The 102656-nt window shown below is 73.9% G+C and carries 95 protein-coding genes and 2 tRNA genes (1 of these 97 only partly in view); 44 read left to right on the top strand and 53 right to left on the bottom strand.

All coding sequences use genetic code 11. The annotated features are described in order from the left end of the window. The 3 genes from ACA361_RS00515 to ACA361_RS00525 all read left to right on the top strand — a co-directional run. Positions 1-373: the 3' portion of a GNAT family N-acetyltransferase gene (locus ACA361_RS00515; protein WP_375009723.1), read on the top strand. 98 nt of this gene lie to the left of the window's left edge; only the last 373 of its 471 coding nucleotides appear in the window; its start codon lies off the left edge, out of view; it ends in the stop codon at positions 371-373. 147 nt (positions 374-520) lie between these two features. Further along, entirely contained in the window at positions 521-949 is a 429-nt protein-coding gene (locus ACA361_RS00520) for an anti-sigma factor (RefSeq protein WP_366623675.1), read from the top strand. Positions 950-1107: 158 nt separating this feature from the next. Continuing rightward, complete coding sequence (locus ACA361_RS00525; protein WP_149264974.1) at positions 1108-1839, top strand: RNA polymerase sigma factor SigF; 732 nt, start codon at positions 1108-1110, stop codon at positions 1837-1839. A 72-nt stretch (positions 1840-1911) separates the two neighbouring features. Here the strand turns inward: ACA361_RS00525 and ACA361_RS00530 are convergent, their stop codons facing one another. Further along, complete coding sequence (locus ACA361_RS00530; RefSeq protein ID WP_375009724.1) at positions 1912-2388, bottom strand: hypothetical protein; 477 nt, start codon at positions 2386-2388, stop codon at positions 1912-1914. Positions 2389-2448: 60 nt separating this feature from the next. Between ACA361_RS00530 and ACA361_RS00535 the strand changes: the two genes are divergently transcribed. After that, the gene (locus ACA361_RS00535; RefSeq protein WP_375009725.1) at positions 2449-3390 is read left to right on the top strand and encodes a diacylglycerol/lipid kinase family protein; all 942 of its coding nucleotides are present in this window, start codon (positions 2449-2451) and stop codon (positions 3388-3390) included. 292 nt (positions 3391-3682) lie between these two features. Continuing rightward, positions 3683-3949: a WhiB family transcriptional regulator gene (locus ACA361_RS00540; RefSeq protein WP_375009726.1), complete on the top strand. Its 267-nt coding sequence runs from the start codon at positions 3683-3685 to the stop codon at positions 3947-3949. Between the two features lie 153 nt (positions 3950-4102). Here ACA361_RS00540 and ACA361_RS00545 read toward each other — a convergent pair whose 3' ends face one another. Then, on the bottom strand, positions 4103-5692 hold the full coding sequence (locus ACA361_RS00545) for a sensor histidine kinase (RefSeq protein WP_375009727.1): 1590 nt from the start codon (positions 5690-5692) through the stop codon (positions 4103-4105). Between the two features lie 77 nt (positions 5693-5769). On the opposite strand from ACA361_RS00545, the gene ACA361_RS00550 reads away from it, so the two are divergent. After that, positions 5770-6930 (top strand): 8-amino-7-oxononanoate synthase, encoded by a 1161-nt coding sequence (locus ACA361_RS00550; RefSeq protein WP_375009728.1) that lies wholly within the window; start codon positions 5770-5772, stop codon positions 6928-6930. Positions 6931-6980: 50 nt separating this feature from the next. Then, positions 6981-7775, top strand: a complete 795-nt coding sequence (locus ACA361_RS00555) for a GntR family transcriptional regulator (RefSeq protein ID WP_375009729.1) — start codon at positions 6981-6983, stop codon at positions 7773-7775. A gap of 19 nt (positions 7776-7794) precedes the next feature. Here the strand turns inward: ACA361_RS00555 and ACA361_RS00560 are convergent, their stop codons facing one another. From ACA361_RS00560 to bioD, 3 genes are read right to left on the bottom strand one after another with little or no spacing between them, the layout of a single operon-like run. Continuing rightward, positions 7795-9510, bottom strand: coding sequence for an amidohydrolase family protein (locus ACA361_RS00560; RefSeq protein ID WP_375009730.1), 1716 nt, complete (start codon positions 9508-9510; stop codon positions 7795-7797). 56 nt (positions 9511-9566) lie between these two features. After that, on the bottom strand, positions 9567-10562 hold the full coding sequence (bioB, locus tag ACA361_RS00565; protein ID WP_375009731.1) for a biotin synthase BioB: 996 nt from the start codon (positions 10560-10562) through the stop codon (positions 9567-9569). Positions 10563-10585: 23 nt separating this feature from the next. After that, positions 10586-11308, bottom strand: a complete 723-nt coding sequence (gene bioD / locus ACA361_RS00570) for a dethiobiotin synthase (protein WP_375009732.1) — start codon at positions 11306-11308, stop codon at positions 10586-10588. A gap of 145 nt (positions 11309-11453) precedes the next feature. Between bioD and ACA361_RS00575 the strand changes: the two genes are divergently transcribed. After that, the gene (locus tag ACA361_RS00575; RefSeq protein WP_375009733.1) at positions 11454-12248 is read left to right on the top strand and encodes a hypothetical protein; all 795 of its coding nucleotides are present in this window, start codon (positions 11454-11456) and stop codon (positions 12246-12248) included. Between the two features lie 96 nt (positions 12249-12344). Here the strand turns inward: ACA361_RS00575 and ACA361_RS00580 are convergent, their stop codons facing one another. Then, positions 12345-14024, bottom strand: a complete 1680-nt coding sequence (locus ACA361_RS00580; RefSeq protein ID WP_375009734.1) for a carotenoid oxygenase family protein — start codon at positions 14022-14024, stop codon at positions 12345-12347. 86 nt (positions 14025-14110) lie between these two features. On the opposite strand from ACA361_RS00580, the gene ACA361_RS00585 reads away from it, so the two are divergent. After that, positions 14111-15766, top strand: coding sequence for an acetolactate synthase (locus tag ACA361_RS00585; RefSeq protein WP_375009735.1), 1656 nt, complete (start codon positions 14111-14113; stop codon positions 15764-15766). Beyond that, positions 15759-16277 (top strand): GNAT family N-acetyltransferase, encoded by a 519-nt coding sequence (locus ACA361_RS00590; RefSeq protein ID WP_375009736.1) that lies wholly within the window; start codon positions 15759-15761, stop codon positions 16275-16277. Before ACA361_RS00585 ends, ACA361_RS00590 begins: the two co-directional genes overlap by 8 nt. Here ACA361_RS00590 and ACA361_RS00595 read toward each other — a convergent pair. From ACA361_RS00595 to ACA361_RS00625, 7 genes are all read right to left on the bottom strand, one after another. Then, positions 16264-16476 carry a hypothetical protein gene (locus ACA361_RS00595; RefSeq protein ID WP_375009737.1) on the bottom strand — a complete coding sequence of 71 codons (213 nt, stop codon included), beginning with the start codon at positions 16474-16476 and terminating at the stop codon, positions 16264-16266. The two genes, ACA361_RS00590 and ACA361_RS00595, sit on opposite strands and share 14 nt — an antisense overlap. A gap of 23 nt (positions 16477-16499) precedes the next feature. Further along, complete coding sequence (locus tag ACA361_RS00600; protein ID WP_375009738.1) at positions 16500-17843, bottom strand: acetyl/propionyl/methylcrotonyl-CoA carboxylase subunit alpha; 1344 nt, start codon at positions 17841-17843, stop codon at positions 16500-16502. 66 nt (positions 17844-17909) lie between these two features. Beyond that, the gene (locus ACA361_RS00605) at positions 17910-19229 is read right to left on the bottom strand and encodes an HD-GYP domain-containing protein (protein ID WP_375009740.1); all 1320 of its coding nucleotides are present in this window, start codon (positions 19227-19229) and stop codon (positions 17910-17912) included. An 11-nt stretch (positions 19230-19240) separates the two neighbouring features. Beyond that, a complete protein-coding gene (locus tag ACA361_RS00610; RefSeq protein WP_375009741.1) occupies positions 19241-20614 on the bottom strand; it encodes an HD-GYP domain-containing protein in 1374 nt (457 codons plus the stop codon). A gap of 157 nt (positions 20615-20771) precedes the next feature. Continuing rightward, complete coding sequence (locus ACA361_RS00615; protein WP_375009742.1) at positions 20772-21692, bottom strand: NAD-dependent epimerase/dehydratase family protein; 921 nt, start codon at positions 21690-21692, stop codon at positions 20772-20774. 50 nt (positions 21693-21742) lie between these two features. After that, positions 21743-22051, bottom strand: coding sequence for a mycothiol system anti-sigma-R factor (gene rsrA / locus ACA361_RS00620; RefSeq protein ID WP_375009743.1), 309 nt, complete (start codon positions 22049-22051; stop codon positions 21743-21745). Positions 22052-22054: 3 nt separating this feature from the next. Next, positions 22055-22660 (bottom strand): sigma-70 family RNA polymerase sigma factor, encoded by a 606-nt coding sequence (locus ACA361_RS00625; protein WP_366622898.1) that lies wholly within the window; start codon positions 22658-22660, stop codon positions 22055-22057. 428 nt (positions 22661-23088) lie between these two features. Between ACA361_RS00625 and ACA361_RS00630 the strand changes: the two genes are divergently transcribed. After that, complete coding sequence (locus ACA361_RS00630; protein WP_375009744.1) at positions 23089-23916, top strand: methyltransferase domain-containing protein; 828 nt, start codon at positions 23089-23091, stop codon at positions 23914-23916. A 74-nt stretch (positions 23917-23990) separates the two neighbouring features. Here the strand turns inward: ACA361_RS00630 and ACA361_RS00635 are convergent, their stop codons facing one another. Continuing rightward, entirely contained in the window at positions 23991-24323 is a 333-nt protein-coding gene (locus ACA361_RS00635) for a TraR/DksA family transcriptional regulator (protein ID WP_375009745.1), read from the bottom strand. A gap of 68 nt (positions 24324-24391) precedes the next feature. Continuing rightward, entirely contained in the window at positions 24392-25234 is an 843-nt protein-coding gene (locus ACA361_RS00640) for an SOS response-associated peptidase (RefSeq protein ID WP_375009746.1), read from the bottom strand. A 122-nt stretch (positions 25235-25356) separates the two neighbouring features. Between ACA361_RS00640 and ACA361_RS00645 the strand changes: the two genes are divergently transcribed. From ACA361_RS00645 to ACA361_RS00680, 8 genes are all read left to right on the top strand, one after another. Further along, on the top strand, positions 25357-26148 hold the full coding sequence (locus ACA361_RS00645) for a DoxX family protein (protein ID WP_375009748.1): 792 nt from the start codon (positions 25357-25359) through the stop codon (positions 26146-26148). Between the two features lie 159 nt (positions 26149-26307). Then, positions 26308-26889 carry a sigma-70 family RNA polymerase sigma factor gene (locus tag ACA361_RS00650; RefSeq protein WP_375009749.1) on the top strand — a complete coding sequence of 194 codons (582 nt, stop codon included), beginning with the start codon at positions 26308-26310 and terminating at the stop codon, positions 26887-26889. Beyond that, positions 26886-27623, top strand: a complete 738-nt coding sequence (locus tag ACA361_RS00655; RefSeq protein WP_375009750.1) for an anti-sigma factor family protein — start codon at positions 26886-26888, stop codon at positions 27621-27623. Before ACA361_RS00650 ends, ACA361_RS00655 begins: the two co-directional genes overlap by 4 nt. Before the next feature lie 235 nt (positions 27624-27858). After that, on the top strand, positions 27859-29274 hold the full coding sequence (locus tag ACA361_RS00660) for a CHRD domain-containing protein (RefSeq protein ID WP_375009751.1): 1416 nt from the start codon (positions 27859-27861) through the stop codon (positions 29272-29274). A 105-nt stretch (positions 29275-29379) separates the two neighbouring features. Further along, a complete protein-coding gene (gene aroA, locus ACA361_RS00665; RefSeq protein ID WP_375009752.1) occupies positions 29380-30654 on the top strand; it encodes a 3-phosphoshikimate 1-carboxyvinyltransferase in 1275 nt (424 codons plus the stop codon). A 3-nt stretch (positions 30655-30657) separates the two neighbouring features. Then, a complete protein-coding gene (gene rsgA / locus ACA361_RS00670; protein ID WP_375010869.1) occupies positions 30658-31668 on the top strand; it encodes a ribosome small subunit-dependent GTPase A in 1011 nt (336 codons plus the stop codon). A 26-nt stretch (positions 31669-31694) separates the two neighbouring features. Further along, complete coding sequence (locus tag ACA361_RS00675; protein ID WP_375009753.1) at positions 31695-31874, top strand: hypothetical protein; 180 nt, start codon at positions 31695-31697, stop codon at positions 31872-31874. Positions 31875-31964: 90 nt separating this feature from the next. After that, complete coding sequence (locus tag ACA361_RS00680; RefSeq protein ID WP_375009754.1) at positions 31965-33473, top strand: FAD-binding oxidoreductase; 1509 nt, start codon at positions 31965-31967, stop codon at positions 33471-33473. Here the strand turns inward: ACA361_RS00680 and ACA361_RS00685 are convergent. Beyond that, positions 33460-34287: a hypothetical protein gene (locus tag ACA361_RS00685; protein WP_375009755.1), complete on the bottom strand. Its 828-nt coding sequence runs from the start codon at positions 34285-34287 to the stop codon at positions 33460-33462. The two genes, ACA361_RS00680 and ACA361_RS00685, sit on opposite strands and share 14 nt — an antisense overlap. Positions 34288-34324: 37 nt before the next feature. Here ACA361_RS00685 and hisN point away from each other — a divergent pair, with 37 nt between their 5' ends. From hisN to lhgO, 3 genes are all read left to right on the top strand, one after another. Next, complete coding sequence (hisN, locus tag ACA361_RS00690) at positions 34325-35128, top strand: histidinol-phosphatase (RefSeq protein ID WP_375009756.1); 804 nt, start codon at positions 34325-34327, stop codon at positions 35126-35128. Positions 35129-35228: 100 nt separating this feature from the next. Then, on the top strand, positions 35229-35417 hold the full coding sequence (locus tag ACA361_RS00695; RefSeq protein WP_375009757.1) for a hypothetical protein: 189 nt from the start codon (positions 35229-35231) through the stop codon (positions 35415-35417). Positions 35418-35453: 36 nt separating this feature from the next. Next, positions 35454-36641, top strand: coding sequence for an L-2-hydroxyglutarate oxidase (gene lhgO / locus ACA361_RS00700; RefSeq protein ID WP_375010870.1), 1188 nt, complete (start codon positions 35454-35456; stop codon positions 36639-36641). A 43-nt stretch (positions 36642-36684) separates the two neighbouring features. On the opposite strand, the gene ACA361_RS00705 is transcribed toward lhgO, so the two are convergent. The 6 genes from ACA361_RS00705 to ACA361_RS00730 all read right to left on the bottom strand — a co-directional run bounded on the left by ACA361_RS00705 (position 36685) and on the right by ACA361_RS00730 (position 45562). Next, the gene (locus ACA361_RS00705) at positions 36685-38193 is read right to left on the bottom strand and encodes a carboxylesterase/lipase family protein (protein ID WP_375009758.1); all 1509 of its coding nucleotides are present in this window, start codon (positions 38191-38193) and stop codon (positions 36685-36687) included. A 73-nt stretch (positions 38194-38266) separates the two neighbouring features. Next, positions 38267-38881 carry a TetR/AcrR family transcriptional regulator gene (locus ACA361_RS00710; RefSeq protein WP_375009759.1) on the bottom strand — a complete coding sequence of 205 codons (615 nt, stop codon included), beginning with the start codon at positions 38879-38881 and terminating at the stop codon, positions 38267-38269. Further along, positions 38878-39669, bottom strand: coding sequence for an SDR family oxidoreductase (locus tag ACA361_RS00715; protein WP_375009760.1), 792 nt, complete (start codon positions 39667-39669; stop codon positions 38878-38880). The genes ACA361_RS00710 and ACA361_RS00715 overlap by 4 nt, the downstream gene beginning before the upstream one ends. Then, entirely contained in the window at positions 39669-41027 is a 1359-nt protein-coding gene (locus ACA361_RS00720; RefSeq protein WP_375009761.1) for a cytochrome P450, read from the bottom strand. The genes ACA361_RS00715 and ACA361_RS00720 overlap by 1 nt, the downstream gene beginning before the upstream one ends. Before the next feature lie 87 nt (positions 41028-41114). Beyond that, positions 41115-43895, bottom strand: a complete 2781-nt coding sequence (locus tag ACA361_RS00725) for an AMP-binding protein (protein ID WP_375009762.1) — start codon at positions 43893-43895, stop codon at positions 41115-41117. Between the two features lie 23 nt (positions 43896-43918). Next, complete coding sequence (locus ACA361_RS00730; protein WP_375009763.1) at positions 43919-45562, bottom strand: AMP-binding protein; 1644 nt, start codon at positions 45560-45562, stop codon at positions 43919-43921. Positions 45563-45668: 106 nt separating this feature from the next. On the opposite strand from ACA361_RS00730, the gene ACA361_RS00735 reads away from it, so the two are divergent. Further along, positions 45669-46079: a DUF3054 domain-containing protein gene (locus ACA361_RS00735; RefSeq protein ID WP_375009764.1), complete on the top strand. Its 411-nt coding sequence runs from the start codon at positions 45669-45671 to the stop codon at positions 46077-46079. A gap of 152 nt (positions 46080-46231) precedes the next feature. Here ACA361_RS00735 and ACA361_RS00740 read toward each other — a convergent pair. After that, positions 46232-46305, bottom strand: a tRNA-Met gene (locus ACA361_RS00740). Positions 46306-46337: 32 nt separating this feature from the next. Beyond that, positions 46338-46946: a TetR family transcriptional regulator gene (locus tag ACA361_RS00745; protein ID WP_375009765.1), complete on the bottom strand. Its 609-nt coding sequence runs from the start codon at positions 46944-46946 to the stop codon at positions 46338-46340. A 44-nt stretch (positions 46947-46990) separates the two neighbouring features. On the opposite strand from ACA361_RS00745, the gene ACA361_RS00750 reads away from it, so the two are divergent. Beyond that, complete coding sequence (locus tag ACA361_RS00750) at positions 46991-48169, top strand: cytochrome P450 (RefSeq protein WP_375009766.1); 1179 nt, start codon at positions 46991-46993, stop codon at positions 48167-48169. Positions 48170-48172: 3 nt separating this feature from the next. Here ACA361_RS00750 and pruA read toward each other — a convergent pair whose 3' ends face one another. Continuing rightward, positions 48173-49801: an L-glutamate gamma-semialdehyde dehydrogenase gene (gene pruA, locus ACA361_RS00755; RefSeq protein ID WP_375009767.1), complete on the bottom strand. Its 1629-nt coding sequence runs from the start codon at positions 49799-49801 to the stop codon at positions 48173-48175. A 13-nt stretch (positions 49802-49814) separates the two neighbouring features. Next, positions 49815-50726 (bottom strand): proline dehydrogenase family protein, encoded by a 912-nt coding sequence (locus tag ACA361_RS00760; RefSeq protein ID WP_375009768.1) that lies wholly within the window; start codon positions 50724-50726, stop codon positions 49815-49817. A 76-nt stretch (positions 50727-50802) separates the two neighbouring features. Here ACA361_RS00760 and ACA361_RS00765 point away from each other — a divergent pair, with 76 nt between their 5' ends. The 3 genes from ACA361_RS00765 (at position 50803) to ACA361_RS00775 (ending at position 53309) form a co-directional block, all read left to right on the top strand. After that, a complete protein-coding gene (locus ACA361_RS00765) occupies positions 50803-51873 on the top strand; it encodes a PucR family transcriptional regulator (RefSeq protein ID WP_375009769.1) in 1071 nt (356 codons plus the stop codon). 33 nt (positions 51874-51906) lie between these two features. Then, entirely contained in the window at positions 51907-52482 is a 576-nt protein-coding gene (locus tag ACA361_RS00770) for a TetR/AcrR family transcriptional regulator (protein ID WP_375009770.1), read from the top strand. Positions 52483-52553: 71 nt separating this feature from the next. Beyond that, complete coding sequence (locus ACA361_RS00775) at positions 52554-53309, top strand: SDR family NAD(P)-dependent oxidoreductase (protein WP_375009771.1); 756 nt, start codon at positions 52554-52556, stop codon at positions 53307-53309. Positions 53310-53362: 53 nt separating this feature from the next. Here ACA361_RS00775 and ACA361_RS00780 read toward each other — a convergent pair. From ACA361_RS00780 to ACA361_RS00795, 4 genes are all read right to left on the bottom strand, one after another. Next, positions 53363-53436: transfer RNA gene (locus ACA361_RS00780), tRNA-Met, on the bottom strand. Positions 53437-53481: 45 nt separating this feature from the next. Beyond that, the gene (locus tag ACA361_RS00785; RefSeq protein ID WP_375009772.1) at positions 53482-54534 is read right to left on the bottom strand and encodes a PDZ domain-containing protein; all 1053 of its coding nucleotides are present in this window, start codon (positions 54532-54534) and stop codon (positions 53482-53484) included. 28 nt (positions 54535-54562) lie between these two features. Continuing rightward, positions 54563-54991 (bottom strand): molybdenum cofactor biosynthesis protein MoaE, encoded by a 429-nt coding sequence (locus tag ACA361_RS00790; RefSeq protein WP_375009773.1) that lies wholly within the window; start codon positions 54989-54991, stop codon positions 54563-54565. 10 nt (positions 54992-55001) lie between these two features. After that, positions 55002-55538 (bottom strand): PPA1309 family protein, encoded by a 537-nt coding sequence (locus tag ACA361_RS00795; RefSeq protein WP_375009774.1) that lies wholly within the window; start codon positions 55536-55538, stop codon positions 55002-55004. Between the two features lie 124 nt (positions 55539-55662). On the opposite strand from ACA361_RS00795, the gene ACA361_RS00800 reads away from it, so the two are divergent. Continuing rightward, positions 55663-58617: a UPF0182 family protein gene (locus ACA361_RS00800; RefSeq protein WP_375009775.1), complete on the top strand. Its 2955-nt coding sequence runs from the start codon at positions 55663-55665 to the stop codon at positions 58615-58617. Between the two features lie 103 nt (positions 58618-58720). On the opposite strand, the gene ACA361_RS00805 is transcribed toward ACA361_RS00800, so the two are convergent. Then, positions 58721-59758, bottom strand: a complete 1038-nt coding sequence (locus ACA361_RS00805) for an NAD-dependent epimerase/dehydratase family protein (RefSeq protein WP_375009776.1) — start codon at positions 59756-59758, stop codon at positions 58721-58723. 134 nt (positions 59759-59892) lie between these two features. On the opposite strand from ACA361_RS00805, the gene ACA361_RS00810 reads away from it, so the two are divergent. Genes ACA361_RS00810 through ACA361_RS00820 form a run of 3 tightly spaced genes read left to right on the top strand, consistent with a single transcriptional unit; the run spans position 59893 to position 62059 of the window. Next, positions 59893-61308, top strand: a complete 1416-nt coding sequence (locus tag ACA361_RS00810) for a zinc-dependent metalloprotease (protein ID WP_375009777.1) — start codon at positions 59893-59895, stop codon at positions 61306-61308. Beyond that, a complete protein-coding gene (locus tag ACA361_RS00815; protein WP_375009778.1) occupies positions 61305-61484 on the top strand; it encodes a hypothetical protein in 180 nt (59 codons plus the stop codon). The genes ACA361_RS00810 and ACA361_RS00815 overlap by 4 nt, the downstream gene beginning before the upstream one ends. Positions 61485-61516: 32 nt before the next feature. After that, positions 61517-62059 (top strand): NUDIX hydrolase, encoded by a 543-nt coding sequence (locus tag ACA361_RS00820; RefSeq protein ID WP_375009779.1) that lies wholly within the window; start codon positions 61517-61519, stop codon positions 62057-62059. Here the strand turns inward: ACA361_RS00820 and ACA361_RS00825 are convergent. Together ACA361_RS00825 and ACA361_RS00830 are read right to left on the bottom strand one after the other, a co-directional pair. Next, on the bottom strand, positions 62049-62684 hold the full coding sequence (locus ACA361_RS00825) for a hypothetical protein (RefSeq protein ID WP_375009780.1): 636 nt from the start codon (positions 62682-62684) through the stop codon (positions 62049-62051). The genes ACA361_RS00820 and ACA361_RS00825 overlap by 11 nt on opposite strands. Next, the gene (locus tag ACA361_RS00830) at positions 62681-63217 is read right to left on the bottom strand and encodes a M48 family metallopeptidase (RefSeq protein ID WP_375010871.1); all 537 of its coding nucleotides are present in this window, start codon (positions 63215-63217) and stop codon (positions 62681-62683) included. The genes ACA361_RS00825 and ACA361_RS00830 overlap by 4 nt, the downstream gene beginning before the upstream one ends. Positions 63218-63463: 246 nt before the next feature. Between ACA361_RS00830 and ACA361_RS00835 the strand changes: the two genes are divergently transcribed. Further along, complete coding sequence (locus ACA361_RS00835) at positions 63464-63796, top strand: hypothetical protein (RefSeq protein WP_375009781.1); 333 nt, start codon at positions 63464-63466, stop codon at positions 63794-63796. A gap of 12 nt (positions 63797-63808) precedes the next feature. Here ACA361_RS00835 and ACA361_RS00840 read toward each other — a convergent pair whose 3' ends face one another. After that, positions 63809-64609 (bottom strand): enoyl-CoA hydratase/isomerase family protein, encoded by an 801-nt coding sequence (locus ACA361_RS00840; protein WP_375009782.1) that lies wholly within the window; start codon positions 64607-64609, stop codon positions 63809-63811. Between the two features lie 237 nt (positions 64610-64846). On the opposite strand from ACA361_RS00840, the gene ACA361_RS00845 reads away from it, so the two are divergent. Further along, the gene (locus tag ACA361_RS00845) at positions 64847-66220 is read left to right on the top strand and encodes an ABC1 kinase family protein (RefSeq protein WP_375009783.1); all 1374 of its coding nucleotides are present in this window, start codon (positions 64847-64849) and stop codon (positions 66218-66220) included. 155 nt (positions 66221-66375) lie between these two features. Here the strand turns inward: ACA361_RS00845 and ACA361_RS00850 are convergent, their stop codons facing one another. The 5 genes from ACA361_RS00850 to ACA361_RS00870 all read right to left on the bottom strand — a co-directional run bounded on the left by ACA361_RS00850 (position 66376) and on the right by ACA361_RS00870 (position 70823). Continuing rightward, positions 66376-66513: a hypothetical protein gene (locus ACA361_RS00850; RefSeq protein WP_375009784.1), complete on the bottom strand. Its 138-nt coding sequence runs from the start codon at positions 66511-66513 to the stop codon at positions 66376-66378. A 166-nt stretch (positions 66514-66679) separates the two neighbouring features. Continuing rightward, positions 66680-66958 (bottom strand): WhiB family transcriptional regulator, encoded by a 279-nt coding sequence (locus ACA361_RS00855; RefSeq protein WP_366620829.1) that lies wholly within the window; start codon positions 66956-66958, stop codon positions 66680-66682. Between the two features lie 120 nt (positions 66959-67078). Then, positions 67079-67582: a hypothetical protein gene (locus tag ACA361_RS00860; protein WP_375009785.1), complete on the bottom strand. Its 504-nt coding sequence runs from the start codon at positions 67580-67582 to the stop codon at positions 67079-67081. A 168-nt stretch (positions 67583-67750) separates the two neighbouring features. Continuing rightward, positions 67751-68611, bottom strand: a complete 861-nt coding sequence (gene tesB, locus ACA361_RS00865) for an acyl-CoA thioesterase II (RefSeq protein WP_375009786.1) — start codon at positions 68609-68611, stop codon at positions 67751-67753. 130 nt (positions 68612-68741) lie between these two features. Further along, positions 68742-70823, bottom strand: coding sequence for an ATP-dependent DNA helicase UvrD2 (locus ACA361_RS00870; RefSeq protein WP_375009787.1), 2082 nt, complete (start codon positions 70821-70823; stop codon positions 68742-68744). Between the two features lie 145 nt (positions 70824-70968). Here ACA361_RS00870 and ACA361_RS00875 point away from each other — a divergent pair, with 145 nt between their 5' ends. Then, positions 70969-71259 (top strand): mycoredoxin, encoded by a 291-nt coding sequence (locus tag ACA361_RS00875; protein ID WP_375009788.1) that lies wholly within the window; start codon positions 70969-70971, stop codon positions 71257-71259. A 64-nt stretch (positions 71260-71323) separates the two neighbouring features. Here the strand turns inward: ACA361_RS00875 and nudC are convergent, their stop codons facing one another. Together nudC and ACA361_RS00885 are read right to left on the bottom strand one after the other, a co-directional pair. Continuing rightward, positions 71324-72223, bottom strand: coding sequence for an NAD(+) diphosphatase (gene nudC, locus ACA361_RS00880; protein WP_375010872.1), 900 nt, complete (start codon positions 72221-72223; stop codon positions 71324-71326). 98 nt (positions 72224-72321) lie between these two features. Beyond that, positions 72322-73710, bottom strand: a complete 1389-nt coding sequence (locus tag ACA361_RS00885; RefSeq protein ID WP_375009789.1) for a dipeptidase — start codon at positions 73708-73710, stop codon at positions 72322-72324. Positions 73711-73910: 200 nt separating this feature from the next. On the opposite strand from ACA361_RS00885, the gene ACA361_RS00890 reads away from it, so the two are divergent. Continuing rightward, positions 73911-74180: a DUF4031 domain-containing protein gene (locus ACA361_RS00890; RefSeq protein ID WP_375009790.1), complete on the top strand. Its 270-nt coding sequence runs from the start codon at positions 73911-73913 to the stop codon at positions 74178-74180. Positions 74181-74194: 14 nt separating this feature from the next. Here the strand turns inward: ACA361_RS00890 and ACA361_RS00895 are convergent, their stop codons facing one another. Next, positions 74195-74806, bottom strand: coding sequence for a metal-dependent phosphohydrolase (locus ACA361_RS00895; RefSeq protein ID WP_375009791.1), 612 nt, complete (start codon positions 74804-74806; stop codon positions 74195-74197). A 151-nt stretch (positions 74807-74957) separates the two neighbouring features. On the opposite strand from ACA361_RS00895, the gene ACA361_RS00900 reads away from it, so the two are divergent. The 4 genes from ACA361_RS00900 to ACA361_RS00915 are packed head-to-tail and all read left to right on the top strand — an operon-like array spanning position 74958 to position 80465. Beyond that, entirely contained in the window at positions 74958-76136 is a 1179-nt protein-coding gene (locus ACA361_RS00900; RefSeq protein ID WP_375009792.1) for a siderophore biosynthesis protein, read from the top strand. After that, a complete protein-coding gene (locus tag ACA361_RS00905) occupies positions 76133-77707 on the top strand; it encodes an IucA/IucC family protein (protein WP_375009793.1) in 1575 nt (524 codons plus the stop codon). The genes ACA361_RS00900 and ACA361_RS00905 overlap by 4 nt, the downstream gene beginning before the upstream one ends. Beyond that, entirely contained in the window at positions 77698-79335 is a 1638-nt protein-coding gene (locus ACA361_RS00910; RefSeq protein WP_375009794.1) for an IucA/IucC family protein, read from the top strand. Before ACA361_RS00905 ends, ACA361_RS00910 begins: the two co-directional genes overlap by 10 nt. Next, positions 79332-80465, top strand: coding sequence for a type III PLP-dependent enzyme (locus ACA361_RS00915; protein WP_375009795.1), 1134 nt, complete (start codon positions 79332-79334; stop codon positions 80463-80465). The genes ACA361_RS00910 and ACA361_RS00915 overlap by 4 nt, the downstream gene beginning before the upstream one ends. On the opposite strand, the gene ACA361_RS00920 is transcribed toward ACA361_RS00915, so the two are convergent. Genes ACA361_RS00920 through ACA361_RS00930 form a run of 3 tightly spaced genes read right to left on the bottom strand, consistent with a single transcriptional unit; the run spans position 80443 to position 84214 of the window. Then, positions 80443-82038 carry an AMP-binding protein gene (locus ACA361_RS00920; protein WP_375009796.1) on the bottom strand — a complete coding sequence of 532 codons (1596 nt, stop codon included), beginning with the start codon at positions 82036-82038 and terminating at the stop codon, positions 80443-80445. The two genes, ACA361_RS00915 and ACA361_RS00920, sit on opposite strands and share 23 nt — an antisense overlap. Then, the gene (locus ACA361_RS00925) at positions 82035-82874 is read right to left on the bottom strand and encodes an oxygenase MpaB family protein (RefSeq protein ID WP_375009797.1); all 840 of its coding nucleotides are present in this window, start codon (positions 82872-82874) and stop codon (positions 82035-82037) included. The genes ACA361_RS00920 and ACA361_RS00925 overlap by 4 nt, the downstream gene beginning before the upstream one ends. Further along, a complete protein-coding gene (locus tag ACA361_RS00930; protein ID WP_375009798.1) occupies positions 82871-84214 on the bottom strand; it encodes a cytochrome P450 in 1344 nt (447 codons plus the stop codon). Before ACA361_RS00930 ends, ACA361_RS00925 begins: the two co-directional genes overlap by 4 nt. A 123-nt stretch (positions 84215-84337) precedes the next feature. Here ACA361_RS00930 and ACA361_RS00935 point away from each other — a divergent pair, with 123 nt between their 5' ends. Then, positions 84338-84958 (top strand): TetR/AcrR family transcriptional regulator, encoded by a 621-nt coding sequence (locus ACA361_RS00935; RefSeq protein WP_375009799.1) that lies wholly within the window; start codon positions 84338-84340, stop codon positions 84956-84958. Between the two features lie 2 nt (positions 84959-84960). Here the strand turns inward: ACA361_RS00935 and ACA361_RS00940 are convergent, their stop codons facing one another. Next, positions 84961-85497: a hypothetical protein gene (locus tag ACA361_RS00940; protein WP_375009800.1), complete on the bottom strand. Its 537-nt coding sequence runs from the start codon at positions 85495-85497 to the stop codon at positions 84961-84963. Positions 85498-85573: 76 nt separating this feature from the next. Here ACA361_RS00940 and ACA361_RS00945 point away from each other — a divergent pair, with 76 nt between their 5' ends. Beyond that, the gene (locus tag ACA361_RS00945; protein WP_375009801.1) at positions 85574-87160 is read left to right on the top strand and encodes an AMP-binding protein; all 1587 of its coding nucleotides are present in this window, start codon (positions 85574-85576) and stop codon (positions 87158-87160) included. Positions 87161-87163: 3 nt separating this feature from the next. Here ACA361_RS00945 and ACA361_RS00950 read toward each other — a convergent pair whose 3' ends face one another. The 4 genes from ACA361_RS00950 to ACA361_RS00965 all read right to left on the bottom strand — a co-directional run bounded on the left by ACA361_RS00950 (position 87164) and on the right by ACA361_RS00965 (position 95028). Beyond that, positions 87164-87484: a hypothetical protein gene (locus tag ACA361_RS00950; RefSeq protein WP_375009802.1), complete on the bottom strand. Its 321-nt coding sequence runs from the start codon at positions 87482-87484 to the stop codon at positions 87164-87166. Positions 87485-87548: 64 nt separating this feature from the next. Further along, positions 87549-88325: a class I SAM-dependent methyltransferase gene (locus tag ACA361_RS00955; RefSeq protein ID WP_375010873.1), complete on the bottom strand. Its 777-nt coding sequence runs from the start codon at positions 88323-88325 to the stop codon at positions 87549-87551. A gap of 87 nt (positions 88326-88412) precedes the next feature. Next, the gene (locus ACA361_RS00960) at positions 88413-91766 is read right to left on the bottom strand and encodes an ATP-dependent helicase (protein ID WP_375009803.1); all 3354 of its coding nucleotides are present in this window, start codon (positions 91764-91766) and stop codon (positions 88413-88415) included. Between the two features lie 34 nt (positions 91767-91800). Then, positions 91801-95028, bottom strand: a complete 3228-nt coding sequence (locus ACA361_RS00965; protein ID WP_375009804.1) for an ATP-dependent helicase — start codon at positions 95026-95028, stop codon at positions 91801-91803. Between the two features lie 389 nt (positions 95029-95417). On the opposite strand from ACA361_RS00965, the gene ACA361_RS00970 reads away from it, so the two are divergent. Together ACA361_RS00970 and ACA361_RS00975 are read left to right on the top strand one after the other, a co-directional pair. Then, on the top strand, positions 95418-96947 hold the full coding sequence (locus ACA361_RS00970) for a hypothetical protein (RefSeq protein ID WP_375009805.1): 1530 nt from the start codon (positions 95418-95420) through the stop codon (positions 96945-96947). Further along, the gene (locus tag ACA361_RS00975) at positions 96944-98368 is read left to right on the top strand and encodes an amidase (protein WP_375009806.1); all 1425 of its coding nucleotides are present in this window, start codon (positions 96944-96946) and stop codon (positions 98366-98368) included. The genes ACA361_RS00970 and ACA361_RS00975 overlap by 4 nt, the downstream gene beginning before the upstream one ends. A 59-nt stretch (positions 98369-98427) precedes the next feature. Here ACA361_RS00975 and ACA361_RS00980 read toward each other — a convergent pair whose 3' ends face one another. From ACA361_RS00980 to ACA361_RS00990, 3 genes are all read right to left on the bottom strand, one after another. Then, entirely contained in the window at positions 98428-98601 is a 174-nt protein-coding gene (locus ACA361_RS00980) for a DUF5670 family protein (RefSeq protein ID WP_375009807.1), read from the bottom strand. A 119-nt stretch (positions 98602-98720) separates the two neighbouring features. Next, positions 98721-99923 carry a phosphatidylserine/phosphatidylglycerophosphate/cardiolipin synthase family protein gene (locus ACA361_RS00985; RefSeq protein ID WP_375009808.1) on the bottom strand — a complete coding sequence of 401 codons (1203 nt, stop codon included), beginning with the start codon at positions 99921-99923 and terminating at the stop codon, positions 98721-98723. A 228-nt stretch (positions 99924-100151) separates the two neighbouring features. Further along, positions 100152-100604, bottom strand: a complete 453-nt coding sequence (locus ACA361_RS00990) for a heme-binding protein (RefSeq protein ID WP_375009809.1) — start codon at positions 100602-100604, stop codon at positions 100152-100154. 212 nt (positions 100605-100816) lie between these two features. Here ACA361_RS00990 and ACA361_RS00995 point away from each other — a divergent pair, with 212 nt between their 5' ends. Beyond that, positions 100817-102613, top strand: a complete 1797-nt coding sequence (locus ACA361_RS00995; protein WP_375009810.1) for a helix-turn-helix domain-containing protein — start codon at positions 100817-100819, stop codon at positions 102611-102613. Positions 102614-102656: the final 43 nt, after the last annotated feature.

Raw genomic sequence — 102656 nt, forward strand, 5'->3', positions numbered from 1 at the left:
CGAGGAGGACCTGCGGGCGAGCCTGTTCGGGGACGACCCCAAGGTGTTCGCGCACGTGGCCGAGCACGAGGGCGAGGTCGCCGGCTTCGCGCTGTGGTTCCTGACGTTCTCCACCTGGCTCGGCCGCCACGGGATCTACCTGGAGGACCTGTACGTGGACCCGGCCGCCCGCGGGACCGGGCTCGGCCGGGCGCTGCTGGCCGAGCTGGCCCGGATCGCCGACGAGCGCGGGTACGGGCGGGTGGAGTGGGCCGTCCTCAACTGGAACACGCCGGCGATCGGCTTCTACGAGTCGCTCGGCGCCCGCCCGCAGGACGAGTGGACCACGTACAGGCTCACGGGGGACGCGCTGACGCGGCTCGCCCGCGGGTGATCTATTTCTCGGCGGGCCGGTGTTTGCCCTGCGACAACTGAGGTGTCCACGGACATTGCCGCCGAAGCCGCGCGCGCCGAAGTCTCCCAGAGGGCCGCGCAGGCGGTAGTTTCGAAGGAGCGGGACCCAATCCTGCGAGGGAGTGAAGTGACCGAGGAGACCGCGGCCATGCCGGCCGGTACGAAGTTGTCCGTGCGTGATGTGGTGACGGTGAAGCTGCCCGCCGCCGGTGCGTATCTTTCGGTTCTGAGAACCGCCACCGCGGGGCTCGCCGCCCGCCTCGACTTCACGCTGGACGAGATCGAGGACCTGCGGATCGCCGTCGACGAGGCGTGCGCGATGCTGCTCGCGCAGGCGGTGCCGGGAACCGATCTGACCTGCGAGTTCGAACTGACGGGAGAGGCGATGCGGATCGCGGTGTCGGTCCTCACCGTGGACGGCGCCGAGCCCAGCCGCGACACCTTCGCCTGGACGGTGCTGTCCTCGCTTGCCGGCGAGGTCGACGCCCAGGCGGGCGCGGACGACCGGGTCACCGTGACGCTGCAGAAGCGCCGCGGTACGGCGGGGGCCCCGTGACAGAGAAGACGACCGTGGCCAACGACGCGGGAAACGAGCGCGCCGGGAACGAGCCCGCCGAGGGCACCGAACCCGCCGAGCGCACTGAGCCCACCGAGCGGACCGAGCGCGCCGAGAGGACCGAGAGCGCCGTACCGGACCGTGCGCGCGCCCGCGCCCTGTTCGAGCGCCTGGCCGAGCTGCCCGAGGGCGACCCTGAGCGCCAGCGCATCCGCGACCAGCTGGTCGAGCTCCACCTGCCGCTGGTGGAGTACCTCGCCCGCCGGTTCCGCAACCGGGGCGAGTGGCTGGACGACCTGATCCAGGTCGCCACCATCGGCCTGATCAAGTCGATCGACCGCTTCGATCTGGAGCGCGGGGTGGAGTTCTCCACCTACGCGACGCCGACGATCGTGGGCGAGATCAAGCGGCACTTCCGCGACAAGGGCTGGGCCGTGCGGGTCCCGCGCCGGCTGCAGGAGCTGAAGCTCTCCCTGACCAAGGCGATCAGCGATCTCGCGCAGCGCGAGGGGCGGGCGCCGACGGTCAGCGAGCTGGCCGCGCACCTGCAGATGAGCGAGGAGGAGGTGCTGGAGGGACTGGAGTCGGCGAACGCCTACTCGACGGTCTCGCTGGACGCCCCCGACTCCGGCGACGAGGACGCGCCCGCGGTGGCCGACTCGCTCGGGATGGTCGACGAGTCGCTGGAGGGCGTGGAGTACCGCGAGTCCCTCAAGCCGCTGCTGGAGAAGCTGCCCGCCCGCGAGAAGAAGATCCTGCTGCTGCGCTTCTTCGGCAACATGACGCAGTCGCAGATCGCCGCCGAGCTGGGGATCTCGCAGATGCACGTATCCCGGCTGCTGGCCCGCACGCTGGCCCAGCTCCGCGAGGGGCTCACCGCCGACGAGTGAGCCGCAGGGGCGCCTGACAGCGCCCCGGAGGCGAACGGGCGGCACGAGTGACCGGCAGGCGGCCCCCGAAGATCAGGTGGGCCGCTTGCCGGTGTCCTGCTCCGGCCTTTCCTTGCCGGGCGCCGTGTCCGCCGCGCTCCCGGCGTCCGCCGGGGCTTCCTCGTCGCCGGGGTCGCCGGGGTCGCCGGGGCGTTCGACGAGCCAGTCGGTGCTGGGCGGGCTCAGGGCGAGCACCAGCGTCAGGACGGCGGCCAGGCCGAGGGGCACCGCCAGCAGCGGCTGCTCGCTCTGCCACAGCGACCACGCCACCGGCAGCGCGAAGAGCTGCGTGAGAACGGTGGGCGCGCGGCTCCACGGCTCGGCGCGGAGCAGGCCGCGCGCGCACGCGAGCATTCCGGCGCCGCCGGCCAGCGCCAGCACGGTGACCCCGATCGCGCTCGCGGGATCGACCGCCTCGCCGATGACCGTCTCGAAGCCGACGAAAAGGCCGAATCCGATCGCCGTGGCGCCCTCGGCGGCTTCCAGCGCGGCGGCGGCGTTCACGGTCATGGGGCGTTTCGTCACAACTCGAAACCCTACTCGCACCGGCGCGGTGGATACGCTTGCGCCGTGCGCGCGATGCTCATCGCCAACCCCAAGGCGACCTCGACCTCCCGGCGGGCCCGCGACCTGATGATGCGGGCCGTGTCCGGCGACCTCGACGTGGACCTCGCCGAGACCGGCCACCGCGGCCACGCCGTCGAACTGGCCCGCCAGGCGGCGGTGGAGCGCTACGACGTCGTGGTGGCCGTGGGCGGCGACGGCACGGTCAACGAGGTCGTGAACGGCCTGCTGGCCAAGGGGCCGTCCCCCGACCTGCCCGCGCTGGCGGTGCTGCCGTGCGGGAGCGCGAACGTGTTCGCGCGGGCCGTCGGGCTGCCGGGCGAGCCGGTGGGCGCGACCCGCGCCCTGCTGGAGGCGCTGCGGGCGGGCCGGCACCGGACGGTCGGCCTGGCCACCGCCTGCCGGCCGGGCGAGGCCGAGCGGTACTTCACGTTCAGCGCGGGCGTGGGGCTGGACGCGGAGGTCGTCCGCGAGGTGGAACGGCGGCGGCTCGCGGGTGCCAGGGCCGATCCGTCGCTGTACGTGCGCGCCGCAGTCCGGCAATTCTTCGCCGGCACGGAACGGCGCCGGCCGCCGCTGACCGTGGAAGTGCCGGGCCGGCCGACGATTTCCGGGCTCTTTCTCGCGTTCGTCAGCAATACCTCGCCGTGGACATTCCTGGGTCCCTATCCGGTGAATCCGAGTCCGCGCGCGCAGTTCGGGCGCGGGCTGGATGTGTTCGGGATGCGCTCGATGGACGTGGCCCCGGTGCTGGGCGCGCTGGCCGGGATGCTGACCGCGCGGTCCCGCCCCGTGCGCGGCAGGGACGTTCTCAACCTGCACGATGCGGCCCAGGTCACACTGCATGCCGACCGTCCGATGGCGTTCCAGCTGGACGGCGAGTACCTGGGCGAGTGCGAGACCATCACGTTCCGATCGGTGCCGAAGGCGGTACGGATCGTCATATGAGGTCGACGCGGGTGTTGTTTAACCGGAAAGCAACATCGCCGACCCACTGATGTGACACATGCGACATCCATACTTCGAGAAACAGTTCTCCAAGGTCTTGCGTCTGGTGACAGCCCCCTGACACGCTCAAAGTGCGTTCGCCGACGGGAAGCCCTGCGCAGTCCGCCTCCTGATCGCCGCGTCGCACCGACTTCCGTCCCGCGGCCCCCACCCAGCGGCTCGGGCGGTCGTGACATGTGAACCAGTTCACAAGTGGAGTCGTCTTCCTCCACCTGACGAAGGAGTGGACCGCATGGACTGGCGCCACCGCGCAGCCTGCCGTGACGTGGACCCCGAGCTGTTCTTCCCGATCGGCAACACCGGGCCCGCGATCCTGCAGATCGAAGAGGCCAAGCAGGTATGCCGCCGCTGCGACGTCAGCGACGCCTGCCTCGCCTGGGCCCTGGAGTCCGGCCAGGACTCCGGCGTCTGGGGCGGCATGGGCGAGGACGAGCGCCGCGCCCTCAAGCGCCGCGCCGCCCGCATGCGCGCCCGCGCCAACATGAACGCCACCGCCTGACCCGCACCCCCGTACGGTCCACTCCTCCGAAGACGCAGGAGCCCGGCCGGAGCGGCGCCCGCTTCCGAACCCCCGGGTCGGAAAGCCCCGCGCCCCGGCGGCACACCCGGCGCCCATGGCCACGCCATGGGCGCTCGGCGTCGCGGGCCCCGGTCACGGGCGCGGCGCCCCCGGCCGGCGCTGCTCCAGCGGCACGTCCACCACGACCTCGGTGCCCCCGGCCGGCCGCCGCCGGAAGTCCAGCCGGCCGCCCAGCTCCCCGACGATCAGGGTCCGGACGATCTGCAGCCCCAGGCTGTCGGTGCTCTCCACGTCGAAGTCGGCGGGCAGCCCGACCCCGTCGTCGGACACCACCACGGCCAGCCGCGGCGCCGCCGCCTCCTCCTCCTGCTGCTGCTCCCCCTCTTCCTCCTCGTACCGGTGCGCCACGACCTCCAGGGTCCCGAACCGGTTGGACAGGCCGTGCTCCAGCGCGTTCTGCAGCAGCTCGGTCAGCGCCATCGCCAGCGGCGTCGCCACCTCCGCCGACAGCACCCCGAAGCTCCCCGTCCGCTTGGGCGCGACCCGCGTCTCCGGCGTCGACACCTCCCCCGCCATCATGATCACGCGGTCGGCGATGTCATCGAAGTCGATCAGCTCGTCCGGGGTGAGGGACAGCGTCTCGTGCACGATCGCGATCGAGCCGACGCGCCGTACCGCCTCGTCCAGCGCGGCCCGGCCCTCCGGGATCTGGAGCCGCCGGGCCTGGAGGCGCAGCAGCGCCGCCACCGTCTGGAGGTTGTTCTTCACCCGGTGGTGGATCTCCCGGATGGTGGCGTCCTTGGTCATCAGCTCGCGGTCCCGCCACCGCAGCTCGGTCACGTCCCGGCACAGCACCACCGCGCCGATCCGCGTCCCGCCGACCACCAGCGGGATCGTCCGCAGCTGCATCACCGAACCGCGCGTCTCCACCTCCACCTCGCGCGGCGCGCGGCCGCTCAGCACCGCCGTCAGCGCCTCCTCCAGCGGCTCGCCGGTGTCGCACAGCCGGGTCGTCACCGCGCCCAGCGACTCCCCCACCAGGTCGGCCGGGAACCCCAGCCGCCGGTACGCCGACTGCGCGTTCGGGCTCGCGTAGGTGACCCGTCCCGCCCGGTCCAGCCTGATCAGCCCGTCCCCGACGCGCGGCGACCGGACCATGTTCGGCTCCTCGCCCGGAACCGGGAACCGCCCCTCCGCGATCATCTGCGCGAGGTCGCTCGCGCTCTGCAGGTACGTCAGCTCCAGCCGGCTCGGCGTCCGCGCCGAGCTGAGGTTCGTGCTCCGCTGGATGACGCCGAGGAGCTTCACGCCGCGCCGTACGGGGATCGACTCCTCCCGCACCGGGATGCCGCTCCCCCACTCCGGATCGCCCTCCCGGACGATCCGGCGCTCCCGCCACGCCACGTCGATCAGCCCGCGCCGCCCGGTCCGCACGATCTTGCCGACCAGGTCCTCCGGGTAGGCCGTCGGCCCCGTCGTCGGGCGCATCTGCGCGATCGCCACCCACCCGTGCACCGCCCCCGGCACCCCGGGATCCCGCCGCCGCGACGCCGCCTCCGCCGGCGGCAGCGCGTCCGGCGACCGCAGCGGGACCCAGAGCAGCAGGTCGGCGAACGACAGGTCGGCCAGCAGCTGCCAGTCCGAGACCAGCGCGTGCAGCCACTCAAGGTCGGCATCGGTGAGATCGGTGTGATCCCGCACCAGATCACTCAACGTAGGCACGGTTCATTATGGGGGGGACGCCCCGCTGCCCCCGCCCCGGCGGGGGGCTCGGCCGGCGCGGCTGGCAGGATTCGTGCATGCGTCCCCCTGACCCTCTCGCGCGGCTGCGGGCCGCCACGGCACGGCGCGAACGGGCGGGGCTGCGGCGGCGGCTGCGGGCCCGTACCGGCGACCATGACGGGCTCATCGACCTCGCCTCCAACGACTACCTCGGGCTGGCGCGCGATCCGCGGCTGGTCGCGGGGGCCACGGCGGCGGCCCGGGAGTACGGGGCCGGGTCGACCGGGTCACGGCTCGTCACCGGGACGACCGAGCTGCACGCGGAGCTGGACCGGCGGCTGGCGGCGCTCACCGGCAGCGCCGCGGGGCTCGTGTTCTCCTCCGGTTTCCTGGCGAACCTGGGCGCGGTGGCGGGGCTGGCGGGGGCGGCCGACCTGGTGGTGTCCGACCAGGTCAACCATGCCTCGATCGTGGACGCGTGCCGGCTGTCCCGCTCCCGGGTCGTGATCGTCCCGCACCGGGACGTGGCCGCGGTCGAGCGCGCCCTGGCCGAGCGGGACGAGGAGCACGCGCTGGTCGTCACCGACGCCGTGTTCTCCGTGGACGGCGACCTGGCGCCGCTGGCCGGGCTGCACCGCGCCGTGCGGGCCCACGGCGCGCTGCTGGTGATCGACGAGGCGCACGCGCTGGGCGTCGTCGGGGAGCGGGGGCAGGGCGCCGCGCACGCCGCGGGGCTGGCCGGCGAGCCCGACGTGGTGCTGACGCTGACGCTGTCCAAGGCGCTCGGCTCCCAGGGCGGTGCGGTCCTCGGGGCGCCCGAGGTGATCGAGACGCTGGTGGACACGGGGCGCGCGTTCATCTTCGACACGGGCCTGAACCCGCCCGCCGTGGGCGCCGCGCTGGCCGCGCTGGACGTCCTGGACGAGGAGCCCGGCCTGCCCGCCCGGGCCCGCGACCGGGCCCGCCGCATGGCGGGGATCGCCGCCGGGCTGGGGCTGGAGACCACCGAGGAGCCCGCCGCCGCGGTCGTCCCCGTGGTCCTGGGCGAGCCGGAGGCGGCCGTACGGGCCGCGGAGATCTGCGCCGAGGCCGGTGCACGGGTCGGCTGCTTCCGGCCGCCCTCCGTGCCCAAGGGACGCGCCTGCCTGCGGCTCACCGCCCGCGCCACCGTCGGCGAGGCGGACCTCACAGCGCTGGGGCGGGCTCTCTCGGCCGTCGCCGGGCTGCACCGACCATAATCTTCATAGTTAACATCGGGGACAACCGATGATGAACGTGAGGAGAGACCGTGACGGAGGTCAGGGGCGGGCCCCGGCACGGGGGCGGGTACGAGCGCGCGCCGCTCGGCGACATCGGCAAGCACCGCTCGGTCCAGGCGCCCCGCATCCCCAAGTACTACAAGCTGAAAGAGCTGCTGGTCGAGCTGATCCAGTCGCTCCCGCCGGGCAGCCCGCTGCCGCCCGAGCGCACGCTGGCCGAGAAGTACGAGACGTCCCGCACGACCGTCCGGCAGGCCCTGGCCGAGCTGGTCGTCGAGGGCCGGCTCCAGCGCATCCAGGGCAAGGGCACGTTCGTCGCGAAGCCGAAGGTCTCCCAGGAGCTCCAGCTGGTCAGCTACACCGAGGACATGCGCCACCACGGCCTGCGCCCGGAGACCCGCATCCTGGAGATCGGGTACGTCTCCGCCGACGAGCGGCTGGCCACCCTGCTCGGCATCCGCCCGGGCGGCCGGGTCCTGCGGATCCACCGCCTCCGGCTGGCCGACGGCGAGGCCATGTCGATCGACACCTCGCACCTGCCGGCCCGCCGCTTCCCCGGCCTGCGCCGCGAGCTGCCCCGGCACCACTCCCTGTACGAGACGCTGGCCACCGCGTACGACGTCCACCTCACCGAGGCCGAGGAGACGATCGAGACGGTCCTGGCGACCCCGCACGACGCCCAGCTCCTGGCCGTGGACGTCGGCCTGCCGCTCCTGCTGCTGTCCCGGCACGCCTTCGACGCCACCGGCCAGCCCGTCGAGTGGGCCCAGTCGCTCTACCGCGGCGACCGGTACAAGTTCATCACCCGCCTCCGCCGCGACTGAGCCCGGCCGCGCGGGCGGGTCAGGCGCGGGCGCCGCGGACCAGGCGGCCGGGGAGGTCGCCGGTGGGCTCGCCGTCGGCGAAGGTCTGGACGCCGGAGACGAAGGTGGCCAGGTAGCCGTCGGCGCGCTGGATCAGGCGGCGCCCGCCGGCGGGGAGGTCGTGGACCATCTCGGGGCGGCGCAGGGCCACCCGGTCGTGGTCGATCAGGTTGAGGTCGGCCTTCATGCCGGGGGCGATGACGCCGCGGTCGGCCAGGCCGTACAGGCGGGCGGTGTCGCGGGTCATCATCCGGACGACGTGCTCCAGCGGCAGCGTCGCGCCGCGGGTGCGGTCGCGGGCCCAGTGGCTCAGCATCGTGGTCGGCATGGAGGCGTCGCAGATGAAGCCGCAGTGGGCGCCGCCGTCGCCGAGGCCGAGGACGGCGCGCGGGTGGGTGAGCATCTCGCGCTGGGCGTCCAGGTCGTTCGCGGCGTAGTTGAGGAGCGGCATCAGCAGGACGTTGCGGCCGTCGTCCTCCAGCAGCAGGTCGTACAGCAGTTCCATCGGGTCGCGGCCGGCCGCCGCCGCGCGGGCCGCCACGGACGTCTCGGGGGCGGGCTCGTAGTCGGGGCGCTCGGCGGCGAGGGGGAACAGCCGCTCGGGGAAGCCCCGCACCATCGAGGCGAGCAGGTCGTCGCCGGGCTTCTCGGCGAGGATGCGCCGCTTGGTCTCGGGGCGGCGCATCCGGGCGACGCGTTCGGCGCGCGGCAGCAGCGCGATCTCCATGTACGCCGGGTGGTCGCCGAACGCGTGCAGCGACTCCAGTGAGATGAGCATGCCGAACGGGCGGCACGCGACCTGCGGGTACAGCCGGGCGCCGGCGGCGGCCGACAGGTCGAGCAGCTCGCGCCACATGTCGGGGACGGCGTCGATCTGCAGGAGCGCGAACGACACGGGCCGGCCGATGGCGGCCGAGAGCCGCCGCATCCAGGCGACCTCCTTGGGCGGGGCGTTGACGTCCTCGCCGGCGGCTCCGGCCGGGGCGATCTCGTACACGCCGGTGCCGAGCTCGCGGAGCGCCTCGCCGATGCCGAACAGCTCGTCCTCGGCGGCGAACGTGCCGGGGACGGGCTCGCCGTCGATGGCGGTGTGGGCGAGGGTGCGGGAGGTGGAGAAGCCGAGCGCGCCGGCGGCGACGCCCTCCTTGACGATCGCCTTCATGGCGGCGATGTCGGCGGCGGTGGCGGGCTCGTTGCGGGCGCCGCGCTCGCCCATGACGTACGCGCGGACCGCGCCGTGCGGGACCTGCGTGCCGACGTCCATGGTCCGGGGCCTGGCGTCGAGGGCGTCCAGGAACTCGGGGAAGCTCTCCCACTCCCAGGTGATGCCCTCGGCGAGCGCGGTGCCGGGGATGTCCTCGACGCCCTCCATCAGCCCGATGAGCCAGTCGTGCCGGTCGCGGGCGGCGGGCGCGAAGCCGACCCCGCAGTTGCCCATGACGACGGTGGTGACGCCGTGCAGGGAGGACGGGGCGAGCTGCGAGTCCCAGGTGGCCTGGCCGTCGTAGTGCGTGTGGATGTCGACGAAGCCGGGGGTCAGCAGCGCGCCGTCCGCGTCGACGGTACGGCGCGCCGGCCCGGCCGGCCGGGGCCCGACCTCGGTGATCCGCCCGCCGGTGACGGCGACGTCGGCGCCGTAGGGGGCCGCGCCCGTGCCGTCGACGACGCGGGCGTTCCTGATGAGCAGGTCCTTCATGGTGCCCTCCTCGGCCTCCCGCCGAGGCTAACCCGGACACCAAGCAAGCGGTAGGTCTAAAGGGTCCTGGAGAGGGCCTTGATGGGCATCTGGAGCTCGGTGAGGAGGTCCAGGTCCTTCTCGGCCGGGCGGCCAAGGGTGGTCAGGTAGTTGCCGACGATGATGGCGTTGATGCCGCCGAGCATGCCGTCGCGGGTGCCGAGGTCGCCGAGGGTGAGCTCGCGGCCGCCGGCGTACCGCAGGATCGTGCGGGGCAGGGCCAGCCGGAACGCGGCGATGGTCTTGAGGGCCTCGGCGCCCTCGACCAGGGGGTGGTCGGCGAACGGGGTGCCGGGGCGGGGGGCCAGGAAGTTCAGCGGGACCTCGTCGGGCTCCAGCTCGGCCAGCTGGCCGGCGAACTCGGCGCGCTGCTCGACGGTCTCGCCCATGCCGATGATGCCGCCGCAGCACACCTCCATGCCGGCCTCCTTGACCATGCGGAGGGTGTCCCAGCGCTCCTCCCAGCTGTGCGTGGTGACGACGCTGGGGAAGTGCGAGCGGGCGGTCTCCAGGTTGTGGTTGTAGCGGTGCACGCCCATCTCGGTGAGCTCGTCCACCTGCTCCTGGGTGAGCATGCCGAGCGAGCACGCGATGTTGATGTCGACGGCCGCGTTGATCGCGTCGATCCCCGCGCGGACCTGCTGCATGAGGCGCTCGTCCGGCCCGCGCACGGCGGCGACGATGCAGAACTCGGTGGCGCCGGTCTTCGCGGTCTCCTTGGCGGCCTCGACGAGCTCGGGGATGTTCAGCCAGACCGCGCGGACCGGGGAGGTGAACTGGCCCGACTGGGAGCAGAAATGGCAGTCCTCGGGGCAGCCGCCGGTCTTGAGGGAGACGATGCCCTCCACCTCGACCTCGGGACCGCACCAGCGCATCCGGACCTCGTGGGCGAGCGCGAGCAGCTCCTCCAGCCGGTCGTCGGGCAGGGTCAGGCATTCCAGCACCTGGCCGCCGGAAAGGCCGCGGCCCTCCTCCAGCACCTGCCGCCGCGCCGTTTCGAGGATGTCGCTCACGGGATCTCCTTTGTGGGGTGGCTTCACGTTAGGGGGTCGTGGTCGGCGCGGAAGACGGCGGGGTCGAACGTCCCGCCGAACGGGGGCGCCAGCGCGGCGTGCGCGGCGAGCAGGAACTCGGCGGGTTCGAGGGAGCCGGCGCCGGCCGGGAGCGCGCCGGCCAGCGGGCGCGCCGCGATCGTCTCCAGGTCGCGGACGTTGCTGCGCATGGCGAGGTCGGGCTTCTCCGGCCACTCGCCGATGACGACGCCCGCGGGCTGCACGCCGCGGTGCGCCATCGCCTCCAGGGTCAGCGCCGTGTGGTTGAGCGTGCCGAGGTCGGGCCGGGCCACCACGACGACGGCCGCGCCGAGCCAGCGGGCCAGGTCGGCGACCGTGGTCCCCTCCTCGTCGTAGCGGACGAGGAGGCCGCCGGCGCCCTCGACCAGGACGAGGTCGCGGGTCTCGCCCAGCTCGCGGACGCGTTCGGCGACGTCGGTGAGGCGGAGGGGCGGCAGGCCCGCGTGGCGGGCGGCCGCGGCGGGCGACAGCGGATCGGGGAAGCGGGCGTACTCGTGCAGGTCCCGCACGCCCGCCAGCCGGCGGACGTCGTCGAGGTCGCCGGGCTCGCCCGGCGCCACCCCGGTCTGGCCGGGCTTCACCACGGCCACGGCCGCGCCGCGGGCCGCCGCCAGCGCCGCCAGGGCGGCGGTGACGATCGTCTTGCCGACCCCGGTGCAGGTCCCGGTCACCACGAGCACGCTCACGAGCGGCACCCTAGTACGGCGCCGCCGGGCCGGGCCCGCGCGGAACCGACAGGGTTGACGGCCCGGTTTTTGTACGGGCCGGGAACCGGTCAAGGGCGCGTGGCGTCCAAGCCGCATGGCCCGTCCATCCGTACGCTTCGCAAGCGTGGTGAATCGGGGGGCCGCCGTGGCGCTCGCCGGGGCGGTGGCCCTGGTCGCGTGCGGCGGCGGGCAGGAGTCCGCGCGGTCGGAGCCGCCGTCGCCGCGCTCCGACCCGGCGCGGCAGGAGCCGGCGCGGGACGGGACGCTCGCTCTGCGGTGGCGGATGACGGGCGGGATCGCCGGGCTGGGCGGGCCGGGGACCGTACCGGAGTTCTCGCTGTACGAGGACGGCCGCACGATCGTCCGCGAGGAGCGCACCGGCCAGCTGCGGGAGTACCGGCTGCATCCGGCGGCGGCGCGGAAGCTGCTGCTCGAAGCGCGCGCGGCGGGGCTGGACAGGTCGCGGACGTACGGGTCCGAGGCGCAGATCGCGGACGCGATGGTCCTGGTGATCACGATGGGCGGGGCGCGGACGCGGGTCGTCCAGCCGGAGGCCCAGCACGTCCCGGCGGTGGCCTTCTGGAAGCGGCTGGACCCGAAGGGCTGGCCGCGGGCCGAACAGCAGGCGCCGCCGGGAGAGTACAGGTCCGCGCGGGTCGCGGCGCTCGCGGGCGAGAGCCCGCCGTCGAACGGCCAGGCCGTCTCGGACTGGCCGATCGACCGCCCGCTCGGCGCGGGCGAGCGGGCCGCCGGTGCCCTCTGCACGGTCTATTCCGGCGACGACCGCGACACGGCGGTGAAGCACGTCGCCACGGCGAGCGGCGATCACCGCTGGCGCAGCGCCGGCAAGGTCTACTCCGTCCGCCTGCGCCCGCTGCTCCCGGAGGAGAAGACCTGCGAGGACATGGCGCGAAGCTGACCCGCCGCCCGCTCACCGCCCGACGCGCCGACTCGTGGCGTGTCCGCCCGTCCGGCCCGGCTCAGCGGCGAGACTCGCCACGAGTCGACGGGCGGGTCAGGTCGGCGTGGTCAGGTCGGCGGCGACCTCCCGGGCGGTCGCGGCCAGGTCGGGGGGCAGCTGGTCCAGGCGGTCGTCGAGGTCGTCGGCGAAGCTCAGGCGGTCGAGTCCGGGCGGCGCCGGCACGGCGGCCGGCATCCAGGCGGAGTGGATCAGGAAGGGCAGCGTCGTGCCGCGCGGGGGCGCGAGTACGGCGACGGGACCGCGGGACACGTCGGCCGCGTCGAACAGTTCCACCCGGAAGCGGTCGTCGTTGTGGACGGCGACGACGAGGTAGCCGTCGTGCCCGCCGGGGTCGGTGCCCGCGTACCGCGTGCGGCCCGCGCCGCCGGGCGAGCGGGGCGCGAACGACGGCGAGGTCGGGTAGTCGTCGAGCGCGAACGTCCACTCGGCGAGCGGCTTGAGGTCGTCGCGGTCGTGGGTGACCAGGACGGCGGGCGTCTCCTCGCGCGGGAAGAGGGCGGGGTCGACGCGGCCGGCGTAGTTGACGAGGGCGCGCCGGTTGACGGCCTCGGGGTGGAAGCCGATGTAGACCAGGTGGTGCCGGGTGGGGGCGGTCTGGCCCTCCAGGCTCCAGTCGATCGCCGACAGCTCGGCCTGCCACCAGCGTTCCGGGTCGTACGCGCGGGCGCGCTCGGTGACCCGCCCGGTCGCGGGATCGAAGCGCAGCAGGGTGGTGAGGGCGGGGCTCATGCCGTGGCAGTACATCCCGCGCAGGGCGGGGTCGACGGGCCGGCCGTACGCGTCGGTGTCGTCCTCCCGCAGGTACATGCCGATGTCGACGCCCGGGGTGTGCTCCATGACGACGTCGATGCCGGCGGAGTCGTCGTAGCGGGCGTAGAAGTGGTTGACCTCGGGCGCGATCCGGAACTCGGCGCAGCCGACGGTGTCGCGGGCGGGGTCGAGGTCGTCCTTGCGGACCAGCAGGACGGGCCCGTCGGGGTTGTTGGCGACGGTGCGCTCGGCGCCGAGGACCTCCGCCGGGTCGATCTTGTACGCGGTGTCGGCGAGCACCAGCCAGTCGCGGGTCTGGGTGATGGTGTGGGTGGCCTGCGGGAGCGTCGCGCCCTCGACGAGCCAGCGCCGGACGCGGCGGCCGGTGCCGTCATGACGGATCACCGAGACGGCCCCGGTCATGACGTCGCGGCTGACCGTCCAGAGGCAGCCGCGCTCGGGGTCGATCACCGGGTGCGCGGACGACGAGATCAGCGGCAGCACGGCCTGGTCGATCGACGGCTTCCAGTCGTCGCGGTGGCCGACCTCGGCGACGAACGCGAGCGTGACCGGGTCGACCTCGACGGGACGGCCCGCGTCCCAGGTGGCGAAGAGCCGGTCGCCCCAGGGCAGCGGCGCGGTGTTGGCGCAGTTCACGAACCCCCACGGCGAGCCGGTCCCGACCGGACCGGCCGTGAAGAGGTCGGGACGCTTGCGGCGCAGCCGCACGGACGGGGTGTCGATGACGCGGGCGCGCCAGGGGAAGCGCCCGGCGGCGTCGGGCCGCAGCTCCAGCCGCGCCATGATCCCGTCGCCGAAGAACGCGTGCAGGGGGTGGGTGCGCTGGTCCGAGGTGCTGACGACGAAATGGCCGGCGATGTCCGCGGGCCAGGTTCCGGCGACGAGCTCGAAGTCGTGGTCGGTGACGTCGGCCTTGGTGAGGATCGAGCGGGGAACCGGCATGCGACCAATCAAGTGGGTCCCACGGGCGTCGTCAAGACCCTAACGACTATGGGATTCGGGGTGGTTCTTGGTGTTACGTTGCGTTCATGGAGCCTCGGCACGGCGGTGACGCCGTCATCTCGGTGGTACGGCGGCACGGCGTGGACACGATGTTCACGCTGTCCGGAGGGCACGTCTTCCCCATCTACGACGGAGCGGTGCGCGACGGCGCGTCGCGCGAGGAGCCGCGGCCGCGCATCCTGGACGTGCGGCACGAGCAGACGGCCGTGTTCGCCGCCGAGGCGACCGCGCGGCTGACCCGCGAGCCCGGCCTGGCGGTGCTGACCGCCGGCCCCGGCATCACCAACGGGGTCAGCGGCATCGCCACCGCCCACTTCAACGGCTCCCCCGTGGTCGTGCTCGGCGGGCGCGCGCCGCAGGGCCGCTGGGGCACCGGCGCCCTCCAGGAGCTCGACCACCCCCCGCTGGTCGCGCCGATCACCAAGCTCGCCGCGACGGCCGCCGGCCCGGAGACGATCGCGGCCGACGTCGAGCGGGCCTTCCGTACCGCCGTCGAACCGCACCGCGGGCCGGTCTTCCTCGACTTCGCCATGGACCACCTGTTCGGCCCCGTACCGGACGACGCCGCGCCCGGGACCGCGCCCGCCGCACGGCCGGCCCCCGACACCGACGCCCTCGAACGCGTCGCGGCGCTGATCGCCGGGGCCCGGCGGCCGCTGCTGGTGATCGGCTCGGACGTGTGGATGGACCGCGCCGAGGACGCCGCCCGCGCGTTCGCCGAAGAGCTGCGGCTCCCGGTCGTCGCCAACGGCCAGGGCCGCGGGATCCTGCCCCGCGGCCACGACCTGCTCGTCACCCGCGCCCGCGGCCGCGCGTTCACCACCGCCGACCTGGTGATCGTCGCGGGGACGCCGCTGGACTTCCGGCTCGGGTACGGCACGTTCGGCGGCGGCGCGGCGAAGGTCGTCCACCTGGCCGACGCGCCGTCCCAGCTGGCCTCGCACGTGGCCACCGAAGGAGCCGCGGCGGGCGACCTGTCGCTCGTCTTCGGCGGGCTGGCCGAGGCGTGCGCCAAGGCCGGCGCCGATCCGGCCTCGTACGCGGACTGGACGAGCGGCCTGCGCGACGCGGCCCGCGCGGCGGCCGCCGGCGACGCCGGCCTGCTGGAGTCCGCCGCCGACCCGATCCACCCGCTGCGGGTGTACGGCGAGCTGGCCCGGGTCCTCGACGACGACGCCGTGGTGATCGGCGACGGCGGCGACTTCGTCTCGTACGCCGGCAAGTACGTCGAGCCGAAGCGCCCCGGCGGCTGGCTGGACCCCGGCCCGTACGGCTGCCTCGGCACCGGCCCCGGCTACGCGGCGGCGGCGCGGCTGGCCCGCCCGGACGCGCAGATCGCGCTGATGCTCGGCGACGGCGCGGCCGGGTTCTCGCTGATGGACGTCGACACGCTCGTCCGGCACGGGCTGCCCGTGGTGATGATCGTCGGGAACAACGGGGCCTGGGGCCTGGAGAAGCACCCGATGCGCGCGCTGTACGGCTACGACGTCGCCGCCGACCTCCAGCCGGAGTGCCGGTACGACGAGGTCGTCCGCGCCCTGGGCGGCGCCGGCGAGCTGGTCACCCGGCCGGACGAGATCGGCCCGGCGCTGCGCCGCGCGTTCGACTCGGGCGTCCCGTACATGGTCAACGTCGCCACCGACCCCGAGGTCTCCTACCCGCGGAGCACGACCGGTGCCTGAGTCCTCCGTCCGGGCCGCGGCGACCGTCCGCCCCGCCCGTCCCGACGAGTACGCGCTGATCGGCGAGCTGACCGTGGAGGTGTACGTGCACGGCGGTCTCGTCCCGCCGGGATCGTCGTACGTGCGCACCCTCGCCGACGCCGCCGACCGCGCCGCCAACGCCGAGCTGCTGGTCGCCGAGAGCGGCGGCGAGATCGCCGGCGCCGTCGCCTACTGCCCGCCGGGCAGCCCGTACCGGGAGCTGGCCGGGCCCGGCGAGGGCGAGTTCCGCATGCTGGCCGTCCGGGAACGGGCGCGCGGCGGCGGGACGGGCCGGGCGCTCGTCCAGGCGTGCCTCGACCGGGCCCGCGCGGCCGGGCTCGCCGGGATGCGCATGTCGACGCAGCCCAACATGCGGGCGGCCCAGCGCATGTACGAGCGGATGGGCTTCGTCCGCACCCCGGACCGGGACTTCTCCCCGATCCCGGGGCTGACGCTGATGACGTACGCGATGGCGTTCAGGCCGAGCTGAGCGTCCCGTGCTCGCTGCAGCGGGCGCTCCAGCCGGCCGGCGTCACCTGGACGACCATCCGGCGCCGGCAGCGCCCGCAGTAGCGCGGCGGCTCCATCAGCCGCGCGCCGCGGCACGCCTCGTGGTCGCCGATACCGGCGGGCTCGCCGCAGCGGTCGCAGTAGCTCTGGCGGTCACCGTCGGAGTCGCTGTCGTTCACGGCCGGAAGCGTACTCCCCCGCGTCAGCGGCCGGCCCCGCGCATGCGGGGCAGCAGGCCGGTGTCGTACGCGCCGGCCACGAACTCCGGCGCGTCCAGCACCTCGGCGAGGAGCGGCAGGTTCGTCGGCAGGCCCTCGATCCGGAACGCGGCGACGGCGGCGCGGACCCGCGCGAGCGCGGCGGCCCGGTCGTCGCCGTGCACGCACAGCTTGGCGAGCAGGGGGTCGTAGAACCGGGTGACGGTGTCGCCCTCGGCGTACCCGGCGTCGATCCGGATCCCGGTGCCGACCGGCTCCTCCCAGATCTTGATCTCGCCGGCGGCGGGCACGGAGCGGGCCGCGTCCTCTGCGTACACCCGCAGCTGGATCGCGTGCCCGCGGGGCGGCCCCGGAGTGAACGACACCGGCTCGTACGACGCGATCCGCAGCTGCTGCTCGACCAGGTCGACCCCGGTGACCAGCTCGGTGACCGGATGCTCCGTCTGGAGCCGGGTGTCCATCTCCAGGAAGAAGAACTCCCCCGTCGCCGGGTCGACCAGGAACTCGACCGTGCCGGCGCCGCGGTAGCCGACGACCTGCCCCGCCCGCACGGCCGCCGCCAGGATCCGCTCGCGCAGCCCGGGGGTGAGGCCGGGCGACGGGGACTCCTCGATCACCTTCTGGTTGCGGCGCTGCACCGAGCAGTCCCGCTCGCCCAGCGCGAGGACGGTGCCGTCCGCCAGGCCGAGGATCTGCACCCCGAGGTGCCGCGCGTTCTCGACGTAGCGCTCCAGCAGGATGCCGTCGCCGCCGGTGTGCCCGTCGGCGGCCCTGCGGATGCTCTCGTACGCCTCGCGCAGCGCGGCCGCGTCGTACACCGCGGCCAGGCCGATGCCGCGGCCGCCGGTGGCCGCCTTGACCATGACCGGGTAGCCGATCCGCTCGGCCTCCGCCGCGGCCGCGGCGGCGTCCGGGACGGGCGCCGAGACGCCGGGCGCGACCGGGATCCCGGCCTCCTTCATCACGTTGCGCGCGTTGATCTTGTCGCGCATCCGGGCGATCGCCGCCGGCGGCGGGCCGATCCAGCCCAGCCCGGCGTCCTCGACGGCGCGGGCGAACGCGGCGTTCTCGGCGAGGAACCCGTACCCGGGATGGACGGCGCGGGCCCTGGTCCGCCGGGCCGCCTCCATGATCCGGGGGACGTCGAGGTAGCTCTGCGCGGCCGGGCCGGGCCCGATGAGGATCGCCTCGTCGGCCTCGGCGACGAACGGCAGCTCCGCGTCCGCCTCGGAGTACACCGCGATCGCCTTGAGGCCCAGACCGCGCACGGTTCCGATGATCCGGCTGGCGATCTCGCCGCGGTTCGCCACGAGCACGGACTCGTACACCTGGGTCCACTCCTCTGTTGTTCTCTGCGTCCCGGCCCACGGCGGGAGTTCGCGATGGATCCTAGGCTAGCCGCGGGGACGGCGGTCGACGACGCGGCTGAGCGCCTCGACGACGGCGGGGTCGTACTCGGCGGCCGAGTCCAGCCGCAGCCGCTCCAGCACGGCGGCGCCGCGGTCGCGGTCGGCGGAGTCGCCGACCAGGTCGTCGTAGGCGTTGGCGACCTTGATGATCCGGCTGGCCAGCGGCGGCCCGGACGCGGCGCCCGCGCGGGCGCCGCCGCCCGCGCGGTACGGGTGCGACGACAGCTGGACGATCGCGGCGACCCGGTCCAGCACCCCCGTCTCCTTGATCACCTCGGCGCCCAGCTCGGCGATCCGGCGCTGCTCGGCGGGCGAGGCCAGCACGGTCGCGCCGCCCGGTATGGGGTCGCCGAGGGAGAGCTGGCCGATGTCGTGCATCAGCGCCGCGTACTCCAGCTCCAGCAGTTCCTCCTCGGACATGCCGAGCTCGCGGCCCATCGACACCGCCAGCGCCGCCACCCGCCGCGAGTGGCCGGTCTCCACGTACCCGCCGACCTCGGTGACCCGCGACAGCGCCCGCACGGTCTGCAGGTAGGTGGCGCGTATGCCGGCGTAGCGGCGGAACGCGAACTGCGTGACCAGGATCGGCGCGGTGAACACCAGCAGCGCCGCCGGGCCCATCACGGTGGTGGCGACCGCGATCAGCATCGCGGTGGCGCTGGTGGCCGCGCACAGCGCCAGCTTGGCGCGGATCTCGTCGCGCACCACGATCCCGAACCGGGCCCGGACGGCCTCCGCCCGGATCAGCGCGGCGATCAGCACGTCGCACAGGCAGGACAGCACGACGGCCACGCCCATCATGGCCAGCAGCACCTGCCAGTCCAGCCGCAGCTCCAGCAGCGGCCGGAAGCACAGCGCGACGGTCGCGACCGTGAACAGCCGGCGCGACATCGCGTCCAGCCGGGCCGGGCGGCCCACCGCCACGTGCGGCAGCGAGCCGATCAGCATGCCGGCCGCGGTCACCGCCACCACCTGGAGCGGCGAGTGGGCGGCCGGGACGACGCCGAGCAGGGCGTCCGGCGGCGCCCCCTCGGGCCCGATGCCGACCAGCAGGGCGTAGCCGATACCGGCCGCGCCGGCGATCGGCGCGACCTCCCGGTTGCCGGGCATGACCATCCGGAACAGCTCGCCGAGCGCGATCAGCACTCCGAACACGATCGCGACCTCGGGCTGGGCCAGCCCGACCGCGGCCACCTGGGTGACCGCGACCAGCGCGAACAGGCCGGCGGTGGCGATCAGGAGCAGCTGGCCCGAGTCGATGGTCTGCCAGGCGGCCCGCTCCCGGGTGCGCATCTGGGTGCTCATCGGATCCTTTTCTAGCGGCGGATGCCGTCGCCGGTCTCGGGGACGCCCTCCCCGGCGACCCGGATCGGGGCGCTCGGGTCGTCGTGGTCCTGCTGGGTGGTCTCGGCGATGTCGTCCTCGGGCAGGACGACCGGTTCGGGCGGCTCCCAGCCGTCGCGTTCCAGCGCGCTCAGGAACGCCTCCACCATGTCGGGGTCGAAGTGGTCGCCGGCGCAGCGGCGCAGCTCCTCGACCGCCTCCTCGACGGTACGGGCGGCGCGGTAGGAGCGGGTGGAGGTCATGCAGTCGAACGCGTCCGCGATCGAGATGGCCCGCGCGAACTCGGGGATCTCGTCGCCGGCCAGGCCCATCGGGTAGCCGCGGCCGTTCATCTTCTCGTGGTGGTGCATGATCCCGGCGAGCGCCTCGTCCAGGAACCCGATCTCCCGGACGATCTCCAGCCCGCGCATCGGATGCAGCTGGATGGCCGCGAACTCCTCCTCGGTCAGCGAGCCGGACTTCTGCAGCACCTTGGTCGGGACGCCGAGCTTGCCGACGTCGTGCAGCATCCCGGCGTACCGGATCGCCTCGACCCGGTCGGGCCGCATCCCGACCTCCTTGGCGATCATCACCGAGCCGCGGGACACCCGTTCGGAATGGCCGCGGGTGTAGTAGTCCTTGGTCTCGACCGCCTGGCACAGCGCGGCGAGCGTCGCGGCGTGCGCCTGCTGCTGCGCGCGGGTCTGCTCCAGCGCCCAGCGCGCGATGAACAGCGGCAGCAGCACCAGCACCGCCGCGAACGGCCCGATGCCGACCCGCGACCACAGGCCCGCGATCAGCAGGCCGAACATGCCGTACCCCAGGCAGCCGAACGCCAGCGCGCCGCTGGCGCCCAGCAGCTCGCGCCCGGTCGCCTGCCTGCTCAGCAGCAGGATGCCCGCCACCAGCAGCATGTTGACCAGCACGAACGTCACCAGCGCCGCGACGAACGGCCCGATGACGTGCTCGACCCACTGGGCCTGGCCGGGCTCGAAGCGCTGCCCGCCGAGCGCGCCGAAGACGACGCCGGACGCGTACCCGCACAGGGCGAACTGGGCACCGTTGAAGATCCGCTTGACCGGTGCGAACAGCCGCTGCCCGGTGACGATCGCGCAGACGCCGAGCAGCGCGGCGCCCGCCGGACCCAGCAGCACCACCGAGGCCAGGCTCGCGGCGAAGCTCAGCGAGACGCGGGCGCGCTCCACGTTGAGGAGGGCCGGGGCGGAGTCGCAGATGAGGAAGAGCACCGCGAGCACGGCCAGCGCCCGCCAGTCGAGCCCGTCGTACGACGCCGTCGCGATGAGCCCGGCCGCCAGCGCCACCACGCCGCAGACGTACGCCCACGCGGCGGGAGGTAGTCCACGCATGCCGCCCCCTCGGGAGTCGACGTCTCCCTGCCGTGCGCCGGGATCCACTGACGGATCCCCGCACGTGCCCCCGTCCCTGATTTCGGCCCAAGCCTAACGCGGGAGGCGCAGGTCACACAGGCAAGCGGAAAATCGCGCGCAAAGCGTGAAGCAATCGTCACCGGACGGCGCGGGAGCGCGCCCAGGCGACGGTTTCGGCGAGGCCCTCGCGGAGCGCGACGCGGGGCGTCCAGCCCAGCTCGGCGCGGGTCGCCTCGGGGTCGACGGCCATCGCGGGCAGGTCGCCGAGGCGCGGCGGCGCGAACTCCGGCTCGTCGGGCGCCCCGGCCGCGGCCGCGACCAGCGAGTGCAGCTCGCGGTCGGTGGTCTGGAGCCCGGTGCCGACGTTGAAGCGCCCGCCGCCGCCCCGGTCGCCGGCGGCGCGGGCGAAGGCGTCCACGACGTCCAGGACGTAGACGTAGTCGCGGGTCTGCCCGCCGTCCCCGAACACCCGGGTGGGACGGCCGGCGAGCAGCGCGTCGGTGAAGATCGAGATGACCCCGGCCTCGCCCTCGGGGGTCTGCCGCGGGCCGTACACGTTGGCCAGCGTGAGGGTGGTGAAGTCCAGGCCGTGCAGGGCCTTGTACATGCGCGCGTACACCTCGCCCGTGACCTTGGACGCGGCGTACGGCGAGGCGGGCCGCAGCTCGGCCGAGGCGGGGACGGGCAGCGCGTCCGGCACCCCGTACACGGCGCAGCTGGAGGTGAAGACGACCTTGCGGGCGCCGGCGGCGCGGGCGGCCTCCAGCACGTTCGCGGTGCCGACGACGTTGGTCCGGGCGTCGGCCAGCGGGTCGGCCACGCTGGCGCGGACGCTCACCTGCGCGGCAAGATGGCAGACCACCTCGGGCGGCCGGGCGGCGATCCGCCCGGCCAGCGCCGGGTCGGCGACGTCCATCCGCCACAGCTCGATGTCGTCGCGGACGTTGGCGCCGGACGACAGGTCGTCCACGCCGACGACCTCATGGCCGTCGGCGAGCAGCCGGTCGACGAGATGGGAGCCGATGAACCCGGCCGCGCCGGTGACGAGTACGCGCACCCCAGCACGATACCGAGGCGCGGCCCCGCGGTCCGGTCAGGCGGCGCCGGTCAGGCGCCGGGTTTGGCCGGCTGCGACGGCCCGGCGCCCTCCGCGCCGCGGATCTCGCCGCAGATCTGCTCGATCTTGCCCAGCACCTTGGCGCGCAGGTCCTCGGGGGCGGGCTCGCACCCGCAGGACTTGCCGACGAGCTTCTTGACGGCCTCTTCCAGGCCGTACTCGCGCAGGCACGGGCCGCACTCGTCGAGGTGCTCCTTCACCTCCCCGCAGCCGCCCTGGTCGAGCTCGCCGTCCAGGTACGTGTAGACGCGGGCCAGCACTTCGTCGCACGGCGTCTCATGGTGGTTGCCACAGCTCATGGCTCACTCACCCTTCCCGCTCGCCCGGGTCAGGCCGCGATCCCGGGCGTAGTCCTCCAGCATGCCGCGCAGCTGCCGCCGACCGCGGTGCAGGCGCGACATCACGGTTCCGATCGGGGTGCCCATGATCTCGGCGATCTCCTTGTACGCGAAGCCTTCGACGTCCGCGAGGTAGACCGCGATCCGGAACTCCTCCGGCAGGTCCTGCAGGGCCCGCTTCACGTCGGAGTCGGGCAGGTGCTCCAGCGCCTCGGCCTCGGCCGACTTCAGGCCGCTGGAGGTGTGCGACTCCGCCCGCGCGAGCTGCCAGTCCTCGATCTCCTCGGTGTGAGCCTGCTGGGGCTGGCGCTGCTTCTTGCGGTAGGAGTTGATGAAGGTGTTGGTCAGGATCCGGTAGAGCCACGCCTTGAGGTTCGTGCCCTCCTTGAACTGGTGGAAGGACGCGAACGCCTTGGCGAACGTCTCCTGTACGAGATCCTCGGCGTCCGCCGGGTTGCGCGTCATGCGCAGCGCGGCCGAATACAGCTGGTCCAAGAACGGGAGCACGTCGCGCTGGAACCGCTCCTGGCGCTGCTCCACGGTCTCCGTGGTGCCCGGTACCTGACCCACCCCCTCCGCTGTGGTGACGCCGGTGGCGTCGTACCTCACAGACGATAGCGGTCCACGCTGCCTCGCCACGCCGCCGGGGCCTGGCACGCCGCCCAGGGGCGACGCCGCCGCGGCCTCTCCCGGGCGCTCGGCAAGGGCTGTGGTCATGGGGCGCACCTCCGCTGAAACTAATCGTTGCCATCCCCTGCGCCGCGCGTGCCGGGCCGGAATCCGGTCACCCCGTTACCGTGTCGTTCGGCGCGCGGCGCATGGGCGTTATGAGACGGTGCAACGCCGGTACGGCCCGGTCGATTCCCGATTCCGGGTAGGCGTAAGGGCATGCGGAAAGGAGGCGGACGCCATCCCGAGTTGTACGGAGGGTGATGTCCGGTCTCCGAGGGGGAAGAAGTGACATACACGGCGAGAACAGGAGCAAACCGTTGCTACCGGTGCCGGCGCGACCTCCCGAGCCCTCCGTCGCCTCACTGCGGGACTCCCCGGGCGATCCGGCGGGCGACGGCGAGTCGCTCGCGCTCTACTGGCGGTTCTACTGGGCCGTCGCCGAGGCGCAGCTCGCGCGCTGGCTCCCCCGGCGCCCCTCCCGGATCCTGGACCTGGCCGGCGGCACGGCCGGCAGCGGCGCCCAGGCCGCCGCGGCCGGGCACCGGGTGATCGAGGTCCACGACCCCCACCTGAACCCCCATCCGGACCCGGGCCCGGCCGATCCCGGCAGCCCGGCCGGTGCGAGGGGTCCGGCCGGGCCGGCACGGCGGGTGATCGCCGACTCCGGCGCGCTGCGCTTCCTCGCCGACGGCTGCCTGGACGCCGTGATCGCCGAGAACCGGGTGCTGTCGCGGCACCTGGTCACCGAGGCGGCCGTCGCCGAGATCGCCCGGGTGCTGCGGCCGGGCGGCCGGGTGCTGCTCTCGGTGGACTCGCTGACCCTGGGCATGGCCCTGCTCGCCGAGCAGAAGCGCTGGGCGCACCTGTCGGACGTCCCCAGCGCCGAGGTCGTGCTGGTCCCGTGGCCGGACGGCACCATGACCCGGTGCTTCCTGGCCGACCAGCTGCGCGAGCTGCTCACCGACGCCGGCCTGGAGGTGGAGTGGATCAGGCCGCGCACGGTGCTGTCGCCCTCGACGGTCGAGCACGTGCTGGCCGCCTCGCCGCGCGCCCTGCCCCGCCTGGTCCGCACGGAGCTGAACGCCCCGCTGAACGACGACTCCCTGGGCGTCCACCTGCTGGCGAGCGCCCGCCGCCCCGACCCGCCGGGTTGACTCGTGGCGTGTCCGCCTCTTCGCGCGGCCGCCGGAGGGAGACACGCCACGAGTCGACGTCGCGCGGGGGCGGGTCAGCGCATGGCGCGGTCGTGCTTGGTCTGGCAGGCGACGCAGCGGGCCGCGTCGGGGCGGACCTCCAGCCGGCCCTCGGGCACCTGCTTCCCGCAGCCCAGGCACTGCCCGTACGTTCCGGCGACGACCCGTTCCAGCGCCGCGTGCACCGCCATCCGGTGGCGTTCCATCGACTCGAGCGCGGCTTCGACGCGGTCGCTGTCGGAGAGACCGGACCCGGCGTCGGCGGCCGGGATCTCGCGCTCGGGGTGCTCGCCCTTGAGGACCGCGATCGAACGGTCCAGATCGGCGAGCATCGCCTCCAGTCGGCTGCGGGCGGTGGCGGTGTCCACGGTGCCGGAACTCCTCCCGGTACGCCCCGGACCCGGGGCTCGCCTCCGACCGCCGACTGCGCCGGCGGTCAGAACAAGGTGTCGGATTGTTTGCCAGAACTATCCCCACCCGACAGGGGTTTTATGAGCTCTGGACCGTTGTTTCTTACGTTGTTGACCGCTTTTGACACGGGTTGCGCCGTCATGGTGCCGCTCATCGCGGGCACCAGCAGGCCTCGGACCCGCTCGGTGTCGGTCAGGTCCGGATCCAGCCAGGCGTCCCACCGCTCCCGCTCCACGACCATCGGCATCCGGTCGTGGATGCGGCCCAGGTCGTCCGGCGCGTCGGTGGTGATGACCGTGCAGGTCCAGATCCACTCCCCGGCCGACTCATGCCCCTCCGGCGCCTTCCACAGCTCGTAGAGCCCGGCCATCGCCATCACGGCACCGTCGTTCGGCCGGATGAAGAAGGGCTGCTTCTGCGGCTTCCTCTTGCCCTTCTTCTGCTCCGCGGCCGGGTCGGCGGGCTCGTCCCCCTGCTCCTGGACCGCGTACCACTCGAAGTAGCCGTCGGCCGGCAGCAGGCAGCGGCGCCGGGCGAAGGCGCGCTTGTACGACGCCTTCTCGTGCACCGTCTCCATCCGGGCGTTGATCATCCGGCTGCCGATGGAGAGGTCCTTGGCCCACGACGGCACCAGGCCCCAGCGCAGCGTGCGCAGCTGCCGCACCGCCGCGGCCTCCTCCTCCGCCGCGTCCTTGGCGTCCTTTGCGTCCTTGCCGGACTTGGGCGCCCTGGTCAGGATCGCCGGCACCTGCTTGGTCGGTGCGACGTTGTAGTCGGGCTGCAGATCATCCTCGGTGGCGTCGAGCTGCACCTGGAACTCGTCGAGCAGTTCCTGGCGCGCCCGGGCCGTGGCATATCGACCGCACATGGATACATCCTGCCCCGTGCGTACGACACGTCCGGCGGACCGGCGTGACAGGGTCCGCTTCCGGCCCCCGGCGGGCGCGCGGGGCGTGCTTGACCCCGTACGCGGTGGGCATGTAGCGGTGCATGCGACCCATCACGACCCTGGCCCGCCCGCTCGTGGCGGCGCCGTACATCATGACCGGGCTGGAGACGCTCCGCGACCCCCGCCCGCGCGCCGAGCAGGTGGCGCCCACCGTCAAGCCGATCGCCGACCGGCTGGAGTGGCTGCCGACGAAGGACCCCGAGACCCTCGTCCGCGCCCAGGGCGCCCTCAGCCTGGGCACCGGCGTGCTGCTGCTCACCGGCCGGTTCCGCCGGCTGACCGCCTTCCTGATGGCGGCCCAGCTGGTGCCCACCCTGGCGACCGAGCACCGCTACTGGACCGAGGACGACCCCGAGCGGCGCGGCAGCGAGCGCTCCCACCTGCTGAAGAACGCGGGGCTGTTCGGCGCGCTGCTCATGGTCGCCACCGAGCCGCGCCGCTCCCCCAAGGTGGCCGAGCTGCGGCGGCAGGCCCGCGAGGCGCGGCTCCAGGCGGGCGCCGAGACCAAGGTGCTGCGCCGGGAGACCGCCGCGGAGATCAGGAACGCCCGCCGGGAGATGGCCCGGCAGGTCCGCGAGGCCCGCGCGCAGGCCAGGCGCCGGCCGCGGGGCCGGGGCGGGCCGCGCGCGGCGTCCGCCACGTCCGCCGCGTCCGCGCGGGCGTCCAAGGCCGCCGCCAAGGGCTCCCGGCTGGCGGCGAAGGGCTCCAAGGCCGCGGCCAAGGGCTCCCGGGCGGCCGGTGCGAAGACCGCCACGTTCGGCCGGGCCGCGGGGGCCCGGGCGGCGAGCGCGCGGAAGGCCGGCGCGAAGCGGCTCAAGGCCGCGCGGCGCTGACCGGCCGCCGCCGCCGGGCGCCGCGTTCCCGAAGAGAACCTTAAGAAAGGCTCAAAGGCGTTGAACCCGGGGGTCGATCGGGCCCGTACTGCCTGCTGACCGTCCTTCCAGGGCTCCCCCGGCAGTACGGGAACCCCCGACCCACGGAGACGCCCGGCCATGGCAGCACCAGGAACGGCCGGCCCCGCGACCGGCGGGCTGCGGAGACTCGTCCGCCGCCCGCGGCCCGCGCCGGCCGACGACGAACGTCTCGTCGCCGAGCTGTACCGCGAGTACCACCGCCCGCTGCTGTCCTTCGTCCTGCGCCTGACGGCCGGGGACCGGCAGTGGGCGGAGGACGTCGTCCAGGAGACGATGATCCGGGCCTGGCGGAGCGCGGACCGGCTGGACTCCCGGTCGGCGTCGCTGATGCCGTGGCTCGCCACCGTGGCGCGCCGTATCGTGATCGACAACCGGCGGCACCGGGAGGTGCGGCCGCCCGAGGTGGGCGATGGGGCGCTGGAGAACCTGCCGATGGCGGACGAGATGGACGGCCTCCTGCGCAAGGTCGTGGTCGCCGACGCGCTGCGCGCGCTGTCGGCGCCGCACCGCGAGGTGCTCACCGAGACGGTGCTGCGCGACCGCACCGTCAACCAGGCGGCCGAGGTCCTCGGAATTCCGGTGGGAACGGTCAAGTCCCGCGTCTATTACGCGCTGCGCGCGCTGCGTGTCGCATTGGAAGAGAGAGGGGTGACGGCATGACCCCCGAGGTCGAGCACACCGATGTCGGCGCCTACGCCCTGGGCCTGCTGGAAGAGGACGACCGGAGGGCCTTCGAGGCGCATCTTCTCCACTGCGGTTCCTGCGCGGCCGAATTCAGGGAATTGTCCGGGACGGCCACGGCCCTGACGGAGATCCGGGATTTTCGTGACGCGGTCGAGGAAACGGGCCCGGGCCCTGAGCCGGAGCCTCCGGCGGAGCCGCCGAAGGGGGTGGCCGACCTGCTCCGCGAGCGGCAGCGGCGGGCGCGCCGCGCCCGCCGCGGCACGGCCGTGATCGGGACGGCCGCCGCGGCGGTGCTGCTGGCGACGGGCGTCACGGTCGGCGCCGCGGTCACCGACGACGGCTCGCGGGCGCCCGGCCACGACCACGGCCCGGCCCGCGCCCTGGTGATCTGGGGCGAGCGGAGGACCGCCCAGGACACGAGCACCGGAGCGTCCGGCGTGGTGGGCCTGGAGAGCAAGGGCTGGGGCACGCACGTGGGGCTGGAGCTGCGCGGCGTGCGCGGCCCGCTGAAGTGCCGGCTGGAAGCGGTGTCCGCCACCGGTGAACGGTCCGTCGTCACCGGCTGGGCGGTCCCGCCCAAGGGCTACGGCGTCCCCGGCTCGGAGGCGCCGCTGGTGACCCACGGCGGCACCGCGATCCCGCGCGAGCGCATCGACCGCTTCGAGGTGGTGAAGGAGGGCGGCGGCAAGCTGCTGACCATTCCGGTCTGACCTTTCCGGCCGCCCGACCCGCTCGACGGCGGCCGCCGCCCGGCCCGGTGATCACCCCACCGGGCCGGGCGCTTTCTTGCGCCCCGAAATATTGATAGGCCGACCATGTCAATCACATCGAAAAACAAATCCGAAACCTTTTGAACCCATGCCCGAGGCGGCCGCGTGCGAATGGGTGAAGGGCTGCGGGGCCCTTCCTCAATCAGGAACCCGGAATAACCGCAAGGGGCCACTCATGTCCGTTCGCAGATTCGTGCTGCCCGGAATCGCCGTCGCGGCGCTCGTCGCCACCGGCGCCGGTGTCGCCGCCACGACCGTCTCCGAGTACACCGGCGCGTTCGCCGGCACCGAGTCCCCCACCGGACCGCACGCCCACGGCGCCCCCGCGCTCCCCGCCGGCGACGAGCCCGGCAAGGGCGACATCACGTACCTGGCCGCGAGCCTCCTGGGCCGCAACGAGGTCCCGGCCGCCGGCGGCAAGGCCACCGGGGACCAGGACGGCCGCGCCCAGGCACTGGTCCGGATCCAGGGCGACCGGCTCTGGTACGCGGTCCGCTGGCAGGACGTCGCCGCCCCCACCGCGGGCCACATCCACCTGGGGTCCGCCGGCGTCAACGGCGCGATCAAGGTCCCGTTCTTCGCGGGCACGCTCCCGGACGCCTCCCGGGCCGTCGCGGGCTCCGTCCGCGTCACCGACCGCACGGCCCTCGCCCAGCTGAAGAAGAACCCGGTCGACTTCTACGCCGGCCTCCACACCGGCGAGTTCCCCGGCGGCGCCGTGCGCGGCCAGTTCCAGAAGCTGAACCGCCCCGCCGACCTCAACGGGATCATGAACGGCGCGGCGTCCCCCACCCTCCAGTCGCTCTCTGACGGCGCCCAGGAGGTCCCGAACAAGGAGGGCAAGGCCACCGGCGACCCCGACGGCCGCGCCACCGCGTTCGCCCGCAGCCACGACGCGATGGTCTCGTGGAGCTTCACCTGGACGGGCATCGGCGCGCCCACGACCGGCCACGTCCACCGCGGGCCCGAGGGCGCCAACGGCCCCATCGCCGCCGACCTGTTCAGCGCTCCGGGCGGCCTGCCCGCCGGCGTCACCGGCCTGGCCGGCATGACCCAGGTCGGCCCGGCCGCCGCGCGGCGCATCATGGCCGACCCGGCCGGCCACTACACCAACCTGCACACGGCCGAGTTCCCCGGCGGCGCCGTGCGCGGCCGGCTCGGCCCCGTCACCGGCACCCAGCCCAAGGCGTTCGCCAAGCCCGTCCTGCGCGGCGCGCAGATCTACCGCTGCGCTCCTCAGCCCGACGGCACCCACGCGTTCACCCAGGACGGCGTGACCGCCGTCCTCGGCGACGGCATCGCCCACTCCTTCGTCAAGCCCGGCCCGGCCAGCCCGCCGCAGTGGATCGCCCCCGACCGCAGCGCCGTCACCGGCAAGGCCGTCACCAAGTCGTTCAACGGCGACGGGAACATCCCCGAGCTCGTCCTCGACGCCACGCGGACCGGGGCGAAGCGCGGCCTCCTGTCCGGCACCAGCCAGATCCTCCGCCTGAACACCATCGGCGGCGTCGCCCCGTCCGGCGCCTGCGACCCGGCCGCCCGGCCGACCGCCCGCGTCCCGTACCGCGCCGACTACCTCTTCATGGACTGAACTTCATGGACTGAACCGGGCAGCCCCCGAACGCGCCCGCCGTACGAATCCCCCCGTACGGCGGGCGCCTCCGTAGGTGTTGCCGGGAAGCAATAAACTCCTCCCATGTCCTCGTCTCACTGGGTCGCTCCGGTCGCCGACGCGCCGGTCGACGCCACCGTCCCGCTGCCCGGGTCCAAGTCGATGACCAACCGGGCGCTGATCCTGGCCGCGCTCGCCGAGGGGCCCGGGACGGTCGTGCGGCCGCTGCGCAGCCGGGACACGCTGCTCATGGCGGACGCGCTGCGCGGGCTCGGGGTCGGGATCGTGGAGGAGGACGACCGCTGGCGGGTGAGCCCGAACGAGCTCGCCGGGCCCGCCCAGGTGGACGTCGGGCTGGCCGGGACGGTGATGCGGTTCCTGCCGCCCGTCGCGGCGCTGGCGCGCGGGCCGGTGGACGTGGACGGCGATCCGCGGTCGCGGGAGCGGCCGATGGGACCGATCCTCGCGGCGCTGCGGGCGCTCGGCGCGGAGATCGACGACGGCGGCCGGGACGCGATGCCGTTCACCGTCCGCGGTACGGGCGCGGTGGCCGGGGGCGCGGTGACGATCGACGCGTCCGGGTCGTCGCAGCTGGTGTCGGGGCTGCTGCTGGCGGCGCCGCGGTTCGCCAAGGGCGTGGAGGTGCGGCACGAGGGGCCGCCGGTGCCGTCGGCGCCGCACCTGGAGATGACCGTGCGGATGCTGCGCGAGGCCGGCGCCGCGGTCGAGACGGGCGAGGACGTGTGGCGCGTCGCCCCGGGGGCGATCCTGGGGCGCGAGTGGGTGATCGAGCCCGACCTGTCCAACGCCGCGCAGTTCCTCGGGGCGGCGCTGGTGACGGGCGGCCGGGTGACCGTGCCGGGGTGGCCGGACGGCACCGCGCAGCCCGGCGACGCGCTGCGGGGGCTGCTGGCGCGGATGGGCGCCGAGGTCGCGGCCGGGCCGGACGGCCTGACCGTGCGCGGTACGGGGACGTTCCACGGCGTCGACGCCGACCTGCACGAGGTCGGCGAGCTGACGCCGGTGCTGGCGGCGCTGGCCGCGCTGGCGGGCACGCCGTCCCGGCTGACCGGGATCGCGCACCTGCGGGGCCACGAGACCGACCGGCTGGCCGCGCTGGTCAGCGAGATCAACGGGCTGGGCGGGGACGTCCGGGAGCTGCCCGACGGGCTGGAGATCCGGCCGCGGCCGCTGCACGGGGGCGTGTTCCGCACGTACGACGACCACCGGATGGTGATGGCCGCGGCGGTGCTGGGCCTGGCCGTGCCGGGGGTCGAGGTGGAGAACGTCGCCACCGTGGGCAAGACGCTTCCGGGCTTCACGGAGCTGTGGGGCCGCATGCTGACCGGGAAGGGCTGACCACTGCCGCCACGCCGAGTTCGCGACTACGACGAGGACGACGTCAGGGTACGGCCCGGGCGCCGCGGTTCCCGGCCGCGCACGCGCCGCCGCCCGGCGCACGAGGACGCGGTCGGGGGCTTCGTCACGGCCGTGGACCGGGGCCGCTACCGCTGCCTGGTCGGGGAGGGCACGCCGGACGCGCGGATCGTGACGGCGATGCGCGCCCGCGAGCTGGGCCGCAAGGGCGTCGTGGTCGGCGACCGGGTGGCGCTCGTCGGGGACGTGTCCGGCAGGCCCGACACGCTCGCCCGGATCGTCCGGGTGGAGCCGCGCTCCTCCTCGCTGCGCCGCACGGCCGACGACAGCGACCCGTTCGAGCGGATCATCGTGGCGAACGCGGAGCAGCTCGTCATCGTGACCGCGCTCGCCGATCCCGAGCCGCGGCCCCGGATGATCGACCGCTGCCTGGTCGCGGCGTACGACGCGGGCATGGACCCGCTGCTCTGCCTGACCAAGGCCGACCTGGCGCCCGCGACCGAGCTGGTCGAGGCGTACGCGCCGCTGGGCGTCCCGTACGTGGTCACCCGGCGCGACGGCGACCGCGACGGCCTGCGCGAGCACCTGTCCGGCCGGACGAGCGTGCTGGTCGGCCACTCGGGCGTCGGCAAGTCGACGCTGGTGAACGGGCTCGTCCCGGCGGCCGAGCGGGCGGTCAGCCACGTCAACGCGGTGACCGGCCGCGGCCGGCACACCTCCTCGTCCGCGATCGCGCTGGAGCTGCCGGGCGGCGACGGCTGGATCATCGACACCCCGGGCGTGCGGAGCTTCGGCCTGGCGCACGTCCGGCCGGAGAACGTGATCGACGCGTTCGACGACCTCGCCGAGGGCGCCGCCGAGCGCTGCCCGCCGCACTGCGACCACCTCCAGGACACCTGCGGCCTGGACTCCTGGGTCGAGGACGGCCGTGCCAGCCGGGCCCGCCTCGACTCCCTCCGCCGCCTCCTCACCAGCCGCGAGGGCGACGCCGACTAGCCCCCGAATGGCTATCGTCCCGGGGTATGACCCCCCGAATGATCTCCTCCCGCTACGAACTGGTGGAGCTGCTCGGCCGCGGCGGGATGGGCGCCGCCTGGCGCGCCGTGGACCGGACGCTGGACCGGGAGGTCGCGGTCAAGGAGGTCGCGCCGGCTGATCTCGTTCGACGGCTCGCTCTACCTGCTCCTCATGATGGCGCGTGACGATCTGTGGGCGGGCGGCACCGGGACGTTCGACGCCTTCCTCGGGACGTTCCGGCCTTCCTGACGACCGGATTGTGATGGCATGTGCGGATGGAGCGACGCGCGTTCCTCGCAGCCATGGCGGGCACGGCCGCGGCCGGATGCGCCGGCGGGTCCGGCCCGCCGCCGGCCCGCCGGGAGACCCCGGCACCCCTGCGGCCCGCGGCCCGGCCGACCGGGCCGGCCGGCTGGAGGGCCCTGGAACGGGGCCTCGAAGGCCGGCTGATCAGGCCGGACGACGCGGACTACGACCGGGCGCGGCGGCTCTACATCCCGCGCCACGACCGCGTCAGGCCGGCGGGCGTCGCGTACTGCGAGAACGCCGCGGACGTGGCCGAGTGCCTGGCCTTCGCGACGCTCCAGCGGATGCCGGTGGCGGTGCGGAGCGGCGGCCACGGCTACGCGGGCTGGTCGACCGGGACGGGGCTGGTCGTCGACGTGTCGCCGATGGCCGGCGTCGAGGCGGCCGGCGGGCGCGCGGTGGTCGGGGCCGGGGCGCGGCTCATCGACCTGTACGCCGGTCTGGACGCGGCGGGCGCTGGCGTCCCGGCCGGGACGTGCCCGACCGTGGGGGTGGCCGGGCTGGTGCTGGGCGGCGGGCTCGGGGTGATGTCGCGGGCGCACGGGCTGACCTGCGACCTCCTGGAGGCGGTACGGGTCGTCACGCCCGACGGCCGGATCCGGGACTGCGACGCGCGGCGGGACCCGGAGCTGTTCTGGGCGTGCCGGGGCGGCGGGGGCGGCAACTTCGGGGTGGCGGTGGAGTTCACCTTCCGGACGTTCCGGACCGGTGACGTCACGACGTTCGCGCTGCGCTACCCCTGGTCCCGGGCCGCCGCGGCGATCGGCGGCTGGCAGCGCTGGGCGCCGTCGGCGCCGGACGGCGTCTGGACGAGCCTGCAGATCAACACCGAGCCGGCGGCGGGCGCCCCGACCGTGGACGTCACCGGCGTCGCGCCCGGCGACCACGATCTGGAGCCGCTGGTGGCGGCGATCGGGCACGACCCGTCCGGCGACGGCTCCCAGCGCCGCCCGTACCTGGAGGCGATGAAGTTCACCGGCGGGTGCGCCGGGCAGAGCACCGAGGAGTGCCACGCCCAGGGCGACCTGCCCGGGCAGCGGCCCGGCGGGCGCTTCCCGCGCACCGACTACTCCGGCAAGTCGCACGTCGCGTACCGGCCGCTCACCGCCGCCGGGATCGGCGCGCTGGTCACCCGCTTCACCGGCGGGAACGGCGTCGCCGGGCGCTCGGTCCTCATGGACGCCATGGGCGGGGCGATCGGCCGCCTGGAGGCGGGCGCCACCGCGTTCCCGCACCGGCGGGCGCTGTTCTGCGTCCAGTACCTCGCGAACGGCGGCGACCTCGGCTGGCTGCGCGGCACGCACCGCGCCATGGAGCCCCACCTCGGCGGCGCCGCGTACGTCAACTACATCGACCCCGACCTCAAGGACTGGGGCCGCGCCTACTACGGCGCCAACCTCGGCCGGCTCGCGAAGGCCAAGGCCGCCTACGACCCGGGGTCGCTGCTGCGCTTCCCGCAGGGCGTCACCCGCTCGTGAGCTCCTCCAGCAGGCTCCGCGCCCGGGACTCGGCCTCGTCCAGCGCCCGCACGTGCGCCGGGGCCAGCTCCTCCACGCACCCCGTCATCGCCCCGGTCACCTGGCTGAACGCCGCCTCCTCCGCGCCGCGCAGCGCGGCCCGCACGGTGGCGGCGCGGGTGCCCAGCGCGGACCACTCCAGCTCCAGCCGGGCCACCGCCTCGTCGAACGCCCGCGCGACCTCCGCGCCCTCCTCGGCCAGCCCGCCGGGCACCGGCCCGCGGCCCGCCCGCCGGGCCCGCGCGGACAGCGCCGAGATCCGCCCGGCCAGCGCGAGCCCCTCGCGGGCCAGCGGCAGCACGTCGTGGATCAGGTCGGTGACCGCCTTGGCCAGCTCCTCGACCCGGCCGAGCAGCCGCTGCGCGGCCTCGTCCAGCCCGTCCGACGTCGCGTCCGCCACCCGCGCCGCCGCCTCCCGCTCCCACCGCGCCACCAGCGGGACGATCTCGCCGTCGAGCCGGTCCCGCTCGGCCGCGGGCAGCCGCTCGTCCCACTCGGCGCGGATGCGGTCGAGCCGCTCCCGCCCGGAGGCGGCGATCTCGCGGGCGACCTCGTCCAGCGCCTCGTTGGAGCGGGCCTTGAGCCGCTCGACCCGGTCGTGGAGCGCCTCCCGCTTGAACGGCTCGTTCAGGTCGTTGAGCAGCCCCTGCAGCCGCCGCGACACGTCGATGGCGTGGTCGGCGAGGGGGACGAGGCGGTCGGCGAGCTCGTCGAGCGTCCGCGCGCGGCGGGGGTCGGTCAGCTCGGCCACCCACCGGGGAAGGTCGTGCGCCATGCCATCATGCTCCCACTTCCGTGTAGCGTGGCACGCCGTGGCGGGCTATTCCGATGACCTGCGTCTCGCGCACGTGCTGGCGGACGGGGCCGACGACATCACGACCAAGCGCTTCCGCGCGCTCGATCTCGACATCGAGACCAAGCCGGACCTCACCCCGGTCAGCGACGCCGACCGGGGCGTCGAGGAGCAGATCCGGGGGACGCTCAAGCGGGCCCGGCCGCGGGACGCGGTGATCGGCGAGGAGTACGGCAAGACGGGGTTCAGCCAGCGCTGCTGGATCATCGACCCGATCGACGCCACCAAGAACTTCGTCCGCGGCGTCCCGGTGTGGGCCACGCTGATCGCGCTGATGGAGGACGACGAGGTCGTGGTCGGGCTGGTGTCGGCGCCCGCGCTGAACCGGCGCTGGTGGGCGGCGCGCGGCGGCGGCGCCTGGACGGGCCGGAGCCTGTCGCGGGCCACCCGGATGCAGGTGTCGTCGGTCACCGAGATGGCGGACGCGTCGCTGTCGTTCTCCAGCCTGTCCGGCTGGGAGGAGCAGGACCGGCTGGACCGCTTCCTCGACCTGACCCGCACGGTGTGGCGGACGCGGGCGTTCGGGGACTTCTGGTCGCACATGATGGTGGCCGAGGGCGCGGTGGACATCTCGACCGAGCCCGAGGTGTCGCTGTGGGACCTGGCCGCCCTCCAGGTGATCGTGGAGGAGGCCGGCGGGATGTTCACCGACCTGTCGGGCGTCCCCGGCCCGGACGGCGGCAGCGTGGTGTGCACCAACGGCAAGCTGCACGCCGAGGTCCTGCGCACGCTGGGCGGCGGGCAGCTCTCGCTGCGCATCTGACCTGGTCGGGGGCTGGCTTCCCGCGGACTCGCGACATATCGTGGAACGACCGCTCGCGTGCGATCGTTCTCGATATGGGCGGCCCGTACGGAGGTAGAAGATGTCGACCCAGATGAAGTTCGTGATCGGCGGCGTCGCCGCGTTCCTGGTCCTGTCGATCCTGGGCTGGTGGACGGTGGCGCTGATCGTGCTCGGCGTCATGGCCGTACCGGCCGTGCTCTACATGATGCTCGACCCGTCGCAGCGCCGCCGGGTCCGCGCCCAGACCCGAAAGCGCCTGGGCTCCTAAAGCCGGGTGCGCGGGGTCCGCTACGGTCTGCGGGTGATGCGGATCGGAGTGGTCGGGGCGGGGATACTGGGGCTGGCCGTCGCACGGCGGCTGGCGGAGCTGCGCCCGGACGCGGAACTGACCGTCCTCGACAAGGAGGACCGGCCCGCGGCCCACCAGACGGGCCACAACAGCGGCGTGGCGCACGCGGGGCTGTACTACGCGCCCGGCTCGCTGAAGGCGACGCTGTGCCGGCGCGGGATCGCCCTGCTCAAGGACTACTGCGCCGACCGCGGCCTCCCGTACGAGGAGTGCGGGAAGGTCGTCGTCGCGCGGAACGCGGCCGAGCTGGCGCCGCTGGCGGAGATCGAGCGGCGCGCCACCGCCAACGGCGTCCCCGGCCTGCGCCGGCTGGACGGGGCGGAGCTGCGCGAGATCGAGCCGCACGCCGCCGGGATCGCGGCGCTGCACTCGCCGGAGACGGCGATCGTCGACTTCACGGCCGTGGCCCGCGCGTACGCCGAGGACGTGGCGGCGGCCGGCGGCACCGTCCGGCTGGGCGCGGAGGTCGTCCGGATCGGCCGCAGGGGCGACGCGGTCACCGTCCGCACCGGCGACGAGGAGCTGGCCTTCGACCGGCTGGTGATCTGCGCGGGCCTCCAGTCGGACCGGGTTGCGCGGCTGGCGGGCGACGCGCCCGCGCCCGCGATCGTGCCGTTCCGCGGCGAGTACTACCGGCTCGTCCCGGAACGGGAGGACCTGGTCCGGGGGCTGATCTACCCGGTGCCCGACCCACGCTACCCGTTCCTCGGCGTCCACTTCACCCGCCGGGTCGGCGGCGGCGTCGACGTCGGGCCGAACGCCGTGCTCGCGCTGGCCAGGGAGGGCTACCGGCGCCGCGACGTCCGGCCCGCCGACCTGTGGGAGACGCTGCGCTGGCCCGGCTTCCGGCACCTCGCCCGGCGGCACTGGCGGACCGGGATCAAGGAGCTGTACGGCTCGGCGGTCAAGCGCGCGTTCCTGGCGGAGGCGCGCGCCTTCGTCCCGGACCTGCGGGCCGCCGACATGGTGCCCGCGCCCGCCGGGGTACGGGCCCAGGCGGTCGACGCGGACGGCTCGCTCGTCGACGACTTCCGGATCGGGCGGCTGGGGCCGGTCACGACCGTGCGGAACGCGCCGTCCCCCGCCGCCACCTCGTCCCTGGCCATCGCCGAGCACCTGGCCGGGAAGATCCTCGCGGACTGACCTGCGCGGACCCGGCCGTCGCGGACCGGCCCCCGCGGCGCCCTCACCAGCGGGCGCGGTCGGCGCCCCTCGGGTCGGCGGCCACCGGGTTCCCGGCGCCGTCGAACACCTTCACCGGGCGGGACGCGGCGTCGAACCGCTCCCATCCCGGGTCGCCGTGGGCGGCGAAGTCCACCCAGGCACGGTGCATGGCGTCGGCCAGCTCCTGCGGCGGGTTGGGTCCGGACAGCTCGCCGGTCCCCTCCGCGTTCAGGTTGTCGAAGACGAAGCCCAGCTCCAGCGCGTGGCAGGCGCCGAGGTCGTGGTTGGGCGAGCGCCACGCGAACTCGTACATCCACGTGGAGCCGCCGTGCCGCTCCGCCAGCCGGTTGGCCGGGATCCGGAACAGGCCGTCGGTGATCAGAGTCGCCAGCAGCTCGCCCGCGGACATCTCGGGGTGGGCGTCCCGGTACGCGGTGACCACCTCGGGGCGCGTCCCCATCCCGGTCGCGACGGCGCCGACCAGGTCGTGGGTGAGGGCGGCGGCCAGGCCGGTCGGCATGAGGAAGAGCCGGAACTCCTCCGCCGTGTAGCCGATCAGCAGGTCCACGTCGCGCCCGGCACCGGCCGCGACGGCGTCCTCGGGGCGGCGGGCCAGCAGCTCGCCGTCCAGCACGGGCGTCAGCGCCATCGCGGAGGCGGCCGTGGTGGCGCCCCAGCGGCCGGGGTCGGGCAGCGCCGAGACCTCCGCCGCCACCGCCGACTGCACCGGGATGATCTCGGCCGGGTCCAGCTTCGCGAACGCCTCCGCGGTCGGCTCGATCCCGAGCCGGGCCGCCATCTCCCCGGTGACCAGCAGCGCGTCCTCGGGCGTCTGCGCGACGCTCCCGGCGCCGCTCTGCGCGATGGCGCGGTGGAACAGCCCCAGGTCCAGCGACAGCAGCGTGCTGACGCTCATCCCGCCGGCCGACTCGCCGAACACCGTCACCCGGCCGGGGTCGCCGCCGAACGCCGCGATGTTGTCGCGCACCCACTCCAGTGCGGCGATCTGGTCGCGCAGCCCACGGTTGGCGGGGGCGCCCGGCAGGTACGCGAAGCCCTCGACGCCCAGCCGGTAGTTGATCGTCACGCAGACGACGCCGTCGCGCGCGAAGTTCGCGCCGTTGTAGGCGCTCACCGCGCCCGACCCGTTCCGGAACGCCCCGCCGTGGATCCACACCATCACCGGCAGCCGCTCGGCGCTCCCCGGCGACGGCGTCTCGCCATTCAGGGGGGTCGCCCCCCCTGTACCCCCCGGCAACGGCGTCCAGACATTCAGGTTGAGGCAATCCTCCCCCGGAATCTCCGGGTCGGGCAGCAGCATGTCGTACGGCTTGGGGTAGCCCGGCTTCGGCGCCGTGGGCCCGAACTCCAGGGCGTCCCGCACCCCGTCCCACGGCTCCGGCGGCCGCGGCGCGCCGAACCGGTCCGCCCCGAACGGCGGCGCGGCGTACGGGATCCCGAGGAACGCGGCCACCCCGTCCCGGCTCGCCCCGCGCACCCTGCCGTACCTGGTCTGGACGACGGTCTCCATACCGCACCCTCGTTTCTAGAACAAGATTCGATCCACTTGAGGGTAGCGACCCGCCGTTCCCGGCGGAACGGGCTCAATCGCCCGGACGGTGCAGCATCCGGGTGAGGTGCTCGCGGGCGAAGGCGCGGACGGCCGCGTCGTCGTCCAGGGCCAGGCCGCCGCCGGGGATGAGCAGGACCGAGACGGCCACCCGCAGCAGCACCTCGGCGACGGTCGCGTAGTCCTCGCCGCCGGCGGGGCGGGCGCGGCGCAGGCGGTCGGCGAGGATGTCGCGGGCGGCGAGCATCACGGCACCGCCGTTCATGCTGAGCTGCGGCAGGAACGCCTCGGGCTCGCTCTCCAGGACGCGGGCCAGCAGCGGGTGCGTGCGGGCGCCGCGCAGGCCCGCGACGAAGCCCTCGACGACCGCGTCCTCGGCGGTCGGCAGGCCCTCGGTGGCGGCCGAGATCGCGCCGAGGAACCGCCGGCACTCGCGCAGGATCACCGCCTGGAGCAGCTGGTCCTTGTTCCCGAAGCGCCGGTAGACGGTGGTGCGGGCGACGCCGCCGCGCTTGGCGACGTCCTCGACGCTGACCCGGCGCAGCCCGTAGGTCTCGAACTCGGCCAGGGCGGCGTCGAGGATCCGGGTGTCGAGGCCGTCCGGGTCCTCGGCGCCGCCCGCGAGCCGGGCCAGCAGGTCGGCGGTCATCCGCGGATGCGGGCGTCGTAGGCTTTGCGCGCGTCCGGGTCGTACTCCAGGAAGATCTTGTCCAGGCCGAGCCGCCGCGCCATGGCCTGCCGCACCCGGTCCGGGAAGAACCCGCCGAGCCGCACCTGCCGGCCCAGCTTGGCGGGAACGACCACCTGCGGCCGCGGCCGGCCGATCAGCGCCACGACGGCGGCGGCGATGTCCTCGGGCTCGGCGTTCTTCTGGCCCTTGGGGCTGGCGGTGCCGGCGACCAGCTCGGTGTTGGTGAACGTCGGCAGCACCGCGCTGACGTGGATCCCGCGGTCCCGCACCTCCAGCCGGGTCGCCTCGGTGAACCCGACGACGGCCGCCTTGCTGGCGTTGTAGAGCGCCAGGCCCGGCGTGTACAGCACGCCCGCCAGGGACGCGATGTTGATGATGTGGCCGCGCCCGCGCGGCAGCATCCGCTCCAGGGCCAGCTTGGTACCGAGCATCACGCCGTGCACGTTGATGTCGAGGCAGCGCCGCGCGTCGGCGTCGCTCTCGCCGGTCACCGGGCCGATCGGCATGATCCCGGCGTTGTTGATCAGCACGTCGATCCGCCCCGCGCTCTCCAGGAACGCGGTGAACGACTCGCGCGAGGTGACGTCCAGCGGGTACGCGGCGACGCCCAGCCTCTCGCCGGCCTCCTTCACCGCCGCCTCGTCGATGTCGCCGATGACGACCGTCGCGCCCTTCTCCTTCAGCGCGCGGGCGGTGGCGAGGCCGATGCCGCGGGCGGCGCCGGTGATCGCGATGACCTTGCTCATCAGCTGTGCTCCAGACGGTCGAGGCGTACGGGCAGGCCGTCCCTGGGCGAGGGCAGCGAGGTGGTGTCCAGCGGCCATTCGTACCGGCCGGGGACGCTCCAGCGATGGTGCAGCAGGATCTGGTGCATGATGCTCTTCACCTGCATCCCGGCGAAGTGCAGCCCGATGCACTTGTGGGCGCCGCCGCCGAACGGGGACCAGGCGTACTTGTGCACCTTGTCCTCGCGCCGCTCGGGCGCGAAGCGCTCGGGGTCGAACCGCTCCGGGTCCGGCCAGTACTCGGGCATGTGGTGGTTGGTGAGCTGCGGGACGACCACGAGCGTCCCGGCGGGGATGTGATAGCCGAGGATCGAGGTGTCCTTGACGACCCGGCGGGGCAGCGCCGGCACGGGCGCCAGCAGCCGCAGCGCCTCCTTCATCACCAGGTCGGCGGACGGCAGCCGGTCCAGGTCCTCGAACTCCAGGGCGGGCTTGCCGAGCGCGAGCGACTCGTCCCGGAGCCGTTCCTGCCATTCGGGGTACTTGGCCAGGTAGTAGGCCATCGTGGTCAGCGTGATGGTGGTGGTGTCGTGCGCCGCCATCAGCGCGAAGATCATGTGGTTGACGACGTCCTCGTCGGTGAACCGGTGCCCGTCGTCGGTCTCGGCCTGGCACAGCGCGGCGAACAGGTCGTCCCCGCCGTCGCGGCGCTTGGCGGGCAGGTGCCCGCGGAAGAACTCCTCCAGCGCCTTCCGGGCCTGCACGCCCTTGTGCCAGCGCAGCCCCGGCACCGGGAACCGCACGTACGCGGTGCCCGCCCGGACGGCGTCGATGAACGCCCCGTTGATCCGGTCGGCCTCGGAGCGTTCCAGTTCGACGCCCATGAAGACGTCCGTGGCCAGGTCCAGCGTCAGCTGCTTGACGTGGTCGTACACCTTGAAGCCGTGGCCGGGCTCCCACGCCCGGACGCCGTCCTTGATGCCGGGCGCCATCGCGTCCATGTACGACCGCAGCCGCTGCTGCGTGAACGCCTGCTGCATGATCCGCCGGTGGTGCAGGTGCTCCTCGAAGTCGAGCAGCATGATGCCGCGGTGGAAGAACGGCCCGATGAAGTAGCTCCACGCGGGCCCGTTCGCGAACGCCTTGTCCCGGTTGACCAGCACGGTCTCGGCGGCCTCGGGCCCCTGCACGGTCACCGTGCGCTGGCCGAGCAGCCAGCCCCAGGTGACCGGCCCGAACTGCTCGTACCGCTTGCGGGCGACCTTGAACGGCTGCCGCATGACCTGGAGCGTGTTGCCGATGAACGGGATGCCGGGCTGCCCGCGGACGGGCTTGAGCCCGCTGCCCTCCGGTGGCGGCGCGAGGATGCTGGTGGCCATGGGCCCTCCGGGAACAGAAAAGCGAAATCTGTCGCTTTGTTCTAACGCAGCCGAGCGCCCCGCGTCCAGACCAGAACGGAATTCGGTTCAGCGATAGGCCCCGCCCGGATCCCGCTCGTACTCCGCCACCACCGGAACGCTCCCGTCCCGCAGCGGCGCCGTCCGCGTCCGCCCCGACGCCTCCACCGGCACCTCGTCCACCACCCGCACCAGCGCGGGCCGCAGCGCCGGCTCGACCCGCAGCAGCACCTCGGTCAGGTCGATCGGCTTCAGCTCGTCCCGCAGGCTGATCGCGGCCGCCGCCACCTCCCGGTCCCCCGCCGGCACGCCGTACACCGCCACCGCGTCCACGGCCGGCAGCTCGGCCAGCGCGTCCCGGATCGGCCCCGGCGGCACGACGCCGTCCGCCGTGCGGATCAGCTCGGCCTCCCGCCCGGCCAGCCAGAAGTCCCCGTCGGCGTCCCGCCGGAACAGGTCGCCGGTCGCCATCCACGCGTCCGCCGGCGCGAACAGGCCGCGCAGCGCCCGGCCCGCGTGCCCCGGCCGGACCCGCGCCACCAGCATCCCGATCTCGTCCGGGCCGCACTCGACCGCGAACCCGTCCGGCCCCTCCTCCGGCCGGCCGCGCTCCAGGTCGTACCGCGCCAGCCGCACCTCCGCGCTGCCCGGCAGCGGCCGCCCCAGCGCCCCCGGCTTCTTCTTCCCGCCCAGGTTGACCAGGATCGCCTCGCCCTCCGTCGAGGCGTAGAACTCCAGCACCCGCGCCGGCGCGAACCGCTCCTCGACCCGCCGCCACAGCCCCCGCGGCATCCCCGAGCCGATGAACAGCCGCACCGGATGGTGCCGCTCCCCCGGATGCGGCGGCGCGTTCACCAGGCCGCGCAGCGACGTCCAGGTGTACGAGGCCACCGTCACCCCGTACCGCCGCGCCTCGTCCCAGAACGTCTCCGGGTCGTACGCGCTCGCCAGCGCCAGCCGCGCGCCGCCCACCGCCGCGCCGCCCAGGCTCATCATCAGCGCGGACGGATGCTGCAGCGGCGTCAGGCTGTACACGGTGTCGGCGGGCGACAGGTCCGCCGACGACGCCGTGCCGAACGCCGACAGGGCCCACCGCCGGTTGGTGATCCGGCTGGCCTTCAGATGCTCGCCCTCCCCCGTGAACAGCACGAACGCCAGATCACCCGCCAGCCCCGGATTGGGCCGGAACCACCCCGGCACCTCGACCGCGTCCGGATCGATCCGCTCCATGTCCACGACGCCGTCGTACTCGCCGCCGCCGCCCCCCAGCAGCAGGACCTCCACCCCGGCCCCGGCGGCCCGCGCCACGTTCTCCGGATCGGCGATGATCCGTTCGACCCCGCCCAGCCCGGCCTCGCGCCGCACGTCGCCGTCCGGCCGCAGCAGCACGGCCACCGCCCCCAGCCGCGACAGCGCCGCGACCAGGGCCAGCGCGGTCGGCCGTGTCTCCATCAGCACCCCGACCGGATCGCCCTGCCGCACGCCGACATGGATCAGCCCCCGCACCACGGCGTCGATCCGCTCCTTCGCCGCCGCCTGCGTGTAGGCGCGCCCCTTGTACAGGAAGAAGACGTCCTCGGGGTCCCGCTCGTCCAGGAGGAGCCCCAGCGACATCCGCGTCTCGGAGCCGATCCGCTCCAGCCGCGCCAGCCGCGGCAGGTTCTGCGTGGCCTGGTGCGCCAGCCGCCGCGACCCCTGGACGACCCGGGTCGCCGACCGCACGGCCTCCGCGCCGAGCCCCACGACCAGCTGCAATCCGTGCTCCCCCGGCACCACGGGCGCCTCCGCCCCCGCCGGGACGACCACGTCGGGCAGCTCCGCGCCGTCCTCCCGCCACCGCACCCACCCCGCGACCGCCGGCCAGGTCTGCTCGACCGCCTGGCCGCCCACCACGAGCCCGAAATGCCCGGCCCGCAGCGCCGCCTCGTACACCTCGGCCCGGGGCGCGGCCCGCCGGATGCCGCGCACCATCTCCGGCGAGGCGATCTCGTCGACCTCGCCGACGAACGTCAGCACGGGGCACGCGATGTCGGCGAGCGTCACCAGCCGGTCCCCGATGACGAACCCGCCGGTCAGCATGCGGTTGTGCGCGATGAACTGGCGGACGAACTCCGCCAGCGCGGGCCCGGGCCACGACACCCACCCCTCGCGCTCCAGGAACCGCCGCTGCCGCTCCCGCAGCGCGAGCCGCTCCCGGTCGTGCAGCCGCAGGACGAAGTCCACCCGGCTGCGCACCGACTTCACCGGGCTGAGCAGCTGGAACCCCGTCCGCGTCACCCACCCCGGCACCGCGAACCCGCCCAGCGGGATCCGCCCGGCCTCCCCGGCGACCCACCCCGGCACCCCGAACGGCAGCCCGACGCTCGTGTCGGCGGGACTCCCGAACGTCACTACGGAGGCGATGCCCTCGCTCCTCCGGTAAGCCGCGGCCTGGTAGCAGAACATGCCGCCCTGCGAGTACCCGGCCAGGTGGACGTCGCGCCCGGTCAGCTCCCGCACCCGGTCGATCGCCTCGTCGACCGCCAGCACGTGGTCGCTGACGGTCCGCTCCAGCCCGCCGGGCTCCCGCTCGGGCGCGCCGAAGTCCACCACCCACGGATCCACGCCCAGCCCGTGCAGCACGCCCACCGCGCTGACCCGCGCGGAGATGTCGTACACCTCGGCGCTGACCATCAGGGGCGGCACGAGGAGCACCGCCGGCCCGTCACCGCCCGGGAAGTAGTGCCGCAGCCGGTGGACCCGCCGCTCCTGCCTCACCTCGTAGGGCGAGCCGTCCTCAGCGATGTCCAGCCCGCCGAACCGGGCGACCTCGAGCGCGTTCTGGGCGGTGCGGAGCACCGTGCTGATCACAGGGGGCATGGTCGCCCAATCAACTACAGAACGGTGGCCCCGTCCAGCTTGCCGGCCTGCAGCCGCTCCCACATGTACCGCCGCCGCGGCTTGCCGCTCGACGTCCGCTGGATCAGCCCGGACCCGATCACGATCGTCACCTCGACGTCGCCGAGCCGCCGCCGCAGCATCTCCCGCACCTCGGGCGCCCAGCTCCCGTCGCCGGTCTCGGCGAACAGCGCCAGACCGCGCGTACCGGCCCCCGGCACGCCCACGACCACGATGCGCCCCTTGTGCATCCCGCACACCTCGGCGACCTTCGCCTCCAGGTCCTCCACGTACACCGAACGGCCGCGGACCTTGATGCTGTCGCCCATCCGCCCGAGGACGAACAGCTGCCCCTCGTAGAAGAACCCGGCGTCCCCGGTGAAGACGGAGCCCCCCTCGAACCGGGTCGACTTCCCCTCGGCCCCGGCGTAGTAGCCGACGCACGCCGACGGACCCCCCACCACGATCTCGCCGAGAGACCCTTCGGGAAGCGGGTTCCCCTCATCGTCGATGATCGTGACCGGCACGTCGTCCTGCGGCGTCCCGCACCCCACGATCCACCCGGCCTTGGCCCCGAACGACTCCTCGCCCAGCTCGTGCCGCTCCAGGATCCCGACCGGCCGCCCGAACTCCAGCGTCCCCGCGTCGGGCCGTACGGCCAGCGGCCGGCGCCGCACCTGGTCCATCGTGACGAGCAGCGTCGTCTCCGCCATCCCGAACGCGGGCATGAACACCTCGCGCGGGAACCCGAACGGCTCCGCCATCCGCGCGAACGACTCCAGCGCGTGCGGGTCGATCGGCTCCGCCCCCACGATCACGCTGCGCCACCCCGAGAGGTCGACGCCCTCCAGCTGCTCGGGCTTGATCCGCCGCGCCGCGTACGCCAGCGCGAACGGCGGCGTCGCCGTGTGAACGGCCTCCGCGAAGCACCGCACCCACCGGGCCGGATCCCGGATGAACTGGTCGGGCCGCATCAACCGCAGCGAAGCCTGAACCGTAATAGGCGTAATGAAACACCCAATAAGCCCCATGTCGTGATAGAGCGGCAACCAGGACGCGACGACGTCCCCGTCCTCGAACCCCGCCGTCCGCGCGATCAGCTCGATGTTGGCCTCCAGGTTCTCCCAGGTGACCATCACCCCCCGCGGCGCCCCGCTGGACCCGGAGGTGAACTGCAGCAGCGCCAGCTCCCCGGCCTCCCGCACCTCCGCCTCGGCCTCGGCCTGCCGCGGCCGCCACGGCTCGCCGGACACCCCCGCCGCGTCCATGGCCCGGGCCGCCAGCGGCGCCAGTTCCTCCGACGCGACCGTCAGCGCGGGCCGGGCCTGCCGCAGGATCGCCGCGACATGAGCGACGTAGTCATCGCCGTCCTGGAACAGCGGCGGCGTGATGAGGCACACGGTCGCCCCGGCCGCCCACACCCCGTAGTACGTCTCGACGCAGGTGAAGTCGGTCGGCAGGATCACGCACACCACGTCGCCCGGCCGCACGCCCTCCTCGATCAGGGCCGCCGCCGTACGTCGCGCCGCACCGGCGAGGGCACCGTAGTCACGGAACTCCCAGCCGCCGTCGTCCGCGGCCAGACGAACGCCCCGCCCGGCGCTCGGCTTGTCCAGCCAGTCCCGCAGTCCAGATGCCATCGTCTCCCTTTCGCCGAAAACCCACGAGTAACTTTCGCGGGAGTCTATTGCGTGCGCAAGCGCCCCCCACCGGGGCCCGCGGCGAAGCCGTCCATATCCTGGAGCCATGCGCACTGGTGCGGCCGCCGCCCTGGACACGGCCCTGGTCCTGGTCTTCGTGACGATCGGCCGGAGCTCCCACGACGAGGCCCTGAACCCCGCCGGCCTGGCCACCACGGCCTGGCCGTTCCTCCTGGCCCTGGCCGCCGGCTGGCTCCTCACCCGGGCCTGGCACCGCCCCGAGGCGCTCCTCACCGGAGCCGGCATCTGGCTCGCCACGGTGATCGGCGGCATGCTCCTGAGAGCGGTCTCGGATCAGGGAACGGCAGTACCGTTCATCATCGTCGCCACCCTGTTCCTGGCGGCCGTCCTCCTGGGCTGGCGCCTGATCACAAAGTTGACTCGTGGCGTGTTCCCCTCCCGATCGGGCCGAGAAAGGGCAACACGCCACGAGTCAACCCCCAGCGAGACGCACTGACCCCAGCCGACGCAGGGGCGCGCCGACCTCAGCCGACGCGAGGGCGAAGCCCCCGCAGCCGGGGGTTCCAGGGGGTCGCCCCCCCTGGGAAACGGCGAAGGGTCCCCCTGGGAGGAAGCGAACGCTTCCGAACAGGAGGACCCTTGGACCCGTAGCGGGGGCAGGATTTGAACCTGCGACCTCTGGGTTATGAGCCCAGCGAGCTACCGAACTGCTCCACCCCGCGGTGATGTCTCAACTCTATGGGGCCCCCGGGTCTTAGGCAAACCGGTCGGCGGCGAGCGCGGCGGTGAGCATCTGGACGAGGTCGGTGACGAAGGCGTCGTGGTCGAGGAGGGAGTCGGCGCGTTCGGCGCGGTCGGCGAGGGCGGCGGTGAGGAAGGCGATGACGGCGGAGATGCGTTCGAGGGCGTAGGGCTCGGGGAGGGTGGCGCGGCAGCGGGCTTCGAGGAGTTCGAGCTGGGCGGCGAGCGCGGTGCCTTCGAGGAGGCGCGGGACGCGGTGGCTGCGGATGCCGGCCTGGCCGGCGACCTGGGCGACGATGCGGAGGAAGTCGCGGCCGTGGGGGGTCCGGAGTTCGGCGGCGATGGGTTCGACGACGGCGGCGACGATGGCGCGCAGGTCGGCGGGGTCGAGGGTGGTGAGGGCGGCGGCGCGGGCGGGTTCCATGCGCTGGACGCCGGCGGTGAGGATGGCGGCGAGGAGGCCCTGCCGGGAGCCGAAGTGGTAGGTGATCGCGGAGTCGTTGGCCTGGCCGGCGAGCCGGACGATGTCGCGGGTGCGGGCGCCGTCGACGCCGTGGGACGCGAAGAGCCGGGCACCGGCGTTCAGCAGGCGTTCCTTGGTGGCTCTTGCGTCTCTCGGCACGGCGATTATAGTAACAGCGGACGTTATTAACGGAGGCCGTTACTATGTACGACCCGTTCTCGCCCGACTTCCAGGCCGACCCGTACCCCGTCTACCGGCGGCTTCGCGACGAGGAGCCCGTCCACCGGCACGAGGATCCGCCGTTCTGGGCGCTGTCCCGGTTCGAGGACATCTGGACGGCCGTGCGCGACCCGAAGCGGTTCTCCTCTGCGCAGGGGCTCACGTTCCATCCGGACGAGATCGGGACGCTCGGGCTGGCGCCCACGATCGTGATGCTGGACCCGCCGCGGCACACGCGGCTGCGGCGGCTGATCAGCCACGGGTTCACGCCGCGGCGGATCGCGGCGCTGGAGGACCTGCTGCGCGAGTTCGTCCGGGGGCGCATCGCCCTGATGGAGCGCAAGGCGGCCGACGGCGAGCCCGTCGACCTGCACCGCGACTTCTCCTCGCCGCTCCCCACCTTCGCGCTCGCGCACCTGCTGGGCGTCCCCGAGGCGGACCGGGCGCGGTTCGATCCGTGGGTCGCGGCGCTGACGACCGTCCAGGAGGAGGGGCTGAACGGCAAGGGCGCGATCGAGGCGGTCGCGGAGATGTTCGCCTACTTCACCGACGTGATCGCCGCCCGGCGCGCGGACCCCCGGGACGACCTGATCACCGCGCTGACGGTCGCCGAGGCGGACGGCGAGCGGCTCACCGACTGGGACATCCTCGGCTTCTGCTTCGTCATGGTCGCCGGCGGCAACGACACCACCGGCAACCTGATCTCGCACGGCGTCGCCCTCCTGGACGCCCACCCGGCCGAACGGGAGAAGCTCCTCGAGGACCCCGGCCTGATCCCGAACGCGCTGATGGAGTTCCTGCGGATGGAGGGCTCGGTGCAGTCCCTCGCCCGCACGACGACGGAGCCGGTGACGCTGCACGGCGTCGAGATCCCGGCGGGCGAGAAGGTCATGATGCTGTACGGGTCGGCCAACCGCGACGAGCGCGAGTTCGGCCCCACGGTGGACGAGCTGGACGTGACCCGCGAGATCCCGCGCCACCTGGGCTTCGCGACCGGCGTCCACTTCTGCATCGGCTCGCACCTGGCGAAGCTCCAGGGGCGGGTGGCGTTCGAGGAGCTGCTGGGCGCCCACCCGTCCATCGGCGTGGACCTGGCGGGCGCCCGGCGCATCGACTCCCCGTTCGGCCGGGGCTGGGAGACGCTCCCGGCCACGGGGCTCTGAGGGTCAGCCCATGTGCGGGTAGCGGTGGTCGGTCGCGGGGACGAACGTCTCCTTGATCGACCGCGGCGACGTCCAGCGCAGCAGGTTGAGGACGGAACCGGCCTTGTCGTTGGTCCCGGACGCCCGCGCGCCGCCGAACGGCTGCTGCCCGACCACGGCGCCGGTGGGCTTGTCGTTGACGTAGAAGTTGCCCGCCGCGAACCGCAGCGCCTCGGCCGTGCGGACGACCGCCTCCCGGTCCTGCGCGATGACGGCGCCGGTCAGCGCGTACGCCGACACCGACTCCAGCTGCGCGAGGACCTCGTCGTACCGCTCGTCGTCGTAGACGTGGACGCCGAGGATCGGGCCGAAGTACTCGGTCTTGAAGATCTCGTTGTCGGCGTCGGCGGAGACCAGCACGGTCGGCCGCACGAAGTAGCCGACCGAGTCGTCGTACGTGCCGCCGGCCACGACCTCGACCGCCGGGTCGGCCTTGGCGCGCTCGATGGCGTCGCGGTTCTTGGCGAACGCGCGCGCGTCGATGACCGCGCCCATGAAGTTGCCCAGGTCCGTCACGTCGCCCATGGTCAGGCCCTCGACCTCGGCGGTGAACTCGTCCTTGAAGCCGTTCTCCCAGATCGACCGGGGCACGTAGGCGCGCGACGCCGCCGAGCACTTCTGCCCCTGGTACTCGAACGCGCCGCGGATCAGCGCGGTCTTCAGGATCGCCGGGTCGGCGGACGGGTGCGCGACGACGAAGTCCTTGCCGCCGGTCTCGCCGACCAGCCGCGGGTAGCTCCGGTAGCCGGTGATGTTCTCGCCCACCGCCTTCCAAAGCTTCTGGAACGTGGCGGTGCTGCCGGTGAAGTGGATCCCGGCCAGCTCGGGGTGCGGGAGCGCGACCTCGGACACGGCGAGCCCGTCGCCGGTCACCAGGTTGATCACGCCGGCCGGCAGCCCGGCCTCCTCCAGCAGCCGCATCAGCAGGACGGCCGCGAGCGTCTGCGTCGGGGACGGCTTCCAGACGACCACGTTCCCCATCAGCGCGGGCGCGGTCGGCAGGTTGCCGGCGATGGCGGTGAAGTTGAACGGGGTGATCGCGTAGACGAACCCCTCCAGCGGCCGGTGGTCGGTCCGGTTCCACACGCCGGGGCTGCTGATCGGCTGCTCGGCCAGCACCTGGCGCGCGAAGTGCACGTTGAAGCGCCAGAAGTCGATCAGCTCGCACGGGCTGTCGATCTCGGCCTGCTGGGCGGTCTTGCCCTGGCCCAGCATCGTGGCCGCCGCCAGCGTCTCCCGCCACGGCCCCGACAGCAGGTCCGCCGCCCGCAGGAAGATCGCGGCGCGCTCGTCGAACGGCATCGCCCGCCACGCGGGGGCCGCCGCCAGCGCGGCGTCGATCGCGTCCCGGGCGTCGTCGGCGGTGGCCGTGCCGAACGTTCCGAGCACGGCGGCGTGCCGGTGCGGCTGCACGACGTCGACCTTGGCGCCGGCGCCCATCCGCCGCACGCCGCCGATCGTCATGGGCAGGTCCATCGGCGCGGCCTGCAGCTCGGCCAGCCTGGCCTCCAGCCGGGCCCGCTCGGGGCTGCCGGGCGCGTACGTGTGCACCGGCTCGTTGACCGGCTGCGGCACGGTGGTCACGGCGTCCATGGGAACCTCCACATCAAAGGAACGAACGGAGAAAGAAGGCGAGGTTGGCGGGACGCTCGGCCAGCCGCCGCATGAAGTAGCCGTACCAGTCGCCGCCGTACGGGACGTAGACGCGCATCCGCTCGCCCGCCGCCGCCAGCCGGCGCTGCTCGTCGGCGCGGATGCCGTACAGCATCTGGAACTCGTACGAGCCGGGCTCGCGGCCGTTGCGCCGGGCCAGCTCCAGCGCGATGCCGATCATGCGCGGGTCATGGCTGGCGATCATCGGATGCCCGGTGCCCTCCATGAGCAGCCGCGTCCCGCGCACGTACGCGCGGTCGACCTCGGCCTTCTCCTGGTACGCGACCGACGCCGGCTCCGCGTAGGCCCCCTTGACCAGGCGCACCCGGCCGCCCGCGAGATCGCGCAGGTCGCCCTCGGTCCGCCGCAGCATCGCCTGGACCGCGACGCCGACCCACGGGTAATCCGCGCGCAGGTCACGTACGGTCTCCAGGGTGGCGTCGACCGTCGTGTGGTCCTCCATGTCGACGGTCACGGTCATCCCGAGCGCGTCGGCGCGCTCGCAGATCCGCCGCGCGTGCTCCAGCGACAGCGCCCGCCCGTCCGGAAGCCCCTGGCCGAGCGCCGACAGCTTCACCGACGCCTCGGCGTCCTTGGCGAGCCCGTGCTCGCCGAACGCGTCGAACAGCTCCAGATAGGCGTCGCGGACGGCCTCGGCGCGCTCCCGGTCCCGGGTGTCCTCACCCAGGTGGTCGAGCGTCACCGCGAGCCCCGCGCCGGCCAGCTCGCGGGTGGCGGCGACGGCCGCGTCCAGGTCCTCCCCGGCCACGAAACGATCGACGACGGCCCTGGTCAGGGGCACGCCCACAACAAGACGACGCATCCGATCGCTGCGCGCGGACGCGAGAAGAAGCCGACTGATCACGCCCTCAAGCTAGGTCGCGCACCCGCCCTCCGGATACAGTCAAGTGTCACTTCAATCGACCGAATCCGTCATACATATGGATGATCTCCAAGACATCGTCGAGTCGGCCGCCGACCTCCTGCGGGCGCCCGCCACGCTGGAGGACCGCGACTTCCACCTCGTCGCGTACGCCGCCCACGGGCGCACCATCGATCCCGTCCGCACCGAGTCGATCCTGCACCGCCGCTCGACCGACGAGGTCCGCACCCGCTTCGAGCGGCACGGCATCGCCCGCGCCACGGGCCCGGTCCGCATCCCCGCCGACCCCGAGGCGGGCCTGCTCCCCCGCCTCTGCCTGCCCGTCCGCTGGAACAACGTCACCTACGGCTACCTGTGGCTGCTGGACGCCGACCACCACATCACCCAGGACATGGCCGCCCAGGCGGCCCCGCTCACCGAGCGCGCCGCCCTCCTCATGGCCCGCCAGACCCGGGACCGCGACGACCTCGGCTGGAAGCTCGCCGACCTGCTGACCACCCGCCCCGACGTGCGCGCCCAGGCCACCAGCGAGCTCGCCGAGATCCTGGCGCCGCCGTTCACGGTGGCCGTCCTGCGCTCCGCCGAGCCCGGCCCGCTCAACCCCTGGCTGCTCCCCCGCAACGTCGTGACCACGATCTGGGAGGGCGACCACATCCTCGTGACGTCCCCCGCCAAGGCCGCCCAGACCGTCGAGCGCGCCCGCCGGCAGCTCCTGGAACGGCACCCGTCCCCGACGTACGCGGGCCTGTACGGCCCCTGCCACGGCCTCACCGAGATCCGCGAGGGCTGGCTCCGCGCCCGCGTCGCCGCCCGCGTCGCCGCCGACGGCGAGACCCGTACCTGGGAGTCCCTCGGCGCGCTCCGCCTGCTCCGCGCCGCCGACGACGAGACGCTCGCGGAGACGCTCCTCGACGTGACCGCCCTGGGGGACCTGGCCGGAACGGCCCGGACGTACCTGGACCTGGCCGGCAGCGTGCAGCGGACGGCCGCGGCCCTCAGCGTCCACCGCCAGACCCTCTACGCCCGCCTGCGCCGCATCGAGGAGCTCACCGGCCTGGACCTCTCCGACGGCCAGGACCGCCTCGCGCTCCATCTGGCCCTCACGCTGAACCCCCACCTCAATATTTGACCGGTCGTTCCAGATAGCCGTACGATCCCGATCATGGCCCGCACGAAGGAGTTCGACCCGGACGCCGTCCTGCGGCGCGCCATGGACCTGTTCCGGGAACGCGGCTGCGAGAACACCTCGATGGCCGACCTGGTCGAGCACCTGGGCATCGGCCGCGCCAGCATCTACGCCACGTTCGGCGGCAAGCGCGACCTCTACCTGAAGGCGCTGGCCCGCTACCGCGAGATCACGGACGGCGCCATCCTGGAGTCCCTCTCCCGGCCCGGCCCCGCGCTCCCGGCCGTCCACGCCCTGATCGACGGCTACGCCCGCGAGTCGGCCACCGACCCCGCCGGCTGCATGGTCGTCAACACCGCCGTCGAGCTGGCCGCCCGCGACGCCGACGCGGCCCGCTGCGTGGAGGCCAGCTGGACCCTCCTGGAGACCGCCCTGGCCGCCGCCCTCACCCGGGCCCGCAACCAGGGCGAGCTCTCCGCCGACAAGGACCCGCGAGCGCTGGCCCGCTTCCTCCTGGTGCTGTTCCAGGGGATGCGCGTCCTGGCCCGCACCCCCGACCCGGCGGACCGCCTCCGCGACACCGCGGCCCAGGCCCGGGCCCTCCTGTCCTGACGGCGGCGCCCCTGCCGCCGCGCACACGCATGGCCGAATTCTTGACCGATCATTCCAATAAAAGGAGAATCATGCCCGATTTCACCGGCAAGGTCGCCCTCGTCACCGGCGGCGGCAGCGGCATCGGCCGCGCCACCGCCCTGGCCTTCGCCCGCGCGAACGCGACCGTCGTCGTCAGCGGCCGCAGCCCCGAGCCCCTCGCGGAGACCGTCGACCTGATCGAGAAGGAGGGCGGCCGGGCCGCGGCCATCCCGGCCGACGTCACGGACGCCGCCGAAGTAAGGAACCTGGTGGACGCCACCGTCAGGGACCACGGCGGCCTGGACATCGCGTTCAACAACGCGGGCGCCTTCTCCGCCGCCCCGGTCGCCGACATGGACGAGGACGCCTGGAACGCCCTGCTGGCGACCAACATCACCGGCGTCTTCCTCCCGATGAAGTACGAGATCGCCCGCATGCGGGAGAACGGCGGCGGCGTGATCGTCAACACCTCGTCCAACATCGGCGCCCACCGGCGCCTCCCCGGAACCGGCGCCTACGCCGCCACCAAGGCCGCCGTCAGCGCCCTGACCCGTACCGCCGCCCTGGAGAACATCGCCGCCGGCATCCGCGTCAACGCCGTCAGCCCCGGCCCCATCGACACCACGATGTCCCTGCTCCCCGGCGAGACCGAGACCCAGCGCGCCGACCGCATGAAGACCGCCACCCCCATAGGCCGCGTGGGCACCCTCGAAGAGGCGGCCGCCGCAGTCCTCTGGCTGGCCTCCCCCGCCTCGTCCTACGTCGTGGGTCACGACCTCGTCATGGACGGCGCCGCCACAGCCTGACCCAAAGCCGAAGGCCCCTGACCACGATCGTGGTCAGGGGCCTTCGGAACCAGTAGCGGGGGCAGGATTTGAACCTGCGACCTCTGGGTTATGAGCCCAGCGAGCTACCGAACTGCTCCACCCCGCGGTGATGTCTTAACTCTATGGGGCGGGGGGTGCTTAGGCAAACCGGTTAAGAACAGGTCGGGACCGGGCCCTTTCCCGCGTTGATGTTGTTGATGGCGTCGATGGCGGTCTTGAGGGTGTCGGCGCGGACGAGGCGGAGCCCGTCGGGGCGGGCCCGGGCGGCGTCGGCGCAGTTGTCCGCGGGGGTGAGGAAGACGGTGGCGCCGGCGCGGCGGGCGGCGACCATCTTCTGCTGGATGCCGCCGATGGCCCCGACCTCGCCGCTGGGCGTGATGGTGCCGGTGCCGGCGACGAACGTCTTGCCCGGCAGCGAGCCGGGGGTGAGCTTGTCGACGATGGCGAGGGAGAACATCAGGCCGGCGCTGGGGCCGCCGACGTCGCCGACACTGATGTTGATCTTGAACGGGAACACGTACTCGTCGCGGAGGACGACGCCCATGACGGGCCGCTCGGTGCCTCCGTCCGGGGAGGCCACGGTCTTGAGCGTGGCCTTCTCCTCCTTGCCGGAGCGCTTGTACGTGATGGTCACCTGGTCGCCGGCCTTGCGGCCCTTCATCCGGCCGGTGACGTCCTCCAGCTTGGTCACCGGGGTGCCGTCCATGGCGGTGACCTCGTCGCCGGGGCGGAGCCGCCCGTCGGCGGGCAGCCCCTTCTGGACGGAGTCGACCAGCACCCGGACCGGGAACGCGATGCCGAGCTGGTTCAGCGCGGCGGCCTCGGCGCTCTGCTGCGACGCCTCCATCTGGCGCGTGTTCTCCTGGTCGACCTGCTCCTGCGACTCGTTGTCCGGGAAGATCGTCTCCTCGGGGACGATCGCGACGTCGTCGTCGAGCCAGCCCTGCAGGGCGCTGAACAGGTCGAGCCGCGCGCCGGGGCCGCCGCGGTAGGTGACCGTGGTGAAGTTGAGGTGCCCCTGGTCCGGGTACGTCCGCCGGCCCTCGATCTTGATCAGGGGCTCGCCCTTCTCGTTGGTGCCGAGGGTGTTGCTCGTCGGGCCGGGCCTCAGCTCGACGTACGGGACGGGCATCTGCGAGCCGGCCAGGGCCAGCACCAGGATGAGCACGCTGGCGACGGCGAGCGTGGCGGCGCGACGGGACATGCCGGAAACTCTATGCGGGGCGGGGCGTTCAGCAGGCGCCGACCCACTCGTCGCCGCCGTCGGCGAACAGCTGGTGCTTCCAGATCGGCACCCGCGCCTTGAGGTCGTCGATGAGCCGGCGGCAGGCGGCGAACGCCTCGGCGCGGTGCGGGCAGGACGCGGCGACGACCACGGCGAGGTCGCCGATCTCCAGGTCGCCGACCCGGTGCACCGCCGCCAGCGCCCGGACCGGGAAGTCGGCGGCGACCTTCTCCATGACCGCGCGCAGCTCCCGCTCGACGGTGGGATGCGCGCTGTACGAGAGCCGGCTGACCGCGCGGGCGTGATCGGAATCGCGGACGGTCCCGACGAAGAGGGCGACGCCGCCGGCGCCCGGGTCGCCGACGGCGGCGAAGACCTCGTCGACCGACAGCGGCGTGTCGCGGATCCCGATCAGCCTGATGATGTCCTCGGTCACGTTCGGCAGGCTACCCGGCGCCCGGCTCGACCGGCTCGTCCGGTTCGAACGTGGCGGCCAGGGCGTCCGCGAGCGCCGGTACGAGGTCGGGCCCGACCAGGACCTCGTCGTCGACGTCGTGGCGGCGCAGCCGCAGGGCGGAGTGCCGGGTGCCGTCCCGCAGGACCCCGACGACCATCCGGACGTCCTCGCGGGCGGGGTGCTTGGCGGCGAACTCGGCGGCCTCGGCCGCGTCCTCCGGGATCTCCTCCTCGACCTCGGGCGGCAGCACGACCCGTTCCAGGACCAGGGCGCAGCCGGTGACGGCGTCCGGCCAGGCGATGGTGGCCAGCGCGTCCTCCACGGCGGACTGTTCGGGGAGCGCGGGCTGTTCGAGGGCGGCGAGGGTGTCGGTGTCGGGGCTCAGGCCGAGCTGGTCGGCCAGCTCGGGCTCCGCGATGCGCAACTCCTTGCTCCGCACGAGGGCGTAGAGGCGCGGGGCGGCGTCCCAGCCCTCCTGCGCGGAGTGGCGTTCGAGGTCCTGTACGACTTCTTCCAGAAGACTCACGGGCCCATCTTTCCCCCAATCGCATGGAGGAAATGCGGGAACCCCCCGTCTACTCGGTAAGTTGCATAGACAGCACCGGCCATGGGCCGGCCTTCAGGCACGACCTTTTCGAACGGAGGGGCCCTTGACCTTCCGGACTCCCGCATTCGGGCGCCGGCTCGGGAACGGCCGGAGCCGGCTCGTACTACCGGTCCTGGTGGTACTGGCCGTGCTGCTGGTCGCCTTCATGCTGTTCACGTCGATCTGGACCAACCTGCTCTGGTACCGATCCATCGGCTTCTCGTCGGTCTACACGACGGAGCTGTGGGCCAAGGTACTTCTCTTCGTCGGCTCCGGCGCGCTGATGGCGCTGCTGGTGGGCGCCAACATGGTGATCGCCTACCGGCTGCGGCCCGCGTACCGGCCGCTGTCGGTGGAGCAGCAGGGTCTGGAGCGCTACCGCGCCGTCGTCGACCCGCGCCGCAAACTCATCGCCGGCGGGCTGCTCGGCCTGCTGGCCCTGCTGACGGGCTCCTCGGTGGCCGGCCAGTGGCCGGTCTTCCTGGCGTTCCTCAACCGCACGCCGTTCGGCGTGGAGGACCCGCAGTTCCACAAGGACGTCTCGTTCTACGTCTTCACGTACCCGTTCCTGCGGCTGATCCTGGGCGTGGTCTTCGCGACCGTGATCCTGTCCGTGCTGGCCGCGCTGATGGTGCACTACCTGTACGGCGGGCTCCGCCTCCAGGGGCCGGGCGACAAGGCGAGCCCGCCCGCCCGCGCGCACCTGTCGGTGCTGGTGGGGCTGTTCGTGCTGCTCAAGGCGTTCGCGTACTGGTTCGACCGGTACGGCCTCGTGCATTCGGAACGGGGCGCGACGACCGGCGCGTCCTACACCGACGTCAACGCGCTGCTGCCCGCCAAGACGATCCTGGCGGTCATCGCGGTGATCTGCGCCGCGATGTTCTTCAGCAACATCCTGCGCAAGGGCATGATGCTGCCCGGCGTGGGCTTCACGCTGCTGGTGCTGTCGGCGATCCTGGTCGGCGGCGTCTACCCGCTGCTGATCCAGCAGTTCCAGGTGAAGCCGGACGAGCTGGCCAAGGAGCGCGAGTACATCCGGCGCAACATCGCGTTCACGCGCAAGGCGTACGGGGTGGACACCGCCAAGGTCACCGCCGAGTACGGCGCGCGCCCGAACACCGACCAGAAGACGCTCCAGGCCGAGCGCGACCGGATCGGCCCTGACGGGGTGCGGCTGCTGGACCCGAACGTCGTCGGCGAGACGTTCCAGCAGCTCCAGCGGATCCGGCCGTTCTACCAGTTCCCCGACACGCTGGACGTGGACCGCTACCAGATCGACGGCCAGAACGTCGACACGATCGTGGCGCTGCGCGAGCTGTCGGGCGCCCCGGCGGGGCAGCAGAGCTGGGTCAAGGACCGGATGGTCTACACGCACGGCTACGGCTTCGTGGCGGGGCACGGCGGCCGGTTCGCCGGCGGCGGCGTCCCGGAGTTCCTGTCGAAGGACATGCCGCAGTCGCCGCAGTCCAAGATCCAGGTGAACCGCCCGCAGATCTACTTCGGCGAGCGCTCCCCCGACTACTCGGTGGTCGGCGGCCAGGGCCAGCAGGAGCTGGACTACCCCGACAACAGCGCGGCCGGGCAGAAGAACACCACCTACGAGGGGCAGGGCGGCGTCCCGGTCGACTCGTTCTTCAACAAGCTGCTGTTCGCGACCAAGTTCCAGGAGAAGAACCTGCTCCTGTCGGGCGCGATCAACGACGGCGCCCGGATCCTGTACGACCGGCACCCGCGCGAGATGGTGCAGAAGGCCGCCCCGTGGCTCACGCTGGACGGCGACCCGTACCCGACCGTGGTGAACGGCCGCATCACGTGGATCCTGGACGGCTACACCACCTCGGGCGCCTACCCGTACTCGGAGCAGACCAGCCTCGGGGACGCCACCCGCGACACCGTCACCGACACCCGCACGGCGGTGGCGCGGCAGGCCAACGACCGCATCAACTACATGCGGAACTCGGTCAAGGCGACGGTGGACGCCTACGACGGGACGGTCCGCCTCTACCAGTGGGACGTCAACGACCCGGTGGCGAAGACGTGGATGAAGGTCTTCGACGGGACCGTCCAGCCGCGCGGCAGCATCCCGCCGGAGCTGGAGAAGCACTTCCGCTACCCGCAGGACCTGTTCAAGGTGCAGCGGCAGATCCTCGCCAAGTACCACGTGACGGACGCCAACGCGTTCTACAACGGTGAGGGCTTCTGGGAGGTGCCGGAGGACCCGGGCGCCAGGGGACGGCGGCAGCCGCCGTACTACCAGAGCCTGCAGATGCCGGGTTCCGGGGCGGAGAGCTTCGCGCTGACGACGGTCTTCAACCCGCGCGAGAACCCCAACCTGGCGGCGTTCATGGCGATCGGCTCGACGCCGGGCAAGGACTACGGGCAGATCCAGATCCTCCAGCTGCCGCGGAACTCCTCGGCGCAGGGTCCCGGGCAGGTGCAGAACTCGTTCGAGACCGATCCCAAGGTCAAGGGCGAGCTGTTCGCGCTGAGACAGGGCGGCACCCGCACGGTGGCGGGCAACATGCTCACGCTGCCGTTCGCCAACGGGATCCTGTACGTCGAGCCGATGTACACGATGGCGGCCGGGACGGCCGAGCAGCAGCCGTACCCGCTGCTGGCCAAGGTCCTGGTCCGGTTCGGCGACAAGGTGGCCTCCGGGAACGATCTCAGCGAGGCCATGGAGGCGCTGCTGGAGAGCGTCACCGGCGGCCAGCAGCCCGACCAGGGCGGGCAGCGGCCCGAGCAGGGCGGCCAGCAACCCGAGCAGGGCGGCGGCGGCCAGCTGAGCCAGGCGGCGCAGCAGGCCATCGACGAGCTGGAGGCGGCCGTGAGCGACTTCGACAAGGCCCAGAAGGAGGGGAACTTCGCCGAGATGGGCAAGGCGTGGGACCGGGTCAAGAAGGCCCGCGACGCGCTCGCCGCGGCGCAGCAGCAGGCGGCCTCCCGCCCGGCGGCCTCGCCGAGCCCGAGCCCGTCCCCGAGCGGCTCGCCGTCCCCGTCGGCCTCACCCGGCGGCTGAAGGAGCTGAGGGGGCTCACCGGGAGTCCCACCGAGAAGGGCCGTGCGGCATCGCGCCGCGCGGCCCTTCCGCGTTCACGCGCCGGCGCCCGCTCGGGTTCGGGTCAGCGGCGGCGCTTGCGGGCGCGGCGGATCGCGGCGGCGGCGCCGATGGCGGCGACGGTGGCGCCCGCCGCGGTGGCCATGGTCGCCTCGCGGCCGCCGACGCGGCGGCCGACGACGGCGTGCCGGCCGGCGCTCTCCTCGGCCAGCACCTGGAGCGCGGTGGTGTTGTCGTACGCGGGCTTCCAGCCCGCGGCCCGCAGCCGGGCGCAGTCGACGACCCACGGATACGCCACGTAGTGCAGGTCGGTGGCCGGCGCGGGGGTCATGCCGAGGCGGTGCAGGCGCTGGGCCATCCCGAAGGTGAGCGCCGCGGGCAGCTCGAACGGGCGCTTCCCGGTGATCTCGGCCACCTCCTCGGTGCCGAGCCAGCCGTCGCAGCCGACGCCGAGCACGCCGGTGATGCCCTCGACCACGACCAGTTCGAGCGCCGAGGCCAGGTCCTCGATGTGGCAGAACTGCCAGCCGGGGGTGCTGCCCTTCACCGACAGCAGCCGGGGCGCCTCGAAATGGCGGGTGATCACCGTGTCGACGTCCGGGCCGACCAGGGCGGCGGGGCGCACGACGGTCACGTCCAGGCCGGGATGGGTCGTCGCGGCGCCGGCGGCCAGCTCCTCGATCTCCAGGAAGTCCCCGGCGATCCCGGCGTCGGCCTCGGCGCCGAGCGGCGCGTCCTCGGGCAGCGGGACGGCGTTCCCGGGGCCCGCCCCGTACACCATGGCGCTGGTGACCAGGACCACCCGGCGGACCCGGGCGGCCGCGGCGGCGGTCACCACGGTCTGCGCGCCGCGGACGTTGTGGGTACGGCGCTCGCGCGGGTCCAGCTCGGGCGAGCGCAGCACGTCGAGGTTGACGATCACGTCCACGTCCGAGAGCCGGTTCGACAGCAGCGGGTCGCGGATGTCCGTCACGCGCCAGGTCACGTTCGGCACGTCGCCGCGGTGGTCGTCGATCGCGACCACCTTGCGGATCTCCTCGCGACCCGCCAGCCGGGCGGCCAGCAGCCGGCCCGCGCCGGTCGCCGCGCCGGTGACGGCCACGACCGGGCCCTTGCTACGCCCAGGGCGAACCTTGCCCGTTGCCACGGAGGCGCCCCCTTCCTTGTGTACGCGAGTCGGCCGTGACCGGCTAACGTTGCGGATATGAGCCCATCATGCATCCCAGGGGCAAACCGATGAGTGACACTCCCTTCGGCTTCAACCGTCCCGGTGACGGCGACGACGACGACAAGCCCCAGGATCCATTCAAGGCCATGGGCGGGGACATGCGGCAGTTCGCCGACATGCTGCACCGCTTCGCCGACATGATCGGCGGCCAGGGCGCCCCGGGCGCCGGTGGCGGCCCGCTGAACTGGGATCTCGCGAAGAACATCGCCCGGCACCAGGTCGCCGAGCAGGGCGACCCCTCGGTCGTGGACGCCGAGCGGCGCCAGGTCGAGGAGGCGCTGCGGCTGGCCGAGCTGTGGCTGGACGAGGGCACCACGCTGCCCGCCGGGATCCGCACGCCGCAGGCATGGAGCCGGTCGGAGTGGATCGAGCGGACGCTGCCGGTGTGGATCACGGTGTGCGACCCGATCGCCGCCCGCATGGTCGACTCGATGGGCGGCGCGCTGGGCGGCAGCGAGATCCCGCCGGACATGCAGGCGATGGCGGGCCCGCTGATCGGCATGGTCAAGCAGATGGCCGGCGCGATGGTCGGCGGCCAGGCCGGGCAGGCGCTGGGCGCGCTGGCCCGCGAGGTGGTCGGGTCGTTCGACGTGGGGCTGCCGCTGGCGCCCGACGGGGTGGCGGCGCTGCTGCCGGCCGGGGTGACCGCGTTCGGCGAGGGCCTGGAGGTCTCCGAGGACGAGGTACGGCTCTACCTGGCGCTGCGCGAGGCGGCCCACCAGCGGCTGTTCGCGCACGTGCCGTGGCTGCGCGCGCACCTGATGCGCGCCGTGGAGGACTACGCCCGCGGCATCACGGTCGACCTGTCGGGCATCGAGCAGGCCGTCCAGGGGCTGGACCTCAGCAACCCGGAGGCGATCCAGCAGGCGCTCGGCGGTGAGATCCAGCTCACCCCGGAGGAGACGCCGCAGCAGAAGGCGGCGCTGGCCCGGCTGGAGACCACGCTCGCGCTGATCGAGGGCTGGGTCGACACGGTGGTGAACCAGGTGGCCGGGGACCGGCTGCCGGGCTCGGTGAAGCTGGCCGAGGCCGTCCGGCGGCGCCGCGCGACCGGCGGGCCGGCCGAGCGGACGTTCGCGACGCTGGTGGGGCTGGAGCTGCGGCCGCGGCGGCTGCGCGAGGCGGGCACGCTGTGGCGCTCGCTCACCGGCCTGCGCGGCGTCGAGGGCCGCGACGCGATCTGGGAGCACCCCGACCTGCTGCCGACCGCCGAGGATCTGGACGACCCCGAGGGCTTCGCGCACGGCAAGGACGAGATCGAGGGCCTGACGGACCTGGACCTGTCCAAGCTCACGGAGAAGCCGGCCGACGCGGCGGACGCGGGCGAGAAGGCCCAGGCCGGCGAGAGCGACGGCGAGAGCGGCAAGGACGACGGCGAGGACGAGGGCGGCAAGCCCGGCGACGGTCCGGAGCCCCGCGCGTGAGGTCCCGGACGGGCCGTTCGCGCGTGCCGGGCTGCCGGTTCGAGCCCGCCACCGCGTCCGCGCAGTTCAGGCGGCGGGTCGCGGGGTCCGGGCTGTGCTGGCAGCGGCCGGTCGACCAGGAGCGGCGGCGCAGGCATCCGGTCAACTCGCTGTACCCGCGCATCGGCCGCGCATGACGCCGCACGCCGATATGCCTCTGCGCGCCGGTATGGCCCTGCACGCAGACACCGCCCGCGTCCTCACGGACTGGCGGGCGCCGGACCCGGAGCAGGACCGGCTGCGCGCGGCCTTCCTGCGCCATCTGGCGGACCATCCGGACGGTACGCGGCGGGAGTGCGTCCCCGGGCACATCACGGCCAGCGTGCTGGTGCTGGACGCGTCGCGGACCCGCGCGCTGCTGACCCTGCACGGCAAGATCAAGATCTGGCTGCAGCTGGGCGGGCACTGCGAGCCCGGCGACACCACGCTGGCCGGGGCGGCGCTGCGGGAGGCCGCCGAGGAGTCGGGGATCGCCGGGCTGCGGCTGCTGCCCGGCGGGCCCGTCCAGCTGGACCGGCACCGGGTGGGCTGCCATCCCGGGGGTTCGTGGCATCTGGACGTCCAGTACGCGGCGGTCGCGCCCCCGGACGCCCGGCACGCGATCAGCGACGAGTCCGATGATCTCGGCTGGTTCCCGCTGGACGCGCTGCCGGAGCCGACGGACGACGCCCTGCGGCGGCTGGCCGCGCGGGCGGCGCTGGTCACGAGCTGAGCGGGTGCCCCTCCAGGAGGGCGCGGGTGCATTCCCAGCCCTCCAGGCCGGGATCGAGGAGCCGTACGTCGGCGGCCGTGCGGACGCGGTGCCAGGCCGGTCCCTGCGGGATCTGCCCGGGCCGGGGCGCGGCGGCGCGCAGCCGGCGCAGCCCGTCAGAGGTGTCGAGGGTCACGTCGGCGAGGGCGGCGTCCAGCCAGCCGGGCAGCGGCAGCCGCGCGGCCAGCGCGACCAGGCCCTCCGGGCCGCGCTCGGTCTCGGCCTGGCAGGCGCTCGCCGGGGCGCCGCCCAGCGCGCGGAACAGCTTGCCGATCAGCAGCGGCGGCAGGTCGGGGACGTCCGGCGCCAGCAGCACGGCCTCTTCGGCGCCCAGGGCGTGCAGGGCGGCGAACGCCGCGGACGGCCCCGCCGCCCGTACGACGGGGGTGCCGGGCCAGGTGATCGCCTCGGCACCGGGCTGCTCGGGCGGATCCAGGACCAGCGCGGGCGTGACCAGCCGAAGCCCGGCGGCGACCTCGTAGGTGTCCTCCAGCAGCGCCAGCCGGAACTCCTCGGGGTCGATCCCGGGCGGCGCCGCCGGTCCGGCGGGGGGCACGGCCAGGACCGCGACGTACCGTCCGGTCACCCGGCGACCCGGTGCCGGCCCTCGGGCGGCAGCTCGTCGTCCATGCCGCCGTCCATGCCGCCCTCCGGGCCGTCCTGCTCCATCGGCAGGTGCGCGGCGGCGGCCACGCCCTCCAGGTAGCCGCGGGCGCGGTCGGCCTTGGGGTAGTTGCCCACCAGCTTCCAGAAGTCCGCGCCGTGGCCGGGGACCAGGAGATGCGCCAGCTCGTGGACGATCACGTAGTCGACCACCCACGACGGCATCCCGCGCAGCCGGGTGGACAGCCGGATCGTGCCGTCGTCGGGCGTGCAGGAGCCCCAGCGCGCCCGCTGGTTGCCCACCCACCGGACGCTGGCGGGTACGGCGCGCCCACCGAGGTGGCGCCGCGACAGCTCGCGCGCGCGGGCCTCGAGATCGGCGTCGGTGGGGCGGCGGCGGCGTTCCCGCTCCGCGAGGCGCTCAAGGATGGTCGTGATCCACTGCTCCTCCTCGGCCTTGCTGAGCCGGGACGGCAGCATCACGACGACCTTGTCCCCATCGCGGTACGCGGACACCGTCCGCCGCCGGCGATCGCTGCGGCGGACCTCAACGTTTGGGGGCACACCCGCACCGTACCCAAGTTTTTGCTTCCTCCACAGGGGGTGTTTTGAGTTTTCGCAGCTCAGGACCCTGTTTTTCAAGGATCCCCAAAGTGTTTCCACAGCGTCCGCCGGGGCTTCTCCCGGCCGTTCCGGGCGGGGTGCCGGCGTGATCCGCGCCCGGCCGGGTAGGAACGGGGCCGGTCGAGACGAAGGAGCTGGATGAACGTGGTAGGCGGGCAGGACCGGCAGGCCAGCGGCACCGGCGCGGAGACGCCGCCGGAGATCGCGGACGTACCGGACGGGCGGCGCGCCGTCCTCACGCCCCCGTCGGCGGCGGCGCGGCTGGCCGGCGGCCTGGCCGGCGCGGTGGCGGGCGGGGCCGCGAGCCGCGCGCTGCACCCGCTGGCGCAGCGGGCGGCGGAACGGTACGGGCTGCCGGCGAACGCGATCATCCGCGCCGCCGACGTCCTCGCGCCCGTCCTGCTGGGGCTGGCGATGGCGCGGCTGGCCGGGCACCGGCCGCGGGTCAAGGTCGTACGCCGCGTGCCGTGATCGTCCCGGGGGCTACTCCCCCGTGAACTCCGGGCGGCGCTTCTCGCGCTGCGCGGCCAGGCCCTCGACCATGTCCTTCGAGGCCATCGTGACGGGCTGGGCGAGGGACTCCCAGCGGAGCGCGGACTCCATGTCCGGGTGGCCGCCACCGGCCAGGGCGACCTTGGTGAGGCGGGTGGCGATCGGCGCCTGGGCGGCGATCCGCCCGGCGGCGGACAGCGCCTCCTGGAGCACGAGCTCGCGCGGGACGGCCCGGTTGACGAGCCCGTACGGCTCGGCCTCGGCGCCGGTGACGGCGCGGCCGGTGAACAGCATCTCGCGGGCCAGCGGCAGCCCGGCCACCTCGGGCAGCAGCCAGGTGGTGGCCATGCCGGGGTGCAGGCCGAGGGCGGTGAACGGGACGGTCAGCTTGGCGTCGGACGCGACGTACCGCAGGTCGCAGGCCAGCGCCAGCGCGAACCCGGCGCCGACCGCGTGGCCGTTGATCGCAGCGATCGTCGGCACCTCCAGCGTGCGGATCGCCAGCCAGTCCCGGTAGAAGCCCAGCATCCGGTCGCGCAGCGCGGGGACGGCGACCGCGTTCTTCTCGGCGAGCCAGGACAGGTCGCCGCCGGAGGTGAACGCGGTGCCGGCGCCGGTGACGACGACGCAGCGCAGCCCGGCGTCGGCGCGCAGCTCGGCGATGGCGGCCGTCCAGGCGGCGGTCATCTCGTCCGACATGGCGTTGCGCTTGTCCGGGTCGTTCAGCGTCAGCACGGCGACGCCGTCCGGGCGGCGCTCGACCAGCAGGGCGGCAGAGGGCTTCTCGGGCATGGGCGGCACCGTATCGCGCGCCCGCCGGGACCGTACGGGCGGCCCCGGGCGGCCCCGGGACGTCCTCGTGCGCGCGTCGCGGGGGCGCACGCGCGCGCATACCACAGGTTCGGAGCGCGTGAGAAAGCGCACACTTACTACGTTCTCCCAGGTCAGCTCGGTCAGTGAAACAGAACGCATCGGTTGTTTCGCGATCGTTGTGGCGGAAACGAGACCCCATCCCCGACAATGGAGCGTGTGAGCGATCTTCCCCGCCGCGCGGTGACGCGGTCCGCAAAGCTGGCGTCCCTCCCGCTCGGATTCGCCGGGCGAACCGCGCTGGGCGTCGGGAAACGCACCTTCGGCCGGCCCGCCGAGGCCGTCGCGATGGAGATCCAGCAGCGCACCGCCGAGCAGCTGTTCAAGGTCCTCGGCGAGCTCAAGGGCGGGGCGATGAAGCTCGGCCAGATGCTGTCGATCTTCGAGGCCGCGCTGCCGCCCGAGATCGCCGGCCCGTACCGGGCCACGCTGACCAAGCTGCAGGAGGCCGCCCCGCCGCTGCCCGCCGCCGCCGTGCACAAGGTGCTGGCCCAGGGGATCGGCGAGGACTGGCGGGACAGCTTCGAGTCGTTCGACGACGAGCCCGCCGCGGCCGCCTCGATCGGCCAGGTCCACCGGGCCGTGTGGGCCGACGGCCGCGCCGTGGCCGTCAAGGTCCAGTACCCCGGCGCCGGCAAGGCCCTGATCAGCGACTTCAACCAGCTCGCCCGGCTGGCGAAGCTGTTCTCGGTGCTGATGCCCGGCCTCGACGTGAAGTCGATGCTGGCCGAGCTCAAGGAGCGGGTGGCCGAGGAGCTCGACTACACGATCGAGGCCGCCTCGCAGACCGCGGTCCGCGACGCCTACCCGGCCGACGACCCCGACTTCTACATCCCCGAGGTGGTCGCCCAGGCCGGCGACGTGCTGGTCACCGAGTGGATCGACGGCACCCCGCTGTCGAAGATCATCAGCGACGGCGACGAGGACGAGCGCAACCACGCCGCCCTCCTCTACTGCCGGTTCCTGCTCTCGGGCCCCAAGCGCTCGGGGCTGCTGCACGGCGACCCGCACCCCGGCAACTTCCGCGTCATGGCCGACGGGCGGCTCGGCGTCCTCGACTTCGGCGCCGTCGACCGGATCCCCGAGGACTTCCTGCACCGCATGGGCCGGCTGCTGCGGATCGGCACGATGGAGGACATCGACCACGTCGAGGACGCGCTGCGGCGCGAGGACTTCATCCGCGAGGGCGTCGAGATCGACGCCGAGTCGCTCCAGGGGTTCCTCGCCCCGATCACCGAGCCGTTCATCACCGACACGTTCGCGTTCAACCGCGAGTGGCTGCGCGACATGGCCGCCCGCGTCACCGACCTGCGGCCCACCAACGTCGTCCGGCAGCTCAACCTGCCGCCGGAGTACGTGATCGTGCACCGGGTGCTGTCGGCCGGCACCGGCGTGCTGTGCCAGCTCGAATGCGAGATCCCCGCGCGCGCCGAGTCGCTGCGCTGGATCCCGGGCTTCGCCGACGAGGACGGCGACGCTCCCGAGCTCACCGCCGCGGACGGCGACGGCGAGGACGGCGAGCTCGCCGGCTGACCCGGCCCCCGAACGCAGAACGGGCCCCGCGCGCTGATGTGGCGCGCGGGGCCCGTTTCGCGTGCCGCGCGAGAGGGATCGCGCGGCACGCCCCCGGATGCCCGCGAGGAGGCCGCACCCGCCGAACCATCCAAAGAAGAGCGGGTGGCGGCCTGCTACCGCACGGGCGTGGACAGGTGCCGGTCGGGACGGGGGCCGTACGGCTCCCCGGCCGAGGTGGGCGCCAGCAGGGCGCGCCGGACGCGGGCGGCCCGCGTCCTGGCGTCCCGGCGCGCGCGCCGAAGGGCGCGCACGCGCTGCGCCAGCTCCACCTCCGGGCCCGGTATTCGGGTCCGGGACAGGTCTTGGCTGAGCAAGGTCATGGCGTTCTCCCCGGCGGCCCGGGGGCACGGCCCCTGTACGGGGACCGTGCCTCCGGCGGCCGCACGGTCGATGGTCGGTACGGCGGTCATGCGGCCCTCAGACGGCCAGCTCGTCCGGGAGCGGGTTCTTGCGCGGGCGTCCACGCGGCCGCTTGCGCGGCACGATGACACCGCGGACGAACAGCTCCCCACCCCAGACGCCCCACGGCTCCTTGCGCTCCAGCGCCCCGGCGAGGCACTCCTTCTTGAGCGGGCACTCCAGGCACAGCGCCTTGGCGAGCTCGACGTCGGCGGGCGCCTCGGCGAAGAAGAGCTCCGGGTCGGTCCGGCACGGAAGCGTGAGGTCCTCCTCGCTCATCGCGAGAGCCCCCTGCATCACGGTCACCCTGGTTCCTCTCGTTGGTTCGCAACGGGTGTGTCGGTGGGTCACGGGCAAATAAGAAAGGCCGCGGATCCGGTGTCGGGATCCGCGGCCTGGGGGCTGTGCCGGTGTCTACTAGACCGGTCGCCTCCAGGGGTACGGACCCGGGCCACCCTCGATCGAGGTGGTGGTCACGTGGGCCGTGGCCGGAGCTTCGGGCTTGGCGTCCTCGGATCCGCCGAAGACACTCCACCCCTGCTCGTTCCGGGCCATGCGCACGTCACCGCGCAGCGCACGAAGATCGCGCGAACGCAGGACGCGCTGTCGACCGCCGCCGAACTCGCACATCTGCATGGCATAGCCGTGCAGCGCCGAACGACCACCAAGGGCGAGGAGGCCCTGTGGCCGGACGGCGGACACGCCGCCATGGTTCGAGGAGCGCAGGCATGCGGCAGCCGCGATCGGCCCTGAGTTCCTCAAGATGTTGATCACCGGACTGCACACCACCTTCCTGGCTCCTCGGGGCCCGTCCTCCGGATTCAAGATCCAGACGGCCGGGCCGTTGATTGCTCGCATCGAGCGTACGGGGACTTCCGCAAACCAATCAAGGTATTTTTGACCTGCGGTTTTGTCGTTCACTTCACCCTCTGGCGGGGGAACCCGCCCCCCGCGGCACGCGTCCAACACAAGGATGGCACCGCCACGAGCACCGCGCCTCCTCCCCGAGAACGAACCGCGGGCCCGACCTCTGGACCGGCCCGCCCCGGCCCGCTCCTCACGGCGCGGGACCGCGCCGGGCGCCTCCGCTCACTTGGTGACGCGGACGAGGCCCTCCTGCATGACCGACACGGCGAGGTCGCCGTCCCGGGTGTAGACCTGGCCGCGGGCCAGGCCGCGGGCGCCGCCGGCGAACGGGGTGTCCTGGTAGTAGAGGAGCCAGTCGTCGGCGCGGAACGGGCGGTGGAACCACATCGCGTGGTCCAGGCTGGCGCCCATCGTGCGCTTGTCGGCCCAGGCCAGGCCGTGGTTGAGCAGCACCGTGTCGAGCAGCGTCATGTCCGACGCGTACGTCATCAGGCACACGTGCAGCAGCGGGTCGTCGGGCAGCTCGCCGTCGACCTTGAGCCAGACCTTGGACTCGGGCGTGGTCAGCGTCGGGTCGTTGACCGCCTCGTAGGTCAGCGGCGTCGCGTGCCGCAGGTCGAAGGGGCGCTGCTCGGTGAACTCCTGCGCGGCGCGCTCGCCGAACAGCGGCGTGAGCCGTTCGAAGGCGGTCGGCAGCGTCTCCGGGGCGGGCGCGTGCGGCATGGCCGCCTGGTGCGCCGGCCCCTCCTCGGGGAGCTGGAACGACGCCGACAGCGTGAAGATCGACTTTCCGTGCTGGATCGCCTTGACCCGCCGGGTGGTGAACGACCGGCCGTCCCGCACCCGGTCGACGGTGTACACGATCGGGACGAGCGGGTCGCCGGGCCGGATGAAGTAGGCGTGCAGCGAGTGCACGGGCCGGTTCACCGGAACGGTGCGGCCCGCGGCCACCAGCGCCTGGCCCGCGACCTGGCCGCCGAAGACCCGCTGGCGGCTTACCTCGGGGCTGCGGCCGCGGAAGATGTCGTTCTCGATCTGCTCCAGGTCGAGCAGCTCCAGCAGTGCCTTCAGTGACTCCTTCACGCCGCCAGTCTCGCAAACCCCCTGGAGCCCCCGCCGCACCACCCCGGTCCGGCACGATCCGGTCGAGCCCGATCCGGCCCGGTCCGGCCCGAGGGGACGGCTCGGAGGGACGGCTGGGAGGGACGGCGAGTCAGCGCTCTCCCGCGCAGAGGGAGAGGACCGCTTCGGCGTAGCGGTCGAGTTTGACCTTGCCGACGCCCGGGATGGTGGCCAGCTCCTCCAGGTTCTCGGGGGTGCGTTCGGCGATGGCCTGGAGGGTGGCGTCGGTGAAGACGACGTAGGCGGGGATCCTCTGGTCGGCGGCGATGCCGGCGCGCCAGTCCTTGAGGGCGAGCAGGAGCTCCTCGTTCAGCTCGGCGGGGCAGTCCTCGCAGCGGCCGAGCTTGCGCTCGATGGCGGCGGTCAGCGGGCGGCCGCAGACGCGGCACGGCTGGGGGCCCTTGCCGGCGCGGCGCTTGGCGCGGTCGGCGCGGGCCGGGGTGGGCGTCATCGTCTTGGGCGTGAGGCCGTCCAGGAAGCGGGACGGCTTGCGCCGCCGCGCGCCGCCGGGGGAACGCGAGAGCGCCCAGGAGAGGGAGAGGTGCTCGCGGGCGCGGGTGACGCCCACGTACAGCAGGCGGCGCTCCTCCTCGACCTGCTCGGGGGTCTCGGCGTAGATGATCGGGAGGGTGCCCTCGACGAGGCCGGCCAGGAAGACCGCGTCCCACTCCAGGCCCTTGGCGGCGTGCAGGGAGGCCAGCGTGACGCCCTCCAGCGGCGGGGCGTGCTGGGCGGCGGCGCGCTCCTCCAGCTCGGCGACGAACTGCGGCAGCCCGGCGCGCGGGTCGTCGGCGGCGATGTCCTCGGCGAGCTGGGCCAGCGCGGCCAGCGACTCCCAGCGGGCCCGGACGGCGCCCGAGCCCTCCGGCGGCCGGTCGGTGAACCCGGCGCCCGACAGCACGTGCCGGACGGTCTGGATCAGGCCGGTGCCGTCGGTCTCGGCGTCGGCCCCGGCGCGGGCGGCGCCGCGCAGCCGGACGACCGCCTCGCGCACCTCGGGCCGCTCGAAGAACCGCTCGGCGCCGCGCAGCACGTACGGGACGCCCGCGGCGGCCAGGGCCGACTCGTACGCCTCGGACTGCGCGTTGATCCGGTAGAGGACGGCGATCTCGCGGGCCGGGACGCCCTCCTCGATCAGCTTGCGGGCGCGGCGGGCGACGTCGTCGGCCTCGGCGATCTCGTCGTCGTACTCGTTGAAGACGGGGTCGGGGCCGTCGGCGCGCTGGGCGACCAGTTCGAGCCTGTGGCGCCGCGCCGCGTCGCCGCGCGCTTGCGAGATCACGCCGTTGGCCAGCCGGACGACCTGCGGGGTGGAGCGGTAGTCGCGGACCAGCTTGACGACCTTCGCGTCCGGGTGGTCGCGGGTGAAGTCGAGCAGGTAGCGGGGGCTGGCGCCGGTGAACGAGTAGATCGTCTGGTTGGGGTCGCCGACCACGCACAGGTCGTCGCGGTCGCCGAGCCAGACGTCCAGGAGCATCTTCTGCAGGGGGTTGACGTCCTGGAACTCGTCGACGACGAAGTGCCTGTACTGCTCGCGGACCTGCTCGGCGACCTCGCGGTGCTCGGTGAGGACGGCGGCGGTCAGCTCCAGCATGCCCTCGAAGTCGAGCAGGTTGCGCTCGCGGCGCAGCTGCTCGTACATCGCGTAGACGCGGGCGACGTCGACCACGTCGGCGGGCATCTTGCGGGCGGCGGTGGCGACCGCGCCGGCATAGTCCTCGGGGCGGTTCTGGGTGACCTTGGCCCACTCGATCTCGGCGGCGATGTCGCGCAGCTCGGTGCGGCCGAACGCCAGCCGGCAGGCGCGGGCGGCGTCCGCGACCAGGCTGATCTTGGATTCGATGATCTTGGGCGGCTCGCCGCCGACGACCCGCGGCCAGAAGTACGACAGCTGCCGCAGCGCGGCGGCGTGGAACGTGCGGGCCTGCACGCCGGGCGCGCCGAGCCGGCGCAGCCGGCCTCGCAGCTCGCCGGCGGCGCGAGTGGTGAACGTCACGGCCAGCACCCGCTGCGGCGCCATCACGCCGGTCAGCGTGGCGTACGCGATCCGGTGCGTGATCGCCCTGGTCTTGCCGGTGCCCGCGCCCGCCAGCACGCACACCGGACCCTGCACCGCCTCGGCCACCGCCCGCTGCTCGGGGTCGAGGCCCGCCAGTACCCGCTCCGCCTGCATCCCCCCATCCTGGCACCCGGGGGTGACCGGATGGGCCCGCCGGCCCGGCTGTGGATAACCTCCTCACCTGGAATGCCCGGCGGCGACAGGACGTTGTCGCCAGCGCACCGCACGACCGCCGCACGACGAAGGAGACGACGCGCCGATGGCCACGCCCACCACGGACCAGGCGACCGAGCCCACGGGCACGCTCACGATGTACACCACGACCTGGTGCGGGTTCTGCCGGCGGCTGAAGAGCCAGCTGGCCCGGGACGGCATCGAGATGCGGGAGATCGACATCGAGCGCGACCCGGCCGCGGCGGACTTCGTGATGAGCGTGAACGGCGGCAACCAGACCGTCCCGACCGTGGTGGTCGAGACCCCGGACGCGGGACGGCACGTGCTGACCAACCCCAGCGCCAAGGAGGTCAAGCGCCTCCTCGGCCGCGCCTGAGACCGCGCTCCGAGGCCGGCCGGGCCCGTGGCCCGGCCGGTCTCCACGCCTGACCCCGTTACCCCTAGAACGGGGGCATGTCGGGCAGCGGGCCGCCGTACCACCGCATGATGAGCTGGGAGGCGATGGAGAGGGTGCCGGGCGAGACGATCCGGCCGCTCTCCAGGGCCTCCCGCAGCTCGTCGCGGGTGTACCAGGCGGCGTCCAGGATCTCCTCAGGATCGGGGCGCAGCTCCTGGTCGCCGCGGGCGCGGGCGAAGTAGCCGATCATGAGGCTCTGCGGGAGCGGCCACGGCTGGCTGCCCAGGTAGCGCACGTCCGTCACGGTGAGGCCGACCTCCTCGCGCACCTCCCGGACGACGGCCTGCTCCAGCGACTCCCCCGGCTCGACGAACCCGGCCAGGATCGACCGCCGGTCGGCGGGCCAGCTCGGGCCGCGGGCCAGCAGGACGCGGTCCCGATCGTCCCGCACCAGCATGATCACCGCCGGGTCGACGCGCGGGAACTGCTCCCGGCCGTCGTTCGGGCAGACCCGGACGTGCCCGGCGGCGGTCGGCTCGGTGGGGCCGCCGCAGCGGGGGCAGAACGGGTTGGTGGCGTGCCAGTGCTCCAGGGCGACCGCGTGCGTGAGCATGCCGGAGTCGCGGTCGCCGAGCAGCGCGCCGACCCGGCGCAGCCCCGCCGCCTCGGCCCCCTCCACGACCGGCAGCTCGCCGCGCACGCAGAAGTAGGCGACGCCGTCCTCGTCCACGCCGAGCAGGTAGCGGTCGCCCTCCGGGGCCTGCGCCGCGGGCAGGTAGACGAGCGCGGGCCCAGGGTCGTACGACACGAGCGCCCGCCCGTTCTCCACGACGAACACGCGCGTCCGGGGGTCGGCCCATGCGGACGCGACCCACTCCTCGTCACGGCGGTGTTCGGCGACCCGGTCCAGAGTGCCGCGCGCGAGCGCCAGCCACTCCAGCATCGACTCGGTCGGCTCCTCCGTGACCGGTTCCCGCGCGGTGGGCTCCTGCATGGTCGGCTCCGCCAAGACCTCTCCTTCTGTACGGCCCGTTCGTTCCATCATGCCGAGCGCAGGGCCGTCGCGAACTCGTCCCACATGTAGGCGGCGGCCTCGGCGCCCTTGAGGAGCAGGGGCATCTCGACCTTCTCGTTGGGGGCGTGGATGCGGTCCTCGTCCAGCCCCACCGCCACGAACACCAGCGGGGCCTCCAATATGTCCGCGAGGTCGGCCTCGGGGCCGCTGCCGCCCTCGCGGGTGAAGAGGATCTCCTGGCCGAACGCCTTCTCCATGGCGCGCCTGGCCGCCCGCACGCCGGCCGAGTCGATCGGCGAGAAGCAGGCCCGCACGCCGCCGCCCGGGATCCTGACCTCGGCGCGCACCCCGGGCGGGGTGTTGGCGTCCACCCAGGCCCGGAAGGTTTCCTGGACCCGCACCGGGTCCTGCCCGGCGACCAGCCGGAACGACAGCTTCGCGTGCGCCTCGCGCGGCACGATCGTCTTGCCGCCGGGGCCGGTGTGCCCGCCCCACATGCCGTTGATCTCGGCGGTGGGGCGCGCCCAGACCCGTTCCAGGGTGGTGAAGCCCTTCTCGCCGTAGGGGGCGCGGCTGTTGCCCGCCGTGCGCAGCCACTCGGCCTCGTCGAACGGCAGCCGGGCGAACAGCTCGCGCTCCTCGTCCGTGAGCGGTACGACGCCGTCGTAGAAGCCGGGGAGCGTCACGCGGCCGTCCGCGTCGTGCAGCCGCGACAGCAGTTCCACCATCGCGTGCAGGGGGTTCGGGACGGCGCCGCCGAAGGAGCCCGAGTGCAGGTCGGAGTCCGGCCCGTACAGCGAGACCTCCGCCTCGGTGAGGCCGCGCATGCCGGTGCACATCGACGGGACGTCCGCGGCCCACATGGTGGTGTCGCTGATGACGACGGCGTCGCAGCGCAGGCGCTCGCGGTGGGTGCGCAGCAGTTCGGGGAAGTGGACCGAGCCCGACTCCTCCTCGCCCTCCACCAGCATCTTGATGGTGACGGGCGGCGCGGCGGCGCCCGAGGCGACCAGGCCGGCGCGGATCCCCAGGGTGTGGAAGAAGACCTGCCCCTTGTCGTCGGACGTCCCGCGCCCGATGAGCCGGTCGCCCTTCTCCAGGGGGCTGAACGGGTCGGTCTCCCACTCGTCGAGCGGCTCGACCGGCTGCACGTCGTGGTGGCCGTACACGACGACGGCGGGGGCGTCCGGGTCGGCGGCGGGCCATTCGGCGAAGACGGCGGGCAGCCCGCCGGTCTCCCAGATCTCCACGGTGGGGAAGCCCGTGCCGCGCAGGTATTCGGCGAGCCACTCGGCCGAGCGGCGCACGTCGCCGTGGTACGCGGGGTCCCCCGAGATGGACGGGATCGCCAGCCACTCCTTGAGGTCGGCGAAGAACCGGCCGCTGCCGGCGCGGATGTATTCAGGAACGTTCATCGGCTTCTCTCGGCTTCTCCTAGGGCGGATCCTGACGCCGTTGTCCCTCGCGCACGAGGCGGATCGCGCCATCCGATCCTGGCCCATCAGCGTGTCCCGCCCCAACTCGCGGAAACGTACCGGGCGTACAGCACTTAAGGTCACATAGGACTGGCAACGACTGGCAACGACTGGAACCGCGAGACCGGCCGGAGGTGCCCGTGATCCTGATCGACCCGCCGCTGTGGCCCGCGCGGGGACGGGTGTGGTCGCACATGGTGAGCGACGTCTCGTTCGGCGAGCTGCACGCGTTCGCGGCGGATCTGGGCCTGCCGCCGCGGGCGTTCGAGCGCGACCACTACGACGTGCCGTCGGAGCTGTACGACGCGGCGGTCGTGCTGGGCGCGGCGGAGGTCGGGTGCCAGGAGCTGCTGCGGCGGCTCACCACGGCGGGGTTGCGGCGCCGTAAGTTCGCCGCCGCCCGGCGGTAAGGCCCGGCTCGCCCTCAGCCGGCGCGCAGGAGCAGCAGCTCGGTCTCAATGTTGTGGCGGGCGCGCGACTCGAAACGCTCGCGCGCGTCAGGCGTGTGGAACAGCGCCGGGAGGTCCAGCAGCCCGGTGAGCACCTCGGCGCGGCCGACCCGGTAGAAGTCCTCGGGGACGAACGCGTACTCCTCCCGGACGGCCGCCGCGTACGCCGCGTACCGCTCGGGATCGGAGCCGAGGATCGCGAGGTCGGCGTCGCAGAGCACCGCGCCGTTGCGGTCGCCGGCGGCCGGCGCGTGCGACTGGGTGAGCTCCACCAGCCGCACGACCTCGGCGATCGTGCCGTCCGGCAGGTCGGTGTCGGCGAGCATCCGGCCGGCGAGGCGGGCGCTGCGCTCCTCGTTGTCGGCGCGCTCGGGGTCGTACACGGCGTCGTGGAACCAGGCGGCCAGCCGGACGGCGCCGGGGTCGCCGGCGTGCTCCGCCCACTCGTCCACGCGGTCGAGGACCGCGGTGAGGTGCTCGCGGGTGTGGTAGCGGCGGTGCTTCTCCCCGTACCGGGCGTCGAGTTCCGCGCCGATGCGCCGCGCCTGCGGGCCGGCCAACGCGACCCACCGATCGACCAGATTCATGGGGTCCATACTGGCGGATGCGGGGCCGTTCCCGGTGGGCCGGGGGCCGCCGAGACACGCGCGGCGCCTTGCTTGCACCGGGCCTGCGGCCCCGCCACTATGGTGACTTCTTCGAGTTAGGCAAGCCTTACCTCACTGTGGAAAGGTGGCCGTGGGCGCCTCGCTCCCGCTCTCGCTCTCCCTCGTGGCCGGGAAGGTCACCGACTCGGTGACGTACGGCCTGCTGCCCGCCGCCGGCCGGCTCGCCGCCGAGCGCGGCCTGGCGGTCACGCTGCTCACCGACCGCCCGGACCGGCACGCCGAGGTCTTCGACGGCCCCATCACGGCCTGCGACGTCACCGACTTCCGCGCCATCGTGGCCGCGTCGGCCGCCCGGGGCCGGGAACCCGCCGCGCTGTTCTCCAACAGCGACTTCCTCCAGGCGCCGACCGCGCTGGCGGCATCCTACTTCGGGCTGCCCGGGAAGGACTGGAAGGCCGCGACCAGGACGAAGGACAAGGCGCTCATGCGGCGCCATCTGGCGGGCATCGACCCCGTCTTCTCGGCCGACGCCGCCGAGGTGCCGGACGGCGCGCCGTACCCGCTGGTGCTGAAGCCGCGCGAGGGCGTGGCCAGCGAGGACGTGTTCCTGGTCCACGACGCCGCCGAGCTGGCCGCGCGGCGCGCGGAGATCGGCCGGCGGCGGCCCGGCCCGCTGGTGGCCGAGGAGTACCTGCCGGGCGGGCTGCACACGCTGGAGACCCTCGGGGACGGGCACGAGCTGCGCGTCCTGGGATCGTTCCGCACCAAGGTGTCGCCGCCGCCGTACTTCGTCGAGGAACGCCTCGAATGGGCCCCTCCCCCGCCGGAGACCGGGCAGGTGCTCGCGCAGCTGGAGGCGCTGGGCGTGGGCTTCGGCGCCTGCCATACGGAGTTCGTCGTGCACGAGGGGCGCGCGCGGCTGATCGAGGTGAACTACCGCCTCATCGGCGACCACTGCGACTTCCTCATGGCGGACCTGCTCGGCGTCCCCCTGTTCGACATGATCCTCCGCGTCCACCTGGGCGAGCGGCTGCCCGCGCCCGTCCCCGCTCCGGGAGGGCACGCGGTGGCCGACGCCGTCATGGCGGAGCGGTCCGGCGTGCTCACCGCGGCGCCCGCGGCGGTCGAGCTGGACGACGGGCCCGTCCGGCTGTCGTACCGGCCGCAGCGCCCGGTCGGCGACCGTATCGAGCTGACCCGCACCAACCGCGACTACCTGGGGACGATCCGCGCCATCGGCCCGTCCGCGGGCGAGGTCGAGGCCGCCATCGCCCGCTTCCGCGCCGCCCACGCCTGGACGATCGCGTGAGCGAGGGCGCGCTGGCGGCGCGAGTTTTGGACGCCCTCCTGCGCGAGGACTACGGCGGCCTGCGGCGCTTCGCCGGCGGGAGCGTCCTGGCGCTACCGGGCGGCCCGAGCGTCCGCTTACTGGAGGACGACCCCGGCTTCCTCTCGCACACCGTCGTGGACCCCTCCCAGGGGCTCCGCCTGGACGACGTCCTCGCGGCGGTGCGGCGGGTGGCGGATCCGCGCGACGACGTGGCCGCCTTCGAGCGGGAGTGCCGGGAGACGCTGGCCACGGCCCGGCTGCACGCGGCGGCCCGGCCCGGCGTGCTGCGGCGGCTGGCGCGCGTCCCGGACGAGCTGCGCCGCGGCCCCGGCACCTATTACGAGACGCTCGCCGCCTACACGGACCATCCCGTTCACCCCACCGGCCGGTGCCGTATAGGGCTGAACGAGGCGGAGCTGAAGGGGTACGCGCCCGAGTTCGCCCCCACGTTCCCGATGCGGTGGGCCGCCGTGCCTCCGGAACGGGTCACGGCCGCGGGCGTCCTGCCGGAGTGGTGGCCGGACGAGGGGCTCTTCCCGGTGCATCCGCTGACCGTTCCGCACCTGGAGGACATGCGGGTCCTGCCGGAGCCCTTCCTGGACGTCGCCCCGACGCTGTCCATGCGGACGGTCGCCGTTGACGGGCGGACCCATCTGAAGGTGCCGCTGACCACCAGCACGCTCGGCCTGCGCAACAGGCGCACGATCGTTCCCCGCACGCTCCCGGACGGCGCCCTTGCCGAACGCCTCTTGCACGACGTGCTCCGCCGGGAACCGCACCTGCCCGTGCTCCTCGCGGACGAGCAGACCTACGGGCACGCCGGTTCCCCACTCCTGGCGTACATGGTCAGGCGCTTCCCGGCGGCGACGGCGCGGGCGCACATCGTCCCGGTGGCGGCCCTGCTGGCAGAGGCACCCGACGGCCGTTGCGTCATCGAGCGCTGGGACGTGCCGGAGCTCTTCGGCGCCTACCTGGACGCGCTGCTGGCCTTGAACGTCACCCTCTTCCGGTACGGCATCGCCCTGGAGGCCCACCAGCAGAACGTGTCGCTCGTCATCGGCGACGGCGGCCTCAAGCTGCTGATCAAGGACTACGACGGGACCCTCGTCCTGGCTGAGGGCCCGCTGCGGGGGCGCGGCGCGTTCGAGGACGCCCGGATGGTGACGCGCGACCCCGAGGCGCTGGCCCGGGTCTTCGTCACCATCACCCTGCACCTGTGCGCCGCCGCGCCGGCGTTCGGGCTGGCCCGGCGGGGGCTGCTGCCGGCGCGGGACGGCCTGGCGATGATCCGGGACCGGCTGGACGCGGCGCTCGGCCCGGACGACGCGTTCCTGCGCGCCCGCACCCTGGACGCCGCGGCGCTGCCGGGCAAGGCGATGGTCACCGCCGGGACCCTCGTCGACAAGGCCCGCACCGGGTCCGCCGACATCAACAAGCACTACGGGCCGCCGGGGCCCAACTACCTCCTGCGCGACCGCCGCTTCCGGCACCACCACCGGCACCACCACCTTCTCCATCCTCGGGACGATCGGGACGACACGTGCTGCTGACACGACCGGCTCTCACCGCCGACGACGCCACCGCCACAGCGCTGCTCAACTGCCTGGTGAGGGAGGTCTGCGCGCCCGAGCACCAGGTATGGCGGGACGGGGGGCGGCTGGTCGTGCGGCTCCCCCGGGCGGGCGTCACGCTCCGCACCGGCCTGGCCAGGCCCCCGGCCGGGCCCACCTACCGGCTCGCGCCGCCGATCGAGGAGCACCGCGGCACCGAGTGGATCGCCGCCGGCTGGGAGCGGCTGGCGGACCTGGTCGCGGGCGAGCTGGAGCTGGCCACCGGCCGGGCCAACCCCGAGTTCCTCTCCCAGGTCCGCGACAGCCGCGCCGGCCTGGCCGCGATCCTGGAGGCGCGCCGCGAGCCGCCGCCCGGCCCGGTCGCGGAGGCGCCGCCCAAGGACCCGGTCGCGCGGTACGTGGAGTCCGAGCAGTCGCTGCTCTCCGGGCACCGCTTCCACCCGTCTCCTAAGGCGCGCCAAGGCGTACCGTCCCAGTGGCTGCCGTACGCGCCCGAGACCAGGTCCCGGTTCCTGCCGCGATGGCTCGCCGTAAGGGAGGACCTCTTCGTCGAGGAGGGGGACCCGGCGGCCTTCGCCCCCTTGGACGAGCTGGCCCCCGCGGCCCCTCCCGGGCACCGGCTCCTGCCCGCCCACCCCTGGCAGCTGTCCCTGCTGGCCGAACGCCCCGTGCTGCGCCACGCGTTCGCCGCGGGCCTCCTCCAGGACCTCGGCCCGGCCGGGCCCGAGGTCGTCCCGACGTCGTCGGTGCGGACGGCCTACGTGCCCGCCGCCGACGTCTTCTGCAAGTTCAGCCTGGACATCCGCATCACCAACTGCGTCCGCAAGAACGCCTGGTACGAGCTCACCGGCGCGGTCGCCCTCGACCGCCTCGTCCGGCCGGTGTTCGCGGCCCTCGACGGGTGCACGTTCCTGGCGGAGCCCGCGTACCGCAGCGTCGCCCTGGCCGACCTGGGCCTGCACGAAGGACTCGGCGTCATCCTGCGCCAGGGCATAGGGGGCCTCAAGGGGACCCCGCTGCTGGCAGCGGCGCTCGCCGACCCCTACGGCACGACCCTCGCGTCCCTTCCGGCCGTCGCCACGCCCGAAGGCGCGCTCGCCTGGTGGGACGCCTACGTACGGCATGTCGCCAGGCCCGCCCTCACCGCCTACCTCGACCACGGGATCGTCCTGGAGGCGCACCTCCAGAACGTGCTGGTCGCCGTGGACGGCGAGGGCATGCCGGTGGAGACGGCGTTCCGCGACCTGGAGGGGACCAAGCTCACGCCCGAATGGCGGCCCCGGCTGGACGGGCTCCCCGCGCGCGTGCGCGAGGCCGTCACCTACGACAGCGGCCGCGCCTGGAACCGCGTCGTGTACTGCCTGCTGGTCAACCACCTCACCGAGATCGCCGCCGCCGTCGCCGACCTGCACCCCGAGCTCGATCCGGACCTCTGGCCGTCCGTGCGGCACCACTTCGCCGCCTGCGGCACCGACCATCCCCAGCTGCGCGCGCTGCTGGCGGGCGTCCCGTTCCCCGCCAAGGCCAACCTCCGCGCCCGCTGGGCCCGCAGCGCCGACCGCGCGGCGGCGTACGTGCCGGTCCCCAACCCGTTCGCGGGCCGTTGAGCGCCCCGCCCGGGTTCCTGCGCGACCGCATGCGCGCGCTGGAGCGCCTCCCGGCGTACGTGTACGACCTGGACGGCCTGCGCGACCACGTGGCGGCCGTCCGGAGCGCCCTGGCCGGCGGCCCGGAGCTCTTCTACGCCGCCAAGGCCAACCCCGACCCCGCGATCCTCCGCGCGCTCGAGCCCCACGTGGACGGCGTCGAGGTCGCCTCGGGCGGCGAGCTGGCCCACGTCCGCGCGACGCTGCCCGGGGCCCGCATCGCCTTCGGCGGCCCGGGGAAGACGGACGAGGAGCTGGCGCTGGCGTTCGACCTCGGCGCCGAACGCGTCCACGTGGAGAGCCCCTACGAGCTGGAACGGCTGGCCGCGGCCGGCCGTCCGGCCGGCGTCCTCCTCCGCGCGAACCTGCGGTTCGGCACCGCCGGGGCCGCCCTCCGGATGAGCGGCCCGTTCGGCATGGACGAGCAGGCCCTGTCCCGCTGCGCCGGCATCCTGAAGGACGCGCCGTCCCTCACCCTGCGCGGCGTCCACGCGCACCTGGCCTCCGGCCTGGACGCCCCCGCCATGATCGACCTGGCGGCCCGCATCACGGACTGGGCCCTCCCCTGGCTGCGGGCGAACGGCGTCGAGTCCCCGGAGATCAACCTGGGCGGCGGCATGGCCGTCGACTACGCGGCGCCCGGGTCGCTCTTCGACTGGAAGGCCTACGCGGCCGGCCTGCCCGCCCATCCGGGCGTGACGTTCCGCCTGGAGCCGGGCCGGGCGCTCACCGCGTACCACGGCTGGTACGTCACCGAAGTGCTCGACGTGAAGACGACGCATGGCGAGCACTACGCCGTCCTGAGAGGCGGCACCCACCATCTGCGCACGCCCGTCACCAAGGGGCACGACCAGCCGTTCACGCTGCTGGCGGCGCAGGGCACCGGCGACACCGGCGAGCACCGCCCCACGACCCTGGTCGGGCAGCTCTGCACGCCCAAGGACGTGCTCGCCCGGAACATCCCGTGCCCGCGCCTGCGGCCGGGCGACCTCGTCGCGTTCGGCATGGCCGGCGCCTACGCCTGGAACATCTCCCACCACGACTTCCTGATGCACCCCCACCCGGACTTCAGCTACCCAGCTCGCGTTTGATCACCTTCCCGGTGGTCGTGCGGGGCAGTTCGGGGAGGAAGACGACCTCGCGGGGGACCTTGTAGCGGGCCAGGTTGGCGGCGACGTGCTTCCTGACCTGGTCGGCGTCCAGTGCACCGGTGGCGACGACGTAGGCGCGCAGCCGCTGGCCGAAGTCGGGGTCGGGGACGCCGACGACGGCGGCCTCGGCGATGTCCGGATGGCCGGCCAGCAGTTCCTCGATCTCGGCCGGATGCACGTTCTCGCCCCCGGACACGATCATGTCGTCGGCGCGGCCGTCGACGTGCAGGCGGCCGGCGCCGTCGAGATGGCCCAGGTCGCCGATGGGCAGCAGGCCCGCGGCGACCGCCCGGCCGGAGGTGTAGCCGTCGAAGCGGGTCGGGCTGCTCACGTGGATGCGCCCGACCGTTCCCGGCGGCACGGGGCGGCCGTCCTCGTCCAGGATCGCGACCGCGGTGCCGGGCGGGGGCATGCCGGCGCAGCCGGGCGCGGCCGCCAGGTCGTCCGGGGTGGCGATGGTGATGCAGGACGCCTCGGTGGAGCCGTAGAAGTTGTACAGGACCCGGCCGAACGCGCCCGCGACCTCGTCCGCCAGGCGGGGCGCGAGCGGGCCGCCGCCGGTCGCGATGATCCGCAGCGCGGACAGGTCGTGGCCGTCCAGGTTCCCGGCGGCCATCAGGCGGCTCAGCATGGTCGGCACCGCGACCAGGGCGGCGCAGCGGTGCGCGGCCAGGTCGGCGGCGGCGCGGGCGGCGTCGAAGCGGCGGTGCAGGACGAGCGTGGAGCCCAGCGCGAGCGTGAGCGTCGCGGCGGTCAGCCCCCAGCCGTGGAAGAGGGGCGGGGCGACCAGGACGGCCTCGTTCCGCCGGAACGGGATCCGGGTGAGGATGCCGCCGGGCAGCGCCAGCGGCTCGCCCGGCGCCGACGAGCGGGCGGCGCCCTTGGGCCGGCCGGACGTGCCGCTGCTGAGGATGACCAGCGTGCTGGGACGCGGCGGGGCGGGCGGGGTGAGGCCGCGGCCCCGGGCGAGCCGGTCCACGTCGGAGGCGCCGCCGTCCGTCCAGGCGGTGTACGCGCCCTCCGGAAGCGTCAGGCCGTCCAGCAGCGGCCCGAACTCGTCGTCGTGGACGAGGACCGTGATGCCCTGCTCCTCGACCGTGGCGCGCAGCTGCGGCGCGGCGAAGTCGGTGTTGAGGAGGATGATCCGGGCGCCGAGCCTGGCCGCCGCCGAGACGGCCAGGAGGAGGTTCCGGTGATTGCGGCACAGGACGGCGACGCGGCTCGCGGGCCCGATCCCGCGCCGGTGCCAGGCGGTGGCCAGCGCCTTCGCGCCCGCTTCCAGGTCGCGGTAGCTCACCGTGCCGTGGTCGTCGGCGACGGCGGCGCGGTCGCCGAAGCGCGCGGCGCCGACCGCCGTGGCGGCGCCGACCGGCCCGTACGCGCGCATCGCCCGCGCCACCGCGACCGCCGTGCGGGGCGGCATCGGCGCGAGCATCCCGGCCCGCCAGGCGGCGCGCAGCCAGGCGAGCCGGTCGCGGGCGGTCACTGGAGTCGCCGGCGGCACGGCGCTCACCTCGGCCTCCGGCGGCCGTCGCGGGCGAAGGCCCGGCGCGCCTGCGGCACGTACCGGACGGCCTCGGGCAGGAGCGGCCAGACGGCGTTCAGCCTGCGGACGGCGGCCGCGAAGCGCCGGTAGCGGCGCTCGTCGGCCGCGCTCCAGGGAGTGCCGAGCAGCTCGCGCATGCGCGGGTGCAGGCCGCCCACGGTGATGAAGCGGGCGACGGCGTTCAGCGGCGGGCTGAGCGCGCGCCACACGGGCGCGGGCACCCTCCCGGGACGCGGCAGGCCCTTGGTCACGTAGCCGACGCCGTAGCGGGCCGTCTTGTGCGGCTCGATGACCTCCTCCATCATGCGCTTCCAGTACGCCTGGAACGCCTCCCAGTCCTCGGGCATGGCGCGGTCGCTGACGCCGTACATGCGGAACCAGGTCTTGGACTCCTCGTAGACGCGCCGCTTCTCGGCCTCGCAGAGGGGGCGGATGAACGTCTCGATGCCGTACAGCATGTTGTCGAGGAACGTGGCGTGCGCCCAGTAGTAGGTCTCCGGGTCGAGCGCGTGGTAGCGCGTCCCGTCCGGCATCTCGCCCTTGATGTCCACGTGGTAGTCGCGGACCTTCCGCCCGGTCTCGGCCGCCTTGGCGCCGCCGTAGACGGTGTCGAGGATCGGCCCGGCCGACCGCTTCACCCGCGCGAACGTCTCGTCGAAGAACACCGAGTGGTCGAGGACGCCCTGGCCGAGCGCGGGGAGCATGTTCTGCAGGACGGCCGCGCGCGGCCCGACCAGCGCCATCCGCGTGTCGCCGAAGTACCGCCAGGTCAGCGAGCCGGGTCCGAGCTTCGCCTCCGTCATGACGTCCCCTCTTCCCCGCCGTCCCGGGAGCCGGGCGGCGTGAACGTGAACGGCATCCGCTTGATGCCGTTGATGAAGTGCGAGACGAGCCGGTCGGGCTCGCCGTCGGCCCGGATGTCGGGGAGCCGGGTGAACAGCTCGCGCAGCATCACGGTGATCTCGCGGCGGGCCAGGTGGGCGCCCAGGCAGTAGTGCGGGCCGGGGCCGCCGAAGCCGACGTGCGGGTTCGGTGAGCGGAGGATGTCGAACCGGTCGGGGTCGGTGAAGACCACCTCGTCCCGGTTGGCGGCGGTGTAGATGAGGACGACGAGGTCGCCCTTCTTCAGCGGGGCGCCGTTCAGCTCGCAGTCGCGGGTGACGTTGCGGCGGAACTGGATGACCGGGGTGGCGTACCGGACGATCTCCTCGACGGCGGTCCCGATCCGCCCGTCGAAGTCCTCCATGAGCAGCCGCCGCTGCTCGGGGAACTCGGTGAACAGGCGCAGCGCGTGCGCGATGGCGTTGCGGGTGGTCTCGTTCCCGGCGGTGACCAGCAGGATGAAGAACGAGCCGGTCTCCTGCGCGGTCAGCGACTCGCCGTCGGCGTTGGCGGTCACCAGCTTGGAGATCAGGTCGTCGCCCGGGTCGCGCCGGCGTTCCTCGCCCAGCCGCTCGACCAGCCGGAACAGGTCCCGGCCCGCGCGGACGAGCCGGGCGGAGGCGCGCAGGACGTCGGTACGGCGCGGGGTGCCGGTGAAGAAGCGCTCGTCGGCCTTGGCGCCGTTGTACTCGGGGTCGGTGTAGCCGAGGATCTCGTTGGTGCGCCGCAGGACCAGGTCGTGGTGGCGCTCGGGGATCCCCATCAGGTCGCAGATGACCTCGACCGGGAGCCGGGCGGCGGCCTGCGCGACGAAGTCCCGCGGGCCCTCGGCGATCATCTCGTCGACGATCCGGGCGGTGCGCCGCCGGACGTTCTCCTCGGCGCGCTCCAGGACCCGGGGGCTGAACGCGCGGGAGACGACGCGGCGGATCTGGGCGTGCCGGGGGTCGTCCATGTTGATCATCGAGCCGAAGAAGCGGGCGGCCCAGGCGGGCATCTCGAACAGGGAGTTCGTCGTGGGCTCGCTGCTGAACAGCTCGGGCGTGCGGCTGGCCTCGGTCACGTCCGCGTGCCGGGTGATCGCGTGGAAGCCCGGCTTGGACCGGGTGAACGGGAGCTTCTTGATCGGGATGACGGGCGGCCGCTCCATGGCCCGCATCCGCGCGTAGGCCCGCAGCCGGTCGGATTCGGGGCGCGTCCAGAAGGACAGCTCCGACAGGTCGAACTCGGCCAGTTCGGGAGGGAGCGTCGGGGAGGTCATCCGTCACCTGCAACACCGAGATACATAAAGAGGAATATGTCTCCCTGTCTCGGACGGGTCAAGGCGCGGGCGGCCAAGGTGACGCGGACCACAGCCCGTCCCGGCGGCTATAGTGGCGCCGACATGGCGCCATCCGAAGACCTGCTCCCCGCCGAGGACGAGGACACCGGGGAACTCACGACGCGGATCCTCGACGCCGCGCTGGAGGAGTTCGGCGCCTACGGGCTCCGCCGGACCACCGTCGACAACGTCGCCCGCCGCGCCGGCCTCGGCCGCGCCACCGTCTACCGCCGGTTCGGCAACAAGCTCGAACTCATGCGCGCCGTCTCGCTGCGCGAGGCACGGCGCGCCATGGTCGCGATGGTGCGGGCCGCCGAGCACCAGCCCACCATCGAGGACCGGCTGGTCGAAGGATTCGTCACCGGCGTCACCCAGGCCCGCGCCAACCGGCTGCTGACCCGGCTGATCGACGCCGAGCCGGAGCTGATCCTGCCCTACCTGACCACCGACTCCCGGTTCGTGCTGACGTTCATCCGGGACTTCCTCGCCGAGCAGTTCCGCCGCTCCCCCGGCCCGCCGGCCGTCGCGGCGCCCGACGCCGCCGCCGAGATCATGGTCCGGCTGGCGATGTCGTTCTACCTCGCCCCGCACGGCTGCGTACCGCTGGACACCGAGGACGACCTGCGCGCCTTCGCCCGCACCTACCTCGTCCCCCTGCTCCACATCGGGGCCCCGCCCCGCTGAACTCAGTCGAGCGCGGCGACGAAGCGTTCCGCCTCGTCGCGGGACATGCCGGTCTCCGCCTGGACGAGGGCGACCGCCGAGGCGTGGTCGCCGGCCATCTCGAACGCGCGCACGCGCTCCGACAGCGGCGCCCGGCCCTTCTGCAGGCTCGGCACGCCCGTTCCCGCCGGAGGAACGGCCCCCGCCGGGTAGGCCGGTCCCGGCGGCACGGGCGCCCCGCCCCGCGGGTCCCAGCCCGCGCGCACCGCCTCGACGTACTGCTTGGCGTGCGCGCGCCCGAGCCCGCCACCGGCGCGCAGGGTCTTCACCGCCTCGCCGCGGCGGCCGCCCGCGACCAGCCGCCGGGCGTGCTCGTCCACGTCCGGCGGGATCGTCCGGGCGAGGGCCTCCAGCAGCAGCCCGTCGACGTACTCCTTGGCGTCCTTGAGGCTGAGCCGGGTCGCGTCGCGCACCAGCTTGATCGCGTCGATCTGCCGGCCCGCCGCGACCAGCCGGCTCGCGTTGGCCCGGGTCTCGGGGCCCACCTGGAATCCGGGCATGCCGGGATCTTAACCGGCATATCGCGACCGCGGCCGGGTACGGCCCTGAACCGACCCCCGAGCGAGAGGACGCGCCGTGCCGCTGCTCCACCGGATGCGAACGATCTCGCGCGCGGTGTGGGACACCGGCGCGCTGCGGCCCGTGCGGCCGGACCGTGCCGTCCGGATGCCGCTCCAGTACCTCCGGTACGGCCCCGTGCCCGCGACCGTCGGGGCGATGGCCGCGCTGCGCTTCCCCGACCGCACGGCGGTCATCGACGAGCGCGGGACGCTCACGTACGGCGAGCTGGAACGCCGCGCGTCCGCCCTCGCCGCCGCGCTGCGCGACCGGATCGGTGGCGAGGACAGGATCGGCGTGCTGTGCCGCAATCACGGCGGCTTCGTCGAGGCGGTCCTGGCGGCGTCCCGTCTCGGGAACGACGTCGTCCTGCTGAACACCGACTTCTCCGCCCCGCAGCTCGGCGAGGTCGCGGAACGCGAGGGCATCGGGCTGCTGGTCCACGACCAGGAGTTCGACCGGGTCGTGGACGACTCCGCGTACACCGGCGACCGCGTCCACGCCTGGCACGACACCGCCGGCGCGCACGAGACGATCGACGGCCTCCGCGCGGCGGCCGGGCCCGGCCCGGGACGCCCGGAGCGCACCAGCAGGGTCGTCATCATGACGTCGGGCACCACCGGCACCCCCAAGGGCGCCCGGCACGACATCGGCCTCGGCGCGCTCCTCCCCGCCGCCCTCAGCCACCTGATGCGCGTCCCCGTACGGTCCGGCGCGCCGCTGGTGATCGCGCCGCCGCTGTTCCACGTGCTCGGCTTCGCCTACCTGTCCGTGGGGCTCGGCATGGGGACGCCGCTGGTGCTGTCCCGCCACTTCGACCCGAAGGCCGTCCTGGCGGCGATCGAGGAGCACCGCGCCGAGACGCTCGTCGCGGTGCCCGTCATGCTCCAGCGCATCCTGGACGTCCCGGACGGCCCGCGCCCCGCGTCCCTGCGCGCGGTCGTGTGCGGCGGATCGGCGCTGCACCCGCACCTGTCCGAGGCGTTCATGGACGCGTTCGGCGACGTGCTCGTCAACGTGTACGGCGCCACCGAGACCGGCTGGGCGACCATCGCGACCCCCGAGGACCTCCGCGCGGCGCCCGGGACCGCCGGCAGGCCGTCCTTCCGCCTCACCGTCAAGATCCTGGACGAGGACGGCCGCGAGCTGCCCGCCGGCCTGGTCGGCGAGATCCACACCGGCGGCGGCCTGCGCTTCGCCGGCTACACCGGAGGCGGCGGCAAGGAGGGGCACGACGGCCTCCTCGCCACCGGCGACCTGGGCCACTTCGACGAGGCGGGCCGGCTGTTCATCGACGGCCGCGCCGACGACATGATCGTCTCCGGCGGCGAGAACGTCTTCCCGGCCGAGGTCGAGAACCTGCTCGGCGCCCACCCGGACGTCGCGGAGGTCTCGGTCACCGGCGTCGACGACGAGTCGTTCGGCCAGCGCCTCGCCGCCTTCGTCGTCCGCGCCCCCGGCTCGGACGTCACCGAGGACGGCCTCAAGGCCCACGTGAAGGAGCACCTGGCCCGCTTCAAGGTCCCCCGCGACGTCCACTTCGTCGACGAGCTCCCCCGCACCAGCACCGGCAAGGTCCGCTCCAAGGCCCTCGACACCCGCTGAGCGCTAGGCGGCGGGCCGCGCCTTCCGCTTGGCCGCCATGCAGATGCGGGCGAGGTCGTTCAGCGCCTCCACGCGGCGCTCGTCCAGCGACCGCTCGTCGCCCGGGACCGCCTCCGCCAGCGTGTCGATGACCAGCGAGAACAGCGGCCACTCGGCGGGGCCGATGGCGCCGCGGAAGTCGACCTCGCCGTCCTCGAACTCGTCCAGCTCGTCGAGGTCGAGGTTGCGGGCGAAGGTGGCGAGCGCGGCCTCGGCGGCCACCACGCCGATCCGCATCGCCAGCGCGGCGGGCTCGCGGTCCAGGCGCGCAGCAGGGGAAGTCATGGCGGACAACATAGAACACACGAGCGACTCACGTCGAACGTTTGCTCGAAGTTCGCGGGGCCCGTCAGGCGGCGTGGGCCAGGAGGAACGCGTAAGTCTGCGTGAAGTGCAGGTCGCCGTCCACGACGGTCGGGCGCATGCCGGTGGCGGGGCCGCCGGCGACCTCGTCGGCGAGTTCCCGGCGGATGCGGGCGGCGGCGTCCGGGTCGGTGTGGGCGAGTTCCAGCCACGGCTCCAGGGGGCGGACGTAGTCGAAGCGGTCGGTCTCCTTGACCTCGGCGCCCGTTCCGGTGAGCAGGTCGGCGATCCCCGACTCGGTGAGCATCGCGTTGTGGGACGGGTCCCGCAGGCGCTCGACGCGGTCGGGGTCGCCCGATCCGGTCTCCGGGTGGACGAGGTCGGCGACGACCAGCGCCGCGCCGGGGCGGCTGACCCGCGCCATCTCCCGGACGACGGCCGCCGGGTCGGCGACCTGGTGCAGCGAGAACCGGGTGACGACCAGGGTGAACGAGCGGTCGGCGTACGGCAGGTCGGCGGCGTCGCCGCGGGTGAACGTCACGTTCGTGATCGCGTCGTGGTCGGCCTCGCGCTTGCCCTGCGCGAGCATGGCGGGGGTCAGGTCCAGCGCCGTGACATGGCGGACGCGGCGGGCGATCGCGCGCGAGACCAGGGCGGTGCCGGCGGCGACCTCCAGGACGACGTCCTCCGGGTCCAGCTCGGACGCCATGAACCGGACGAGCCGGTCGAGATGGCGGGTGAGCCCCGCGTTCAGCGCCGGGTCGCCGAACCCCGCCGCCTGCTTGGAGAACTCCCGTACGATCCGCTCGTCATGCGCCGCCACCGTCAACTGGCCCTCCGCTCACGCCGGGGTACTTGGGGGCATCATCCCCGAAAGCACGCAGTGTGACCAGAGCCGGTGCGAACCGTGTCAGACGGCGGGGACCGACTCCAGGAGCGCGGTCAGGCCGGCGGCGTCCAGGAGGTCGGCGGGGCGGACGGTCACGTTGGCGCGCACGTAGTGGAAGGCGGCGCTGACCTGGTCGACCGGGACGTCCATCAGCTCGGCCCAGGCAAGCCGGTACGCGGCGAGCTGGACGGACGCGAAGCGCGCCTCGTCGCCGGAGGGCGGGCGGCCGGTCTTCCAGTCGACGACCTCGTAGCGGCCGTCGCCGGCGCGGAAGACGGCGTCCATCCGGCCGCGGACCAGCCGGTCACCGATGATCGTCTCGAACGGGACCTCGATGTCGAGCGGCTCGCGGGCGGCCCATTCGGACGCCTCGAAGCTGTCGCGGAGATCGGCGAAGTCGGCGTCGGCGGCGTCCTCGTCGGCGGCGCCGGGAAGCTCGTCGGGGTCCAGCAGCCGCTGCTGGCCCCAGCGGCTCTCCAGCCAGGCGTGGAACTCGGTGCCGCGCCGCGCGTACGGGGCGGGCGGGCGCGGCATGGGGCGGCGGATCTGCCGGGCGAGCGCGGCGGGGTCGCGGGCGAGGGAGACCAGCGAGGAGACCGACAGGTGGGCGGGCAGCTCGACCTGGAGGCCGTCGCCGCCGCGGCCGCGGTCGCGTTCGGCGAGGAGGAGTTCGACGTCGCGGGCCCAGGCGGACATGCGGCCCCGGTCGGCGGCGGTCAGGCCCGCGTCGCCGGCCCAGGGGCGGGTGCGGCCGAGCATGGCGTCCTCGACCATGCGGGCGCCCTCGACGATCGCCTCGTACCGCGCGCGGGACGCGGCGTCGCCGCGGGCGCCCTGCTCGGCGGGCCATTCGGCGGCCTCCTGCGCGGCGAGGAGCGGGTTGGACTCGTCCTCGCCGGGCGGGTCGGCCCAGACCGCGACGGAGCCGGCGCCGTCCAGGCAGACCTGGCGGACCTCCTCCAGGAACGGGGACGGGCCGAGCGGCCGGCCGGACGCGCCCCACCAGTAGCCGGTGGCGATCAGCAGGCTGGACGCGCGGGTCACGGCGACGTACGCGAGGCGGCGCTCCTCGCGCAGGTCCCGTTCGGCGCAGGCGGCGTCGAAGGCGGTGAGGTCGTCCTTCTCCAGGCCCTTCAGGTCGGGCAGGTCGGCACGGTCGCCGCGGAGCATGAACGGCAGGACGCGCGGGTTGGCCGTCCAGCGGGTGGCGTTCTGCGGCGGCGACGGGAAGATCGAGCCCTTGGCCGGGCCGCCGCTCTTCATCGGGGTGTACGAGAGCCCGGGGACGATCACGACGGGCCATTCGAGGCCCTTGGAGGCGTGGACGGTGAGGAGCTTGACGCTGTTGGTCTCGCCGACCCGGCCCGCCTCCAGCCCGAACTCCTCGCTCTCGGCGGCCTTGAGGTAGGCCAGGAACGCGCCGAGCGTCGGGTCCTCGGCGTCGCCCGCGAACGTGGCGGCGGCGTCGACGAAGGCGTCGAGGTCGGCGCGCGCGGTGACCGGGTCGAGCCCGGACCGGGCGGCGACCTCGATGTCGAGGCCGAGGGCGCGCTCCACCTCGTTCACCAGGTCGGGCAGCGGCAGGCCGACCTGGGAGCGGAGCTGGCGCAGCTCGTCGCGGAGGCGGCGGAGGCGGCCGTACCCCTCGGGGCTGAACGCGCTCGCCGGGCCGAGGTCGTCGAGCGCGTCGACGAGGCTGCCGGTCTCCTGGTTGAGTTCGCTGACGAGCTGGCGCAGCGGGTCGTCGCCGGGCGCCTCCGCGGCCTCGCCGGCGGCGGGCGCGGCGGCGTTCTCGGGCGGGGTGACGTCGCGGGCGGCCTCCTGGGCGAGGGAGCGGGCGCGGCGGCCGAGCGCCACCAGGTCGCGGGGGCCGAGCCGCCAGCGCGGGCCGGTCAGGAGCCGGGCCAGCGACGCCCCGGCGGACGGGTCGTGCATGACGCGCAGCGTGGCGACGACGTCCTGCACCTCGGGGACGGTCAGCAGCCCGCCCAGCCCGACGACCTCGACGGGGATGCCGCGCGTCTCGAGCGCCTTGCGGATCAGCGGGAACTGGGACCGCTTGCGCGCCAGCACCGCGATGTCGCCGTACTGGAGCGGCTCGTCGCCGAGCCAGGCGCCGCCGTCCGGGGCGGTCGCGGGGTCGCCGGCCAGCTCCCGCTGGATGCGGGCGGCGATCCGGTCGGCCTCCTCCTCGACGGTCTCGAACAGCGCGCACTCGACCCGGCCGCGCTTCTCGCGCCCGGCGCCGGGGGTCAGCCGCGGTACGGCGGCGGTGTCCTTGCGCAGCTCGTCCTGGACCTTCGCGGCCGCGTCCAGGATGCGCTCGCCGTTCCGGAAGCTCTTGCTGAGCTGGACGACGGGCGCGGGGTCGGGCCGCCGCCCGGCGACGGGCGCGTGCAGCGGGAAGTCGTACGCGAAGCGCAGCAGGTTGCCCGCGCTCGCGCCGCGCCAGCCGTAGATGGACTGGCAGGGGTCGCCGACCGCGGTCACCGGGTGGCCGCCGGCGAACAGCGACCGCAGCAGGACGAGCTGCGCCTGGCTGGTGTCCTGGTACTCGTCCAGGAGGACGACCGAGAAGCGCGACCGCTCGATCATCCCGACCTCGGGGTGCCTGTACGCGATCCGGGCGGCCAGCGCCATCTGGTCGCCGTGGTCGATCACCTCGCGGCCCGCCTTGGCGCGGTGGTACGCCTCGACCAGCGGCATGAGCTGCTCGCGGACGGCGTGCTTGGCGAGGATGTCGCGCTGCGCCTTCAGCGGCTTCTTCACGGCCGCGAACCGCTCGTCCAGCCAGGCACCGACCTTGCGGACGTCGTCGCCGGTCCGCAGGTGCTCGGACAGGTCGCCGGCCAGTTCCATGACGGCCTTGGTGACGGTGTCCGGCTGCCAGTCGATGCGGTCCATCGGGCCGTCGTAGGCGTCCACGACGCGGGAGCAGATCTGCCAGGCGACCGCCGGGGAGATCAGCCGCATCGTCGGCTCCAGCGCCTCGCGCAGGGCGTGGTCGCCGAAGAGGCGCGCGGCGTACGAGTGGTACGTCGACACCATCGGCTCGCCGTCGAACAGCGACTCGCCGCCCAGCCGCGCCAGCTCGTCGTCCGGCAGCACCTCGCGCAGCCGGTCGAGCCGCTTGCGCACCCGCGCGCCCAGCTCGGCCGCCGCCTTGCGGGTGAAGGTCAGGCCGAGGACGCGCTCGGGCCGGACGAACCCGTTCGCGACGAGCCACACGACCCGGGCGGCCATCGTCTCGCTCTTGCCCGACCCGGCGCCCGCGATCACTGCCATCGGCGCCAGCGGCGCCTCGATCACCCGGGCCTGCTCCCCGGTCGGCTCGGGGATCTCCAGCAGCCGGGCCAGCTCCGCCGGAGTGATCAACCGCCCTCCCGCGCAGCTCGTGAAGACCGGACTGTCACGGCCCTACCTGGCCCCCCTCGTCATGGACCGGGCAGCAGGACCGTACGGGGCAGGTCCGACACTTGTCATTGGCCCGGGCCTGGAAGACCTCCCCGGCCATCCCGGTCGCGACGATCTCGACCAGCTTCTTGGGCCACTCGGGATCGGGGTCGTCGGCGGGCGGCGGCTGCTCCTGCTCGCGCGCCTTCGCGGTGAACGCGGCCTTGCCGACCTGGATCAGCTTGGCGCCGCCCGGCTCGATCAGGCCGTGCCGCTCGAACGCGCCCAGCATCACCGCGTACTGGTAGACGCCGAGCTGCGGGTGGCGGGCCAGGTCGTCCTTCGGCACGGCCGTCGTGGAGGTCTTGATGTCGATGATGACGGCGCGGCCGTCGGCGTCCCGCTCGGCGCGATCGATGCGGCCCTTGATGACGACCCGGCCGAGGTCGACCTTGAACGACTCCTCCAGCGCCACGACGTCGTTGGGGTTGTCGCGGTGCCAGCCGAGGAACTTGTCGACCATCCGCGCGGCCTGCTCGCGCTGCTTCTCCGAGTACCAGGAGGAGCGGAACTCCAGGTCGCTCCACACGTCGTCGAGCCGCTTGGCGAGGTCGACCTCGTCGATGCCGTCGTCGGCGCCGGCCATCTCGGCCACCGCGTGGACGACCTTGCCCATCGTGCTGAACTCGTTGGGGCCGCCCTCCTGCGCGCCCACCGCCGAGGCCAGCAGCCAGCGCAGCCCGCAGGTGGTGAACGCCTCCACCTGGGACGGCGAGATCGTGATCTGCTCGTCCTCGGCGAACGCGGGGCCCGCGTCGGACAGCGCGGTGATCGCGTACCAGTTCTCCGGGCGGGCGCCGCGCACTCCGGCGCGGGCGAGCCGGGCCAGGTGGCCGGCGGCGGCGCGGCGCATCGGCTCCGGCCGGGACGGGTCGGCGACCACCGAGCGCAGGTCGGCGACCAGCGCGGGCAGCGACAGCCAGCGGGTCTTCTCGTCCAGCTGGGACTGCTCGATCGCGCCGGGCAGCAGCTCGTTCAGGAACCGGGACGGGCGCTCCTCCGCGTCGTCGCCGCCGACCGCCGTGACGACGAGGCGGCGCCGGGCGCGGGTGACGGCGACGTAGAAGAGGCGGCGTTCCTCGTCCATCATCTTCGCCGCCATGGACGCGCCCGCGGCGACGGCGGCACCGGCCGGCGGGCGGGCGTCGGCCGGGTGCGGCTCGCGCTCCAGCTCGCTGCCCGCCGCCAGCTCGACCAGCTCCTCCACGCCGAGCAGCGAGCCGCGCAGCCGCAGGTCGGGCCACACGCCCTCCTGGACGCCCGCGACGACGACCACGTCCCACTCCAGGCCCTTGGACCGGTGCGCGGTCAGGATCCGCACCGCCTCGCCCTGCGGCGCCTTGTCGGCGAGCGTGTCCCCGGCGATCTCCTGGGAGGAGATCGTGTCGACGAACAGCTCCGGTCCCGCCTGCGGCAGCCGGTCGACGAACCGCGCGGCATGGTCGAACAGCGCGACCACCGCGTCCAGGTCGCGGTCGGCGGACGCGCCGCGCGCCCCGCCCCGGACGCTCTGCTCCAGCAGCGCCTCGGCCTGGCCGCTCTCGCGCCACACGTCCCACAGGACGTCCTCGGCGGTGCCGCCCCTGGCCTGCGTCTCCCTCGCGACCTGGACGAGCCGCGCGACCCGCTCGGCCGGGGCCCGCACCTTCTCGTGGACGAGGAGCAGCTCGCGCGGGTCGTCGATCGCCGCGACGAGCAGCTCGTTCAGCGACCGGGTCCCGCCCGACAGGTCCTCCAGGTCGCGCAGCGCGCGCTTGAGCCGCCGCATGCCGAGCGCGTCGGCGCCGCCGAGCGGGCCGGTCAGCAGGTCCTCGGCGACCAGCTCGTCCAGGAACTCCTTCTTGAACGCGGCGCGCAGCAGCACCAGGATCGGCCGGACGGCGGGCTCGGCGATCAGCGGCACCTCGTCGCCCGCCACGACCACCGGCACGCCCGCCTGCGCGAGCGCGCGGCGCAGCGCCGGGACCTGCCGCACGGCGCTGCGGACCAGCACCGCCATCCGCGACCACGGCACGCCGTCCAGCAGGTGGGCGCGGCGCAGCTCGTCGGCGACCAGCGCGGACTCCTGGCTCTCCGAGTCGGCGATCACCGCCCGCACCTCCTCGGAGACCTCGGCGCTCTCGGGGCCGCCGGAGGCGTCGGTCCCCGCCGGGGCCGCGCTGACGGCGCGCAGGGCGCGGTGCTCGGCGGCCAGCACGCCCGCCGGCAGCCGGCGCGCGATCCGCCGGGACGCCTCCAGGATCTCCGGCCCCATCCGGCGGCAGTCCTGGAGCGCCACCACCGGCGCCGGGTCGCCGTCCAGGGTCGGGAACCGCTGCGGGAACTCCAGGATGCCGCGCACGTCGGCGCCCCGGAACCCGTAGATCGACTGGTCCGGGTCGCCCACGACCACCAGGTCGCGGCCCTCCCCCGCCAGGCCCCGCAGCAGGGCCTCCTGCGCCGGGTCGGTGTCCTGGTACTCGTCCACGAACACCACGTCGTACGCGTCGCGCTCGCGGACCAGCACCTCCTCCTCCATGAGCATCCCGGCCGCCACCCGGATGAGGTCGGTGTAGTCGTAGGTCGTGACGGGGTCCACGGCGAAGCGGTCGGCGTAGCGCTCCATGAAGCGGCCGATGGCCGTCCAGTCGTCGCGGCCCCGGGCCCGGCCGAGGGCGACCAGATCGTCCGCCAGCAGATCGCGCTCGGCCGCGCGCAGCGTGAAGTCGCGCAGCTCCTCGGCGAACCCGCGCGTCGCCAGCGCCGCCCGCAGCCGCTCGGGCCACTCCCGCGCCCCGTCGGCCAGCTCGCCCTCCAGGAGCCGCCGCACCTCCAGCAGCTGCTCGGGCCCCGACAGCAGCCGCGGCGGGGGCTCCTCGTTCAGGACGGCGTCGCGGCGCAGCATCGCGTACGCGTAGCCGTGGAACGTCAGCGCCAGCGGCGTCCGCGTCGTGCGGCGCAGCCGGCCGGTGATCCGCTGGCGCAGCTCGCCCGCCGCCTTGCGGCCGAACGTGAGCACCAGCACGCGCTCGGGGTCGGTGCCGCGGTTCTCGATGCGGTCGACCACCGCCTCGACGATCGTGGTGGTCTTCCCCGTCCCGGGGCCGGCCAGCACCAGCAGCGGCCCGCCCGCATGCTCGACGACCCGCCGCTGCCGCTCGTCGAGCACCGGCGGGACGGCACGCGCGGGACCCGCGCGGCGCACGAGACGATAGGAGGCTGGAGGCACAACATTTCATTGGAGCAGATCAACGGGCCTGCTCTGACCACATCGGCCGCATGTCGCGCATGAGACTCCGGAACCGGCCACGCCCCGTGCACGCACCGTGACGGCACCGCCCGGACCGCCGCCATATACCAGCCGGACACGCAGCGTCATCCGGCACGTTGCACAAAACGACGGCGGGCCCGGTGTGCGCTTTTCTCATTGTCGGTCGAAAAACCATCGGCCAGAGTCACTGGCACCCGTGCGAATATCGCCGGAACGACCGTAACAGCCGCGCAATCAGCATTTAACAAAAGCCTAGCAGTGTCCCCTCGGACCCCTCAGACCCCTTCTCCAGCCGGCCCTTCCCCGCAATGGATGGTGACGCGTTGTCCGCTGCCCACTGGATCTATCTGCTCGGGCTAGCCGCCCTGATCGCCACCGTGGTGGCGAAGCGAAACGTGATCGCGCTGGCCGTCGTGGCCACCTTCGCCACCGGCGTCGCGTACGGGGGAAGCCTCGTCACCGGCCTCGGCGCGATCTTCAACGGCGCGATCGTCGCCACCCGCGAACTGCTGCCGATCTTCATCATCATCGCGCTGGTCACCGCCATGCTGGGGGCGATGCGGGGGCTCGGCGCGGACGCCCTGATGATCCGCCCGCTGCGCGGCCTGTTCCGCAACGGGCATGTCGCGTACGTCGTCCTGGCGGTGGTGACGTACCTGCTGTCGATGTCGTTCTGGCCCACCCCGGTGCTGCCGCTGATCGCCGCGATCCTGCTGCCCGCCGCCGTGAAGGCCGGGCTGGCGCCGTTCGGGGCGGCGCTGGCGATCGCCATCACCGGCCAGGGCATGGCGCTGAGCTCGGACTACATCATGGGCGTGGCCCCCGGCCTGTCCGCCGAGGGCGCGAACGTCCCCGCCCCGGACATCGCCGACCGCGCGCTGGTCATCTCGCTGATCGCCGGCGTGGTCGCGCTCGCGGTCGCGTACCTGCGCGACGTCCGCACCAGGATGCTCGACCCGGTGGCCGCGGCCGCGATCAGGCTGCCGGTCACCGAGACGGCGACCGCGCAGGCCACCACCCGTTTGGAACGTGCCGAAGGCGGCGGGACGAGGCCGGCCGGTGGCGGCGGGGGCACCGCCACGCTCACCGCCACGGGCGGCGGCCCGGAGCCCGCCGCCCCGGCTCCGGTCCCGGCCCCCGCCCCGACCCCGCAGGCCCGGATCGTCGCGGTCGCCGTGCCGGCCCTCTTCGCGCTCCTGCTGGTCTTCATGCTGCTGGGCCGCTTCACCTCGCTCGTGCCGGACATCGACGACGGCGCGGGCGCCCCGCTGGTCGGCGGCACCGCCGCGCTCGCCCTCGTGGTGATCGCCCTGGTCGCGAACCGCCGGGGGTGGACGGAGGACATCGGCGGCCACTTCACCGAGGGCATCGCGTTCGCGTTCCGCACGATGGGCATGGTCATCCCCGTCGCGGGCTTCGTCTACGTGGGCCTGTCCGACTACTCCGGCGAGATCCTCGGCCTCCCGGACGGCGCCAAGGCGCCCGGCTTCCTCCTGGACGCGATCGCGAACGTCCGGCCGCACATCCCGGAGGTCCCGGTCTTCGCCTCGTTCGCGATGCTGCTGATCGGGATGGTGATCGGCCTGGACGGCAACGGCTGGCCCGGCCTGCCGTTCACCGGCTCGCTGGCCGGCTCGCTCGGCGACGGGTCGGGCGCCGACGTGGCCACGCTGGCCGCGATCGCCCAGAACGGCGCCAGCTGGACCGGCGGCGGCACCCTGGTCATCTGGTCGTCGCTGATCGTCGTCGCCGGGCTGACCGGCGTCTCCGTCATCGACCTGGCCCGCCGCCTCTTCGTCCCCGTCGTCACCGGCCTCGTCGTGGCGACCGCGATCGCGACGGTGCTCCTGTGACGGGCGGCCGGCCGGGCGCCGGCACGGCGTCCGATCCCGCGGGAGGCGCGCGCACGGTCGTGGAGACGGCCGAGCTGGTGCGGAAGGGGGCGCTCGGCGCGCGGGAGGCGGTCGAGGAGGCGCTGGACCGGATCGCGCGGCTGGATCCCGGGCTGGGCGCGTTCGTGCACGTGGACGCCGAGGGGGCCGTCCGGCGGGCGCGGGAGGTGGACGAGAGGGTCGCGCGCGGGGACGATCCCGGGCCGCTGGCCGGGGTGCCGCTCGGGGTGAAGGAGCTGCACGCGGTGGCCGGGTGGCCGTTCGCGATGGGCAGCGCCCTGCACGCGGACCGGGTCGCGCGGCACACGTCCACGCTGGTGGCGCGGGCCGTGGCGGCGGGGGCGGTGCCGGTCGGGGCGACGGCGTCGCCGGAGTTCGGGCGGGCCTCGTTCACCGCGTCGCGGCTGCACGGCGTCACCCGGAACCCGTGGAACCCGGCGCTCACGCCGGGCGGCTCCAGCGGCGGGTCGGCGGCGGCGGTCGCGGCCGGGATGGTGCCCGTCGCGACCGGCACGGACGGGGCCGGGTCGCTGCGGATCCCGGCCTCGTACTGCGGGCTGGTCGGCTTCAAGGGGACGTACGGGCGCGTCCCGCGCGGGCCGTACCACTGGGGCACGGCCGAGAACGACCACTACGGCGTGCTCACGCGCACGGTGCGGGACACCGCGCGCTACCTGGACTGCGTGTGCGGCGCCGACGAGTACGACCGGTCCTCGCTGCCCGCGCCGGCCGAGCCGTTCGAGGCCGCGCTCGGCGCGATCGATCTGCGCGGGCTGCGCGTCGCGTGGGCGCCGGACCTCGGGAACGCGCCGTGCGATCCCGAGGTGGCCGCCGCGGTCGGCGCGGTGGCGGAGAAGTTCGCCGCGGAGGCGGGGCTCCGGCGGGTGGAGGCCGGGCTGCGGCTGGAGGCGGCGTGCGGCGCCGCGTTCCGGACGCTGTCGGTCGCGGACGTGCACGCCGAACTGCGGGAGGCGGCCGGCCGGCTCGGGGACGTGCATCCGACCGTGCGCCGGTACGGGGACGCCGCGGCGGCCCTGGACGCGGACGCGCTGGTCGACGCCCACCAGGCGCGGGCGCGGCTGGTGGCGGAGCTGGCGGCGGCGTTCGAGCGGTTCGACCTGCTGCTGACGCCCGCCACGCAGGTCCCGGCGTTCGCCGCCGAAGGGCCAATGCCGACCGAGATCGCCGGGCGGGCGGTGGACCACTGGGGGGCGCTGGCGGTGACGTTCCCGTTCAACCTGTCGGGGCATCCTGCGGTGTCGGTGCCGGCCGGCACGGCGGGCGGCGCGCCGGTGGGCCTGCAGATCGTCGGGCGGCGGCACCGGGACGCGACGGTCCTGGCCGCGGCGGCGGCCGTGGAGGCGCTCGGCGCGGCCCGCTGAGAGACGCCACCGCGCCCGTTCCCGGAAAGGGAAGGGCGCGGTGGCGTTCTCATATATCGCTACCAGCGGTACCAGCGGCCGCGCTTCCCGCTCGGCCCGGTGCTGCGCGAGACGAAGCCCAGCAGCCACAGGACCAGCACGATGGCGGCGATTATCCAGAGGATCTTCACCGCGAATCCGGCGCCGAACAGAAGCAGCACCAGAAGCAGCACGAGAATCATCAACCAGGGCATTTTGTTTCCTCCTCGGCCCCGGTGTCCCCGCAGGCAGCGACCTCATGCCGGGAGAAGATCACGGTTTGGACTCGGTGCGCACGGCACATCTTCGCGGACTTTCCGTGACGCGATCCAGGTCACAGGAAGCGGCGGATCGGCGCTATCGAGAGTTCCGCGGCGCGCTGCACGCGGGAGCGCTTCTTCCAGCGCCATTCCACGATTTCCTCGGCGCGGCGGAGATCCTCGTCGAAATGGCCGTCCAGCGTGCGGGTGAAGCCGCGGTCCACGACGGCGAGCATGATCTCCTCGTCGTGGTCCATGGACCGGCGGTTGAAGTTCGTGGAGCCGACGAGCGACACGATCCCGTCGGCGGTGAGGACCTTGGTGTGCAGCATCGTCGGCTGGAACTGCCAGATCCGCACCCCGTCGGCCAGCAGCGCCTCGTAGTGCCGCTGGCCGCCCAGCAGCGAGACGCGCTTGTCGATGTGCGGGCCGGGCAGCAGGATCTCGACGTCCACGCCGCGCCGGGCGGTCCGTCCCAGCAGGCCGGTGAAGTAGTCGTCCGGGGAGAAGTAGGCCGTGGAGAGGCGGACGCGCTCCTCCGCGGACTCCAGCACCACCCGCGTCAGCGTCTGCATGTCCTGCCAGCCGATGCTGGCCGAGCCGCGCACGACCTGCACGATCGCGTCGCCGGCCGGCTCGTGCGCGGTGAAGCGGTCGCGCTCGTCGAACAGCTCGTCATGGCACTCGGCCCAGCCCTGGGCGAAACCGGCCGCGATGCCGTCCACCGCGGGCCCGCGGACCTCGACGTGGGTGTCGCGCCACTCGTTCTCGTCGCGGGCGTCGCCGCACCACTCCTCGGCGATGCCGACACCGCCGGTGAACGCGACGTCCTCGTCGACGACCAGGACCTTGCGGTGGCAGCGGTGGTTCTGCTTGAACGGCGAGTGGCGCAGCGGCTTGCGGAACCACGCGACGGTGACCCCGCTGCGGCTCATCTCGTCCAGCAGGCCCTTCTCGATGGGATGGCTGCCGATCCCGTCCAGGAGGAGCCGCACCCGCACCCCGGCCCGGGCCCGGTCGCAGAGCGCCGCGGAGAACCGGCGGGCGATGTCGCCGCGCCAGTACACGTAGGTCATCATGTCGATGGTGCGCTCGGCGGCGGTGATCGCGGCCAGCATCGCGGGGAAGATCTCGTCCCCGTTGCGGAGCGGTAAGAGGGCGTTGCCCTCGGTCGCCGCGATCCCGATGAGCCGCTCCAGGCGGCGGCGGATGCGCTGCTCGGCGGGGGTGTCGGCGGCCGTCCCCCCGCTCGGGGACGTTGACGTGTCGGCGGTCATGGTGCTCCCGTGTCCGGCGGCCAGGCGGGCCGAGCGGTGGTCGCGCGGGTGCCCGCACCGGTTCCGGCCAGGGCGTCGCCCCGGTACCGGCCTGACCACCAACTCGCCCCTTTTCTTCGGACATGTCCGGATCGGCGTTTACCCCGCTCCGGGCCGCCCATGCACCGCCCGTCCCGGCCCGGCCCCGGCCACCCGGCGGCCGGGGCCGGGCCGCGCCGCCGCCCGGGCTCACCCGGCCGGACGAGGCGCGATCTTCTCCTCGAACGCGCGCAGCGCCGCGGCGCCCACCGCCTTGTCCTGCTCGCCGTTCCCGCCGCTCACGCCGACCGCGCCGATGACCTGGCCCTCGTACACGATCGGGAAGCCGCCGACGAAGACGGCGAACTTACCCGGGTGCATCTGGCTGATCCCGAACGCCTCGTTGCCGGGCAGCGCGGGACCGTTCGGCGGCTCGTTGAACTTGTGGGTGTCGCGCTGGTGCCCGGCCGCGGTGAACGCCTTGGCGATCGCGATCTCCACGCCGGTGAGCCGGGCGCCGGTCATCCGGTGCAGGGCGATCGGGTGGGCGCCGTCGTCGGCGATGCAGATCGTCTCCTTGACGCCGATCCGCGCCGCCTCCTCCTCGGCCGCCTGAAGCAGCACGAGCGCGTCCTCCAGGGTCAGCCGGTGAACGGTCTGCATTTTCGACTCCTTCCGAAATTCCCTCGAAATGGAAAACGTGCATTCGAGGTATTGCCCGACACGTTGCGCCGCCGCAGAATGGGGAGGCGGAGAAAAAGGATTCCCTGCCTCGTTCCGCCCGCCAGTCCCTCGGCCACGGCAGCAAGTCTCCGGGACCCCACCGGACCGGACTATGTACACTCTGCCGAACCAGAGGGACGGGATGTGGGCACATGGCACATCAGCACGCCGTACACCAGCACGCCGGCGCCGTCACCGCCGGCCAGGACGGCCGCATCAGCGTCGGGGCCCTGCTGGCCGAGCCGCTGCTGCGCGGCAGCCTGGTCGCGGGCGCGGCGGGGCTCGACCGCCCGGTCTCCTGGTGCCTGCCGCTGTCGGAGACCCGCCGGTACGCCGAGGAGGGCACGGGCGCGCCCGACCTCGGCTGCATCGCCATCCACCTGCCCGCAACCAAGCTGGCCGCCGCCGAGGAGGCGGGGGCGCTCATCCTGGAGCTGGCACGGCGCGGCGCCGCGGCGCTGCTGGCTTGGCAGCCGCCGGGCACCCGGTCGGACCTGACGGCCGCGGCGCGCGCGGCGGACCGGGCCGGCGTCCCGCTGCTGGACCTGCGCGAGGAGGCCGACTACCGGGCGGTGAGCCGGCTCGTCGGGCAGAAGGCGCTGGCGCAGACCTCGCACGTCCTGGAGTACGGGGCGCGGGTGCACCGCGCGCTGGGCGACGTCCTCGCGCAGGGCTCCGGCATCCCCGCGATGGCGCACGCGATCGCCAACCTGGCCCGCTGCCCGGTGCTGATCCAGGACGACGAGGGCGAGCGGCTGGCGTGGGCGGAGCCGCCGGACGGCACCACGGCCGACCCGGACGCGCTCGCGGCCGCGCTGCCGCCCGTCCCGGCGCGGGCCGAGTCGCCGTGGCCGGTGGTCGCGGACCTGCCGGTGGCGACCGGCGGGCAGCCGGAGGAGCTGGACGTCGAACTCGGCGGCGCCCCCGGCGGCGAGCCGGTCCGGGTGCTGGTCACGCCGATCATCGTGGGCGGCGAGCCGTACGGGCGGCTGGTGATGGCCGAGCGGGCGTTCCCGCCGGACGAGCACGACCTGGCCCAGCACCGCGTGATCGCCGAGCACGGCGCGACGCTGACCGGCTCGGAGATGCTGCGGCAGCGGTCGGTGCGGGCGGCCGAGGAGCGCGCCCGCGGCGACTTCGTGGAGGCGCTGGTGCACGGCCGGTTCGCCGACCCGTACGAACTGGGCGCCCGCGCCCGCCACCACGGCTTCGACGTGGACGGGCACTTCGCCGTGCACGTGGTGGCGGCCTCGTCGCTCCTGCCGGTCGGCCGCGACTACCTGCGGCTGAAGCTGACCGCCACCCGGATCGCGCAGGCGATGGACCCCGACGGGATCACGCTGACCGCCGCGATCGGCTCCACCATCGTCGTCATCCGGCAGCTGGCGTCCTGCGGCGATCCGCTCCAGGAGCGGAAGGAGGCCGCCCGGTTCGCGCAGCGGCTCCGGCGGCGGCTCCTGCAGCCCCTCGGGGACGATCTGCGCGTCACGTACGGGCGCCCCGGCGAGGGCGCGGCGGGCGTCGCGACGAGCTACTACGAGGCGCGGCTGGCGATGGGGCTGGCCTGGCACACCGGGGCGGAGCCGGTGTGCGGGTACGACGACCTGCGCGTGTTCGCGGCGCTGAAGGAGGTCGCGGGGAGCGTGGAGGGCCGGTCGTTCGCGGCGGAGACGCTCGCGCCGCTGCGGCAGGCGGGCGGCGGCGACCTGGAGTCGATCGTGCTGGCGTACATCAAGGCCGCCGGCAACCTGAACGCGGCGGCGCGCTCGCTCAACCTGCACCGCAACACGATGCTCTACAAGCTGGACCGCGCCTCGCGCGCGCTGCGGATGGACGTCCGCACGGCGGAGGCGCAGTTCATGTTCTGGCTGGCGCACCACATCGAGACGCTCAGCTCGGTCACCCACACCCTCGCCGACGAACTCTCCCCGCCCGCCGAACGGCGTTGACTCGTGGCGTGTCTCGCTCCTCGCGGGCCGCGAGGAGCGAGAC

The sequence above is a fragment of the Actinomadura sp. 21ATH genome, from assembly GCF_041951345.1.
Taxonomy (GTDB): Bacteria; Actinomycetota; Actinomycetes; order Streptosporangiales; family Streptosporangiaceae; genus Spirillospora.

Excerpts from the sequence above, each read along its gene's own strand:
- ACA361_RS00530 (WP_375009724.1), bottom strand. The coding sequence starts at position 2,388 with ATGACCGTGAACGCCGCCGCCGCGCTGGAAGCCGCCGAGGGCGCCACG.
- ACA361_RS00540 (WP_375009726.1), top strand. The coding sequence starts at position 3,683 with ATGGACTGGCGCCACCGCGCAGCCTGCCGTGACGTGGACCCCGAGCTG.
- ACA361_RS00550 (WP_375009728.1), top strand. The coding sequence starts at position 5,770 with ATGCGTCCCCCTGACCCTCTCGCGCGGCTGCGGGCCGCCACGGCACGG.
- ACA361_RS00560 (WP_375009730.1), bottom strand. The coding sequence starts at position 9,510 with ATGAAGGACCTGCTCATCAGGAACGCCCGCGTCGTCGACGGCACGGGC.
- ACA361_RS00580 (WP_375009734.1), bottom strand. The coding sequence starts at position 14,024 with ATGCCGGTTCCCCGCTCGATCCTCACCAAGGCCGACGTCACCGACCAC.
- ACA361_RS00585 (WP_375009735.1), top strand. The coding sequence starts at position 14,111 with ATGGAGCCTCGGCACGGCGGTGACGCCGTCATCTCGGTGGTACGGCGG.
- ACA361_RS00605 (WP_375009740.1), bottom strand. The coding sequence starts at position 19,229 with ATGAGCACCCAGATGCGCACCCGGGAGCGGGCCGCCTGGCAGACCATC.
- ACA361_RS00610 (WP_375009741.1), bottom strand. The coding sequence starts at position 20,614 with ATGCGTGGACTACCTCCCGCCGCGTGGGCGTACGTCTGCGGCGTGGTG.
- rsrA (WP_375009743.1), bottom strand. The coding sequence starts at position 22,051 with ATGAGCTGTGGCAACCACCATGAGACGCCGTGCGACGAAGTGCTGGCC.
- ACA361_RS00640 (WP_375009746.1), bottom strand. The coding sequence starts at position 25,234 with ATGTGCGGTCGATATGCCACGGCCCGGGCGCGCCAGGAACTGCTCGAC.
- ACA361_RS00645 (WP_375009748.1), top strand. The coding sequence starts at position 25,357 with ATGCGACCCATCACGACCCTGGCCCGCCCGCTCGTGGCGGCGCCGTAC.
- ACA361_RS00650 (WP_375009749.1), top strand. The coding sequence starts at position 26,308 with ATGGCAGCACCAGGAACGGCCGGCCCCGCGACCGGCGGGCTGCGGAGA.
- ACA361_RS00655 (WP_375009750.1), top strand. The coding sequence starts at position 26,886 with ATGACCCCCGAGGTCGAGCACACCGATGTCGGCGCCTACGCCCTGGGC.
- ACA361_RS00660 (WP_375009751.1), top strand. The coding sequence starts at position 27,859 with ATGTCCGTTCGCAGATTCGTGCTGCCCGGAATCGCCGTCGCGGCGCTC.
- aroA (WP_375009752.1), top strand. The coding sequence starts at position 29,380 with ATGTCCTCGTCTCACTGGGTCGCTCCGGTCGCCGACGCGCCGGTCGAC.
- ACA361_RS00675 (WP_375009753.1), top strand. The coding sequence starts at position 31,695 with ATGACCCCCCGAATGATCTCCTCCCGCTACGAACTGGTGGAGCTGCTC.
- ACA361_RS00680 (WP_375009754.1), top strand. The coding sequence starts at position 31,965 with ATGGAGCGACGCGCGTTCCTCGCAGCCATGGCGGGCACGGCCGCGGCC.
- ACA361_RS00685 (WP_375009755.1), bottom strand. The coding sequence starts at position 34,287 with ATGGCGCACGACCTTCCCCGGTGGGTGGCCGAGCTGACCGACCCCCGC.
- ACA361_RS00695 (WP_375009757.1), top strand. The coding sequence starts at position 35,229 with ATGTCGACCCAGATGAAGTTCGTGATCGGCGGCGTCGCCGCGTTCCTG.
- lhgO (WP_375010870.1), top strand. The coding sequence starts at position 35,454 with ATGCGGATCGGAGTGGTCGGGGCGGGGATACTGGGGCTGGCCGTCGCA.
- ACA361_RS00705 (WP_375009758.1), bottom strand. The coding sequence starts at position 38,193 with ATGGAGACCGTCGTCCAGACCAGGTACGGCAGGGTGCGCGGGGCGAGC.
- ACA361_RS00710 (WP_375009759.1), bottom strand. The coding sequence starts at position 38,881 with ATGACCGCCGACCTGCTGGCCCGGCTCGCGGGCGGCGCCGAGGACCCG.
- ACA361_RS00715 (WP_375009760.1), bottom strand. The coding sequence starts at position 39,669 with ATGAGCAAGGTCATCGCGATCACCGGCGCCGCCCGCGGCATCGGCCTC.
- ACA361_RS00720 (WP_375009761.1), bottom strand. The coding sequence starts at position 41,027 with ATGGCCACCAGCATCCTCGCGCCGCCACCGGAGGGCAGCGGGCTCAAG.
- ACA361_RS00730 (WP_375009763.1), bottom strand. The coding sequence starts at position 45,562 with ATGGCATCTGGACTGCGGGACTGGCTGGACAAGCCGAGCGCCGGGCGG.
- ACA361_RS00735 (WP_375009764.1), top strand. The coding sequence starts at position 45,669 with ATGCGCACTGGTGCGGCCGCCGCCCTGGACACGGCCCTGGTCCTGGTC.
- ACA361_RS00750 (WP_375009766.1), top strand. The coding sequence starts at position 46,991 with ATGTACGACCCGTTCTCGCCCGACTTCCAGGCCGACCCGTACCCCGTC.
- pruA (WP_375009767.1), bottom strand. The coding sequence starts at position 49,801 with ATGGACGCCGTGACCACCGTGCCGCAGCCGGTCAACGAGCCGGTGCAC.
- ACA361_RS00765 (WP_375009769.1), top strand. The coding sequence starts at position 50,803 with ATGGATGATCTCCAAGACATCGTCGAGTCGGCCGCCGACCTCCTGCGG.
- ACA361_RS00770 (WP_375009770.1), top strand. The coding sequence starts at position 51,907 with ATGGCCCGCACGAAGGAGTTCGACCCGGACGCCGTCCTGCGGCGCGCC.
- ACA361_RS00775 (WP_375009771.1), top strand. The coding sequence starts at position 52,554 with ATGCCCGATTTCACCGGCAAGGTCGCCCTCGTCACCGGCGGCGGCAGC.
- ACA361_RS00785 (WP_375009772.1), bottom strand. The coding sequence starts at position 54,534 with ATGTCCCGTCGCGCCGCCACGCTCGCCGTCGCCAGCGTGCTCATCCTG.
- ACA361_RS00810 (WP_375009777.1), top strand. The coding sequence starts at position 59,893 with ATGAGTGACACTCCCTTCGGCTTCAACCGTCCCGGTGACGGCGACGAC.
- ACA361_RS00820 (WP_375009779.1), top strand. The coding sequence starts at position 61,517 with ATGGCCCTGCACGCAGACACCGCCCGCGTCCTCACGGACTGGCGGGCG.
- ACA361_RS00835 (WP_375009781.1), top strand. The coding sequence starts at position 63,464 with ATGAACGTGGTAGGCGGGCAGGACCGGCAGGCCAGCGGCACCGGCGCG.
- ACA361_RS00840 (WP_375009782.1), bottom strand. The coding sequence starts at position 64,609 with ATGCCCGAGAAGCCCTCTGCCGCCCTGCTGGTCGAGCGCCGCCCGGAC.
- ACA361_RS00855 (WP_366620829.1), bottom strand. The coding sequence starts at position 66,958 with ATGCAGGGGGCTCTCGCGATGAGCGAGGAGGACCTCACGCTTCCGTGC.
- ACA361_RS00870 (WP_375009787.1), bottom strand. The coding sequence starts at position 70,823 with ATGCAGGCGGAGCGGGTACTGGCGGGCCTCGACCCCGAGCAGCGGGCG.
- ACA361_RS00875 (WP_375009788.1), top strand. The coding sequence starts at position 70,969 with ATGGCCACGCCCACCACGGACCAGGCGACCGAGCCCACGGGCACGCTC.
- nudC (WP_375010872.1), bottom strand. The coding sequence starts at position 72,223 with ATGCTGGAGTGGCTGGCGCTCGCGCGCGGCACTCTGGACCGGGTCGCC.
- ACA361_RS00885 (WP_375009789.1), bottom strand. The coding sequence starts at position 73,710 with ATGAACGTTCCTGAATACATCCGCGCCGGCAGCGGCCGGTTCTTCGCC.
- ACA361_RS00895 (WP_375009791.1), bottom strand. The coding sequence starts at position 74,806 with ATGAATCTGGTCGATCGGTGGGTCGCGTTGGCCGGCCCGCAGGCGCGG.
- ACA361_RS00925 (WP_375009797.1), bottom strand. The coding sequence starts at position 82,874 with ATGACGGAGGCGAAGCTCGGACCCGGCTCGCTGACCTGGCGGTACTTC.
- ACA361_RS00930 (WP_375009798.1), bottom strand. The coding sequence starts at position 84,214 with ATGACCTCCCCGACGCTCCCTCCCGAACTGGCCGAGTTCGACCTGTCG.
- ACA361_RS00935 (WP_375009799.1), top strand. The coding sequence starts at position 84,338 with ATGGCGCCATCCGAAGACCTGCTCCCCGCCGAGGACGAGGACACCGGG.
- ACA361_RS00940 (WP_375009800.1), bottom strand. The coding sequence starts at position 85,497 with ATGCCCGGATTCCAGGTGGGCCCCGAGACCCGGGCCAACGCGAGCCGG.
- ACA361_RS00950 (WP_375009802.1), bottom strand. The coding sequence starts at position 87,484 with ATGACTTCCCCTGCTGCGCGCCTGGACCGCGAGCCCGCCGCGCTGGCG.
- ACA361_RS00980 (WP_375009807.1), bottom strand. The coding sequence starts at position 98,601 with ATGCCCTGGTTGATGATTCTCGTGCTGCTTCTGGTGCTGCTTCTGTTC.
- ACA361_RS00985 (WP_375009808.1), bottom strand. The coding sequence starts at position 99,923 with ATGACCGCCGACACGTCAACGTCCCCGAGCGGGGGGACGGCCGCCGAC.
- ACA361_RS00990 (WP_375009809.1), bottom strand. The coding sequence starts at position 100,604 with ATGCAGACCGTTCACCGGCTGACCCTGGAGGACGCGCTCGTGCTGCTT.
- ACA361_RS00995 (WP_375009810.1), top strand. The coding sequence starts at position 100,817 with ATGGCACATCAGCACGCCGTACACCAGCACGCCGGCGCCGTCACCGCC.